Here is a 111,126-nt window from a genome sequence, read left to right on the forward strand (position 1 = left end):
GGCCGACGATCTCCGTACCCTCGATCGTCACGCTGCCGCGCGCGATCCTGCCGGTCTCGGGCAGGATGCCGAGGACGGCGAACGCGGTCTGCGTCTTGCCCGATCCTGACTCGCCGACCAGCCCGACGATCTCGCCCGCCCGTACGTCGAGGTCCACGCCGTGGACGACCTCGCGCCCCGGATAGGCGACGGCCAGGTCCCGCACGGACAGCAGCCCGCCGCGCGGCTCGCGCCCCGACGCTGCCTGCGCCTCCGCCGCCACTGCCGCCGCTGCCTCTGTCGCCGCTGCCTCTGCCGCCACTGCCTCTGTCGGCGCTGTCGGTGCCTCTGCCGGCACCTCTGCCGGCGCCACCTTGCGTGCGGCGGGACGGGTGTCCTCCAGGGCGTCGCGCAGCGCGGCGGCGAGCAGCACCAGCGCGCCGCTGGTGAGGCCGAGCGCGAGGCCGGGCCAGGCCAGCAGCAGCGGTGCCCGCTGGATGTTCTTGAACGCCTCGTTCAGCATCGCGCCCCACGTCGGCACGTCACCGCTGCCGATGCCGAGGAACTCCAGCCCCGCCTGCAGCCCGATGGCGATCCCGGAGACGAGCGCGACCTGGATGATGATCGGCGCGCGGACCACGACCACGATGTGCCGGGCCACGATCCTGGTGTCGCTGAGCCCCGACACCCGGGCGGCGTCCACGTACAGCTCGTTGCGCACCCCCGCGACGATGCCGCGTACCAGGCGGAAGAACGCGGGCGCGACGAGGACGCCCAGCACCACCATGAGCACCCACACGGTCGAGCCGAGGATGGCCCGGGAGGCGAGCAGCACCACCATGGCGGGCAGCGCCATGATCAGGTTGACGGTCCAGCTCGCCGCCGAGTCGAACCAGCCGCCGTAGTAGCCGGCCAGCAGGCCCGCCGGCACGCCGAGGGCGAGCGCGACGGCCAGAGCCAGCGCCGCGCCGCCGAGCGTGTTGCGGCCGCCGTGCAGCAGCCGCGCCAGGATGTCCCGGCCGGCGGAGTCGAAGCCGAGCGGATGGCCCGCCGACGGCCCGGCGAAGGCGTCCCGGAGGCTGGAGACGTCCGGGGGTTGCGGGCTGAGCGCGGGCGCGAACAGCACCGCCAGCAGGATCGCGGCCAGGGCCAGCGCGGAGACGAGCCCGAGCGGATGCCGCAGCGTGCGGGCGAGCGTGGTCATCCGAGCCTCGCCTTCGGGTTGAGCCAGCCGATGAGGACGTCGACGACGAGGTTGACGGCGATCACGCCGACCACGGTGAGCATGACCAGCGCCATGATGATCGGGATGTCGCCCCTGGTGGTGTAGGTGACGGTCATGCTGCCGATGCCCGGCAGCCCGAAGATCTGCTCGACCAGCACGGCGCCGCCGAGCAGGCCGACGAACTGCATGCCGAGCACCGCCAGCGCCGGGGCGGAGGCGTTGCGCAGCACGTGCTTGAGGACGATGCGCGACGGCGGCAGCCCCCTGGCCCGCAGCGTCCGTACGTAGTCCTGCCGCAGCACCTCGATCACCGAGCTCCTGACCTGCTGCGCCACCCCGGCGACGGACCCGACGGACAGGGAGAGCACGGGCAGCAGCACCGTGGACAGCCACCCGGTGAAGGACTCGCCGATCCCGACGTACCCGATGGCGGGGAACCACCGCAGCCGCACCGCGAAGACGAGCACGATGACCAGCGTGACCAGGAAGTTCGGCAGCGCGTAGCCGAGCACGGAGAAGACCTGGACGAACCGGTCCACCGCGCCGCGCCGCACCCCCGCCCAGACGCCCAGCAGGAACGCGGCCACGGTCGTGACGAGCGTGACCCCGGCCATGAGGCTGATCGTGACCGGCAGCCGGTTGGCGATCGCGCGGACCACGTCCTCGCTGGTGAACCAGGACGTGCCGAGGTCGCCGCGGACGGCGTGGGCGAGCCAGTCCAGGTACTGCACGAGGACGGGCCGGTCCAGGCCGAGCGCGGCGTTCTTGGCGTCCACCAGGTCCTGGGACGCGCTCTGCCCCAGCAGTTGCCTGCCCACGTCGAGATCCGGGATCGACAGCAGCGTGTAGGACAGGAAGGAGATCACGAGCACGAGCAGCAGCCCGGCCGCGCTCCTGCGCAGGACGAAGCCGAGCATCACTGCGCGGGCGCGTAGTTGTAGATGGCGGGCACCGCCATGCCGTCCTGCGGCTTGATCGTCACGCTTCCGTCCGATACGTGCAGGTACGTCATCCGGTAGAAGGGCATGAACCAGCCGTCGGTGACGAGGTGCTCGTTGAGCGCCTGGAGGTCGGCCGTGGCGTCCTGCGCGGAGCTGCCCTGGATCTTGGGCAGCAGCTTCTTCACGGTGTCGTCGGTGTAGCCGAACATGTTGAAGGCGCCGGGCAGCACGACCTCGCCGACCGCGACCCAGTCGGCGGACGACTGGCCCATGTTCATGACCATGGCGGAGTAGGCGCGGTCCTTGAAGATGCGCTGGACGGCGGAGCCGGGGTCGAGGTCGTCCCAGACCACCTTCACGCCGACCGCGCCCAGATCGGTCTGCAGCGAGGCGGCCAGCGCGTCGGAGACGATGGCCGGGATGCGCGGCAGCTTCAGCGTGAAGCCGCTCTCGTGCCCGGCCTCCTTGAGCAGCGCGCGGGCCTTGGCCTGGTCGAAGGTGTAGTACGTGTCCAGCTCCGGCTTGTAGGCGGCCGTGGCGGGGCCGAACACCTGGCTGGTCACGGCGCCACGGCCCTGGCGGATCTTGGCCAGCATGGTCGGGCGGTCGATCGCGTGGTTCAGCGCCTGCCGAACGCGGGGGTCGCGCAGCTCTGGCGTGACCATCCCGGCCCGGTCGAACAGGAACATGCCCTGGAAGTCGAACTCCTGCTTGACCGTCTTCACCTCGGGGTCGCTCTCGACGCTGATCTGCTGGTCGGCGTCCTGGATGAGAGCGGCGTCGAGCTGGCCCGTCTTGATGCCGTTGACGATCGCGGTCTCGTTGTCGAAGTAGCTGATGGCGATCGTGTCGTACGGGAGCCTGCTCCCCCAGTAGTTCGCGGCGCGGGTGAACACCCACTTGGTGCCGATGACGGTCTGGCCCGCGTCCAGCTCGTACGGGCCGGTGCCGCCCGGCCTGGTCTTCAGCGTGTCGTCCTGGGCGAAGTCCTTCGGGTTGGCCATGAGGCCGGCGGCGTCGCTCAGGTAGTACAGCATGGCCGGGTTCGGCTTGCCGAGGACGAGCGTGACGTGGGTGGGATCGACGACCTCGATGGAGGTGACGTCGTTGAGGGTCTTGGCCTGGGCGCCGCCGCCCTTGCGGAAGCGCTCCATGTTCGCCTTGACGGCCTCGGCGTCGAACGGCGTGCCGTCGTCGAACTTCACGTCGCCGCGCAGGGTGAGGCTCAGCCGCGTCAGCTTGTCGTCGTAGGACCACGCGGTGGCCAGCATCGGGCTGTACGTACCGTCGGGCTCCCGCTTGATCAGCGTGTCGTAGACCGCCTGGAAGAACGGCAGCGCGCTGCCGTTGGCGTCCTTGGGGTCGAGGCTCTGCGGCAGGGTCATCGTCGCGATGTTCAGGGTCGTGGGTGCGCCGCCCGCCGTACCGCCGTCGCCGGAGCCGGAACAGCCGGCGATCAGGCTCGCGGTGACGAGGAGGGCTGCGGTGGCGGATCTCTTCATGGCGCTCACTCCGTCTCGTTTGCCGGGGAGCATACACCGCAAAACTAACCACATGGTAGGTTTACTTCGTGCGGGCTACTCTCGCTCTACCGCGGCACGTAACCGCAGCCCACGTGCCCACCACCGCAGAAGGGGCCGGCCGGTGAGCGAACCGACGCCACGCCGAGGGAGCAAGGGCGAGCGCACCCGCGCGCGCATCCTCGACTCCGCCACAGAGCTGTTCTCGCGCTCCGGCTTCCACGCCGTGTCGCTGCGGGACATCGCCGCGCACGCCGGGCTCACCCACGCCGGCCTGCTGCACCACTTCCCCGGCAAGGAGAGCCTGCTCATCGAGGTGCTCAGCCGCCGCGACGAGGTGGACGGCGAGCTGATGCACGGGCGCGACGTCGAGCTGTCACCGGAGGAGCTGCTCGACCGCATCGTCGCCCAGGTGGCCAGGAACATGGGCACCCCCGGCCTCGTCGGGCTCTACGTCAAGATCTCCGGGGAGGCGGCCGACCCCGGTCACCCGGCGCACGACTACTTCGTCAAGCGTTACCGCAGGCTGCGGCGGCAGGCGGCGTGGCTGCTCGGCATCCTGTTCGCGCGCTCCACGCCGCCGCTGCCGCACGACCCCGGCGCGGTCGCCCAGCAGCTCATCGCGCTGATCGACGGCCTGCAGACGCAGTGGCTGCTCGACCCCGACCAGGTGGACATGCGGGCCGCGGTGATCACGTTCCTGAGGCAGCTCGACCTGGACCCCAAACCCTGATCAATCGAGGTATCGCATGAAACTCACCCTGGCGGAGAAGGCGTCGCTCACCTCCGGCAGCGGCACCTGGCACACCACGGCGGTCCGCGACGTGGTGCCCGCGCTGACGCTCTCCGACGGCCCGCACGGCATCCGCCGCCAGGGCGGCGGCTCCTCCGGCGACGCGCTGGGCCTGCGCGACAGCGTGCCCGCCACGTGCTTCCCGCCCGCCGTCGCGCTCGGCTCCTCCTGGGACCCCGCGCTCGCCCGCCGCGTGGGCGCCGCCCTGGCGGCGGAGGCCGTCGCGCTCGGGGTGGACGTCGTGCTCGGGCCCGGGGTGAACATCAAGCGCTCGCCGCTGTGCGGGCGCAACTTCGAGTACTTCTCCGAGGACCCGCACCTGACCGGGGTGATGGGGGCGGCCGTGGTGACCGGCATCCAGTCGCTCGGGGTCGGGGCGTGCGTGAAGCACTTCGCGGTCAACAACCAGGAGACCGACCGGATGCGCGTCAGCGCGGACGTGGACGAGCGGACGCTGCGCGAGATCTACCTGCCCGCCTTCGAGCACATCGTGCGGGAGGCGGGGCCGTACGCGGTGATGTGCGCCTACAACCGGGTCAACGGCGTGCACGCCAGCCAGCACCGGTGGTTGCTGACCGAGGTGCTGCGCGGGGAGTGGGGGTTCGACGGGGTGGTGATGTCCGACTGGGGCGCGGTCAACGATCGGGTGGCGGCGCTGGAGGCGGGGCTCGACCTGGAGATGCCGCCCACGGGCACCGACGAGGAGATCGAGGCGGCGGTGCGCTCGGGCCGCCTGCCGGAGTCCGTTCTGGACGTGGCGGTCGAGCGGCTGCTCCGGCTGGCCGATCGCGTCCGCACCCGCCCCCGGCCCGCCCACCAGGGTGCGGCGGGCCCGGACGCGGCAGGCCCGGACGCGGCAGGCTCGGATGCCGCAGGCTCGGATGCCGCAGGCCCGGATGCCGCAGGCCCGGATGCGGCGGGCTGGGAGGTGGCGGCTCATCATGAGCTGGCTCGTGAGGCCGCCCGGGCCTCGGCCGTGCTGCTGAAGAACGACGGGGTGCTGCCGCTGGCCCCCGGGCTGCGCGTCGCGGTGCTCGGCGAGCAGGCCCGCAGCCCGCGCTACCAGGGCCACGGCAGCTCCCACGTGGTGCCGACCAGGCTGGACAGCGCCCTGGACGCGCTGCGTACGGCGATGGACGTGACGTTCGCGCCCGGCTACCGGCTCGACGGCGAGCCCGACCCCGACCTGGAGCGCGAGGCCGTCGAGACGGCCGCCGCCGCCGACGTGGCGGTCGTCTTCCTCGGCCTGCCGGACGCCGCCGAGTCCGAGGGCTACGACCGCACGCACCTCGACCTGCCCACCACCCAGGTCGCGTTGCTGCGCCAGGTGGCCGCGGCCGGCCCGAAGGTCGTCGTCGTGCTCTCCAACGGGGGCGTGGTCTCGGTCGCCGGGTGGCAGGAGCACGCCTCCGCCGTGCTGGAGGGCTGGCTGCTCGGCCAGGCGGGCGGCGCCGCGCTGGCCGACCTGCTGCTCGGCACGCACAGCCCGTCCGGACGGCTCACCGAGACGATCCCGCTGCGCCTGGAGGACGTGCCCTGCCACCTGCACTTCCCCGGCTCGGACGGGCACGTGCTGTACGGCGAGGGCCGCTACGTCGGCTACCGGCACCACGACACGCTCGGCACCGAGGTGGCCTACCCGTTCGGGCACGGGCTCACCTACTCCAGCTTCGCCTACTCCGGCCTGGAGGTCCGCGAGACCGGCACGAACGAGTGGCTCGTCGAGTTCACCGTCACCAACACCGGCGAGCGCGCCGCCCAGGAGGTCGCGCAGCTCTACGTGGCCTTCGAGGAGGAGCGGCCCACCCGCCCCCGCCACACGCTGCGCGGCTTCGCCAAGGTCGGCCTGGAGCCGGGCGCGAGCGAGCGGGTGCGGCTGCCGCTCACCGGGCGGGACCTGGCCCAGTGGTCGGTGGAGCGCGGCGGCTGGCGGATCGACCCCGGCGCCTTCGTCGTCGAGGTGGGCGCCTCCTCTCGCGACCTCCGCCTGCGGGCCGAGGTGAGCACGCCGGGCGACGGCCACGTGGCCGAGCTGACCCCGATGTCCACGCTGGGCGAGTGGCTGGCGCATCCGGTGGGCGGGCGCGTGCTGAAGGAGCGGCTGGGCGGGGCGCCGGGCCTGGCCGAGGTGGACCCGGCGCTGATGGGGCTGGCGCTGGGCATCCCGCTGATCAAGTTCCGCACGTTCGGGCTGGGGCTGACGGCGCAGGCCGTGGCCGACCTGGTCGCCACGGTCCGCGCCGAGTCACTGACCTCGACGTCCTAGGGCGCGTGGAGGGCGTTCGCGCGGGCCACCTCACCCAGCCAGCGCGCGCTGGGCTTGGCCTCCCGCGCGAACGTCTCCCGATCCACCGCCACCAGCCCGAAGGTCGGCGCCCACGAGCCCCACTCGTAGTTGTCCAGCAACGACCAGTGCAGGTACCCGCGCACGTCGGCCCCCTCGGCCAGGGCGGCGTGCAGCCCGGCCAGCGCCGCCCGCGTGTACTCCACCCGCTCGGCGTCGTCAGCCGTGGCCACCCCGTTCTCCGTGACGAGGATCGGCACGCCGGGCAGCCGCCGCGCGGTGTGCCGGACGGCGTCGCCGAGAGCGCCGGGGTAGAACTCCCACCCGGTGAGCGTGCGGCGGGCGCCGTCGGGCACGGGCAGCGCGCCCCGCCTGCCGATCCGCACCCGCGTGTACGCCTGCACGCCGACGAAGTCGTCCCCCTCGGCCGCCTCCAGGAACTGGTCCTCGCGGGGCCAGGCCCACGCGTCCCGCTCGGCCTCGGCGCCGTCCTCGGCCTGGAAGTTCTGGTTGGCGATCGTCCAGCCCGCGCGCAGGCCCGCCGCGCCCAGCTCCTCACGGGCCGCCCGGTGCGCGGCCACCAGCGCGTCGGCCATCGCCTGGTCCGGGGCCGCCATGGCGCCGGCCACGCCTCCCTCGCGGTGCCCGTCCCTGATCGCCTCGGCCATCATCGCGAGCATGTTGGGCTCGTTGATCGTGCACACCCAGGGGACGCCGTCCAGGATCGGCAGCACCGCCCGCACGTACCTGCGGAACCGCTCGGCCGCCGCGCCGGACCGCCACCCGCCCTCCCGCTGGAACCACATCGGGCTGGTGAAGTGGTGCAACGTCACGATCGGCGTGATCCCCCGCTCCAGGCAGCCCTCCACCATGCGCCGGTAGTGCGCGAGGTGCGCCCGCGACACCTGACCCTCGACCGGCTCGACGCGCGCCCACTCGACGCCGAACCGGTAGGCGCTCAACCCGAGGTCCCGCACCAGGTCGAGGTCCTCCGGCCAGCGGTGGTAGCTGTCGCACGCGTCGCCGCTGCGCTCGGGCAGCCGGCTCTCCAGCCCCCACAGGTCGCTGGCGACGTTGTTGCCCTCGATCTGGTGCGCGCTGCTCGCCGCCCCCCAGAGGAAGCCCTCAGGAAACGTGATGCCCATCCCGCCCGTCCCTTCGTCGTTGCAGTAGACGCAAAACCTACCAGTTGGTTAGAAACAGTGGGCGAGGACGGCTTGATACACCGCGACTGCAGCGAACGCTGCCGTGATCGACAGCGCCGCAGCCCTGCCCCTCGGCCACGAGGATGCCCGGCAGATCGCCCGGTACGTCATCGAAGGACGCCTCGGCGCGGGCGGCCAGGGAGTCGTCCACCTCGGACGCGACCCGGACGGGCGGCCGGTCGCCGTCAAGGCGCTCAAGGCACTCAAGGCGCTCAAGGCCATGCAGGCCCGCGACCGCTTCGCCCGCGAGGTGGCCGCCGCGCGCCGCGTCCCGCAGGCGCGCACCGCCGCGATCCTGGACGCCGGCGTCCTGGGCGAGCGGCTCTGCATCGTCAGCGAGTACGTGCCCGGCCTGTCGCCGCAGGCGGCCGTGGAGCGCAACGGCGTCTTCACCGGCAACGCGCTGAAGCTGGGACGCGCCACGCACGTCACCCCGGTGGACTTCCGGCCCGGCGCGGTCGCCGACGTGGCGCTCTGGGACCGGGCGCTGCCGGACGAGGAGATCAGCACCCTTGATTGACCCACCGAACCATAAACCTAGACAAAGCGGACAGCCCGCCGCTAGCCTGATGGCGCTCCAGTGGGGGCCAACTGGAGCACCAAACGTCTGACATCCGCGCAGGTCAACGGGGGCTGAGCGGCCGACTCCCAGTCGGGTCCAAGCCATGGACAAGAGCGCACCCCCACCATCTCCATCCGTGAGCGGATATTTCAGGACAAGGTTGACGAAGATCGCCGCAGTCGCGGCGGCCGTCGTGGCGGTGGCGCTGCCCGCCGCCCCCGCGGCCGCCGACGACGCCCCCGACGAGCGGCCCGACATCCCGGTCGGCACCTGGCTGGCGGCGCGTACGCAGCCCGCCGTCCAGCTGACCAGCTTCACCTACACCGGCACGGTCGCCGTCCCGACCAGCACGATCAACGAGACCGCGTTCAACGGGCTCACGCAGCAGGCCGTCGAGGCCGTGCAGGCGGGCAAGATCTCCTCGGACGAACGCAGCATCGCCAAGTGGCTCTTCCAGCGGATCGCCGCCGACGTCGACACCTACCTGACCGAGACCACCCCGGAGCGCACGGTGGACGCCGAGGTCGGCGGCCTGTGCACCGGCTGGTGGGTCACCCCCGACGGGTACATGGTCACCGGCGCCCACTGCGTCCAGGTCGGCGAGACCGAGCTGAGCCGGCTCTTCGCGCAGCAGGCACTGGCCAAGTTCAACGAGCAGGACGCCAAGGAGATCGTCGCCGGGCTGCAGGGCATCGAGGCCGACGAGGAGATCCTCAAGCTCGCCCAGCAGATCTACGTCACCTTCAACACCGGTCACATGAAGATCCGCAACCTGCAGCAGAGCCTGTCGGTGCTGCAGAGCCTGCCGGGCGGCGGCGTGGACAAGACCGCCAAGGCGACCCCGGCCGAGCTGGTCTCGGTGGGCGAGAGCTACCCCGGCAAGGACTTCGCGCTGCTCAAGGTCAACGGCCAGCAGAACCTGCCGACCGTGCCGCTCGGTGAGGACGCCGACGTGCGTACCGGCGACACGCTCTACATCAGCGGCTTCCCCGGCCTGGTCACCAACACGCCGTTCTTCAGCCTGGAGTCGAGGCTGGAGCCGGCGCTGACCGAGGGGCCGTACAACGCCAAGCGCAGCACGCAGACCGGCGTGCCCTACATCCAGACCCAGGCCCCGTCCTACCAGGGCAACTCCGGCGGCCCGGTGTTCAGCAAGGACGGCAAGGTCATCGGCATGCTGATCGCCGGCACGGTGAGCGAGGGCGGCGAGGCCTCGGAGAGCGAGAGCTTCGTGCTGCCGGTGAGCATCATCAAGGAGAAGCTCGGCGAGAAGAACGTCAAGCCCGCCCAGGCCGTCACCACGACCCGCTACAACGAGGCGCTCAACGACTACTTCCGCAACTACTTCGAGGACGCGCTGCCGAAGTTCCGCGAGGTGCAGGCGCTCTTCCCGAACCACCCGTACGTCGCCAAGTACATCAGCGACACGCAGTCGGCCATCTCGGCGGGCAAGGACGAGTCACCCCGGCCGATCCTCATGTGGGTGCTGATCGGGGCCGGGGCGCTGGTCGTGCTCGTGCTCGCCGTGGTGCTGGTGAAGCTGCTCGGGCGGCGCCGCCGCCGTGCCGCCGCGGCGCACGCCCCGTACGGCGCGGTGCCGTCGCCGCCGTGGCAGCAGCACCAGCTCCCCGCGAGTCACGCCCAGGTGTCGCCCCCGGTCCCGCCGGCCCCCGGCCCGTACGGGTACAACGGCTCCGGCTACGGTCACGGCCCGCAGCCCGCGCCCCAGCACGGGCAGGCCGGGCACCCGTACCTGGGCGACCAGACGCGCGACGTCCGCTACGGCCGGTTCACGCCGCCTCCGGACGGCCGCCCCTCCTGAACGTCCGCCTTCCTGACCGCTTCGAAGGTGGCCGCCAGCTCGGACTCCGGCACGAAATGGCCGAAGGTGTCGTTGGCGAAGAAGGACACCCCGGCCACGGACCCGGCGTGCGCGGCCAGCACCTCCCGCTGGTAGAGATAGGTACGCCGGTCGTCCAGGTAGGTCCGGTACCAGTACCAGGGGTCCACGAAGTCGAGCCCGAGCAGCGGCCGCGGCCCGCCGAGCGCGGCCTTGCTCAGCAGGTTCGGCACGATCTCGGTGCGCTCGACGAGCACGGCGAACGTGCTGACCAGGATCGCGTCGAGCGAGCGGTAGGCGGCGTCCGTCATGCCCCAGGCCGACCGCTCCACCTCGGCCCGCCAGTAGGTGTCCATCCAGTAGACGAGCCCGTCGCCCATGGCCTCGCGCAACCGCAGGAAGAACCGCTCGATGCCGGCCGAGCGCTCCGGCGTGAGCGGCGGCGCGTTGTCCGGATGCCAGAACCCGACCAGGCCGAACTGGTTGCCGAGCAGCACCCCGTCCAGTCCGAAGTCGGCCGTGAACGCGGCCGTCTGCGCGGCCACGAAGTCCCCGGCGGGCAGCCCGGCCGCGACGCCGCCGGGGAAGGCGGCGTACGGGCGGGGGTCGGCCGACAGCGGCGCCGTCACGTCGATGACGCCCGGCACGATGTGCCCGCCCGCGTCGGCGGTGCCGGCCGCCACCTCCGGGTGCCGCTGCGTCTTCCACTCGCTGCGGCAGAACTCCGGCCCCGGCTCCAGGTACTCCAGCAGGCTGACCCGCAGCCCGCGCCGCTCGGCCTCGGCGCGCACGGCCGCGTAGACGCCGGCCAGCGTCCGGTAGTCCATCGGCTGCTCCGACAGCACGAACATGGGCCCGGCCGAGTACGGGTTGAACGAGCGCTCGCCGCCGTCGCGCACCCGGGCCAGCCAGTCCTGGTTGTGCGCCCGCGTGGCGGCGGCCGGCCCGCCGGGCGCCAGCGCGAAGCAGTTGTAGCGGGCCCAGTCGAAGCGGTGGTCCCAGGCGTCGCGGCCGGCGTAGTTCAGCACGTGGTCGCCGTTGCCGGCGCAGAACACGATGGTGACGGGCCGGTCGGTCAGCCACTCGGCGTGGTGGTCGAAGAACGCCGCCACCCCCGGTCCCGGGTCGTCCAGATCGTCGAAGATCTTGGGGGTGATCCAGAGGCAGGCTTCCAGGCTCACCTGGCCTCCCCGAACGCCTTGTCCATCCGGCCGAGCAGGGTCGGCACGTCGATCGTGCCGTTGAACAGCTCCTGGACGGAGGTCAGGTGCTCCTGCTGCACCTTCGGGCCGGGCCAGCCCTGGTCCGGGTAGACGGTGGACCTGCCGTTCCGCACGGCTTCGAGCACCGGCTGCTGGAGCGCGTCGGGCTTGAAGGCCGGGCTGGACAACGCCGGGCTGCTGCCGGACTTCTCGGCGTAGCCGGCCTGGCCTTCCGGCGAGGCGAGGAACTGCATGAACTTCTTGGCCAGGGCCGGGTTCTTGGCCTTGGCGTTGACGCCGTACACGATGCCGACCGACACCGGGAGGTAGGTCTCGTCGGCGCTGCCCGTCGCGGGGAACGGGCTCATCGAGAACGTGGTGCCCTCGGGCGCGGAGTTGAGCGCCGACTGGACGGCCGACAGCACGTGGACGGCGCCCAGCGCCTTGCCCTGCCCGAGGAGCTGCATCTGCTCGTCGTAGCCGACGCCGTTGGGGCTGTCGTTGAAGCAGCCGGAGTCGCGCAGTTCCAGGTACTGCTCCATCGCCTGCTTCCACGCCGACTTGGCGAAGCTGGCCTGGCCGTCCTTCTGCTGCTGGGTGAACTGCGGGTTCGGGCCGTAGACGAGCGAGGCGGTCAGCGCGTACGGGACGAGCTGGGTGACCCACGCCGACTTGAGGCCCAGCGCGAACGCCACCACCCCCTTGGCCTTGGCGTCCTTGCAGAAGGCGAGCACCTCGGGCCAGGTCGTGGGCTTGCTCAGGCCGCTCTTGGCCAGCGCCTGGTCGTTCCACACGGCGCCGATGGCGCCGATCGTCACCGGGACGGCCACCACCTTGCCCGCCGGGTCGGAGGTGACGGCCTTGAGGTCGGCGCTCAGGCCGCCGGCCCAGCTCTCGCCCGACAGGTCCATCAGCATGCCGTCGGCGCCGAGGTCGCGCACGGCCATGGTGTTGCCGCCCCCCGGCCACATGCGGAACACGTCGGGAGCGGTGCCCGAGGCGAGCTGCGTACGCAGTTGCTGCTGGTAGGAGGCGTCGTCCTCGGTGTACGTGGTCTTGACGACGACACCCGGGTTGGCCTTCATGAACGCGTCCACGGCGGCCTGGGCGGGGCCCTGTCCGGCGGCGGCGAAGGTGAGGGTCTGCTCGCCGGGGGTGGCGGTGGTCTGGCCGCCCGAGGTCGAGCAGGCGCCTGCCGCGACGGCGAGGCAGCACACGGAGGCGAACGTTTTGATGATCTTCATGACGAACTCCAGGAGGAGGTGATCGATCAGCCTTTGAGGCCGCCGGCGAAGCCCTTGATGATGTGTTTCTGCAGCGCGAAGTAGACGACGAGGATCGGGATCACGCTGATCACGAGGCCGGCGAAGATGAGGGGCCACTGCGACACGTACTGGCTGACGAACCCGTAGATCGCCACCGGTGCCGTGGTGTTGTCGCTGCCGCCGAGATACAGCAACGGGGTGAAGAACTCGTTCCAGATGCCGACGGCGTTGAGGATGACGACCGTGCCCGTGACCGGGCGCAGCAGCGGGAAGACGACGGAGACGAACGAGCGCAGCGGCCCGCAGCCGTCGAGCAGCGCCGCCTCCTCGTAGTCGAGCGGCAGCTCACGCAGGAACATCGTGTAGAGGAAGACCGAGAACGGGATCTGCTGCCCGACGTTGATCAGGATCACCGACCAGAGGGAGCCGAGCAGGCCGAAGTCACGCATGGTGGCGTAGAGCGGGAGCAGGGCGAGCTGGCCGGGGATGAGCAGGCCGCCGATGACGAGGTAGAAGGTGAACCGCGACCAGCCCCGCGTCACCCTGGCCAGCGGGTAGGCGGCCATCGACGCGAAGCCGATGATCAGCAGGACGCTGACCGCCGTGATGAGGAAGCTGTTGGCCAGCGCCGCGCCGAGGCTGGCCTGGTTCCAGGCCTGGACGTAGTTGTCCAGCGTGGGCGGGAAGGCGAAGGCCAGCGCGCCGGTCTGGCTGTCCTGTGGCTTGAGCGAGACGTTGAGCAGGCCGACGAGCGGCACGAGGAAGACCAGGGCGAGCAGGATCAGGCTCACCTCGCGCGCCAGCGTGCGCCAGGTGTATCGCGAGTGCATCAGATGCTCTTCCTCTGCGTCAGGCGGAACTGGACGGCCGCGAGGACCGCGATGACCACGGTCATGACGACCGCCAGCGCGATCGAGAACGGGAAGTCGCCGAGCGAGAACGCGCTCTTGTAGATGGCCGTCGAGATCGTCTCCGTCGCCGTGCCGGGCCCGCCGCCGGTCATCGCCATGACCTGGTCGAACTGCTTGAGCCCGCCGATGAGGCAGAGCATCACGTTGATCACCACCGCGCCGTTGAGCAGCGGCAGCACGACGCGGCGGAACTTGCTCCACGCCCCGGCCCCGTCGATGGTGGCCGCCTCCAGCACCTCGGCCGGGATCGCCTGCAGCCCGGCCAGGTAGATGACCATGGAGTAGCCGGAGAACTGCCAGACGATCTCCAGGACGATGGCGTACAGGGCCGTGTCGGGGTCGCCGAGCCAGTCGTGCGCCAGCGCGCCCAGGCCGACGGCGCGCAGGGCGTCGTTGACGGCGCCGTTGGGCGACAGCAGGAAGCTCCACACGTACCCGGCGACCAGCGGCGTGAGCACCACGGGGGCGAAGAAGATCACGCGCAGCACGTAGCGGCTCTTGACCATGCTGTTCACGCCGAGGGCCAGGAGCAGGCCCGCGACGTTCTGCACGACCGTGGCCGCCGCCGCCAGGACGAGCGTGTTGACCAGGGCGTCGAGCGCTGTGCGGTCGGTGAAGACGGCGGTGAAGTTGTCCAGGCCGACGAAGGACCAGTCGGGGCGCAGGCCGTTCCAGTCGGTGAAGGAGAACAACGCGCCGTTGGCGCTGGGGACGACGACGATGAACAGGTAGATCGAGATCGCGGGCACGACGAACCACCAGGGCGCGCGGACCCCGACCCGCCGGCGTCCCGGAGGCGCCTGCGCGGGAGGTTGGTGCACGTCGGGCGATGTCGTCGGGACATGAGTGGCAGCCACGTGTGACTCCTCTCGGGGGTGACCATGGATGCACGTGGTCTGCTGGACGGGATCTCGCGCGATGCGGCCCTCGTCATGGAGTCCACCCGCCGTGAATCGATTCACGACGTTTCGGGCAGATTACGCGGGCGTTCGAGACGATGTCAATGAGGCAGCGGCGCTTGGCGGTACTACGTGAATCCATTCACCGATCCGCTAGGCTGAGGCCGACACCAGGCCACGAAGACACGTGTGAGGAGCCCGATGGCCTCTGGATCGGCGCCGAAGCAGTCGAGGGCCGAGGCGTCCACCCCCACGGTCGCCGACGTCGCGGCCCGCGCGGGGGTCTCGCGGGCGACGGTCTCCTACACCTTCACCCAGCCCGGCCGGGTCTCGCCCGACCTGCGGCGCCGCGTCATCGAGGCCGCCGACGAGCTCGGCTACGTCGGCAACGAGGCGGCGCGCCGGCTGCGCGTGGGGCACAGCCTGGCGCTGGGCCTGCTGGTCTCCAACATCGGCAACCCCGTCTACGCCGAGCTGGCCGCGGGCGCCGAGGCGGAGGCCGCCGCCCACGGCCGTTTCATCCTCGTGGCCAACAGCGACGAGAGCCCCGAGCGGGAGCGCGCCTACCTCGGCTTCTTCGAGTCCCAGCAGGTCAGCGGCATCCTGGCGGCACCGGTCGGCGACGTGCCGGAGGAGCTGCTCGGGCTGGGCCGCAGGGGCACGCCGTTCGTGCTGGTCGGCACGGCGACGGGGCCGCACAGCTATCCGGCGATCTCCGGCGACAACGAGCGCGGCGGCCATCTGGCGGCCACGCACCTGCTCGACCAGGGACGGCGGCGGCTGATCTTCATCGGCGGCCCGCACCCGCACGTGGACCTGCGGCTCGCCGGGGCCAAGCGGGCCGTGGACGAGTTCGGGGAGCCCGCCTCGCTGGAGATCATCCGGATTCAGGTGCAGACGGCGAAGGTCGGCGAGGCGGTCGCGCGGACGTTGCTGCGGCGCCCGGCCGGCGACTTCCCCGACGGCATCGTGGCGGGCAACGACCTGCTCGCGCTGGGGCTGCTGCACGGGCTGATCATGGGCGGGATCCGGGTGCCGGAGGATCTGTCGCTGGTCGGCTATGACGACATAGAGTTCGCCGACTTCGCGATCGTGCCGCTGACGACCATCCGGCATCCGTCGGCGGCCCTGGGGGCCAGTGCCGTGCGGATCCTGCTGGGCATCGAGTCTGAGCGGGACACTTTGGGGCGGTTCGAGCCCGAGCTGGTCGTCCGGGAGACCTCCCTGCGCGACTGAGCTGTCCCCTGTCTGTGTGCTGTTGACATGGCCGTGACGCCGCTCGTAGGCTCCGCGCATCGTCGTGAATCGATTCACGATCATGGTCGGCGCATCGGCGCAGGTCACGACGGTCTCCGCGTTCGCACCCCCAGGAGGCACCCCCATGAGCTCGAAACGGATCGCCGCGGTGGCCGTAACCGCGGCGCTGGCGCTGGGGCTGACGCCCGCCACCCCCGCGGCGGCCGCGCCGCTGCCCCCGGTCGCCGCCCTCGACCCCGCCACGATCGACCTCGCCGGCTTCACCGGCCTCGAACAGCAGATCGCGCCCTACCTGGGCAACCTGGCCCGCCTGGCCAACAGCGTCGACGACGCCGGCTTCATCACCTGCAACTGCTGGCGTACCGGCCAGGGGCCGAACGACGCCCGGGTCATGGAGAACGTCCTCACGCTCGCCTACTTCTACACCGCCGACCGCCCGTGGAACCCCTACCACCGGGATCCGGCCCTGCGCGGCCGGCTGGAGGCGGCGCTGCGGTTCATGCTCGGCACCCAGAACGCCGACGGCTCGTTCCCGCAGGGCTCGGGCGACCTGCACTCGCGGGCCGCCACGGGCTTCGCGCTGGAGCTGTACGCGATCATGCTGGACCTCCTGGAGGCCGACGGCACGCTCGATCCGGCCCTGGTCACGCGGCTGAGCGCGGCCATGCGGGCGGCGAGCGGGTGGTTCCTGGAGGACGAGGAGGTGTGGGGGCCGCGCGGCGCGCAGTTCGCCAACCAGGTCGCCGGCGGGCTGGTCGGCATCTCCCGCCTGCTCGCCCGCTTCGGCGACCTGCGCCCCCGGTTCGAGGAGCGGCTGGCCGAGCACGAGCGGGTCTCCCAGGGCGAGGCCGGCTTCTTCAGGGACGGGACGGTCGCCCACCGCTACAGCCTGGAGGTCGAGTCGGAGGACCTGGCGGGCTGGGCCGACCCCGCCACCCGGCCGGTCATCGACCGGATGCAGGCGCGGTACCTGGACTGGGCCCAGTACAACCTGCTCTACGACCAGGGGCTCGACGGCTACTTCATCAACACGGCCATCGACTCGCGGCACCGCGGCTGGAACTACGCCGACGAGCTGCCGATCGGCTCCAACAACCTCTGGGGCTCGGTGATCCCGCAGGCCCGCGCCTACGCGGCCACCCGCGAGGAGACCGACGAGCGCCGCGCCGCTTTCGCCGAGGCCGGCTGGCAGACCTCCGTCGCGCCCCTCATCGCGCCGACCTGGGCCTACCTCGACCCCTCGATCATCCGTGACGTGGCGCTGGGCGAGGAGTACCACCCGGCCGCGGCCGACCGCCTGGCCGCCGTCAGGACGCTGCGGCCCTACGCGGGCGCGCCGTACACCGAGCACCGCGCGGACGCGGTCACCGGGCAGCGGTTCGTCTTCGCCAAGCGGCCCTCCTACGTCGCCGGTCTCGGCTTCGGCAAGCACTTCGACACCCAGTACGGCTTCTGGGACAACCAGCGCTTCGGGCTCAGCTACCTCTACGACCCGAAGCTCGGCGTGGTCGTCCAAGGGCAGAACGCACCCCAGATCGGCGCCCCGCGCACCCGGCCGGTGGACGCTGAGCTGTCGTGGGGCACCGGATGGACGGCGGCGGACGGGGTGCACTTCGACTCCTACGACCAGCCCGTGCCCGCGTTCTACCGCGACGGCGCGCCCGTGGACCCGGCGGCGGCCGGTGACCTCGACGACCTGGAGATCCGGTACGCGTCGGCGGGCGGCACCAAGTCGGTGACCCTGGACGACCGGCTGCAGGTGCGGATCGACGGCGCCACCGCGCCGTTCTTCGAACGCATCCCGCTCGTGCTGGACAAGGACGACACGGTGCGGTGGATCAGCGGCGAAGGCACCCGGACCGGCGGCGCATCCGCGGCGGCCGGCGAAGGCACCACGGCCGACCGGTCCGTAGCGGTCGGCGAAGGCACCACGGCCGACCGGTCCGTGGCGGTCGGCTCGCGGGCCGAGGCCACCGACGTCTCGGGGGTCATCGTCAACCGCGACGGCCGCAGCGTGGAGATCCGCTGGTCAGGCACCGGATCGGCGGTCCTGTGGCCGTCGTCCCTCCCCGTGGCGGGCGGGCGGCGCACGCTCCAGGTGCTCGACCTCAAGGCCACGAACACGCTGGCGTACGACATCCGGATCGTCGACGACGCCTGCGTAGGCTCGGACGAGCGGGCCCAGGTCTTCATCGGCGACCGCGACACCGGCGTCCGCAACCCCGACGACGGCACCGGCTGCACGGTCGCCGACCGCCTGCGCGCCACCGAGCAGTGGGACGGTCACCACGCCTTCGTCGCCCACGTCACCAAAACCACCACCGCCCTGGCCCGCAAGGGGGTGCTGACCAGGCGCGACGCCGCCCGCCTGGTCGCCGCCGCGGCCAGGTCCGACGTGGGCAAGAACCTCGTCACCGCCTCGCTGAGCGCGGCGGAGGCGGTGGCGGGCACGCGGCTCGACGTGCGGCTCGAAGGGCGGAGCATCCGCGAGGCGACGGTGTCGGGCCCCTGCCTGACCGCCGAGGTCACCACCACCGGGCCCACGCAGGTCACCGTGCGGGAGACGACCCTCCCAGGGCCCTGCCCGCTCACCGTCCGCACGGTGCGCACCACCGGAACCGTCGAGCTGGACACCCTCCCGCTGACGATCGTGCCGGACGCCCAGGGCGTCGTCTTCCGCGACGGCTTCTCCGCGCCCTCGCAGGCGTGGACCGCCGTGGACGGCACCTGGAGCGTCACCGGCGGCGTCTACCGCCAACAGGACACGACCCGTACGGGCTGGCGCACCTACGTCAACGGCCTGACGATCGCCGACGGCACGGTGGAGACCAGCATCGACTTCCGCACGACGGCGACCTCGACCGCGTTCGGCGGCGTCCAGGTGCGCACGGCCAGGCCCGGCGACGCCTACACGCAGTCGGGCTACCTCGTCTACCTGCGCCCCAACGGCTCCGTGGACGTCTACCGGGCCGGCACGGGCGTGCTCGCGACCGGCACGGGAGCGGCGGTCACGGGCCCGACGAGGCTCCGGGTCGAGCTGCGCGGGGCCGAGCTGCGTGCCTTCGTCGGCGACGACCCCGCGCCCCGCGTCACGGTGACCGATCCGGACCCGATCACCGGCGCCGGTTCGGTGCAGCTCGTCACCGGCCGGGCGGCGGTCGACTTCGACGACGTCCGCGTCACCAGGTGAGCAGCTCGGGGGTGTGGTCCCGCAGCACGCCCAGGAAGGTTTCCGCCAGCATGCCCCGGTAGCCGCGCCGCCGCACGACCGCGACCACGGGCAGGCCGGCGTCCAGGCCGCGCACCTCGATCGCCCGCAGGCTGCCGAGGCGCAGCAGCTGGCCTCGATCGCGGAGCTACACCAGGCCTTCCGCTGAGCGGGCGCTCGCAACCCGCTTCAGCCGCTGAGCGGGCGCTCGCAGACCGCTTCAGCCGCCGAGGTCAGCGCTCGCAGGCCGCCCGCCTCGACTGGACCGCACGCACCCGCCCGACGTCCAGCTTGCTCGTGCGATCGAAGCGGTAGATGCCGTTCTCCTCCTGGAAGACGTCGGTGAGCTGGGTGTAGCAGTAGCCGAACATGTCCGGATCATCCAGCAACACCCCGGTCAGCCCGGCGAAGCGGGCGTGGAACTCCTCCTCGTCACGCACGCGCTGCCCGTACCCCCAGGACCCGACACGATCCGCGTCCTGCTCGGTGCCGGCCAGCTCGGGATTCCACCAGATCCCGCCGTACTCGCTGACGAAGTACGGCTGCCCCCGGTACGGAACGGAGAGGGGCCGCCCGTCACCGGCGGCGTTGACGAAGGGCTCATCCTTGCGCAGCCCACCCACCTGCGCCGCGAACGCCGCCGGCTCCTGCTCGTAGTTGTGCGAGTCGTAGACGTCGGCCTCCGGCACCCGGTGGCTGTAGCCGGAGGCGTCGATGACGGGCCGGGTGGGATCGGCGAGCTTCGTGGCCAGGAACATGCCGCGCGTGACGTCGTCCAGCCCGGTGACCTGGTCACCGATCACCTGCGCCGTCTCGTTGAGCGGGCACCACCCCACGATCGACGGGTGCGAGTAGTCGCGCTCCAGCACCTCCAGCCACTGCGTCACGAAGGACGCGGTGGGCCGCTGCTCCCGCCCGTCGAACGCCCCCCAGTCGCCGAACTCGCCCCACACCAGGTACCCGAGCCGGTCGGCGTGGTACAGGAACCGCTCCTCGAACACCTTCTGGTGCAGGCGCGCACCGTTGAACCCGGCGGCCAGCGCCAGCTCGATGTCGCGCCGCAGGGCGGCGTCGGAAGGCGCGGTCATCAGCCCGTCGGGGTAGTAGCCCTGGTCGAGCACCAGCCGCTGGAAGACGGGACGCCCGTTGATCAGCACGCGCTTGCCGTCGACGGCGACGGAGCGCAGCCCGGCGTAGCTGTCCACCGCGTCCATGACGGCGCCGCCGGCGTCGAGCAGCTCGATCCTGAGGTCGTACAGGAAGCCGTCGCCCGGCTCCCACAGGCGTACCCGCTCCTCGGGCAGCCGCAGGCGCAAGGAGGGAGCGAGGTCCAGGTAGGCGCGGGCGGTGGCGGTGGCGACGGCGCCGTCCGCGTCGGAGACCGTCACGCGGACCGAGGTGCCGGGACGGTTGCCGGACAGCGGGGTGACGACGGTGAAGGCCGAGGCCGCGACGTCCGGGGTGCTGCGCGGGCGGCGCAGGTGCACCTCGGGGACGGGCTCCAGCCACACCGTCTGCCAGATCCCGGTGGTGCGGGTGTAGAGGCACTCGTAGTTGCCGTACCGGGTGGACTGCTTGCCGCGTGCCTGGGGGCCGTGGCGGGGGTCGCGCGCGCGTACGACGATCACGGCGTCCTCACCGGGCGACACCACACCGGACAGGTCTGCCGTGAACGGCGTGAAACCCCCGCGGTGACGGGCCACCTCCACCCCGTTCACCCACACCGTGGCGTCGTGGTCCACGGCGCCGAAGTGCAGCAGCGTCCGGCGGCCCGCCCACCCGGCCGGGATCGTCACCGTGCGGCGGTACCAGACCGCCTCCATGAAGTCGGTGTGCCCGACCCCTGACAGCTCGGACTCCGGCGCGAACGGCACGGTGATCGTCGCGGCCGGTTCCCGGTCGAGCAGGCCGCGCTCCAGGCCGGAGTCGGCGGCGTCGATCTCGAACCGCCACGGGCCGTTGAGGTTCAGCCAGTCGGCGCGGGCGAACTGCGGGCGGGGATGTTCCGGCCGGGGCAGGGCGGAGGGCGCGGGGGTCGGTGCCACGGCCCTCATCGTAATGTCGGCCCTTTTCACCGCGCCATGTCACACGTACAGCAGGATGATGATCGCCACGCCGAGCGTGAAGTCCAGGACGGCGCAGAACTCGGCCAGCGACCGCGCCACGACCTTGCCGGCCCGCCAGACGATCACGTCCTGCGCGGCGTGGCCGATGAGGGCCACCGCGACCAGCCACGCGCCGAGTACCGGGTCCAGGCTCAGCGCGAGGAGCGCCGCCGCCCCGAAGACCAGCATCAGCGGGATCTGCATCGCGGCCAGCCTGGGCCGCCGCGGCAGGTCGCTCACCAGGCTGAGCACCGTGACGGACACGGCACCGCCGACCAGCACCGGCCACAGGTCCGCGCCCAGCACCCGCGTCACCGTCACCCCCACCACGGCGGCCCCGAACAGGATCCACACGACTCCCGGCCGGCCGACCACCGCCGTGGCGAGGTAGATGAGGGCGGCCAGGAAGACGACGAGGCCCTGGCTGCGGCCGTCCTGGTCGTCCAGGACGGCCAGCGCCATCGCCACGAGACCGGCGAAGGTGGGCCAGCGGTGGGCGAGGAAGGCCAGGGCCCGGACGGCGACCGGGCCGGTCGAAGGGGAGGAAACATCTGTCATGCCCCCGACTCTCACGGATCGGCCCGCCGCGGACCCCGATCCCCCGTGCGAGCTGTCCGGAATCCTGGGCATCCGGTCCGTTCGGACGGCGACTCACCCAGGAACCGCGGCCAGGCCCGCCGGCTGCATGCGGCCCTGCTCGCGCAGCCGCGCCACCCGGGCCAGGTTCCGCTCGGACCAGGCGCTGCGCGGCCGGCGCGGGGTGTAGCGCTGAAGGTAGGTGGTGGCGTCGCGGCGACGGGTCAGGCCGTCGATCCAGCCGTAGCAGAGCGCCTCCTCCAGCGCCTGCTCGTACGTCAGGCTCGTCGGCTCCGTGGTGCCCTTCTTGGCCAGCACCACCCACGCCTCGGTCGCGGTGCCGTGGTGCTCGGCGAGCCAGTCTCGCCACGCGGCGGCGTCGGGGAAGAGGATCATGACGTGCCCTTGAGCGAGGCGAGGATCTCCAGGTAGTGGGGGTTGTACATGAGGCCGAGGACGTTCCCCCACGGGTCGATGACGGAGGCGGTGATGAACCCGGTGCCCCGGTCGTGGGGCGAGTCGTGCTCCTTGGCGCCCAGCTCCACGAGCCGCGCGAGCGCCGCCGGGACGTCGTCCACGTGCCAGTAGACGATCGCGCCGGCGGGCCGGCCGATGGTGGCCGGGTCGGGGGTCATGGCCAGCGGGCTGCCGGCGTACCGGCTGTGGATGACGCCGAACTCGTGCTGGTAGTCGCCGATGCGCCACTCCATGTACGCCGGGGTGTCCATGTACGGCGGGATGCCGAACAGCTCGGTGTACCAGCGCTTGGTGGCCTCGAAGTCGGGTGAGTAGAAGGCGGTGGTGGTGAGTCCTCGAAGCATGTCCGGCTCCTGTTCGCGGGGTTGTGCCCTCATCATGACCCCCGAAAGTGCTCACCGAATGAGCACTTTTTCTGAGCAGTTTCAGCCGCGCCGGCGGCGTGCCTCCCACACGCCCGCCGCGACGCCCGCGATCAGCCCGACGAACGCGATGACGGCGATCTCGACGGTGCCCATGGCGCCCAGCGGGGCCAGCAGGCTGCCGATCACGATGAACGTGAGCAGGGCGGCGATGGCGCCCACGATGACCGGCATGTGCGGACCTCCAGACCCTGAGAGGGAACAGATTCCCGCTCAGGCCCAGAGGAACACCACGACGATCAGGGCGAGGGCCAGGGCCACGAAACCCGGCGTCCTGGGCTGCCGGGCGGCCTCCCTGCGCGAGGTGTCGATCAGCGTGAGGATCAGGGCCAGCGCGGTGAGCAGGTGCAGGCCGTACCAGAAGACGACGGGGAGGCCGCCCAGGACGGTGCCGTGCAGCAGGTCGTCCACGGAGCCGTAGCCGCCCAGGACACTGACCAGGATCAACGCCAGGCCACCCCACGCGGGCGCGTACCGGAAGTGCCCGAGCATGGCCCAGACGACCGCGCCGAGCAGCAGCAGGAGAGAGGAGGTGTGGTGCAGCTGCCGCACGAGCAGGCCGCCGTGCACGTCGAAGCTGATCTCCAGGCTGGACAGGTAGGCGGCGCTCATCGGCACGCCGTGCAGCGGCGCGTAGCTGCCGTCGTACACCACCTGCCGGTCGTCCGGCGTGTAGTGGAAGGCCAGGAAGGCTCCGGTGGCCAGGACGATCACGAAGCAGTAGATGAGCATCTCACCTACGAGCTGGCGGGCCCGCTCCATGCGCTCAGTGAAGGGTGGCCGTGAAGGTGCGGCCGTAGGCCTGGTGGGTCGTGGCCTGGATCAAGGTCCCGCCCGGGACGCGGCGCACCGTCACCCCCTCATCGGCCGAGTCGAGCCGCAGCCGCGCGCCGCGCACCACGACGGACACGCGCTCGCGTGCCATCGTGGGGTCGGACAGCGCGACCACCGTACGGCCGCCGGACTTCCTGACGATGACGGAGGCGGGTCCGTCCACGAGCAGGCGCTCCACCTGGCGCGGCGGCCCGTCACTGAACACGTTGCAGGCCACGATGCCGAGGTCACGGTGCTTGACGGCCTGCACGTGGCGGTCGTTGGCCAGGACGGTGAGCGGGCCGTCCTGGTAGGCGCGCAGGGCGGCCTCGGTGGCGTTCGGGACCAGGGCGTAGGCGAAGGCGGTGGCGGCACCGGCGACGGTGGCGGTGAACACGTTCTTGGTGACACTGGTGTCGGGGTTGGCCGTGCGCACGACCCTGCGGCTGCGGGTGACGGGCTCCAACCCCGCCGTCACGGGCTGCCTGGTGAGGAAGGCGTAGCCGACGGCGGTGCGGCGGGTGCCGTTGGCGTACCGCAGCCAGCGCGGCTGCGCGGCGGCGCCCGGCTGCCACGGCTGCCCGTCCCAGCGCTCGCCCGTGAGCGCGACCTCGTCGGTGGGCGCGGCGATGCGGCTGTCCACGGTGGTCACCACGTCGCGCCCGCCCTGCCCTGAGACGCCGGCGGCCAGCACCACGATCTCGTCGTCGAACATGAACCACGACTTGGTGGCGCGCGCGTTGCGGTAGGCGACGAAGTCGTCGGGCAGCAGGCCCGCCTGCTTGGCGGTGTAGGCGGCGTCGTCGGTCTGGACCATGCCGGCCGCGCCGTACGCGCCGAGCGTCGCGCCGCCGGAGAAGGCGTTGCCGGCGCGCGGGAAGTACACGTAGGTGTTCTGGGACTCCGAGGAGGAGGTGAAGTTGAGCGGGTGCCCCGGGTTCTCGTACCAGAAGCGGCCGTACAGCTCGGGCACCGTGCGCCGCTCCTCCACCGGCGCGGTGACCCCGGCCAGCCGGTACGGCGAGACGGCCGTGTAGTAGTCGACGCCGAACACCTCACGCTGGTCCTCGCCCGCGAGGTACAGGTAGTACGCCCCGTCACCCTGGAACCAGGGCATCAGGTTCTCGCCGTTCATGTACTCGTACTTGCTGATCCGCTCCGAGCTGCGCGCCAGCGCGAAGGCGTACCCCGGGCGGCGGTGCACGGTGCGGTCCATGGCGTTGAACGCGACGCAGCGCTGGGGTGGGTTCAGGTCGGCGGCGGGGACGGTGGCGTCGGCGCGGATGGCGGTGTAGCGGGCGATGCTCACCGGCGAGACGAACGCGGTCGTGTCCGCCGCCGGCAGGAACTTCAGGTACCGGCGCAGCGGCAGCGCGTCCTCGACGTGGTCGGCCAGGTCGGCGATGGCCTCGATGACGACGCCTATGTCGGCGTACCCGCTGCTGGTGCGCGAGGCCGCCCGTCCCTTGACGATCTCCATCAGCCAGCCCTCGAAGATCAGCGGCGCGAACCCGTCGGTGATCCACCGGTACACGACGCCGGGCAGGTCCTGGGCGCCGCCCGCCACCGCCCCTTCGAGCATCTTGAGCGTCTGGACGACGCGCGTCAGCAGGATGCGGCCGTACGAGCCGGTGTAGGCGACCGAGTGGTGCTGGATGAAGGAGCCGTCGCGGTAGTAGCCGTCGGTGACGCCGTGCTGGAGCCGGTACGGGTCGATGGTGGCGAAGACGGTGGCCTGGTCGGCGACGGCCTTGGTGACGCGGGCGTCGTCGGCGGTGAGCGCGCCCTGGAGGATGCGGTTGGCGGTGATGTCGGCCAGGTTCGCCCCGGTGTGGAAGCGGGAGTCGAGGTCGACGTCGCCGTTCTTGCCGTTGCGCAGGTAGGCGTCCATCGTGGGCAGGTAGGTGGCGGTCAGGTCGCCGCGTAATCCCTCGGGCAGCAGGACCAGCGTCCTGCTCACGTGGGTGGGGATGCCGATCTCCCAGTTGTGCCAGTTGCCGTAGTAGCCGGCCGACTGGTCGCCGAAGTACCGCTCGTGCAGCCACCGCAGGCCGCCGGCGACGCGCTGCTGCACGGCGGCGTCGTCCACCAGCGCGCTGCCGGGCGCGCGGGTGGCGAGCGCGATCTCGTAGAGGTACTGGTAGGCCAGGCGGAGGTTGGCGTCGTCGGTGCCGAGCGCCAGGCCGGCGAAGAGCTGGCCGTCGCCCGCCCGGTCCATGGCCGTCAGCCGCGTCCTGGCGGTGGCCAGGATCGCGGCGAGCTTGCCCGCCACCTCGGGGCGGGCGTTGACCTCGGGCGTACCGGCGAAGATGGCGAGGGTGTTGGCGAGCAGCCGCCCGTGGTCGACCGTCGCGGCGCGCCCCGGGGAGGCGGCGGCGAGCAGGCCGGCGGCGGGCAGCAGCGAGAGAACCTGGCGGCGGGACATGTGCGGCACGGCGGGCTCCAGGCCGTTGGGGATGTGCCGGACCACCGTACATGATCCTTACGCGGATGTGGCCCGCGTCACGCCTCCTATTTCGACAGGTAGAGGGTCTTCCAGGTGCCCGCGTACAGGCAGTTGAGCGACGGCTTGGCGGCCTTGCGCTCCGCGCACACCTTGAGCTCGACCTGGTAGACGTCGCTGAAGGTGAAGGAGAAGCGCTTCGGGGTCCGGTAGGAGCAGTCGCGGGCCCAGTGCTCGCGGTGCGGCAGCTCGTTCCCCGACCGGTAGGTGACGCGGAAGACGGCCCAGCCGCAGGCCGCGCCGCGGGTGTCGTCCTGCACCTTGCCGGAGACGCGCACGGAGTCGGCGGTCGGCAGGTCGGCGTGGTCCTCGCCCCTGACGGTCAGGGTGCCCGCGGCCCTGGCCGCGTGGCCGGGTGCGTGGTAGGGGCCCCACGAGGCGCTCGCGGCGTGGGCCGTCTGGGCGGTGAGGGCGAGGGTGGCGGTGGCCGCCAGGGTCAGGCCTGCAAGGGTACGGATGATCGCCATGGGGGGCCGTCCTCTCAGAGGGGAGATGGCCCACACTGTGCGGTCGATCGATTTCAGGTGACTTGCCGCGGGATGTGCGCTGCTTGCAATCTTCTTGCCGCCGGCCTGATCTCCCCGGATCGCCGCGCATAGGCTGAAGAGGTCCGGAGGATCGACGAGAGGTGCGGCACATGGCCGACACGACCCCCGACCACCCCTCCCGGCCGCCCCGGCAGTTCCGCTCCAGCCGTGGCCGCCGCATCGGCGACGCGATCATCAGCGTGTTCATCCGGGCCGGTCTGGTGCCGGGCTCCTATCTGCTGACCACCCGGGGGCGTAAGAGCGGGCGCCCGCGTACCAATCCGGTGACCGTGGTGGAGCATGACGGCAAGCGGTGGCTGGTCGCGCCGTACGGGGTCGTCTCGTGGGTGCACAACGTCCGCGCGGACGGGCGGGTGAGCCTGCGCCGCCGGTTCCGGAGCCGCGCCTACACCGTACGGGAGGCCACGGCGCGGGAGGCGGGGCCCGTGCTCAAGCGGTACGTCGCCGTCGCGACCCCGACGCGCCCGTACTTCACGGCCACCAAGGACTCCCCCGTGGCGGACTTCGTCGCCGAGGCCGGCCACCACCCGGTCTTCGAGCTCATCCCCGCCAGCTGAACTCTTACGGCTCCTGTCCGGCCACGACGGCGAGCAGCACGTCGGCGTGGCACTCCTGGTCGGGCCTGCACCAGCAGGCGAGATCCCGGCCCGCCAGCTCCCGGCGGGCCCGCTCGACGAGCTCCGGATGCTCGCGCAGGTGCGCGCGGTACAGCTCGATCACCTCGGGCCGCTCGTGCACCCGCCCGCCGCAGGCCCGGCAGCCCTTGCCGCCGACGCTGTGCGGGCTGTTGTACGGGCTGGCCTTCAGCCCCGGCGCCGCCCTGCCGACGTACACCGCCCCGTCGGGCACGTGCCCGTGGTACCTGTCGCCCTCGACCTTGACCCGCTGTGCCACCGTAGCCTCCTCAGGGGCCTCCTCAGGCGACGGCTCCCAGCCGCCGTACCGCCTGATAGTACGAGCGGGCCAGCCGGTCGCAAGCGGTCCTGCGGATCTCGGCGTACGTGGCGCACACCCGCCCCATGTCGAACAGGAACGCCTCGTCGATGCGCGCCCGGTGGGCCGGGAACCTGCTCACCGCCTTGTAGTTGCGGTACCCGAAGTCGTGCCGCGTGCAGGCCAGGCGGAAGTCGTAGCCGAGCGGCTTGTCAGGGCTGCCCGAGCACAGGTCGGTGGTCCAGTCGAAGGCGTAGGGGGCCCAGGACGACCGGTGCTCCCAGGCGTCGCGCCAGGCGGCGGCGCTGCGTGCGGTGGGCTGGGTGAGCGCCGACAGCGCGGTGAGTTTCTGCTGCAGCGTCACGGTGGGGGCCGGCAGCGAGGTGATCAGAACGAGGGCGGCGAGCGATGATCCAACAACCATGAGAGCCTGCTTCGTCGTGCCAGGAAGTCGTCATGGCCAGCTTCGCGTGACCGCCCCTTCGTTCAGGTGGAACGCCGGGCAGTGCCGGTTCAAGCTTTAGTAGATGCGGTACTTCTTGCCGCAGTTGTCGAACTTGCCGGCCCAGCAGGTGAAGGTGTAGACCTTCTTGATCCCCTTGCCGCTCCAGGCGCCGACGACCTTGCCGTCCCAGGACTTGTTGAACTTGTGCCAGGAGCCGTTCTGGTAGTACTCGAACCACACCCAGCCCTTCTTGCCGCCGACCTTGTCCACGCCGTACCACTTCGTGAACACCTTGCCGCCCGAGGCCCAGGTCTTGCCGTAGGTGTAGGCCTTGCGGTCGCTGGAGAAGAACTTGCCCCACTTGACGACCGTGACGGTGCTCGCCGTCGTGGTGGTGGTCTGCGTGGCGGCCTGGGCGGCGGCCGGGCCAAGCGCCAGACCGGTGACGGCCATCGAACCGGCCAGAGCGGCGATCGTGAGGGTCTTACGCATGATCGGGTCCTCTTTCGTTTCTGTGTCCGTGTTGCCGGGCTTGTCCCGACACCAGGGACATTACGGAGGCCGCGAGCGATCAACTGTGGAGGAATCCACACACCAGCCGTGATCAGTGCCACACCGGCTCACGTCATCCGCGAGACCACCTCACGCGTACGCCCGCAGGCGCATCCTGATGTCGTCCTCCGCCCACAACACGAACCGCTCCACCGGCACCACCGGATGACCCTCGACCGGCTCGAACCGGAACCTCTTGAGCAGCACCGCCAGCACCAGCTCCGCCTCCACCATGGCCAGGCTCGCCCCCTCGCAACTCCGTGGCCCCAGCCCGAAGGGAACGTAGGCGTACCGGGGCCGGCGGGCCGTGGCCTCCGGGGTGAAGCGCTCGGGGCGGAACGCGTGCGGGTCCGGCCAGTGCTCCGGGTTCAGGTGGACGGCCCAGAACGGGTAGAAGATCGTGGTGCCCGCCGGGATGTGGTGGCCGGCGAGGGTGAGGTCCTCGGTGGTCTCGCGGGCGCCGTACGGGCCGGGCGGGTAGAGGCGCATCGACTCCTTGAGCGCCATCTCCAGGTACGGCAGGCGCTTCAGGTCGGCGTACGACGGGGCGGCGCGGTCACCGAGGACGTCGTGCAACTCGGCGGCCACCCGGGCGGCGGCCTCCGGGTGGCGGGCCAGGAGGTGGAGGGTCCAGGAGACGGCCACGCCGGTGGTGTGGTGGGCGGCCAGCATGATCATGAGGACGGTGTCGCGGATGCGCGCCGCCGACAGGTCGGCCTTGACCAGGGCGGCGACCAGGTCGCTGCCGCCGGCGGCCAGAACGCCGTCCACGACCTCGCGCAGGTGTGCCAGCGCCTGCTCGGCCCGCGCCAGGTCGTCGTCGCTCTCGCTCCGGCGGCCCAGGTAGACGGTCAGCACGGTCTCGAACGCGCTTACCACCCGGGCCGGGTCGTCGAGGTCGCCGCCGAGGGCGTACTGGCAGATCATGCGCAGCGAGAGCGCGCTCAGGTCCTGCTGCAGCGCCACCTCCCCCTGGCCCGCCCAGCGGTCGGCGAGGTCCGTGGCCAGGGCGGTGAAGGCGGGGAAGTGCGTCTCGTGGGAGCGGCGGCCGGCCAGCACCGAGAGCAGGGCGCGGCGGAAGGGCGTGTGCTCGTCGGCGGGCAGGGTCTGCAGGTTGCCCGCCTCGCACAGCGGCGCCAGGAACTCGAAGAGCTTGTCCGGCCGGCTGTTGACCGCGGCCGTGGCCTCCAGCAGCACGGCGTCGGCCACCGAGACGGCCGACGGGGCGCCGGGGAGCTGGAAGCGCACCAGCGGGCCGTAGCGTTCGTGCAGGTCGAGCTGGTAGGCGTGCAGGCCGCCCGCGGCCGTGATGGCGCTCAGCCCGCTGTCTGACTGGGTGGGAGGTCCGGGGATATCGCGCACGTCGCCACGGTCTCCTGATCGGGTTCGCTTGGCAAGCCTCCCCGCGGGTCTGCGAAGATCACCTGATGGTGCGATCAGGCGTGACGCTGGTGATCGTGCTGCTGGTGCTCAGCGGGACGCCGGTGCCGGTCGGGGTGCCCCGGACGTTCGAGGACGAGGCGGCGCAGGCCGTATGGGCGTGGCGGACCAGCGGGGCGGCGGAGCGGTGGCGTGACGGGTTCCTGCCGGTGGGCGAGCTGAGCGCGATGCCGCCGGATGCCGGACGCGTGCCACGACAGGCGCTAGCCGAGACGCTCGCGCATGGGGCTGAGAGCGTCCGCCATGGACCGCCCCGCTCCGGCACCGCCACCATATGACCATGCTGGTACTCGCGCTGATCACCCTCCTGCTGCACGGCGCCCTCACGGGCCTGTTCTACGCCTTCTCCATGTCCGTCATGCCGGGCCTGAACGCCATCGACCCCGCCCAGGCCGAGGCGGCGATGCGGAGCATCAACAGGAAGATCCTCAACCCGTGGCTCCACCTGGTCTTCCTCGGCTCGCCAGTGGCCGCCCTGGTGGCGGGGTTCCTCGCGGACGGCATGGCCGCCACCTGGTTCTTCGCCGCCGCCGGGGTGAACTTCGTCGGCTCCTTCCTGGTCACCATGCTGATCAACGTGCCGATGAACAACGCGCTGGACGCCGCGACCATGTCGTTCAAGGACTACTCGCCCCGGTGGACCGCCTTCAACACGCTGCGCACCGTGGCCTGCGCGGCGAGCGTCGTGCTGGTCGGGCTCGGGCTGACCGAGCTGTGATCAGTGCCCGTAGCGGGTGCGCAGCAGGCCGCGGCACAGGCCGGCGTTGCCCTCGATGCCGCGCCTCCGCCGTCCGCACGCCGTCCGCACGCCGTCCGCACGCCGTCCGCACTCCGGGCGCCGCCCGTACGGCGTCCAGGGCGTCCGCGACCATGAGGTAGGCGAAGTCCGGCGCGCAGAAGTAGGTCGGCAGCCGTGCCGGCCGTCGGCGGGCACCGTGTGCGTGGCACCGAGCCCTTCGGCGAGCTTGAGCGCCTCCGCCGACCGGTCCACGACGATGATCTCGGCGGGTGTCATCGCGGCCAGGCACTGCACGCCGATGTGGCCGAGCCCGCCGGCGCCGATCACCGCGACGCTCGTGCCCGGATGGAGCAGCGGCTGCGCCTTGCGTACCGCGTGGTAGGCGGTCAGCCCCGCGTCGGCGAGCGCCGCGACCTCCGCCGGGTGCAGTGACTGGCTCAGCTTGACCACCGAACGGGCGGAGGTGAGCAGCAGCTCGGCCATGCTGCCGTCGCAGTCGATGCCGGGGAAGCGCGCGTTCGCGGGGGCGGTCAACGGCCGAGATTTCAGAACGCGGGAATTTCGGTCCTACCCGGCGAAGTGCTCCTTGGGGATGACGCCGTGCACGCCCGTCGTCCTGTCGACCACCTGTGACACCTCGAAGTTCGCCGCCGCTGACAGGTAGGCGTACGCCACGGCCCGCTCCATGCCCTGGTCGTGCTCCAGGAAGTCCAGGGCGTTGACGACGGCGCGGCGCATGGCCACGTCCAGGTCGTTCACCTGCCCGCCCTGCGAGCCGTCAGGATCGGACAGGCCGATCGGCAACCAGGCGTCCCGCGTCTCCGCGAACGGGTAGTGGAAGGCCGGCGAGGGCGCGTCGCCCGAGCCCGGCTTGCAGACGGTGAGGCGGAAGGTGGCGCGCAGCGAGCCCTCCATCGCGGTCAGCGCCACCTCGCCGCCGCCCATCGCGTGATGCGGGTCGCCGGTGTAGAACAGCGCGCCCTCCGCGAACACCGGCAGGTAGAACGTGGCGCCCGCGCCGAGGTGGTGGATGTCGATGTTGCCGCCGCCCCGGGTGGGCGGGATCGAGTTGAGCGCGGGGTCGGTCATCCGGTCCGCGCCGGCGAACGCGACGCCCATGACCCCCATGAACGGCCGCAGCGGGAACGTCACCTCCTTGCCCCGCCCGCGCTTCAGCACGCCGCGGCCCCGGCGGACCGGGGTGAACACCGACACGTTCCCGTATCTCATCGGATCGCCGGTGGCGCGCCCGTCGGTGGCCACCGGAGGCATCACCTCCTGCACCGTGATGCCGTCCGGCGCGCCGCCGCCCGCCTGCCTGGCCAGCGCGCCCTTGCCGTGGCGGCTGGAGACGACCCCGTACGGCACGCGCGGCAGCAGCGACAGCATCTCGACCTTGAGCACGTCGCCGGGGCGGGCATCGTCCACGTGGATCGGGCCCGTCACGATGTGCGGGCCGTCGAGGTCGAAGTCGCGCGGCGTGCGGGCGTAGTCGCGGGCGATCGCGACGGCGTCCTGGAGCACGTCCGCGCGGCGCACGCCGTGGCCGCCGAAGTACGCGACGGGGTCGCGGCCCTGGTCCTCAAGGATGCCCTCGTGCGAGACCGAGTCGACGGTGACCGTCTCGCCCGACCGCATCCGCAGGACGGGCTCGCTGGTCAGGGACGGTACGTAGCCCCAGCGCACCTGGTCGGGCGTGGAGCGCAGGTAGTGCCTGCCGTGGATCGGGCCCTTGCCGGGCTGGAGGATCTCGCGGGGCTGGGCCGCGGCCGGGCTCGCCGCCGAGGTGGCGGTGGCGCCCGCGCCGAGGGCCGCCGCCACGCGCAGGAAGCTCCGCCGCCCGAGTCCGGTGATCAGCGCGTCCCGTACGTCGGCCGCGCTCTTCGGCACAGTCATGATGGCTCCTCACAACGCCTCGCTCGTGACACCGATCATCGAGGACGGCTGTTGCGCCCTTGTTTCGGGCGGTTTTCGCCGTGCCCATGACCACCGATCGCCATGCGCCGTCTGACAGGATCGGATCACGCTCTGATCTGAAAGGCATCCGAGATGGCTCCGAACATCGCCACCGCACGCCGCGTCGACCTGCCCGAACTGCTCGACTTCCTGCGCCCCAGGCACCACGGCCTGCTGTCCACCACCCGCGCGGACGGGCGTCCCCAGCTCTCCCCCGTCTCCTGCGGTGTGGACGGGAAGGGCACGATCGTGGTCTCCACCTATCCCGACCGGGCCAAGGCCGCCAACGCCCGCCGTGACGACCGCGTGTCGATCTGCGTGTTGTCCGACGACTGGAACGGGCCGTGGGTGCAGGTGGACGGGCATGCCGAGGTGACCGACATGCCGGAGGCGCTGGAGGGGCTGGTGGAGTACTACCGGTGCATCGCCGGCGAGCACCCCGACTGGGACGAGTACCGCGAGGCCATGCGCCGCCAGGACAAGTCGCTGATCCGCATCCACATCGACCGCTGGGGCCCCATCGCGACCGGCGGCTTCCCCGCACGGCTGGTCGCCGACCAGTGACGCGGGCTCACACCATGGCCAGGTAGGCGGCCAGCTCCCCGGCCGAGGAGGTGGCGATGCCGACGTACCCGTCCGGCCTGATCAGGGTGTGCCTGACGCCTCCGTACGGCTGCGCGGGCACGTACGCCCGCACCTGCGGACCTCCGGGGACGCGCGGCGCGGGGTCCGGGGAGAGCAGCGTGAAGTGCGGCCCCCGCAGCAGGTCGAACAGGCGTGCCCGCCGCCCGCCCGCGCCGCCAGGATCGGCGCCGCCACTCCCAGGTCGTCGAAGACCTCCTGCGTGCGGGGCTGGAGGCCCTTGCCCTTGGAGCCGCCCGCCGGTTGCGGGGCCTGGTCCAGGATGCGGCAGGGGACGCCGCGGCGGGCGCGGTCCACGGCGAGGGTCAGGCCGGTGAGGCCGGCGCCCGCGATGAGCACGTCGGTGTCGTCGTTCATGGCGCCGACCGTGCCAGGCGGCTCTGCCGGATCGCTGTCAGCTCCTGCCAGGCGCCGTCGGGGGCGCCGTCGGGGGCGCCGTCGGGGGCGCCGTCAGGGCTCGTCGGGCGCCGCCGTCCCCTCGGCTCCCCGCTCCCACATCGCCTGCAGCACCGGCCCACGTCGCCAGGCGCGGCGAGGAAGGCCGCTGGCGGTACGCGATCGACAACCCGTTCGGAACCGCCGGCTGAATTGTCGGTCCCGCTGGTCAGAATGGACCCATGACCGAGACGCCCCCCATCACCACGCTGCCCGACGACACGGCCTACGCCGAGGCCGTCCAGCTCGCCGTCGACTCCGCCGCGGCCTACTACGCCGACGGCACCTCGACGCTCGACGACGACGCCTACGACCGGCTGGTGCGCGGCATCCAGGCGTACGAGGAGGAGCACCCCGAGTCGGTGCTGCCGTCCTCGCCCACCGGGAAGGTGGCCGGCGGGGCCGTGGCGGGCGACGTGCCGCACACGGTGCCGATGCTGAGCCTCGACAACGTCTTCGGCGCCGAGCAGCTCGCCGACTGGGCGGCGGGGCTGGAGCGCCGGCTCGGGCGGCCGGTCACGGCGTGGAGCGTGGAGCCCAAGCTCGACGGGCTGGCGATCTCTGCCCGCTACCGGCACGGCCGGCTGGCGCAGCTCGTCACGCGCGGCGACGGCACCGCCGGCGAGGACGTCTCACACGCCATCGGCACCGTCGTCGGCCTGCCCGACCGGCTCGCCGACGCCGTGACGGTGGAGCTGCGGGGTGAGGTCATGATGACCACCTCGCAGTTCGAGGAGGCGTGCGCCAAGCGGCAGGCGCACGACGGCACCACCTTCGCCAACCCGCGCAGCGCCGCCGCGGGCACGCTGCGCGCGCAGGACCGGCCTTACGTGTGCGAGCTGACCTTCTTCGGCTACGGCGCGCTGCCCGCGCCCGGCGACGAGTCCGACCTGGCCGTGCGCCTGCGCGAGCTGCCGCACAGCCAGATCATGGAGTGGGTCGCCGCGCAGGGCGTGCAGACCACGGCCGCCACCTCCGTGGCCGGCATCGTGGCGCAGACGCTCGACCAGGTGCAGGCCCGGGTCGGGGAGATCGCGGCGGCGCGGGCCGAGCTGCCGTTCGGCATCGACGGCATCGTGATCAAGTGTGATCTGGCCGGTGACCAGGCGGAGGCGGGGTTCAGCTCGCGGGCGCCGCGGTGGGCGGTGGCGTACAAGCTGCCCGCCACCGAGAAGATCACCAAACTGCTCGACGTGACGTGGAACACCGGCCGCACCGGCGTCATCGCCCCGCGCGCCGTGCTGGAGCCCGTCGAGCTCGACGGCAGCATCGTCACCTACGCCACCCTGCACAACGTCGCCGACATCACCCGGCGCGGCCTGATGCTGGGCGACAGCGTGACCGTCTACAAGGCGGGCGACGTCATCCCCCGGGTCGAGGCGCCGGTGGTGCACCTGCGCACGGGCGACGAGCGGCCGATCCCGATCCCCGAGGTCTGCCCGATGTGCGGGGATGAGATCGATCGGTCGCAGGAGCGCTGGCGGTGCGTGCGCGGGCGCGACTGCCAGGCGATCTCCTCCGTCATCTACGCGGTCGAACGCGACACGCTCGACATCGAGGGCCTCGCGTCCAACCGCATCAAGCAGATGTTCGAGAACGGCTTGATCGCCGACTTCGCCGACCTGTTCTTCCTGACCCGCGAGCAACTCCTCAAGCTGGAGCGCATGGGCGAGACCAGCACCGACAACCTCCTGGCCGCCATCGAGCAGGCCAAGACCAGGCCGCTCAGCAGGGTGTTCGCGGCTCTCGGGGTGCGCGGCACCGGCCGTTCGATGAGCCGCCGCATCGCCCGCCACTTCGCCACCATGGACAACATCCGCGCGGCCGACGCCGAGGCGATCCAGCAGGTCGACGGCATCGGGCCGGAGAAGGCGCCGGTCGTGGTGGAGGAGCTGGCCGAGCTCGCCCCGCTGATCGACAAGCTGGTCCGCGCGGGAGTCAACATGGTGGAGCCCGGCGCCACCCCGCCGAGCGACGACCCGAAGGCCCCGGCCGAGGACCTGCCGCTCAGCTCGATGTCGGTGGTCGTGACCGGCACGATGACGGGGCCGCTGGCGGCGCTGACGCGCAACGAGGTGAACGAGCTGATCGAGCGGGCCGGCGGCAAGTCCTCCTCCAGCGTCTCCGCCAAGACCTCGCTGCTGGTCGCCGGGGAGAAGGCGGGCTCGAAGCGGGCCAAGGCCGAGTCGCTGGGGGTGCGGATCGTGAGCCCGGAGGAGTTCGCCGAGCAGGTCGGCGCGTTCCTCTGAGCTTGGTGGAGCCAGGCCACGCCGGGTCCGTCACCTCGTGGGGGTGGAGCGCCGGCGGAGCCAGCCGGCGGCGCACTCGCCCCGGCGTACGTGGGCGCCGATCAGGACGGCGCTCTTGCCCAGGTACGCCGCCATCTCCAGGACGTCGCCGGAGGCGCCCTCGCCCGACGGGAACCACTCGAACAGGCGCTGGTCGGTCGGCCAGAACCAGCCGGGGATACGCTCCAGCGCGGCGGTGAGATCTGGTGCTGACATGCCCCGGACGCCAACAGCCCGGTTTTTCCGGAAAGAAGAGGGTTTGCCGCATGGCCATCGGGAGGTCACCGAAAGTTCGGCCGGCTTCGATTTTGTCGGTGCCGCCGTTCATAATCGCCATCGAGCACTGATCTCGGGGAGGCGGCGGCGATGGCGAGGCGCTCCAGGCGCAGGCGGCGCAAGGCGGGCATGAAGGAGCAGTTGGCGCTGCTCGGCCTCGTGGGCGCGGCCGTCGTGGCCGTTCTCTTGGTGAAGTTCGCGGTGGAGAATCCGGTGTGGGCCGTGGTCATGGCCGGCCTGCTGATAATCGGCTTCTGTGGCGCGCTTTTCATGAGATATCGGGTCATTCAGGCACATCGTCGGCAATTTCTCGCCGCCAATGCGGAATTGGCGAAGGTCGATACCCTGACCGGCCCCGAATTCGAGCACCTGGTCGCCGAACGCCTGATCGCCGACGGCTTCCGCCGCGTACGCGAGCGGGGCCGCAGCGGCGACGGCGGCGTCGACATCACCGCCGTCGCGCCCGGCGGCGGGCCGTACGCGGTGCAGTGCAAGCGCTACAGCCGGACGGTCGGTGCTCCGGAGGTGCGCAACTTCCTGGGGGCGCTGGCCAACACGTTCGACGGGCACACGGGGGTGCTCGTCACCTCCGGGCATCTCACCCGTCAGGCGCGTGCGGAGGCGTTACGCGCCCGGCAGCCTCTCGTCCTCGTCGAACGTGACCGCCTCGCCGATTGGTTGATCGGGCGCGACAGCCTGTTGCCGCGTCGGGTGCGGTTTTCGCTGGTGGAAGGGGAGGAGCCGGCGGGCTGATCCGGATTGATCGACTACGGGGCGGCGGGACCGCTAGGGTTGTCCGCCTTCTCTTCCGCTGCATTCTCCTCCGCCCCTCCGCCCCCTTCCCCACTCCTCCTCCGCTCCTCCGCTCCTCCTCCGCCCTCCTCCCGCCCCCCGAGGACCGCCGTGCTCCGCTACCGCCTTGGCCCGATCGTCGTGGCCCTCCTCGCGGTGCTGGTCGCTGCATCCGGCGCCGTCGCCCTCGTGACCGGCGACACCCGGCTATCCGTGCTGTTGGTCTACGGGCGGTTCCCCGAGCAGCTCGACGAGGTGGATACGGCCCATCTCGTGATGCTGGTCCTGGTGGGCCTGGCACAGGTCTGGGCGTTGGGGCAGATCCTGCCGAAGCCCGCCGCCGTCCTGCCGCAGCGGCACGGCGGCGGGGCACGGGGTGGGGCGCGGGGCTGGGACGAGCGGCTGCTGCGGATCGTGCTGTACGCCTGGATCGGGTGCGAGCTCGCCGACCGCCTGCCCTCCTGGCCCGAGCTGCCCGAGCATCTCGCCCAAGCCGCCGCCGTGGTGCTGTTCTTCCGGGTGATGCGACCGGTGGCCCTGGGCTTGCGACTGGTCGCGCTCGTCGTGGGGCTGTTGGAGCCGGTCCGGGTGCTGGTCTCCGCGATCCCCTGGATCGAGGGCGCGGTGCTCTACGACGTTCTGCGGCTGGGTGGGGTGTCGTGGCTGGTCTGGCTCGTGCTGACGGTGGCGGCGCAGGCGAAGGACGGCCGGTGGCGGCGGGGCACGCTGTGGGCGGGAGCGGTGGTCGCCGCCGAGCCGCTGCTCGTGCCGGAGCTGGACTTTCCCTTCTTCTGGTCCTACGCGTGGTTCGAAGGGGCCAGGCTGTTGATCGACGTGGTCCTGGTGGTGTGGCTCGGCCGCTCCGCCCGGGAAGCCGGGAACGAACCCAAGGCCCTGGCGCAGGCCCGGACCGGGTCCAAGGCACCGTCAGCCGCCGCCCACAGGCGACCGTTACGGTGGTGGCCGGCGCAGGCGGTGGCGGTGGTGGTTCCGCTGGTGCCCGCAATGGTCAACTGCGTGAACGGGGTGTTCACCTGGATCGGGCCGCGCGGGGCCATCGCATCCTGGTTCTCCGGCGACGGGTGGTTCCTGCGGCAGCTCTGGCTCCCGATCGACGTCCTCCTGGGGGCCGGTGGCGCCTCGGGGCTGGTGCTGGCGGCGGTGCTGCTCCAGACCCGGCGGCTGGTGCTCGGCACGGTCGGGGTGCTGCTGGTCGCGGCGGTGGTCGGCGTGGTGAGCGCGGTGACAACGGGGGACGAAGGAGAACGGGCGGCCCAAGCTTCCGAGACCGCGATCTGGAACACGCCCTTCCCTGCCACCGCACCTACCACTGCACCCGCCACTAGCCTTGCCGCCGACCCTGCCACTGAGCCTGCCTCTGAACCTACGCCTGCGCCTACCACCGGCCCCACCACCGATCCCACCGCCGCACCCACCACCGGCCTTGCCAGCGACGCCGCCGCCGCACCCACCACCGATCCCGCCACCCATCCCGCCACCGGCCTTGCCGGCGACGCCGCCGCCCCACCCACCACTGCCCCTACCCCCGACGCCGGCACCTCCGGCTCCGAGCAGGTGATCGTCGGCCTCGTCCGCCCATTCGAGAGCCGCCTGACATTCCACGACGAGAGTCCCCCGATCCTCTTCGACGAGCTGCTCACCACCGAGCCCGGCATCTCCCCGCTCTGGTACAGCGCCGCCTTCACCACCTCCGCCTTACTCCTGCTCCTCGCGTACGGCGGCCACCGCGTGCGCCGCCCGTACCGGACGGTCATGGCGAGCGTCGCCACGGCGGCGGCGCTGGCGTTCGTGCCGGTCTCGGATCAGGAGCCCGCCCGGTTCACCACGGCGGCCGGCTGCGACGGCATGGACCCCGATCGGGTCTCGGGCGAGCAGCGGTTCGTCTGCTCGGTGCGGCGCATCGAGAGCCCGCCGTTCGGCAAGGACATGCCCGATGAGCGGCTGATCGCGTACGGGCGGCGGCTCTGTGACGTCTACACCCGCGGCGACGCCCAGGAGGCGGCGGCGTTCGGCGCCGCGCACGGCTTCGCGCCGCTCGAACAGGCCGCGCTCGTGCGGGACATCTGCCCGAAGGCCGAGGCGGACGTGGCTCAGGCTTCGGCCGAGGACGAGGCCGAGATGCTGGCGTGGGAGGCGGAGGAGCAGGCCATGTGCGACCGCGCGCCGCGCCACCGGCCGCTGGTCGAGCCCGTTCGGGCCACCAGGGAGAAGGAGCCGGTCTGGCCCGAGGTCTGGCTGGAGGCGTACGAAGGGGACGGCATGCCGGACGACGGGCTGTACGGGCAGGAGCTCGATCTGGTGGCCGTCGCGCCCGGTCACCTGCTCATCGAGGTCGAGACCACCTACCGCGTCTGCGTCACCACCGAGACCTACGACCGCCGTCCCCCGGTCGAGACCAAGGGCTGGGCGCACGTCGTCGAGGTCGGGTACGAGAGCCCGACCGGCACCATCGAGCTCACCGACAACCTCGCGGGGGTGGAGCTTCCCGACCTCTCGCTGCGCGGCAGGAAGGGGCACTATCGCATCCGCGTCCACTACGACCCGCCCGACTGGGAGAGGAAGGTGGGGCAGCGGCTGCTCGTCATGGCCTGGCCGGGACGCGGCGACGCCAGGGTGGTGCACCGGGCTCCGCCACGCTGAGCGCGGCGTCCCCGGCGGCGACGCTCGTCAGGCCCGCCGGGCGCCCCACCGCTGAGCGCGGTGACGACCGTGTGGCCCGTCGGGCGTCAGCGCTGAGTGCAGATGGCGGTGTCCAAGGCAGCCTCCACCCGCTCCAGCGCCTTGGCCGAAGTGGGCAGGTGGGTGACGGCGACGGCGGCGGCGCGGCCGTCCTCGGTGGCGGCGTTGGCGGTGTAGTAGCCGGGGATGGAGCCACCGTGCCCCCACGCCGTGACGCCGCACGACAGCTTCACGCTGCTCAGGCCGAGGCCGTAACGCCCCTCGCGGCCGAACTGCGGTGCCGCGACGGTGGTGCGCAGCTCCTTGAGCTGGGCGGGCTTGAGCAGCTTGCCGTCGAGGAGCGCGGTGAAGAAGCGGTTCAGGTCGCTGGGGGTGGAGATCATCTGCCCGGCGGTCCAGGCCTGCGACGGGTCGAACTCGGTGACGTCCGACATCGGCTGCTGCGGGTCGTCGCGGTGGTAGCCGGTGGCGTACGGCCGGCGGAGCTTGCGGTCGCCGTCGGCCGGGAAGTAGGTGCGGCGAAGGCCGAGCTTGTCGACGGTGCGCCTGGTGATCTCCTCGCTCGCGGGGCGGCCGGTGACCTGCTCGATGAGCAGGCCCGCGACGATGTAGTTCGTGTTGCTGTAGGCCCATCGGGTGCCGGGCGCGAACTGTGCCTTCTTGTCCAGCGCGAGGTCGAGCAGGCGGCGCGGCTCGTAGTGCTGGTGCAGGATGGGCAGGATGCCGCCGGCCAGGAGGGTGTCGGTGTACTCGGGCAGGCCGCTGGTGTGCTGCAGCAGCTGCCGTACGGTGATGCGGCGGCCGTCGATGCCGTCGCCGCGCAGCAGGCCCGGCAGGTAGGTCTCGACGGGTGCGTCCAGCTTGACCTTGCCCTCGCCGACGAGCTGCAGGACGGTCACGGCGGTGAAGGTCTTGGTGTTGCTGCCGATGCGGACGTACGCGTCGGCCGGGGGACGGCCCTTGCGGCCCGCGGTGTAGTGGCGCATGCCGCCGCCGCGTGCCTGGACGGAGGCGAGCGCGCCGGGGAAGCCGTCCTTGGTGACGAGCTTGTTCAGGGTCGCCTCCATGCTCGGGGAGGCGGCGGCCTGGGTGGCGGTGCCGCAGAGGACGGCGAGGGTGAGGGCGGAGGCTCCGGTCCACCGGTGGAAGCTCGATGCGATCATGTCGCCAAACTACGGACGGTCAGGGGCCGGTCGCGATCCCGTATACGGGACGATCGTGGTAGGGCCAGCACTACCGCCTAGGATCATGGCGCATGCGTCCGAACGACTGGCACCTCACCGACGACCTCGACGGTTTCCTCGCCCGGGCCGGAGACTTCCTGCGGTCCCGTCCCGCCCTGCACACCACGCCGCTGACGGCGCTGGAGAAGCTGCGCGCACGGGGCGCGGACGCGTCCGTCTTCTTCGGCGTGCTGGAGCCGGAGGGGCAGGTCAGCGCCGTCTGCTACCGCCTGGCGACCCATCGCCTGACCCTCACCCCGTGCTCGGACGAGCACGCCGACGCCCTCGCCGCCCACCTGGCCGGCCTCGGCACCCGCCTCGTCGGCGTCACCGCGGACCACGACACCGCCACCGCCTTCGCCGAGGCGTGGCAGCGGCACGCGGGCGCGACGCCGGCCTCCTTCTGGGGTGCCCGCCTCTACCGGCTCGGCACACTGACCCCGCCGGAGCCGGTACCGGCCGGTCAGGGCCGGGTCGCGGGCGCGCAGGACCACGAGCAGGTGGTGCGGTGGTGCGGTGAGTTCGCCGCCGCCGTCGGGGAGGCCGCCGCCATGGACGCCCGCGCCTGGGCCGACTCGCGCTTCGCCGACAAGCACTACACGTTCTGGGAGCTGCCGGACGGCACCGCCGTCTCCATGGCGGGCTCGACGTCGATGGTCGGCGGCATGATCAGGGTGGACCCGGTCTACACGCCGGCCCGCCTCCGCGGCCGCGGCTACGCGGGCGCCGTGACGGCCGCGGTGAGCGGGGCCGCGCTCGCCGCGGGCGCGACGGACGTCGTCCTGTTCGCGGATCCCGCCAACGCCACCAGCAACGCCCTCTATCAGCGGATCGGGTACGTCCCGATGTGCGATTTCACCGGGTACGCCTTCTCCAGCGACACACCGGCGGCCCGCTAGAAGCTTCCCTGGCGCACCGGCAGCCCTTCCGTCAGGCTTCTCTGGAACGCAGGAATGCTTCCAGCGCGGCCCGGACGGCGGCCCTCGTCGGTTCCAGGGCGATCCCGTGCTCCCACAGGAGCTTGCCCGCCGTCCCCGACTTGTCGTGCAGGAGGCCGAGCAGCATGTGCTCGGTGCCGATGTAGTTGTGCCGCAGCTCCGCCGCCTCGGTCAGCGCGGCGGTGAGGGCCCGCCGGGCGTCCGCGCCGACCGACAGCGCCGCCGGTGCCCCTGGGCCGGTGGGCAGCCGCCGTTCCAGGGACTCGCGCAGAGCGGACGGGTCGGCGTCCTGGGCGGCGACGGCGCGGACGGCCAGGGTGTTCGGGTCGTCGAGGATGCCGAGCAGGACGTGGCCGGCCTCGATGGCCGAGCGGCCGAGGCGGCGGGCGTGCGTTTCGGCGCGTTCGAGGGTCTCCTTGGCGCGCCCCGTGTAGCGCTCGAACGCCCCCGACTTGGCCAGGTCCGCGATCGTGAGGCTGGACCAGCGGCGGCCGTAGCGCTGCTGGGCCGCCTGGCGGCTGATGCCGAGATGGTCGCCGATGTCGGCCCATGAGCAGCCTTCGGCCCTGGCCAGCTCGACCAGGTAGCCGAGCAGGCGGTCGCCGACTTTCTGCAGGTCGGACAGCACGCCTTCGGCCACCGTGAGTCGGGCCAGGGCGTCGGTGTCGTCGGCGCTGCGCTCTTCGACGATCGACAGCAGCTCGGTGAGGTCGGGTAGCTCGGGCACCGTACCATTATGGCTGTCAACGTCTGCCTTGACACTTCTGGGATGTCAATGCGAGCGTTGACGCATGGACATCAGCATGCTGGGAGAGGCGCTCGACACGTACGTGCCGGAGATCATGGAGCACTGCGGGACGCCGGGGTTGTCGATCGCGGTGGGCGTCGGCACGGAGGTGCCGCTGGCCCGCGCGTACGGGGTCGCGGACCTGGCCACCGGCCGCCCGATGGCGGTGGACACGGTCGCCCCCACGGGCTCCGACTGCAAGCCGTACACCGGGGTCGCCGCCCTCCAGCTCGTCGAGCGCGGGGTGATCGGGCTGGACGAGCCGATCGAGCCGTACGTGCGCGTCGTCAACCCGTACGGGCAGCGACCGATCACGCTGCGGGACCTGCTCACCCACCGCAGCGGGCTCGGCGTCGGCATGGGCAACTTCGACCGCGTGCCGCCACCGCCGCTGGGTGAGCATCTGCGGCGGGTGCTCGACGCCGGGCGGTCCGACGCGTACGGGGGTGCGATGGTGCCGTTCTGGGCGGGGCCCGTGGGGGCTGCTTACCAGTACAGCAATGTGGGGATCGCCGTGGTCGGGCACCTGGTGGAGCTGCTCAATCCCGATGGGGTGACGTTCTCGGAGTGGGTGGGGCGGCAGGTGTTCGCGCCGCTGGGGATGGGCTCGACCGTGTTCCCACGGGCGCAGCATCCCGACTTCGTGCCGGCCGAGCTGCTCGCCCGGCGTTCCACGGGGTATGCGACGTTGCCCGGTCTGCGGCTTCCGCTGCCTACGTTGTATCCGGGTGACTATCCGGCGGGGTCGGCGCTGAGCACGCCGTCCGATCATGCCAGGTTCGTGCTGGCGGTGCTCGGCGGCGGGGCTCCGGTGCTGTCGGCGGAGCTGGCGACGCAGCTGGTCACGGCTCAGGCGTCCGGGGGGACGTTGATGGGGGCGCGGGGGGATCTGGCTGTCGGGCTGGTGTTCAACGTGTTCGGGGGTGCGCATCCGTACATCGGGCACGGTGGTGAGTACCCCTGGGGGTGGACGCACTTCACGCGGGGGTGGATCGAGGATCGGGTGGCGCTGGTGATCTCCGCGAACCAGTTCGACCTGGGTGATTTCGGCCTGTCCGATCGGCCGGGGCACGCTGCCGCGCGGCTGGTCGCTGAGATCGTCACCGCCTGGGTCCATGGGGTCGATCCCCGTCCCCGGCGGACTCTGGCGGCTGGGCGGAGCTTCCTGGCCGGGCTACTGGTGGGTGATCGGCTCACGGCCCGGTTGGGGATCTCCGGGCAGCCCGCCGCTGAGGAGCTGGCTCGCGTTTGTGCGGAGGCTGAGGTGGCGTTTCCGTGGGATCAGGAGGCGTTTCTGGAGGGGGTGGGGCGGGTGCGGTTGACGGCGGCGCCGCTGGTGGACCACGCCCTCACTGTGCGGCGGGAGGTGGCGGGGCATGAGCTGGCGTTGCTGGCGGGGCAGTTGGGGGTGCCTGGTCTGGCCGCGCAACTGGCCGGTGGTCCCGGCTCGCAGGCGGACGGTGGCTCCCGGGCGGACGGTGGCCCGCAGGTGAGCAGCGGCTCGCAGGCCGGCAGCGGCTCGCAGGCGGCGGAGCAGTGAGCGTGGACGGCGCCCGGACCGTGTTGGAGGCGCTGTCGATCGCCGTGTCGGCGGGCGTCCCGACGTTGGTGTGGGGCAGCCCCGGCACCGGCAAGACCTCGGCCGTCGTAGCCCTCGCCGAGTCCCTGAGCTGGCCCGTCGAAGTGGTCATCGGCTCGATCAGGGAGCCGAGCGACTTCGCTGGCCTGCCGGTGATCTCCGACGGCACCGTCCGGCTCGCCCCGCCGGCCTGGGCGCAACGGCTGGCCACGGCCGGGCACGGGCTGCTCTTCCTCGACGAGCTGACCACCGCTCCCCCGGCGGTGCAGGCCGCGATGTTGCGGGTGGTCCTGGAGCGGGTGGTCGGCGACCTGCGGCTGCCGGACAAGGTGCAGGTAGTGGCCGCCGCGAACCCGCCGGAGGAGGCCGCCGACGGCTGGGAGCCGGCGCCGCCGCTGGCGAACCGGTTCGTGCATCTCGACTGGCCGGTGGACGGCAGGCAGATCGCGCGGGGCCTGGCCATGGGGTTTCCCGTGCCGTCGCTGGCCGGGTTCGCGCGGCCGGCGTCCCGGGAGCAGGTGATGGAGGCGCGGGCGACTGTGGCGGCGTTCCTGGAGATCAGGCCCGCGCTGGCACTGCGGGTGCCGTCGAGCAGCGGCACTTGGGGCGGCAGCTCGTCGATGGGCGGCGCGTCGGCCGGGAATCCGCCGGACCGGGGTGCGTGGAACGCGGGCGCCCCCGGCAGCGCCGGTCACGGCTGGCCCAGTCCCCGCTCGTGGGAGGCGGCGGCCAAGCTCATGGCCGCGTGCAAGGCGGCCGGCGCCTCGCCCGACGTGCTGGCCGTGCTCGTGGCCGGAGCCGTCGGTGAGGGGGCGGCCCTGGAGTTCCTGTCGTGGCTGGAGCACCTGGACCTGCCGGACCCGATGGCGGTGCTCGCCGGCCCGGACGCGTTCGAGCTGCCCAGGCGCGGTGATCGGGCGTTCGCCGTGCTCACCTCGGTGGTGGCCGTCGCGGTGGCCGCCGGGGACGTGGAACGGTGGAACGCCGCCTGGCGGGTGATCGCCAAGGCCGCCCGTACCGCGCCGGACGTGGCCACCCTCGCGGCCCGCACCCTGGCCGGCCACCGCCCCCCGGGCGCCGAGATCCCCGCCGCGCTGCTGGAGCTCAGCCCGATCCTGCGCTCGGCAGGGCTGCTCGGTGACTAGCCCCGAGCTGTGGGAGAAGTGGTCGGCGGCCCGCGTCCGCGCCGCCCACCAGGCCCCGTACCTGGCCACCGCGCTGCTCTCCCTGGACCCCGTCATGGTCACCGGCACCACCGGCGAGCTGCGGCGCTTTCCCACCGATCCGGGCTGGCACGTGTACGTCGGGGCCGAGGAGCTGGCGGGGCAGAGCGTGCAAGAGGTGGCCTTCTGGCTCGTCCACCAGGTGACCCACCTGCTACGGGAGCATGCCCGCCGCTACCCGGGCGGCGTGGTGGAGCCGCTGCCCGAGGAGCAGCGAGCCTGGAACCTGGCGACCGACGCCGAGATCGACGACGACCTCACCCCGGACGAGCCGCCGAGGACGACCCCCCGCGCTTCTTCACCGGACGCCACCACACCCATTCGTCCACCGGACGCGACCACGCCCGCCCGGCTCGGTCTCCCGGACGGCTGGACCGCCGAACAGTACTGGCACGCCCTGCGCGACGACGCGGCGCACCAGCACCAGCACAAGCACAAGCACGACCACGACCACGACCAGCCGAAGCACTCCCCACCAACCACCCCGGGTGACTGCGGCAGCGGCTGCGACGGCCTCCCCCGCGCCTGGGACCGAGACCTGCCCGCCCTCTCCCCCGCCAGCGCCCGCCTGACCGCCCTCGACACCGCCCGCAGGATCCGCGAACGCCTCAACGCCCACGACGACGTGCCGGCCGGTTGGCGCCGCTGGGCCGACCAGGTGCTCGAACCCACCGTGAGCTGGCGTCGCCTCCTGTCCGCCAAGGTGCGGCACGGCCTCACCCAGGCGGCGGGCCGCGTCGACTACACCTACCGCAGGCCGTCACGCAGGGCAGCCGCGCTCCCCGGCGTCGTCCTGCCGAGCCTGCAGCAGCCCCTGCCCTCCGTGACGGTGCTGATCGACACCTCGGGCTCGGTCACCGAGACCATGCTGGCCCAGGCGCTGGCCGAGGTCACCGGCGTGCTGCGGGCTCTCGGCCTCGGCCGGCGGCTGCTCACGGTGATCACCTGCGACGCGCGCGCGTACCGGCCGCAAGCCCTCAGCCGCGTCTCGGACCTGCGGCTGGACGGCGGCGGAGGCACCGACCTGCGGGCCGGGTTCGCCGCCGCCCTGGCCAGGCGCCCGCCGCCGGACCTGATCATCGCACTCACCGACGGCCGCACCCCGTGGCCGTCGCACCGCCCGCCCGCGACCCGGGTCGTCGTCGCCCTGCTCGACGCGACCGGGCAGGCGCCCGAGTGGGCGCAGACCGTACACGTCCAAGGAGCATCATGATGTCCGACGAGTTCGACCCGGCCGCGTACGAGACCGCCGGGATCCCGCGCGCCGAGGCCCGCCGCTGGCGGAGCTGGCGGCTGACCGCCGCGCAGGCCGCCGCCTGGCGGCGGGCCGGCGTCACCGACCCGGCGGAGGCCACCCAGTGGACCACCGCCCGCGTCACCCCCGACACGGTCGGCTCGTGCCGCGTCGCGGGCCTGACCGCCGCCGAGGCGCTCCTCTGGCACGAGTACGAGTTCACCCTCGACGAGGCCATCGCGCTCACCCGCCAGGGGCACACCCCTGACCGGGCCTACGACCTCGAACACGGCCGCCGGCCCCGCAGCGCCGACGACCCCACGGCCCCCGGGGACGCGTTCAGCAGCCTCATGGCGTTCGCGGGCGGCGGCGATCCGCGTGACAGGGCGCAGCGGTTCATCGCCCGCCTGGGGAACGCCGACGCCTTCGTGATCTACAGCTACTGCGGCGAGGACTGGGTGGACGACGAGGCCGCCGCCTGGGCCCGCCAGAACGTGGCCGCCCCCACCGCCCGCATGTGGCAGGAGCTGGGGCTCAGACCGGCCGAGGCCAGGAGGTTCATCCAGCGCGGGCTCAGCCCGATGGCGGTCGCGCGGGCGTGGTGGCGGGCGGGCATCCCGTTCGAGGAGACGGCGTCGTGGGCGGGTGCCGGCCTGAGCCCGGAGGAGGCCGCCGCCCAGCGCGCCCGAGGCGTCACCGCCGAGCAGGCCGAAACCCTCCGCGCCCTCCGCGACGACCGCTGACGCCTCCACCGCACCCCCCGGCTCAGGTGGGCCGCCGCCAGTACGCCGCTGATCCGCTGCTGTGCTTGACCACCTGCGGCAGCGACTCCTCCGCCGGCCAGATCTGCAGCAGATAGTGATCGACGGGCCCGTCGGACAGGTCCGCGTCGTCGGTCGCGTCGTCCATCCCCCGCGCGTGGTACCGCAGCCGGTACCACCCGGGCCCAGCCGGCAGCGCGGGTAGCGCATGGCTGTCCCCGCCACCCCACTCCTGCAGCTCGAACTCCCCGGACTCCGACTTGATGCTGATCTCCACGACGTCCTCGAAGCCGTCGAGGTCCGCCCCGGGATCGTGGTCGGACACCGCGACGTCGAAGTCCACCACTCCGGTGTGCAGGCCGGTGATGATGAACGCGTCGCCGCCCTCGACCCGGATGATGCCGACCGGGTGGGTGGGATGGTCGTCGGGGATGCCCTCGGGCCCCTCGGCGTCGTCGGTGCAGTCGATCAGGTACGCCTGTCGGTAACTGACGCCGAGGTCGATATGCGTGACCTGCACGGTGGATTCGCTCACAACCGCAGACCCTAGAGCCGACCACCGACACTTCCGGCGTGAAGGCCGCGTTCGCCCGGATCAAGCCGAGCTGACCGCGCTCACTCCGTCGTTCAGGCCGAGCTGACCGGCACGAAGCCGGAGCCCGCCCGGTAGTTGGGCGACTGGTGGCGGAAGTAGGTGTTGTAGACCTGGCAGTAGCGCCCGCCCCTGGCCAGCAGCGTGTTGTGATCGCCCTCCTCCACGATCTGCCCGTGGTCGAGCACGATGATCCGGTCCACGTGCTCGATCGTGGACAGCCGGTGCGCGATGACGATCGAGGTGCGCCCGGCCAGCACCACGTCGAGCCCCTCCTGGATCTGCGCCTCGGTCAGCGGGTCGACGCTGGCCGTGGCCTCGTCGAGCACCACGATCGCCGGGTCCTGGATGAGCAGCCGGGCCAGCGCGACGAGCTGCCGCTGCCCCATCGACAGGGCCCGCCCGTGCTCGCCGACATCGGTCTCCAGGCCGTTCGGCAGCGCCTCGATCCAGTCGCCGCCGCCCACGGCCGACGCGGCGGCGAGCACCTCGTCGTCGGTCGCCTCGGGGCGCGGGTAGCGGATGTTGGCCGCCACGGTGCCGCTGAACAGGAACGGCGCCTGCGGCACCGCGCCGATCTGCCGCCGGTAGCCGCCCAGCTCCAGCGTGCGGATGTCGCGGCCGTCGATGAGCAGCCGGCCGTCCTGGAACTCGTAGAACCGGGTGATCAGCTTGCTCAGCGTGGACTTGCCCGCGCCGGTGTGCCCCACCAGCGCCACGGTCTCGCCCGCCTCGATGACCAGGTCGAAGTCGCGCAGCACGGGGTGCGCCGGGTCGTACCCGAACGTCACCCCCTCGAACTCGATGCGCCCGGCCAGCCGCCCCGGGGGCTGCGCGTCCGTCTGGACGACCCGCGGCGGCGCGTCGATCAGCGCGAAGACCCGCTCGGACGCCGACAGCCCCTGCTGGAACTGCGACCAGAACGCGGCGATGGACGTCAGCGGGAACCAGAAGAGCGAGACCCCCTGCAGGAACAGGTACCAGTCACCGGCCGACAGCCTGCCCGCGACGACCGACGCGCCGCCGAGCTGCACGAGCGCGACCGTGGCCAGCCCCGCCACCAGGAAGAGCACCGGGAAGATCGCGGAGAAGACGAACCCCTGCCGCAGCGTCACCTGGTAGCTCTGCTGGTTGATCGGCCGGAACTCGTCGTAGACCTGCCGCTCCTGCCGGAAGTTCTTGGCCACGGCGATGCCGCCCATGGTCTCCTGGAGGTTGGCGTTGACCCGGCTCAGCGAGCGTTGCGCCCGCCGCGTGCTGACCCTGGCCAGCCGCCGGAACAGCAGCGCCAGCCCCACCACGACCGGCACCACCAGCAGCGTCAGCAGGGCGAGCTCGACGCTGCGCACGAACAGCAGCACCGTGACGAAACCGACCATGAGCACCTGGCTGATCAGGTCCATCGTGAGGGTGGAGACGGTGGCGAAGTCGTCGGTGTCGGACGTCACCCGGCTGACGATCTTGCCGGACGGCGTCTCGTCGTAGAACGACAGGTCGCGCTGGAGCACGGCGTCGAAGGCGTCCTCGCGCAGGCTCAGCACCACGTCGCCGGTGACCTTCGCGCTGTGCTTCTGCCGCAGGTAGTTGAAGCACCACGACAGCACCCCGGTGGCCAGGATGCCCGCGGCCAGCAGCCAGCCCATCTGGCCGATCGTGCCGTCGGCGATGGCGTCGACGGCGAGGCTGCCCAGCGTGGGGATGACCGCCTGGGCCGCCGAGCCCAGCACGATCATGGTGGCGACCAGGACCATCGAGCCCAGTCTGGGCCGGAAGTAGGACATGATCCGGCGCAGCAGCTCGCGGTCGTTGTAGGTGCGGTCGTAGTCCTCGGCCTCCAGGCCGTCCATGATGAAGCCCATCAGCGCACCCCTCCCTGCTCGCCGGCCAGGACCGGCCCGTCGTCGTGCAGGTCGGCCTCGTCGTAGTGGGCGAAGACCCGCCGATAGAGGCGGCTGCGCCCGATCAGCTCGTCGTGGCTGCCGAAGTCGACCACCTGGCCGCGCCGCAGCAGCAGCACCTTGTCGGCCCAGCGGATCTGCGAGAGCCGGTGGGTGATCAGCAGGGTGGTGCGCCCTTCGAGGATGCGGCCGATGGCCTGCTGGATCTTGTCCTCGGTCGCGGAGTCGATGGCGCTGGTGGAGTCGTCGAGCACGAGGATCGCCGGATCGGTGAGCAGCGCCCGCGCGATGGCCAGCCGCTGCCGCTGCCCGCCGGACAGCGTGACGCCGCGCTCGCCGATCACGGTGTCGTAGCCGTCGTCCAGCTCCTCGACGAACTCCGCGGCCTGCGCGTCGCGCGCCGCCTCGATCACCGCCTCGCGGTCGGCCCGCTGGCCCATGCTGAACGCGATGTTCTCCGCCACGGAGCGGGAGAAGAGCACGATGTCCTGCTCGATCGTGGAGATCTGCGAGCGCAGCGAGTCGAGGTCCCAGTCGCGGACGTCCACGCCGTCGATCAGGATCCGCCCCGAGGTGACGTCGTAGATGCGCGGCACCAGCTTGGTCAGCGTGCTCTTGCCCGACCCGGTCTCGCCGACGATGGCCACGGTCTCCCCCGGCCGCACGGTGAACGTCACCCCGCGCAGCGCCGGCTCGCCGCCCTCCTCGTAGCCGAACGTGACGTCCTCGAAGACGATCTCCCCGCTGACCGGCGCGGCGTGCCCGTCGGGCCGCTGCTCGATCTCGCTCTCGGAGGTGATGAGGCCGAGGATCCGGCGCGCGGAGACGATGCCGATCTGGATCAGCGAGAACGTGAAGATCGACATCTGCGTCGGGAACCCGAGCATGCCCATCAGCCCCATGAACGCGACCAGCTCACCGATCGTGATCGCGCCGACGCCCTGGAGGTAGAGGCCGTGCCACAGCCCCGCCGCCATGGCGAACGCGAACAGCAGCGTCGGCAGGTAACGCGCCTGCACCAGCCCGTTGCGGACGAAGGAGTCGCGGTAGCGCCGCGCGTTCGCCCGGAACCGCAGCCGCTCCTGCGCCTCCTGCGCGGTCACCTTGATCACCTCGATGCCCCGCACGGCCTGGTTGAGCCCGGCGTTGAGCTCGCCGAACTCCTCGCGCATGCGGGTCGCGACCGGGTTGAGCTGCCGCATGTAGTGCCAGAGCGCGAACCCGAACACCACCGCGAACACGCCGGGCGCCAGCAGCAGCCGCGGGTCGATGGCGGCGATGAAGAACAGCGGCACCAGCCCGGTCAGCCCCGAGTCCACGATCAGGTCGGCGCCCGGCGTGATCATGATGGAGAGCTGCCGGATGTCGTTGGCCGCCCGGGCCATCAGGTCGCCGACCCGCTGCCGGTTGTGGAAGGTCTGGCTCTTGCCGAGCAGGCTCACGTACAGCTCGTCGCGCGCGTCCCGCTCCAGCCGTTTGGCCAGCACCTCGCTCGACAGCCGCGCCCATAGGTCGAACAGCCCGCGCGCCACCACGATCGCCAGCAACGCCCACGCGATCAGCCCGAGCGCGTCCATCGGCTCGCCCTTCACCCCGAGCACCGCGTCGAACGCGTCACCGGTGAGCTGCGGCACCATGGCGTTGAGCACCACCATGGCCAGCGACCCGCCGAGGAAGCCGAGCAGGTGCAGCGGGTGGCGGCGCAGGTGCGACCAGAGCCAGCGCACCGGGCCGCGGCGGTCGTGACGCGGACCGGCGACGGAGAACTCCGAGCCACTGGTGATCGACATGCTCAAGCCCCCCTGGCCTAGCTGGAACCTGCTTTGTATCACCGGGCACCGACAGTTCTCGAACCCTTTTACGTGGTGGCGTAGCGTAGCCCCATGGAGCGCATGAGTGACGAGGAGTGGCGGGCCTTCGCCCTGGCGGGCACCCGCACGGGCAAGCTCGGGGTGACGCTGTCCGACGGCGCGCCGCACGTCACGCCGATCTGGTTCCTGCTGGACGGCGACGCGGTGGTCTTCAACACCTCCGAGACCGGGCTCAAGGCCAGGGCGCTGCGCCGCGACCCGAGGGCCGTGCTGTGCGTGGACGACCAGACGCCGCCGTACTCGTACGTGGTGGTCAAGGGGCGCGCGAGCATCTCGGTCGACCTGGAGGAGATGCTGGCGTGGGCGGTGGAGATCGGGCGGCGGTACATGGGTGACGAGCGCGCCCAGGAGTTCGGCACCCGCAACGCGGTGCCCGGCGAGTGCCTCGTCCGGCTGCGCATCGACAAGGTGATCGCCCAGCGGGCCATCGCGGGCTGATCCGGAGCCGGCGGGCCGGCTGCTCCCGGCGCCTGCGGAGGATCAGCCAAGGACGAGGGGCAGCTTGCCGGCCAGCTCACCGAGCTCCGCCCGCTCCGCGGCGGTCGCCGCCCGCCGTCCCGTGCCGATGAGCAGCGCGTCCGCGTCGGAGAACGACGCGGGGAACGCGGCCCCGGCCAGCTCCTCCAGCATCGCGCGGGACCGCGACAGCGCCTCGGCGGACGGCCCGGCGACGCCCGGCAGGTGGGCGATCAGGTCGAGGTGGTGCAACGTCCACTCCAGGACGTACGCCGCCAGGTAGTCCCCCACCGTGAGGACCTGGTCCTTGGTCCCCACCCGGGCGGCCGGGTCGGCGAGCGCGGCGGCGCGCCCGGCGGCCGAGCCCACGTCGTCGAGGTGGAACGTGAGCAGCCGCGGCTCCTGGTAGGCGGCGGCGAGGCGGACGGTGAGCGCGTCGAGCGGGTCGTCGCCGGTCGGCGGCTCATCGAGGAGGTCCCAGTACGTCACCGCGTTCCGGGTCGGCGGCCCGTCCTCGGGGGTGGCGAGGGTGATCAGGACGTCCTGGGCGTCGATGACCAGGTGACAGGCGAGGTCCCGGACGAGCCAGCCCGCGCAACCGGACGGCCGCTCGAAGTCCGCGTCGGGCAGCTCCGCGACCGCCGCGCGCAACGCGGCCCACGACCGTGAGAAGAGATCCACCGCGGCACGGTAACAGAAGACACCGGTGGCTCTGATGGACACCTTCCCGCCGTAGGGGGAGCGCGGCGGCCACGCACGCGAACGGAATCGCCGTCAAGGGCTACCGATGGCCGACGTCGAGCGCGACCAGCAGCGCCTCCGGTCCAGCGGGCGGCGGATGACCCGGCCGCCACCGGAGGTGGTCAGGCCGGGGTCATGCCGTCAAGCGGCGTCGAGGGCCGCGGTGATCTTCCGGAGCATCTCGGCCACGGGCGGGCGGGGCTCGCCCTGGTGGACCCTGGCCGCTGCCTCGATGGCGACGACGACGGTGCGGCGGAAGTTGTGCGCCTCCGCCGGATCCCGCTTGTTGAGCAGGCTCATGGTCGCGGTCAGGGCCGGCAGGACGAGGTCGGCGAGCTCGGCCACGGACTTGCCGCGCAGGTTCACGCCCTTGGGCCATTCGGCGAGCACGTGCCCGGTCAGGCCGGTCGCCGAGGCCAGGGCGATGGACCCGTGGGTGGCGGCGCGGTGCGGGCGTCCGGCGGCGTCGGCGGCGGCCATCAGCGAGATCGAGCCCCAGGCGGCGGTGCGCATGGTGATCTTGTCCTGGGGGGTCAGGGTGAGGGACATGGTGGGTGCTCCGTTCCGGCTGTGTTCGTCGGTCGAGGTCACGTCGCTGGACCTCTCCTGGCAACCACCTTCGCCGGTCGCCCTGATACAGGGCCGTCGTCATCCTGACGCGGCCCCTGATATCCGATCAGACGGCGACGAGGGTCTTGGACTCGCCGGGCGCGCCGGTGGTGGGCGCGCCTGCCTTACGGCGTCCGCGCAGGAGCAGCAGAGCCAGTACGGCGGCTGCGATCACCCCGGCGGCGGCGCCCAGGAAGGCGGACGACATGGCCGCGCCGTAGGCCTCGCGGGCGGCCGCGGACAGGGACGGGTCGGCCACGGCGACGGCCACCGAGCGGCGGGCCTCCTCGGACGCGCCGGCGGGCATGGCGGCGGCGTAGCTGCCGGTCGCCAGGGTGCCCAGGATGGCCACGCCGAGCGCGGCGCCGGCCTGCTGGATGGTGTTGTTGAGCGCCGAGCCGACCCCGGCCTGCTGCGCGGGGATGGCGCCCATCAGGGCGATGACCGCCGACGGCATCGCCAGGCCGCTGCCCGCGCCGAGCACGGCCTGGGCGACGGCCAGGATCGCGAAACTGTCCGCGGTGGAGAGGCTGAGCAGGCCGAACCCGCCCGCCATCACCACCATGCCGAGCACCGCGGTGGTCCGGTTGCCGAGCCTGTTGCCCAGCGCGGCGCCGACGCCGTTGAAGATCATGGACGCGGCGAACATCGGGATGAACGCCAGCCCGGCCTGGGTGGCGGTGTAGCCGAGCACGAACTGCATGTACTGGGTGAGCACCAGCAGCAGCCCGCCGTTGCCGACCTGGACCAGCGTCATCGACAGGCTGCCGCCCGCGAAGTCCCGGTCGCCGAACAGCTTGAGCGGCACCATCGGGTGCTCGGTGCGCAGCTCCCAGAACACGAAGCCGCCGAGCGCGACGACCGCGATGATCAGCGGGACCCAGGCGACGCCGTGCGCCAGCTCGTTGATCGTCCACACCAGCGCCGACATGCCGATCACCGACAGGATGGCGCCGAGCGGGTCCGGCTTGGTCACGGGGCCCTTGGACTCGGGCATGAGCGTCACGGCGGCCGTGATGGCCAGGGCGGCGACCGGGACGTTGATCCAGAAGACCGCCTCCCAGCCGAGGGACGCGACCAGCGCGCCCCCGAGCACGGGCCCGCCCACCAGCCCGAGCACGCCGAAGGCGGCGCCGGCGGCCATGGCCTTGCGGCGTTCGGCCTCGTCGGTGAACACGTTGATCATGATGGACAGGTTGGCGGGCATGATCAGCGAGCCGCCGACGCCCATCGCCACCCGGGCGGCGATCAGCTCGCCCGGGGTGGTGGCGAACGTGCCCGCCAGGGACGCGACGCCGAACAGGGTCAGGCCGACGACCATGGCCTTGCGCCTGCCGTACCGGTCGGACAGGGATCCGGCGGTGAGCAGCAGGCCGGCGAAGACCAGCATGTAGGACTCCAGGATCCACTGGATGTCCTGCGCGTTCGCGCCCAGGTCGGCGGACAGTGCGGGGACGGCGACGGTGAGGGCCATGTTGTCGATGACCAGCACCATGGTGCTGAGACAGAGGGCGATGAGGATCAGCCAGCGGCGGGGGTGCGGTTGCATGTCTTCGGTGTCCGTTCGCGTGCGGGGGGATGCCCGAGGGGGCCTCCCCTCGGGCGTGACTCGGTTTCAGTCCTCGATGGCCTGGTAGACGGTGGTCCAGAAGTCGCTCATCAGGTGTGCCGGGTTGGGCACGCTGTAGCCGAGCTGGCAGAGCAGGATGCCGGTGAGCTGGTTGGCGGGGTCGGCGTAGGCGGAGGTGCCGCTGCCGCCGTCCCAGCCGAACTGGCCGATGGGGGCGTAGTCGCCGCGGTAGGTGCGCACGGCCATGCCGATGCCCCAGCCGCCCTGCTGGCCCTGGCCGAAGGAGATGTGCACGTTGTCGCGGGCTAGGGCGGTGCGGGGGGCGTTCTGCTCGGGGGTGAGCCGGTTGGTGGTCATCAGCTCCACGGCCGGGCGGGACAGGATGCGCTGTCCGTTGTGGGTGCCGCCGTTGAGCAGCATGCGGAAGTAGGCGTGGTAGTCGTCGGCGGTGGAGACCAGGCCGCCGCCGCCGCCCTGGAAGGCCGGGGGCTTGCTCCAGCGGCCGTCCTTGGGCTCGTCCCAGGCCAGGAACTCGCCGGTGGCGGGGTCGGGGGCGTACAGGGTGGGCAGCCGGTCGAGCTGGTCGGCGGGGACGTGGAAGCCGGTGTCGGTCATGCCGAGGGGGGCGAAGATGCGCTCGCGCAGGAAGTCCTCGAAGCTCTGGCCGGTGACCCGGGAGACCAGGACGCCGGCCAGGTCGTTGCTGATGTGGTACTGCCACTGCCGGCCGGGCTGGTGCATCAGCGGCAGCTCGCCGAGGCGGCGCATCCATTCGTCCTGTTCGGGGACCTCGGTCGGCAGGTTGGGGGTGAGGCCCTGGGCGAAGACGGCGTTCATGATGGGCTTGCCGAGGGCGGTGAAGTCGAGGCCGAGGCCGAAGGTGGAGGTGAGGATGTCGCGGACGGTGATGGGGCGGCGGGCCGGGACGGTGTCGTCCAGCTCGGCGTCGGGGCTGGTGAGCACCTGGCGGTCGGCCAGTTCGGGCAGCCAGGGGTCCACCACGTCGTCCAGGCGCAGCCGGCATTCGTCCAGCAGGACCATCGCGGCGGCGATGGAGACGGGCTTGGAGGTGGAGGCCATCCGGAAGATGGTGTCGCGCTGCATGGGCGCGCCGCCGTCGTGCTGCATCGTGCCGATGGCCTCGACGTGGGTCTGGCCGCCTCGGCTGACCAGGGCCACCAAGCCGGGGATCTTCCCGGAGTCGACGTGCCTGGCCAGCACGTCCCGCAGCCTGCGCAGACCCGTCGCGGTGAAGCCGTTGTTCATCAGAATCTCCTGGTGTCCTTCGTGGGGGTTCTTGTCGGTTCGGGGTGGCGAACCGTTCACGAGGACAACCTTCGCTGGGGGCTCTGATACGGGGCTGTCGCCGGTCTGACGCCGGGACTGACACGCACGTCGGCCGACCTGACGCCGGGACTGACACGCACGCCGGCCGCGTCTACGGCGTCATGTCAGCAACGGGATACTTCATGTCAGCGAGGAGATACGGCCCGCGGCGTGTGGTGCATCGCGGGCTGTATCGCGGGCTGTTTCGCGCCGGGATCTCACAACTTCTCCCGCAACCGCAGGTATTCCAGCCCCGCCTCCGTGATCCTGACATACCGCGTGAGGTCGAACTGCTCCTCCCTGTCCCCATGATCCTCGCGAATCGCGTTGAGCCCCCGCCGCGAGTCCACCGGCTCCAGGAAACCCAGGGCGTCCAGCCGCTCCAGCTCCTGCTGCAGCTTCTCGTCCTTCCGGTTGCGGACGTGCACCGGCCCTTCGCCTCCCGCATCGGCCAGGCGCCGCAACTGGATCCACTCGTGCTTGGTCACCAGCCCGCCCAGCGTCACCTGCAGCGCCCGCAACTCCGACTCCAGCGCCCGCTGCCTGGCCTCGGCCTTGTCCAGCCGGGCGCTGAACCCGCCCGCGCCGATCGACACATCGGTGATGAAATAGGACGAGGCCGCGAACCACACCCCGGCCAGCAGGGCCGCGGCCAGCGCCACCTCGTGCACCTCCAGCCGGTGGGTCACCAGGCCGAAGGGGATGGCCACGATGTAGGCCAGGTAGATGATCGTCAGCAGAATCGCGAGGATCGTACCGACGCGCCGCGTATCCATATCCGGAGTGTGGATCCCTCAGCCCTTCGAGGGAAGCCGACCTGGTTCTTACCGGCAGCTCGCTCTCGGTCTCACAGCCTTCTGCGGATGTAGGTCCGGATGAAGGCGACGGCGAAACCGGCGGAGATGGTGGCCAGGGCGGTCATGATCTGGGGCTCCGCCACCACCGCGGCGTAGATCGCCAGCACGAGGGAGACTGCGGCGCCCGTCAGGTAGGTCTTCCATACGATGGCCGGCGCGGGCGGCCGTGGAGGGCGGTCAGGAGGAATGAATGCCACCCCTCACATCCTGCAACATGATCTACGCGGGCGCGGGATCACCTACGTACCTGGGCCCAGTCAGCCATCGACTGATCTCCGGCGAATCAGACTTCCAGCGGGCGCCAGGCGGACCCGCCACCGTCCCTGCGAACCTGCCCGAAGGCCGCATCGGCGAAGTGGATGCCGAAACCGATCGTGTCAGGCTCTTCCAACTCGGCGACGAGCTGACGACGATGCTCGGCGGACCGGGCACGGTCATGGTCATAGAGGCAGGACCATTCGGGGTGGTCCACCTGGATCGGCGAATGCAGGGCGTCGCCGAAGGCGATCAGCCGGGTGCCGCCCCCGGTGATGACGTACTGCGTGTGCCCGGCCGTGTGACCGCCGGTGACCTGCACCCGTACGCCAGGGAAGATCTCCTGCCCGTCCGCCACCGTACGCACGCGCGGCGTCAGCGCGGCGACTTCCTCCTCAGTGATCCCCTGTGCGGCCAGATCACGGTGAGCCCATTCCGGCGCGGCCACCAGATACTCGGCCCGCGTGAACACGGGCTGGTCACCACCCGGGGCGAGTCGCCAGGCCCAGCCGAGATGATCGATGTGCAAGTGCGTGAAGGCCACCGCCTCGATCTCCTCCGGCCTGCGCCCCAGCTCGGCCAGACTGTCCAGCAGCGCGCCACCGCGCACGGCCCCGTTCGGGCTGCCCGCCTCGGCCGGCAGCGACACCGGCCCCCACCCGGCGTCGATCAACAGTGCGCGCCCCCCGTTCTCCACCAGCAGACCACCGATGCTCGCCACCAGATGCCCGGAGTCATCCAGGTACTGCGGATGAGCGGCCCAGGTCTCCTCGGTGGTGTCCGGCAGCCAGCAGCCGGGCCTGCCCTGGATCACCCCGTCCGGCACGTAGGACACCTTCGTGTCCCCCAGCCACACCGAGCGGATCCCCGCCGGCCGCCGCAGCCGCTCATCCTGGTCAACCCCGGAGCTCACCATGGTCGCGTTCCCTTCTCCAAGTCACGTCATCGCCGCGTCCGCCTGTCAGCGACCAGGCCACCATAAGCATCAAGCTTGAATCAGTCAAGCTTGAAATATACTGGCTTGATGGACTTGCTAGCATGGAGCACATGACCACCTCACCAGAACCGCAGGCCGTCGCCGAGCGGGAGCTGTGCGGCCTGGTGAACGGGCTGGCCCAGCAGATCGCCGTTCACGTACGCGAACGCGCCGTCACCCTCGGCCTCACCGCCGCCCAGGCGACCGCGCTGAGGGAGCTGACCGGGCCCATGACCATGCGAGAGCTCGCCGAACGCATGAGCTGCGAGCCCTCCAACGCCACCTTCATCGTGGACAAGCTGGAAAAGCAGGGCTTGATCGAGCGCCGCGCGCACCCCACCGACCGCCGCGCCAAGCAACTCGTCCTCACCCCGGAGGGCGACGCCCTGCGTGAACGGCTCCTCGAACTGCTCGTCCAGGACTCACCGCTGGCCGGCCTCACCGCCCAGCAGCAGCGCACCCTTCAGGAACTGCTCGAACAGGCCATCATCCGCTCATGACCCGACGCCGGGACCCCTGTCGGCCGTACTATCGATGAACTGATCAGCCCGTTGGTGCTCGCGCCACGTCGGACGGCCGCTGAAGAGACCATGAAGGTACGGCAGGCCGGACTCGTGGCCGCACCTCTGGAGACAGGTTGCCGATGCGTCTACACCCAGGCGAGACCGAGGCCACTGGCTGGCGGGTGGTGACTGTCCTCGACGCCGTCCAGCGCCTGCGCAAGGCATCACCCGACGTCAGCGGACGTCCGCAGGTGATCGCGATCGACGGCCGGGGAGGCGCCGGCAAGACGACCCTGGCTGAGCGGCTTCGCAAGGTGGTGCCCGGCTCCGCCATCGTGCACACCGACGACATCGCCTGGAACCACGCCTACTTCGACTGGGGCGCCGTGCTCGTCGAGAACATCCTGCGACCCCTGCATCGGGGCGAGGCGGTGAACTTCCGCCCTGATGCCTGGATCACCCACGGCCGGCCCGGATCGATCACCATCCCGGCCGGCGCCGACGTCGTCTGGGTCGAGGGCACCGGCATCATCCGCGCAGAGCTTGCCCCGTGGCTGGACGCCTCGGTATGGATGCAGGGGGACCTTGATGAGCAAGAGCGGTTGCTGGTCCTCCGCGACGGTGACTCTCCTGAGCAGCGGGAGCACGTGGCGAGCTGGCTGCTGGAGGAGCTGCCGTTCTTGAGGCGGGAACGGCCGTGGGCGCGGGCCACCATGATCGTCGCCGGCCCTCCACACCTCGACCACGACCCGGACACCGAATTGGTCGTCGCCCCACCGACCGAACCCTGACCTCGTGTATTCAGCCGAGGAGCCGGCGCTGCCTGAAACATGAAAAAAGGTGCCCTTGACCTGCAAAGATTTGGGTGTCGGCGCCATATCCAGCGCAGAAACAGGTGCACCTTTCTGGTGAACGAGCGTATCGGGTGGGACCGCCGGCTGTCTGTCACAGCCGACGGAAAAGGGCTGGTAGGCCATGCGGGAGCAGTGCTGCTGCACAAGCTCGCCGACCGGGTCGGGCTGACCGAGGCGCTCGGCAGGCTGTGGCCGCATCGGCAGAGCGCGACCTGGCGGGACCGCGCACACGTCCTGGTCGCCCTGGCCGCGGCGATCGCGTGCGGCGCGCAGCCTGCTGGAAGCCGAACGGCCGCAAGCTCACCAGGCGGCGCTATTCGGAGCGGCGCCCTCGGACTCCACCACGCACCGCGCCCTGGCCGGCCTGGACGAGACCCATGCTCGCCCATATCGTCAAGGCGCGGGCGAAGGTACGGCGCCGTGTCTGGCAGCTACTCAACCAGCGCACCGGCTGGCCCGAGGACATGCGTCTGCTGGTGCGCCGGGTCCGCCCCTCGGCCCGTCACCGCAAGAGCCTGACCGCCTTCGAGACCGGGACCAGCTGGAAGTACTCGATCATCGCCACCAACATCGGCCAGATGTGGGGCATCGCCGGCTCCCACCACCCGCAATGGCTGGCGCGCTGGCTCGCGCGCACGTCGTCGTCGAGGACCGTGTCCGCGTCGGCAAGGCGATGGGCCTGCGAAATCTGCTTAGCAAGGGCTGGACGTCAACCAAGGATGGTCCTGACCGCCACCCTCGGTGACGACCTGGACTGCTGGCTGCGCCTGCTCACCCTGCACGACCAGCCCGGCCTGGACCGCGCCGAACCCGACGCCATGCGCTACCGGCTCTACCACCTGCCCCCGGATGGCCACCCAAGCCCGCCGCCGACATCTGCGCATCGAGCGCACCTGGCCCTGGGCCCAGGCATTCGTCCTGGACTGGCAGCGCCTCACCGACCTGCCTACTCTCACCTGAGAGCCGGACCCGACCACGACGATCCAGGAAGGAGCCTCATCCGGGCCCGTGGACCCCGGCGCCCCCGCAATGTCATGCGACGGCCCGCCCCAACCGCCTCGGGGACATAACGGGCGAACCCGCGGAGCCGCTCACGCACCCCGACCAGCGGAAGAATCGAGGCTATAGAGACACTCTTGCCAACATCACACCTGTAGAGCCACCGTCGAGCGATTCCATCTGCCCGTTCATGCCGCGAGCATACTGAAAGCTCTCGGCGGCGATCCAACGCAGACGGTCCCACGCGCCCATACCCCTTGGAGAAGCCAAGTTCAAGGTTTGATCTTTCACGTTGGCATCGATAGGAATTGGACGATCAAAGATCTCCAAGCACTATGGCCGCGAACGCTTCAGTACGCTCCCTGATCATGTCGGGCGTCCACTCATCGTATTGCAGGACCTCTAGACTTCTAGGGAAATCGGAGACCCTGGGCTTTAGATACGTCATTTTCTTATCTGCAAAATCCTTTCGGCCGGCAGCAGAATTCTTGGCCTTACTGAGAAGAACAAGATTTCCGGCGGTATTCGTGAGCGAGTCCCGTTCCGCCTTGGTGAAGGTTCGCACCCACTCACTGCCGTTGGCAGGGTTCTGGGGAAGGACATGTTCAATGGAACGAACATTGAAATCGCGGACATGGTCAAGCTCACTCGTCACCATCTCGGCTCGCACGAGCAAGTACTTCGCATGCCCGGCACCATAAAAATTCGGCGCTCTACATGCGTCCTCGATGGCTTCTTTAGTCACATTTATGCCATCAAGCACGTGCGAGGCAGATGACGCCGATGCGATGAGCTTTAGGATGTCAGTGTACGTTCCGTATCGCTCATCCTTCCGCACACCCCGCACCCAGTGGTCTAGACCTACCTGCTCTATGGCAATAACCAGGTCATACAACTGCTCTTTGCCGAAGCGTTTGACGAAATAGAGGAGGCATGCCTTCCACTCCGATGCCGGAAAGTGCTTCACCATGGCCATCATCAGAGTCTGATATTTAACGTGGATGATATTCTTCTCTGGATCATCCAGGATGTCACGTGCCACAAACAGAGCATCGTACAGATCGACGTAATCTTCGAGTTCATCCATGAAGCCAGCGCCGCGACTGGGCATCCTAGACTTCCCCAGTATGCGCTCACTGAACTCTGAATAGAGATCCTTCTGAGGCTTATCTTTGATGTACACGAGTCGCAGGAGATGGAAAATATCCTCAAAGCTCTTCTCGCCCAGCCGCTCTTCCAGCGCCTCCCAGCGCTTAGCGTATTGCTCGCGAGTAGACTCATTCGTTATCGCTGCAGGATCTAGGTTATACGCCTTGAGAACGTCGATGCGCCGAAGCTGCTTGCCTCGATCATTCACCACAGTGAACAGCCGAAAGGCGTCATTGAATGAAACTGTAGACAAGAAAATCATGTGACACTGGACAGTCACAAATTCGGCAAACTTCTTAACCTCCTCCTCGGACATCTCGCTAATCTTATCCCAGAAGATTGATCTCGCCTTCTCGTAGCGCGCCTCGGCGGGCGAGCCCGTAGGCTTCACAAAAGGCTTTGATGTGCCGTTTATCTTGCCGACCAGAGAATTGAAGGCGGCGTTATCTTTCACCGTTACGCGACTTATCTCGGGTATACCTTCCAGCTTCCTTTTGGGCTGGATGATTTTTTCATGTATCTCCTTGACAAGATCTGGGTCTTCTACGATGGCCGGGGAATCCCTTAGACAGGCAAGCAAGATGCAGAGGGCAGTTAGCCGCTGTTGTCCATCTACGATGTCGTAGTGGTTCTTAGCGTACTGATGCAGCACAAGCGTGCCAAGAAAGTACGGCTCGTCGCGATCAGCGCCTGCCAGGTCATCAACAAGATCGCTGAAATTATCGGCGTCCCATAGAAACGGTCGCTGATAAGCGGGAACCCTGAAGAAAAAGTCCTGCGAGAAAAGCTTCGCGACGGAAACCATATCGCTGTTGAGTTCTTTGGTCATGCCCCCACCCTCCCTGGCCGATCCGCGAAGGATACTGGACTCAAGTTGGGTCAACAAGGGCGAGAATCGGTCAAATCGCCCACCTGGCATGCAATCGGGGCGTCGCTTCACGTTCGAGGTGCCGCAGTCATGCTGTCCCGCACCAAGGCGCCGCGCCGACAGCTCCTACCGCAGACGCACGGGCAGCATGGCGCGACAGCTCAGCCCGCGCACCAATCGCCATTGCCTTGCTGGCGGTCGAGAACCGCTTGTCCGAGTCAATGACGCCTTAGGGTAGCTCCATTGCCGGTCGCGTATGCGGTAGCTATGTAATGCTAATTAGACAGCTGCCGCGCCACTCATGACCTGTATCTCATATCATCTCATCAGCCGAGGTCCGGAAACGACTCCTTGATAATATTGAGCAGGGTGGCTGCCCGTTCGCGATCCAGCTGAAGCGTCTGACTCACTTTCTTCTCAGACTGCCTGCCGTCTGATCCGTATGTGCTCAGCTGCAGGTAACGTTCACCTGCCCCGATGATGACTTGGTACCCGCATTCGACTTCGGTGGGATGCGGACGTCCGTTCTGCTGCGTTCTGAAGAATTCCGTCACTCGCGCCATGAATACCTCATCACAGACGGTAACTAGCCCTTGCCAACGATCTAATCGCCATGCTATCGAATTCGTGGGCTGGTTCAATTGTCTGGAGCGCTCGCCTCGTCCCGCCTGCTCACAAAGGTGCCTTTCCCCAGGACCGAGTAGAGCGTTCCGTCTGCGAGCAGTGCGTTCAGTGCCCGCCGCGCCGTCCCCTTCGACACGCCCAACTCAACCGCCAGCCGCGGCTCGCCCGGGACAGGCATGCCCGGCTGGTAGATCCCCTCGGCGATCCTGCGCCGGATCTCATCTGCCACGGCCTGCCAGCGAAGCTCGTCGGGCTTGAAGTCCATATAGGTAACGATAGGAACCCAAAGGTTCCCCTTCCTTCCCCGAGGTACCTAGGGGTACCTCTAGGCAGGGCTAGGAAGGTTGGCGTAGCCTGCCGATATGGAACCAACACTCGGCAATGACCTCGACAACCTCCGCACCAAGTTCCCCGCTTCGTCGGTCTTCTGGAGTGACGCTGAGGTCTTCTGCACGGCTCCGCCAGACGCCCGGCTACGAGACGCCGACATCGAGAGGCGGCTCCAGCACGCGACCGCGTTCGTGCCAGGACTCGAGATGTTGGCCCGGATGGCGGTACAGCCATGAAGCCTCCGCCGTCACATTTCGATTACCACGGCCTTCATGTCGTCCCGTCTCTCGCGGACGCCGCACCTGTGGACTGGCGGCCGAGCCAAGAGCGAATCAAGCGGGTGCGGATTCGGGAGCACACGTGTGCCTGCATGTACCCCATGTACGAGCTGTGCGTGGCGGGTGGATTGTCGTTCGTCCGACGCACGGATGGCGACCAGGCCGAGCACGTCCTGGAGAGTCACTGGATGTCTACGTGGGCGGCGCGAGCCCTGTGGGTGCAGATCGTCACTGGCGCTGCAGGATGAGGCACGTCAAGACCTTCACCGTGACCATCGCTGGCACCGAACGCTTTGATGGTGAGGCGCCGTACACGTGGGTTGTGGAGGCGGTTGATATAGCCAGCGCGATGAATAAGGCCGTGGTGCACCACGCACTTGATCAAGGCCAGCGGTTGTGCGACCTGCAGATCGACCACCTTCGCTCGTTCGAAGGCACCCCTCCGGCCAACTGCGGCTATGGCTGGAACGATCTGCGAACCGGACACCTGTAGGTTCTGCGGGCGGCTGAGGCCTATGCGCCCTGGGCGCGACCGAACGTCCCAGGGCCCTGGATCGTGACCACTCAGTCCTCCTCGCTTAACACCTCCGTGGCACGCCGCACGGATCAGCTAGCGATGCCGTCTTGCCGTAGATCTCAGACAGCCAAACGGGTTCGCCTCGGCGGTGGAAGCACCGAGACGGGCCCCTTGATCGGACACAGGAGGTCCGACCCATGGGCAACACCACCACAGATGTCCGGTTCACGCCCCTGCTGGCGGCAGAGGTGCGATCCGTGCTGGAGAGGCACGGTTACCGGCTGCCGAAGGAGAGCGACCACGTCCACGGGCTCGTCATGGCACGGGTCGCCACAGAGCTCAGGAACCTCGTCGAGGTCTTCGAGGGGCGAATCCGATGAGCGCTCCGGGCGGAATCCCGGACTATCACGGGCCTCACATCCGGCCGCTCCTCGCTGACCCCGTCAAGCTGGCGTGGTACGAGCCGACCCAACTGGCGCAGCACGTCCGGGTCACCGCGCATACCTGTCACTGCCGGGCGACGACATACGAGCTTTGTGCTGCTGGAGGCCAGGGCTTCATCCGCCGTATGGACCGCGAGAGGCGGACCGTGCACGAGACCGCTCGGACGTTGACAGCTGTTGCAAGGCGGACCTTCGAGCAGATTCTGAACGGCGAGGCGGCCTGACGGCGATGCGGCGGGTCATGATGCCTGATGTATCCGCCGCACGTGCCGTCTCCTGAGTGAACCCACCCGGCTGGACCGGCATGCCGAAGCTGTAGCGATTCGAACCCTGCCGCTTCCTGCCTCCGTACGCGCATCTGAAGCCTGACTCGGCAGGGGCGTACGCCATGAAGCTCAAGCTGCTCTTGATTACCGCGGTTCTCCTGGCGCTGGCCGGTGGGATGGTGCATGCCATCACCACCGTCTCCGCCAGTGACGCTGGGCCGACACCCGCCTTACCGCTCATCTACAGCGCACACCCCGAGGCGGGGCACGCATACGTGGCCGTCGGGAGCATGCGGCGGGATCGTGAGCCGAAGGTGCTCGCGGCGGTGGCAGGCGGGAAGCTGACGTTCACCGGGCTGCTCGGCAGCCGGAAGATCGAGGAAACCGTCTCTGTCGCGCGGTTCCGGATGGAGTGCTGGGTCAGGAGCCACGTCTCCTACACGGCATATCGGCGAGTGGTCCTGCCGGCCTATCTCGATCCGACGGTGCCGCCCGAGACGACGCCCGTGACGGGGACGATGACCGTCCCGCGGTGTCCGCGTGTCACGCAGGGGGTGGACGGCGACTACAGCGGTCAGATCTGCATCGTCGTGGGGGCGCGGGAAGGGCGGGATCTCGGGGCAGCGTGCCAGAAGTTCCTGCTCGTGAAGGGGGCTCTTCCTGGGGCGAAGTTGCCCGTGTTGGGGGCTGCCGGGATCGTGCCGTTGTGGCGGGCCGTGACGGAAGCGGAGATGAAGTCGCTGGAGGAGAAGGGCGGCTATGCGGTCATCGAAGGGCTGGAGGGTAAGTACTTCTTTCCGTCCCGGGAGCAGGCGGAGAATTTCAAGCGGCTCGCTGAGGAGCGGGGATGGGGTACGTACGTCATCACCCAGGCGGAGATCGACGCGCGTTATCTGGCCAAGGCCGAGTCGGTGGCGGCGGCTGGGGAAGGGCCGGCCTACTTCTTGCGTAGTGGGCTGGTGAGGTTGGTCAGGTTGGTGAGGATCTTCAAATGACTGTGCGGGCGAAGGTGGTGCTGCGGACGCCTGGGCTGCGGCAAGCCATGCCGCTTCCGACCCGTTCGCTCATGGCGCGCGTCGGGACGGATGAGGAGGGGCGTCCGTATCTGCTCGGTGTGGAACTCGACGTCTCGGATGCCGTTTCCCTGCGGCCTGAGGAGGGTGCGGTCGTGGCTGAGGCGGGTTTCTGGTTCGAGGATGCTGGGCGATATGTGTGGCCGGATGCCGAGTATCGGCTCTGGTACGGCGGAGATGTGGGGAGTATCAGGGTTTTGGAGGTGCTCGATGGCGGGTGACGGGGAGGTGCCTGCTCTTCGGCGCGAGTCTGTGACCGCAGTCGATCAGGTGTCGGATTGCCGATCCTCGATCTCGGGCAGGCGGCGTCGCACTGTCTCTCGTACGCTTCGGCGCAAGTCCCTGTAGAGGGACGGGTCCATTACCTCGGCGATGAAGACGGCGTCCGTGAAGGTATCCACGCTCATGAAGGGTGCCTGCTGGACGAGCCGCTGCTGCTCCTCGGGCGGGAGACAGAACCCATGGCGGACGCACAGCTCCGCCAGGAGCCAGTGCGTCTCCTTGGATCTGACGTCGTCGTTCACGTAGGGAGTATCACCAACTCATGATGTCCCACTCCGGTTCGGGGACGATTCCGCACAGGTAGGTGGCTTCCTCCAGTAACTCGGGTGTCAGCTTGATCCCGGTGAGGTGCTCGGCCAGGAGGAATATCGGACCCATGCGGACGTCGACGAGCGGTTGGTAGCGGGCGTAGATGTCGTGCATGGTCTCCACGAGTTCGTCCGGCACCGGGTCCATGTAGCCGTCCTGCGCGATGAAGCAGAACCGGAGCCTTCCATCCTCAAGCCAGTAGAAGTAGTCGAGGCCCTTGATCTCGAGGCAATAGTGGGAGACCAGGCGGGTGCCCGCGGACAAGCGCGTGACGATGTCCGTGGTGATGCCGAGCGTGGTGCCCATCTCGACGATCATCACCCAGTCACCGACGGCTGTGATGCCGACGAGCGCCCCGGACGAGCTGCTGCCGAACAACTGGTGGAAAGTCGCCGGCTTGAAATCCTCGAGACGGCCGCCGAGGCGGATCGCTACTTCTTCCGGCGTCAGGCCGCGGACGTAGGTGATGCAGCCGCCTATCTCGGCGAGGTCGGCGTGGTCCTTGTCGATGGGGGTGATCATGGCGCAATGGTCGCAGGCGCTACCGACAACCGGACCAAGAACTCGGCCCCAGGCACGGGGGTCCGGGGGCCGGGAGGCCCCCGGCTAGGGGGTGTGGGGGAGCTCGGCTCCCCCACAGGGCGCGGCCCGGAGCACGAAGGCGCGAAGCGCCCCCGAGCGTAGGCCCGAGCTTCTAGAGCTTGCCCACGCCGGAGCCCGCCATGACCACCGCCTTCACCGAGGCCGGATCAGCCACGGTGTACGAGTAGTACGCGGACGCCTCCTGCACCACCCCACTGCAGTCAGGCGCCCCCGACTCATCCACGAACACGTTGTTCCGCGCCACACACCGCCCCCCAGGCCCCGCATAAGAGTTGGTGACAGGCTCCTCCACCCGCTCGAAGTAGTTCCCCTCCACCAGGCACCCCGCGTTCGCCTGGCAGGCCACCCCGGTGTCGGTGTTGTACACGTAGTAGTTGTTGAACACGTGCACCGGCTCCCCGAACCGCACGCGCGGGTTGCGCTGCGGCGTCCGGTCGAACCAGTTGTTGTGGTAGGTAACCTTCAACCGCCCCACGTCCTGAGCGGCGTTCCCGTCGTCGTGCCCGAGCAGCATGTTCTTGGTGTGGTCGTGCGTGTGGTTCCACGAGACGGTGATGTACGACGACCCGCGCTTGATGTCGATCAGCCCGTCGTACCCGTCGGCCAGATCGTTGTGATCGATCCACACGTGATGGCTAAACATCTGCACATTGATCGAGTCGTCGGTGGCCCCGCGGAACGACAGGTTGCGGATGATCACGTTGTGCACCGCGTCGGCCGGTGGCGAGGTCACGGAGTCGTCCGCCGGCAGGCCGATGTTGAGCCCGCCGCCGGTGAGGCCGGAGGTGGCACCGACGCCGAGGATGGTCTTGTCCGAGGTGACGTTGTGCATGCCCGCCGGAAGGGTGATCGTGCCCAGGACGCAGACGGTGAGCGGCCCCGGCTGCCCGATCGCGGCGAGGAGCTCGGCCGTCGTGTCCACCGCGACGGTCGGGCCGCCGGCGCCGCCGGTGGTCCCGTTCTGTCCCCAGGCGTTCACGGAGGCGAAGCCGACGGGTGAGCCGGAGGTGCGGCAGCTGCCCGGCGGGATGGTCGGGGTGGTGGGCGGGTCGGTGGGACCGCCGAGGTCCGTGACGAGGACGTCGTCGAAGGTGGCGCCGGCGTAGTAGCCCGCCAGGCCGACCCGTCCCGAGCTGAACGAGCTGTCGGTGGCCGAGGCGACCTGCACGTTGTTCACGAAGCCGCGCAGCGTGCTGCCGAACGCCTCCAGCCTGACCGTGTGCCACGACCCGGGGGTGACGCCGGCCGCGCCGGTGGCGAGCGTGATGGGGGCGCCGCCGGTTCGCTTGCCGAGGATGGCGGCGCCGGTGTTGCTCAGGCCGAGGAAGTAGTAGTTGCTGCTGTTCTGCGCTCTGGCCAGCACCGCGACGTACCGGCCCGAGCCGTTGTAGGCGATCGGCTTGACGCGGGCCTGCACCGCCTGGTCGCCCCAGCCGCCGCCGGCCAGGGCGCGGGCGTCGGCGCTGGTGCCGGACTGGCGGTAGGCCGGGGAGCCGTCGGTGACCACCGACCAGCTCCCGCCGGAGCGGGACCAGCCGGCGGCGTCGCCGTCCTGGAAGTCGTCGCTGAACAGGGTCACGGCGGACGCGCTCGGGATGACCAGGAGTGCCGCGACGACGGCCGCGCCGAGCGCGGCGCAGGCGAGGTAGAGCGGGTTCTTGCTGCGCACCGTGGAGCCTCCGGGGGTGAGGGGCGGCGACGGGGCGCGTCGGGGAGGGAACGGGGAGAGCGCCGTGTCGCGCTGCCTGACGGGACGAGCTTCACATCTTTATGCAACCGATTGTTAGGCGCGTCAACCCGATTGGTGTGCAGTTTTGTTGCAGCGCCAGCCTACGATCTTGCAAGCGATTGTAGAGCCTAGACTGGCGATCATGACTGTGGCCGACCTGTGGTTCGACCCGTCGTGCCCGTACACGTGGGTGACCGCGCGATGGCTGATGGAAGTGCGCGAGGTGCGTCCGGTCGAGGTGCGCTGGCACGTGATGAGCCTGTCGGTGCTGAACGAGGGCCGCGACGACGACCCGGAAGGCGACCCCGAGGGCTACCTGTGGGTCCCGGTCCGGATCTGCGCGGCCGTGCAGCGCGACCACGGCCAGCAGGCGCTGGAGAAGCTGTACACAGCCCTGTGGACGACCGGCACCGGCGACTGGATCGGCGACCTGCGCACGGCGCTGGCCACCGCCGGGCTGCCGGTCGGGCTGGCCGAGGCCGGGCTGGGCACCGGCTACGACGAGGTCGTCCGCGCCTCGCACGCCGAGGCCGTCGCGCTGATCGGCGGCGACCACGTGGGCACGCCGATCGTCGCGGTCACGCGGGAGGACGGGGAGCGGGTGGTGTTCTTCGGACCGGTCGTCTCCCGCGTGCCGACCGGCGAGCAGGCCGCCCGCCTCTGGGACGGGACCTTGCTCGTGGCGGGCACCCCCGGTTTCCACGAGCTGAAGGGCGGGCCACACGAGGAGCCTCACGTAACGTGACGTCTTCTGCCGAATGCGTGATCCTCGCGGGACGCGCGGGCTATCTTGGTGCCTCCATCAGCCGAGGACGAGAGCGCACAGGTCTTCATGGACGAGCACGTCATCACCATCCGGTGGGTCGACGCCCCCGACGAGATCGCTTATCACGACTACGTCGAAGGCACCTACAACTCCTTCTCGTGCACCTGTGACCTGCCACTGCCCGATCGGGTGACCGCCGCGCAGCACGCCTCCGAGGTCGGCCGGTGCCTGGTGTGCCTCGGCGCCGGCACGATCTCCATCAACCCGCACCACAGCGGCGGCTGCGAGACCTGCGGCGGCTCCGGCACGTCGGGGCCGGCCGCGCTGTTGCACCAGACGGAGCTGACGGAGAGCCTCCTCAAGGAGGTGGCCGCGCTGCTGCCGGAGGAGTTCGGGCTCCGCGAGGCGGTGGCCCTGGTGGAGGGGCACGTGCAGGGCGGGGCCGAGGCCGTGCTGTCGGTGACGAAGGCGCTGATCAGGTGCCTGGAGGTGCAGGGCGAGGTGGTGCTGTACACGGTGCCCGACTTCGTCCCCGGCGAAGGCGTGGAGCAGCGCTACGACGACCCCCGATGGCTGCGCGTGCCCTGATCCACGCTGCTGCCCGCCTCTCACCCCGTCTCACCTGAGCGGCAGCACGTCCACGCCGCGCTCGTCGTCACCGCGCGGCCCGAAGATGCGCCGCTCGGACTCCTCGATGCGCACGTCGTCGATGCTCGCCTCCCTGCGCCGCATCAGCCCGGACGCGTCGAACTCCCACTGCTCGTTGCCGTAGCTGCGCCACCACTGGCCGGCGGCGTCGCGCGACTCGTACTGGAAGCGGACCGCGATGCGATCGCCGAGCACCGCCCACAGCTCCTTGCGCAGCGCGTAGTCCAGCTCCCTGTCCCACTTGCGGCGCAGGAACCGCCTGATCTCCTCCCGCCCGGTCAGGAACTCGCCGCGGTTGCGCCACACCGAGTCCTCGGTGTACGCGAGCGCGACCTTGTCGGGGTCGCAGGTGTTCCAGGCGTCCTCGGCGGCCTGGACCTTGATCCGGGCGGTCTCCTCGGTGAACGGCGGGACGGGCGGGCGGGACATGGCGGCCTCCTCGACGGCAGGAGAACGGTCGTTCTCGCGAGATAGCCTAGAGAACGACCGTTCTCCGACGCAAGCGAGGTGCCATGGAACACGCCGAACGACTTCTGACGGCGGCGGGCGAGCTGTTCTACCGGCGCGGCATCCAGGCCGTCGGCATGGACGACGTCAGGGCCGCCTCCGGGGTGTCGCTCAAGCGGCTCTACCAGTGTTTCCCGTCCAAGGAGGCGCTGGTCGTGGCCTATCTGGAGCGGCGGGACGAGCGGTGGATGGACTCGCTCACGTCCTACGTGGCCGGGCACGACGATCAGGTGGGAGCCGTGTTCGGATGGCTGGAGCGATGGTTCGGGGAGGAGGACTTCCGTGGGTGCGGGTTCGTCAACGCGTACGGGGAGCTGGGCGCCACCTCGGAGGCGGTCGCCGAGGTGGTGCGCGGGCACAAGCGGCGGCTGCGCGCGTACCTGCGCGGGCTGGTCGCCGACGACCTGACGGCCGAGCAGCTCCTCGTCCTGGTGGACGGGGCCACGGTCACCGCCATGGTGGACCCGGAACGAGGAGCGGCGGCGGCGCGGGCGGCCGCGAAGGCCGCCCACGCGGTCACAGCAGCTTGTCGAGGGTGATCGGCAGGTCGAGCACCCGCTTGCCGGTGGCGTGCCGCACCGCGTTGGCCACCGCCGCGGCGGCCCCGGTGATGCTCACCTCCCCGATCCCGCGCAGCCCCAGCGGCATGGTGGAGTCGGGCTCGTCCAGCCACAGCACGTCGATGCGCGGGATGTCGGCGTGCACCGGCACGTGGTACTCCGCCAGGCTCGCGTTCATGATCCGGCCGTTGCGGTGGTCGATCAGCGTCTGCTCCGACAGCGCCATGCCGATGCCCATCACGATGCCGCCGCGCAGCTGGCTCGCCGCCGTCCTGGCGTTGATCACGGTGCCGACGTCGAAGACGCCCACCCAGCGCGAGACGCGCACCTCCATGGTGTCGGGATCCACGCGCACCTCGCAGAACTGCGCGCCGGTCGCCGCCCGCACCCAGCGCCTGCGCTCGCGCAGAGTCCTGGCCATGAAGCCGAGCATGCCCGCCTTGCTCTCCACCTCCACGTGGCCGCGGCCGGCCGCCGTCAGGATCTCCGCGTACGTCTGACCTGCGCCTCCCACGTACAGGCCGCCGTCGCGCGCCTCCACCTCATCCGGCTTGCGGCCGCGCAGCGGTGAGCCGGGCGAGCGGCGGACCAGGCCGAGCAGCGTGCGCTTGAGCTTGGCCGCGGCGTCCTGCACGCCCGCGGCGGCGCTGGCGGTCTGCATCGAGCCGCCGGCGCCGGGCGCGACCGGCAGCTCGGAGTCGCCGTACTCGACGCGTACGGACGCCAGCGGCACCCCCAGCTCGTCGGCGGCCATCTGCCCCAGCACCGTCGCCGTGCCCATGCCCATCTCCTGCAGCCCGCAGCGCACCACGACGCCGCCGTCCGCGCCCAGGCGCACCGTGACGTTCGCCGGCATCCGCATCGACGGGTGGTAGGCCGTGGCCACGCCCATGCCGACCAGCCACCGGCCGTCCCGCATGGACCCGGCGCGCGGGTCGCGCTCGCGCCAGCCGAACCGCTCGGCCCCCAGCGCGTACGCCTCCCGCAGCCTGCGGTGCGCCAGCCGCTGCCCGCCCACCGGGTCGCGGTCGGGCTCGTTGAGCAGGCGCAGCTCGACCGGGTCCAGGCCCAGCTCCCAGGCCAGCTCGTCCACGGCCGACTCCAGGGCGAAGGTGCCGATGGACTCGCCGGGCGCCCGCATGAACGTGTTGGCCAGCAGGTCGAGCCGGACGGTGCTCTGCCGCAGGTGGATGTTGGGCGCGGCGTACAGGTGCCGGGTGCCGGCGGTGATCGGCTCGCCGTTCCCGCCGCTGCGTCCCGTCCTGGACACGGTGGTGTGGATGACCGCGGTCAGCTTCCCGTCCGCGCCGGCGCCCAGCGCGACCCGCTGGATGCTGCCCGTACGCCCGCCGACCGTGTGGTAGACGCCTTCGCGGGTGAGCGCGAGCCGCACCGGCCGGCCCGTCGCCCGGGCGGCGAGCACGGCCAGCAGCGTGCCCGCCCAGACCGAGCCCTTGCCGCCGAACCCGCCCCCGACGTACGGGGACAGCACCCTGACGTTCTTCTCCGGCACCTCGAACCGCTGGGCCAGGTGCTTGCGCGTCCAGGTGATGCTCTGCGAGGCCTCGTGCACGGTCAGCCGGTCACCGTCCCAGACGGCGGTGGTGGCGTGCGGCTCGATCGCGTTGTGGTTGTGCGGCGGCGTGGTGAAGGTCAGGTCCACCGTGTGCGGCGCGGCTGCCAGCGCGGCCCGCGCGTCCCCCTTGTCCGCCTCGGCCTCGCTGATCAGGTTGCCCTTCTGGGGGACGGCGTTGCCCTGCTCGGCCGCCAGGTCCACCGCGGCGGGCAGCTCCTCGTAGGCCGGGCGCACCAGCGACGCCGCGTACCGGGCCGTCTCCGGGGTCTCGGCGACCACGACGGCGATCGGCTGGCCGTTCCAGGACACCTCGTCGGTGGCCAGGTAGTTGACCGAGGTGCCGGAGACGAGCGTGCTGAGGTCGAGGAAGCTCACCTTGGGGGCGGGCTTCATGGGCCGGGTGTTCTCGTGGGTGAGCACATCGATGACGCCGCGCACCGCCTGCGCCTCGGCCGTGTCGATGGCGGTGATGCGGCCCCTGGGGATGGTGGCGTGCACGAGGGCGGCGTAGGCGAGCCCCGGGTAGGGGTACTCGGCGGCGAAGCGGGCCTCGCCGGTGGTCTTGGCGGGGCCGTCCACCCGGTCGATCGCCTGGCCGACGTACTTGGTGGTGCCGGTGGCCTGCTCGGTCTCGGCGTACTTGATGCTCATCGGGCCGTCCCTCCGGTGCTCAGCTCGCGCAGCGTGGCCGTGATCGTGGCCACGGCGAGGCGGGGCTTGAAGGCGTTGCCCTCCCTGGTGACGGCGTCCGCCAGCTCGGCCTCGGCCGCGCGGCGGAAGGCGGTCTCGTCGGCGGGGCCGCCGAGCAGCAGGTCCTCCGCCCGTGTGGCGCGCCAGGGCTTGGGGGCGACGCCGCCCAGCGCCAGCCGTACGCCGGTGACCGCGCCGTCGCGCACCTCCAGCGCCGCCGCCACCGAGACCAGGGCGAAGGCGTACGACGCCCGGTCGCGGACCTTGCGGTAGCGGGAGTTGGCCGCGGCGGGGACGGGCGGCAGCTCGACCGCCGTGACCAGCTCGCCGGGGGCCAGCGTGGTCTCGACGTCGGGGGTGTCGCCGGGCAGCCGGTGGAAGCCGGCCATCGGGACGCGGCGGGTGCCGTCCACGCCGTGGACCTCGACGGTGGCGTCCAGGGCGGCCAGCGCCACGCACAGGTCGGACGGGTGGGTGGCCACGCAGTGCTCGCTGACGCCCAGGATCCCCGCGCTCCTGTTGAACCCGTCGAGCGCGTCGCAGCCGGCGCCCGGCTCGCGCTTGTTGCAGGCGGAGGCGTGGTCGTAGAAGTACGGGCAGCGGGTGCGCTGCAGCAGGTTGCCGCCCACGGTGGCCATGTTGCGCAGCTGGGCCGAGGCGCCGGACAGCAGCGCCTGCGACACCATCGGGTAGCGGGTGCGCACCCGGCCGTCGGCGGCCAGCACGCTGTTGCGGACCAGCGCGCCGATGCGCAGCCCGCCGTCGGGCAGCTCCGTCACGGTGTCGAACGGCAGCCCGGTGACGTCCACGACGGTGTCGGGGCGCTCGATGCCCTCGCGCATGAGGTCCACCAGGTTGGTGCCGCCGCCGAGGAACCTGGCGCCCGGCTCGGTGGCCGCGCGCACGGCCTCGGCGACGTCGGCGGGCTTGACGTAGGCGAACGGCCTCATCGGGACGCCTCCTTGATCGCGTCCACGATGCCGTTGTAGGCGCCGCAGCGGCACAGGTTGCCGCTCATCCGCTCCCTGATCTCGGCCTCGTCGAGCCCCTGCGAGCCGGTCACGGCGCTGGGCATGCCGGCCTCGTGCTCGGCCAGCATGCCGATCGCGGAGCAGATCTGGCCCGGGGTGCAGTAGCCGCACTGGAGCCCGTCGTGGCGGACGAACGCCTCCTGCAGCGGATGCGTCACGCCTTCGATCGTGGTGATCTCCCTGCCGTCGTACTGGATGGCCAGGGCCAGGCAGGCGTTGATCCGCACGCCGTCGGCGAGCACCGTGCAGGCGCCGCAGGCGCCCTGGTCGCAGCCCTTCTTGGGGCCGGTCAGCCCCAGCCGCTCACGCAACGCGTCGAGCAGGCTCACCCACGGCTCGACGTCGAGGGACTCGACGGAGCCGTTCACTTTCATCCGTATCTCGGTCACGCGCATCCTCCCGGCTTTGCACCGGACGCTAACAGAACGTCGTTTCCTTAACAAGTGAACGGCGTTCTTTTAAGTCGGCGCCAGTATGCTGATGACGACATGACGCGGTCGGCATTCCTCCGGGCCAGGCGGCCCGAGCACAAGCAGCAGCGGCGCGAGGCCATCCTCGCCGCCGCCCGCGAGCTCGCCCGCACCTCGGGGGTGCGCAACGTGAGCCTGGGGGCGGTCGCCGAGGCGGTGGGGCTGGCCAAGTCCAACATCGTGCGTTACTTCGGCACCCGCGAGGAGATCTACCTGGAGCTGCTCACCGACGAGTGGCGCCAGTGGGCCGAGGCCGCCGCCGAGCGGCTGCGCACCACCGCCGGCGGCACGGCGGCGGCGGTGACCGCGCTGGCCGAGACGCTCGTCGAGCGCCCGCTCTTCTGCGACCTGCTCAGCCACGCCGCCACCAGCCTGGAGCACAACGTCTCGGTCTCCGCCGCCCGCTCGTTCAAGCACGCGGTGCACGCCCGGGTCGCCGAGATGGGCGCCGTGGTGGCCGGCGCGACGGACCTGACCGAGCGCGAGGGCGGCGAGCTGGCGGCCGCCGCCAGCGGCCTGGCCGGCATGCTCTACCCGGCCGCCAACCCGCCGCCCGCGCTCGCCCAGGTCTACGCCGAGGACCCGGAGCTGGCCGCCGCCTGCCCGGTGCTGCTGCCCACGCTCGTCCGGGCGCTCTCCGCCCTGGCCGCCGGGCTGCCGACTCTCAGGGAAGAGTGAAAGTTTCACCTCTCTCCAGGCATTCCTGACCGCCCGCGGCCCGCTCGCTGTACATCGGGGCGGTTTCCGCAGAGCATGTGCCCGATACCTAACCGGTTAACAATCATCAGAAGGGCACCCCCCATGATCAAACGACTCGGGCTCGCGGCGGCGGCGCTCCTGTCGCTGCTCGTCTCGATGCTGATCGTCCCGGCTCCCGCGCACGCCGCGGTCGGGCTCCGGGTCAGCGGCACCAGGATTCTGGAGGCCAACGGGAACGCGTTCGTCATGCGCGGTGTCAGCCACGCGCACACCTGGTACACCAATCAGACGAGCTCCTTCGCCAACATCAAGGCGCTGCGCGCCAACACCGTGCGCGTCGTGCTGAGCGGCGGCCGGTGGACCCCGAACAGCGCCTCCGACGTGGCCAACGTCGTCTCCCTGTGCCGGCAGAACCGGTTAATATGCGTGCTCGAAAACCATGACACCACCGGGTACGGCGAGCAGAGCGGCGCGTACACCCTCGACCAGGCGGTCGACTACTGGAACAGCGTCCGCAGCGCCCTGACCGGCACCGAGGACTTCATCATCGTCAACATCGGCAACGAGCCGTACGGCAACAACAACGTCTCGGCCTGGACCGCCGCCACCACCAGCGCGATCACCCGCATGCGCACGCTCGGCTTCCAGCACATGCTGATGGTGGACGCGCCCAACTGGGGCCAGGACTGGCAGTTCACCATGCGCGACAACGCCAGGACGGTCGCCGCCGCCGACACGCAGCGGAACACGGTGTTCTCCGTCCACATGTACGGCGTCTTCGACACGGCCGCCGAGATCACCGCGTACCTGGACGCGTTCCAGACGGCCGGGCTGCCGCTGGTGATCGGCGAGTTCGGGCACAACCACTCCGACGGCAACCCCGACGAGGACACGATCATGGCCCAGGCGGTGTCGCGCGGCCTCGGCTACATCGGCTGGTCGTGGAGCGGCAACAGTGGCGGCGTCGAGTACCTCGACATGGTCACCAACTTCAACCCGGCCGCGCTGACGTCCTGGGGCCAGCGCATCTTCAACGGCGCCAACGGCATCACCGCCACCTCGCGCGAGGCCACCTTCTTCAGCGGCGGCGGCACCGACACCACCGCCCCGACCACGCCCGGCACCCCCTCGGCCTCCGGCGTCACCTCCACCGGCGCCTCCTTAACCTGGACGGCCTCCACGGACGCGGGCGGCTCGGGGCTGGCGGGATACGACGTCTACCGGGAGCAGGGCGCCACCGACCCGCTGCTCGGCTCCTCCACCACCAACTCCATCACCCTGACCGGCCTGACGCCGTCCACCCAGTACCAGGTGTACGTGCGGGCGCGCGACGGCGCGAGCAACCAGTCGGCCGCCTCGGCCACCACCACCTTCACCACCACGGGCGGCGGCACCGGCGGCGGCTGCACGGCGGCAGGGACCGTGCAGAGCCAGTGGGGCGGCGGCTACGTCGTCCAGCCGGTCACGGTCACCAACACCGGCACGTCCGGCATCACCGGCTGGACCGTCACCTTCACCCTGCCCGCCGGGCACACCCTCGCCGGCTCGTGGAACGCCTCGGTGACGACCAGCGAGCAGACCGTCACGGCCAGGAACGCGGGCTACAACGGCAACGTGCCGGCGGGCGGCAACGCCGGCTTCGGCTTCCAGGTCAACCGGCCGGGCGGGAACACCGCCACGGTCGGCTCCTACACCTGCGCCGCCTCCTGACGACGTAACGCGGGCCGCCTCCACCTGGCGATGGGGGCGGCCCGCGCATGCGGGACGCCTCTTACGAAACCCCGGGCGGGGAGGTGGAGTCGCGGATGACGAGCTGGCACGGCAGCGTGTGCACCCCCGGCGTGGCCTTGCCGTCGATCGCGGCGAACAGGTGCTGCGCCGCCGTGCGGCCCAGCACCTCCAGGTTCATGTCCACGGTCGTCAGCGCGGGCCGCGTCTCGGTGGACAGCACCTCCCAGTTGTCGTAGCCGACCACCGCGATGTCGTCGGGCACCCGCCGGCCCCGCTCGCGCACGGCCTCCACGAACCCGGCCGCGATCTGGTCGCTGCCGCAGAACACGGCGTCGATCTCCGGCTCGGCCATCAGCAGCATCTCGGCCGCGTGCCGGCCCCACCGCTGCGACCACACCCCCGACATCGTCTGCCCCACCTGCTGGACCCCCGCCTCGGCGAGCGCCCGCCGCAGGCCCTCCTCTCGGTCGCGGGCCGCCTTGTAGTGGGCGGGCCCGGTGATGTGCGCGATCCGGCGCCGGCCCAGGGCGAGCAGGTGGTTGACGGCCATCGCCGCCGCGCCCACGTCGTCGGGGACGAACGACACGTCCGAGGGGTCCTCGGACGGCCCGTACGCGTACACGACGGGCACCGGCAGGTCGTTGCTCACGGACGGCCGCGGGTTCGTGCTCTCCCCCACCACGATCAGCCCGTCCACCCGTCGCGACAGCAGGGCGCGCAGGTGGTGCTGCTCCCTGATCGCGTCGCCGCGCGCGTCGCACAGCAGCACCGCCATCTCCCCGGCGCCGAACGCGTCCTCGGCGCCCAGCAGCACCGGGATGCCGAACCGGCCGACGCTGTCGGAGGTCAGCAGCCCCACGGTCCTGGTCTGCCCCGAGAGCAGGCCCCTGGCCAGGGCGTTGGGCTGGAAGGAGAGCTCGGCCGCGGCGGCGAGCACGCGTTCGCGCGTGGCCGCCCGCACGTCCTGGCGCCCGTTGAGCGCCTTGGAGGCCGTGGCGATCGATACCCCCGCCAGCGAGGCCACGTCGTTGATGGTCGCCCGCTTACCCGCCATACTTCGAAACCCTTTTCGGTGAATTGTGAACCGCTTAGCACCATAGCACCCATTGACATGGGCTCATGTTTCTTCTACGTTTCCGAAAACCTTTAAGTCCAGGAGCAGATCATGAGACGAAGGCTGGCCGGGATCTCCCTCCTCAGTGTGTTAGCGCTCACAGCAGCGGCCTGCGGCGGTGGCGACGGTAACGACGGCGGGACACAGGCGGCGGACGGTCCCGTGACCATCACCATGTGGACCCGCGCGGCGACACAGACGCAGAGCGAGCGCCTGGTCGCCGAGTACAACAAGACCCACAAGAACCAGGTCAAGCTCACCGTCATCCCGACGGACAACTACCAGCCCCGCATCGCCGCCGCGGCCGGAGCCAAGCAGCTCCCCGACGTGTTCGCGGCGGATGTCATCTTCGTCCCGAACTACACCTCCCAGGGCCTGTTCATGGACATCACGGACAGGATCGCGGCCCTGCCGTACAAGGACAAGCTCGCCCCCTCCCACATGAAGCTCGGCACGCTGGACAACCGGCAGTACACGCTGCCCCACACCCTCGACCTGTCGGTCTGGTTCTGGAACAAGGACCTGTACGAGAAGGCCGGCCTCGACCCCGAGCAGGGCCCCGAGTCGCTCAAGGAGTTCGCCGAGCAGGCCACCACCGTCCAGGAGAAGCTGGGCAAGGACGGCAAGATCCACGGCACCTTCTTCGGCGGCAACTGCGGCGGCTGCTATGTCTTCACGTTCTGGCCGTCCGTGTGGGCCGCCGGTGCGCAGGTCATGAACGCCGAAGGCACGGTCTCGCTGAACGACCAGCCGCCCATGACCGCCGTGTTCGACATCTGGCGCAAGCTGTACGAGAACAAGGTCACCGGGCCGACCGCCAAGGAGGAGCAGGGCCCCACCTGGACCGGCTTCTTCCCCAAGGGTGAGATCGGCGTAATGCCGATGCCGTCCACCACGCTCGGTCTGATGCCCGAGGACATGAGGATCGGCGTCACCCCGATCGCCGGCCCCGACGGCGGCGAGTCCACGTTCGTGGGCGGCGACTCGCTCGGCATCTCCGCCACCTCCCAGAACGCCGACGCGGCCTGGGAGTTCATCTCCTGGACGGTCTCGGACCAGGCGCAGGTGGAGGTGATGGCCAAGAACAAGGACGTGCTCGCGCGTACGGACCTGGCCGGTAACAAGTACTCGGCCGAGGACCCGCGCGTGGTGCTGATCAACTCGCTGGTCGCCAAGGGCCAGACGCCGTTCGCGCTGCGCTTCGGCCAGACCTACAACGACCCGCAGGGGCCGTGGCTGCGGCTGGCCAGGGAGGCGGTCTTCGGTGACGCCTCGAAGGTCCCGCAGCTCAACACCGAGATCACGAAGTCGCTGCAGCAATGACGCTGACGGTCACCCGATCGAGGCGGGCGGCGCACTCGGCGCCGTCCGCCCGCTGGCGCAGCAGGAAGGTGCAGGGCTGGCTGTACGCGGCGCCGACGGCCGTCATCGTGGGCGTGCTGTTCATCGCGCCGCTGGTGCTGGTCGTGTGGATGTCGCTGAACCGCTGGCCGCTGCTCGGCCCCGCCACGTTCAACGCCCCCGCCAACTACGTCAAGATCGCCGACAACCCGCTCTTCGTGGACGCGGTCCTCTTCACGCTGAAGTACACGGCCATCACCACGGTGCTGCTGTCGGGCGTGGCGCTCGGGCTGGCGCTGCTGGTGCAGGAGCGCAGGCCGGGCATCGCCTTCTTCAGGACCGCGTTCTTCCTGCCGGGCGCGGTCGGCTTCGCGGCGGCGGGCCTGCTGTTCTACGGGATGCTGAACAACGACTTCGGCCCCATCGACCCGATGTTGCAGTCACTGGGCATCACCAGCGAGCCGATCAAGTGGATCGGCACCCCGAACATGGCGCTGTTCTCCACGATCACGCTGGTGCTGTGGCGCTTCGCCGGGTTCAACATGCTCATCCTGCTGACCGGGCTGCAGGCCATCCCCACCGAGGTGTACGAGGCCGCCAGGAGCGACGGCGCGAACCGCTGGCAGATCTTCACCAGGATCACGCTCCCGCTGCTGCGCCCGACGCTGGCGCTGATGCTGATCCTCAGCGTCACCGGCTCGCTGCTGGCCTTCGACCAGTTCTTCGTCTTCACCAACGGCGGCCCGGACAACAGCACGGTCTCCATGGTGATGGTCGTCTACCGGGACGCGTTCTTCCGCTTCGACCTCGGCGGCGCGGCGGCCCTGTCGGTCGTGCTGCTCGTGGCCCTGGTCGGGCTCAACACGCTGATGATGCGGAGGCTGCGGTGAGCCGTTACCTCACCCTGTCGGCCCTGGCGGTGCTGTTCCTGTTCCCACTGGTGTGGAGCGGGTACGCGTCGCTGGAGGAGCCGTCGAACTACCTGGAGATGGCCCGCTTCGGCGAGGGCATCGACACCTACGCCGTCAACAGCGTGCTGGTGTCGGCCATGACCGTGGGCGGCACGCTGATCGTCTCTGCGCTCGGCGGCTACGGCTTCGCCCGCTTCGACTTCCCCGGCAAGAACGTGCTGTTCCTGGCCACGCTGGCGATCCTCATGGTGCCGTACGCGACGATCCTGATCCCGCTCTACGTGCTGCTCGGCTACCTCGGCCTGCAGAACTCGCTGGTCGGGCTCTCGCTGGTGTTCGTGATGTTCCAGCTCCCGTTCGCGCTGTTCATGATGCGCAACGCGTTCGAGGCGGTGCCGCGCGAGCTGGAGGAGGCCGCGCTGGTGGACGGCTGTGGCACGTTCCGCGCCTTCTCCAGGATCCTGCTGCACGCCGTGCGGCCCGCGCTCATCACGGTGGGCCTGTTCGCGTTCCTGGCCTCGTGGAACGACTTCTTCGCGCCGCTCATCCTGCTCAACGACGGATCGTCCTTCACGCTGCCGGTGGCCGTGGTCAGCATGACGCAGCACACGTTCGGCGCCATCGACTACGGCATGCTCCAGGCCGGCGTCATGGTCATGGCCCTCCCCTGTCTCATCCTCTTCATCGTTCTGCAGCGCCACTACGTGCGCGGATTCATGTCAGGAGCTCTGCGTGGCTAGTCCCGTCCTGCCCTCATCGGGTGTCCTGTCCCCCCTCGGCCTCGATTCCGTACGCGTGCTGCCCGGTTTCTGGGGCGACCGGATCGCCCTGAACAACGAGGTGACGATCGCCCACTGCCAGGAGTGGGAGGAGCGCGAAGGCTGGATCGGCAACTTCAGGGGCGAGCGGCCCCGCAGAGGACGGGAGTTCAGCGACTCGGAGATCTACAAGCTGCTGGAGGCCATGGCCTGGGCGGACCATCCGGGGCTGCCCGCGCTGGCCGAGACGGTGGCGCAGGCCCAGGAGGGCGACGGCTACCTCAACACCCGCTGGTCGGGCAGCCGCTACACCGACTTCGAGTGGGGGCACGAGCTCTACTGCTACGGCCACCTCATCCAGGCCGGGGTGGCGCGGCTGCGCATGCACGGCGAGGACCGGCTCACCGAGGTCGTCACCAGGGCCGCCGACCACGTGTGCCGCCGGTTCATGGACGGTGAGGAGACCTGCGGCCATCCGGTGATCGAGATGGCGCTGGTGGAGCTGTACCGGGCCACCGGGGCGGAGCGGTACCTGGAGCTGGCCCGCCGCTTCGTCGAGCGCCGCGGCCTGCCCGCGCTGGCCGACATCCCGTTCGGCCGCGCCTACTACCAGGACGACGTGCCCGTCAGGCAGGCGCAGGTCTTCCGCGGGCACGTGGTGCGCGCGCTCTACCTGGCCTCCGGCGTGGTGGACGTGGCGGTCGAGACCGGGGACCAGGAGCTGCTGAAGGCCGTCGAGTCACAGTGGGAGCGGACGGTCGCCCGGCGCACGCATCTGACCGGCGGCATGGGCTCGAGGCATGCCGACGAGTCGTACGGCGAGGACTACGAGCTGCCGCCGGACCGCGCCTACAGCGAGACGTGCGGCAGCATCGCCTCCCTCATGCTGGCGCACCGGCTGCTGCTGGCCACGGGCGACGCCCGCTACGCCGACCTGGCCGAGCGGACCATGTACAACATGCTCGCCACGGGCGTGGCGCTGGACGGCACGTCGTTCTTCTACGTCAACCCGCTGCAGGTACGGGTGCCCGCGACGCCGCTCGACGGGGTCAACCACGCCGCGGAGGGCGGGCTGCGCTCGCCGTGGTTCGACGTGTCGTGCTGCCCGAACAACATCGCCCGCACGCTGGCCTCGCTGCCCGCGTACGTGGCCGCGACCGGGGACGGCGGGGTGCTGATCCACCACCTCACCCCGGCGGAGATCCGCTCGGCGCGGCTGGCGCTGCGGGTGGAGACCGGCTACCCGTGGCAGGGCTCGGTGAGCGTGCGGGTGCTGGAGGACGGCGAGGGCCGCATCGGCCTGCGCGTCCCCGCCTGGGCGACGGACGCCACGCTCGCGCACGTCCCGGTCTCCTCCCAGGACGCCCCGCTGCCCGAGGGCCCGGTCATCCGGCCGGTCGGCCCCGGCTACGCCTACGCCGAGGGGCCCTGGCGGGCCGGTGACGAGCTGCGGCTGGAGCTGCCGATGCGGGCCAGGTGGACCCTGCCCGACCGGCGGATCGACGCGTTGCGGGGCAGCGCGGCCGTGGAGCGCGGGCCGCTCGTGTACTGCGCGGAGTCGGTGGCCGACGAGCCGCCGCTCGCCGGGGTGACGGCGCGCGTCGACCCGCCGGTGGAGCACGAGACGGACGGCGTGGTGGAGCTGGAGGTGGGCGCGCGGCTGACGGCCGGCGGCAACGGCTCCTGGCCGTACGGGGCGGCGCCCGACGAGGAGGAGGGCACCGACGTGCGGCTGCGGCTGGTGCCCTACCACCGGTGGGGCAACCGCGGCCCCGCGACCATGCGGGTCTGGCTTCCGACGATCTGAGGAGACGCACGTGCCTGTGACCGCGAAGACCACCGTCACCGTCCAGTAGCGCCTATTCTGTCCTGGCCCCGCCCGTTACGCGGGGCCAGGACAGGACGGGACAGAGCACGATGGCCGAACTCGCCGAGACTCCGCGCGGACGCCTGACAGGCCGGTTCGTGGTCGCGTCCGTCATGGCCGTGGCCTCGCCGATCCTGTCGCTGACGGCGTACCTGGTCTGGGCCGGGCTGCCCGCGCAGTGGGCGCCCGACATCACCGTGAGCCCCCAGTCGGCGGTCACCTTCACCTTCCCCGCCGTCGGCGCCTTCCTCATCTACCACCGGCCCCGGCTCAACCTGGCCTGGCTGATGTGCGTCGGCGGGCTGGCCGCGGCCGTCAGCGACGCGGCCAGCGCGCTGATGTTCCACGCCGCCGCCATCGGCGAGCCGGCGCTGGCGGGATGGCTGCGGGTGCCGCTGCGGCTCGGATGGGCGGTGTGCGGGCTGTCGCTCACGATGGTGCTGCCGCTCTACTCGCCGGACGGCCGCCTGCCGTCCAGGCGCTGGCGGCCCGCCCTGTGGCTGGGCTGCTTCTCGATCGGCACCGCGGCGGTCCAGTACCTGTTCAGGGCGCCGCGGACCGAGGGGTACCCGTATCCCTCGGTCATCCCCAACCCGCTGGGGATCCCCGCGCTGGCGCCCTACGCCGACGTGATGGCGACGGTGGGCTGGGCGGGCATCTACACCGCGATGGCCCTGGCCGCGCTGTCGCTGGCCTCGCGGCTGCGCGGGGCCGACCCGGTGGGGCGGCGGCAGATCGGCTGGCCGCTGTTCGCGTTCGCCGGGTACATCGTCTTCCTCGTCCTGGCCGCGATCTGGCCCGTGTTCATGTGGCCGGCCATCGCGTGGGCGGCGGCCATCCCGTTCGCGATGGCGTTCGCGGTGATGCGGTACCGGCTCTACGGCATCGACACCGTGATCAGCCGGGCCTTCGTGGCGGCCGGCGTGGTCGTCGTGGTCAGCCTCGTCTACTTCGGCGTGGGCACCCTGTCGAGCCTGGTCGTCTCCGGCTACCACCAGGTCGCCGGGATCGCGGCCGCGCTGTTCGCGGGCGCGTTCTTCCAGCCGCTGCGGCGCGGGCTGCAGCGGGCGGTGGACCGGATGTTGTACGGCGCGGTCGGCGACCCCGGCGTGCTGGCCGAGCGGCTGACCCAGGCCGTGCGCGGCGCCGACCCGGCCAGGGCGCTGAACTCCGTGGTCAGCGTGCTGCGCGACGGGCTGGCCGTCGAGGGCGTGGCCGTGGAGGTGGCCGACGGCGAGCCCCGCTACGTGGAGAGCGGCCACGTCGGGGCCGAGCCCCGGGAGGTGCCGCTGGTCTGGCACGGGGCGCGGGTCGGCCGCCTGCTCGTCGGGCCGCCCGGGCCGCGCCGCTTCCCCGCCGCGCACAACGAGCGCGTGCTCGCGACGCTCACCCCGTACGCGGCGGACGTGGCGCACGCCGTCCGCATGGCGGCGGACCTGCAGCGCTCCCGCGAGCGCATCCTCACGGCCAGGGAGGAGGAGCGCCGCCGCCTGCGCCGCGACCTGCACGACGGCCTCGGCCAGACCCTCTCCGCGATGGCGATGACCATCAACATGGCCCGCCTGAGCCTCAAGAGCTCCCCTGACGCGGCCGACGAGCTGCTGCGGGAGCTGCACGCCGGCATGAGCGCCGTCACGAGCGACATCCGCGAGCTGGTGTACGGCCTGCGCCCGCCCGCGCTCGACGACCTGGGCCTGGCCCGCGCGGTCCGCGACCTGGCCGGGCACTCCTCGCCCGACACCGAGATCGAGGTGACGGTCGAGGGCGACGTGGAGGACCTGCCCGCCGCCGTCGAGGTGGCCGTCTACCGCATCGTCCAGGAGGCGCTCACCAACATCCGCCGCCACGCCGAGGCGTCGCGGGCCAGGATCGTGCTGCGCCGGGAGGAGCCGGTGCTGCGCGTGCTGATCACCGACGACGGCAAGGGGCTGCCCGAGCGGCACCGCGCGGGCGTGGGGCTGGGCTCGATGCGGGAGCGGGCGGCCGAGCTGGGCGGCCTCTGCGTGGTGACCGGCGAGCCGGGGGCGGGCACCCGGGTCGAGGTCATGCTGCCGCTGCTGACGGCGGGCCTGAGCGTCGGCTCCTGACGGGCATGTGCTTCAGACCGGCATGCGCTCCAGACCGGCATGCGCTCCAGACCGGCATGCGCTCCAGACGGTGTGCCACAGCCTTTACCCGGTCGGAGTCGTCGGTTGACGGCCGCACCACCAGCTCTGGAGGTGGCCGCTGGCAGCCTGAGAAGGACGCATTCATGCGGGGGTGAGCGAGTATGACGCGATTCAACGTTCCGGCCTGTGTCCTGGTGCTGGCGTCCGCGACCGCCGTGGCGCCGGCCTCCGCGCAGCAGCGGGCTCCGTGCCCGACGCCCGGCGCCGCCAGGCCCACCGTCGTGCTGGTCCACGGTGCCTGGGCCGACACCTCCAGCTGGAGCGGCGAGATCCGGGCGCTGCAACGGGCGGGCCACGTCGTGCGCGCGGTGGGCAACCCGCTGCGTGACCTGAACGGCGACGCGCAGACCGTACGCGACTTCCTGGACACGCTCTCCGGCCCTGTCGTCCTCGTCGGCCACTCCTACGGCGGCTCCGTGATCACCAACGCCGCCGCGGGCGACCCGGACGTCGAAGCCCTGGTCTACGTCAACGCGGCGGCACCGGCCGTCGGCGAGACGACCGCGCAGCTCAGCGGCTCCGGCTCGGCCCTCGGCGGCGACCCGGCCACCCTGTACGACCGGGCCGCCTACTCCGGCGCGGCGGGCGGCGCGGCCGACCTCTACCTGAAGCGGGACGTCTTCGTCCGCTCCTTCGCCTCCGACCTGCCCAGGGACACGGCCCGCGAGCTCTGGGCGACCCAGCGGGCGGCCTCGACGGCCGCGTTCACGACCCCGTCGAAGGCCGCGGCGTGGCGGACGATCCCGTCCTGGTACTTCATCGCCACCGGCGACCAGATCATCGTTCCCGAGTCGCAGCGGGCCATGGCGAAGCGGGCCCGCTCGAAGGTCACCGAGTTCGCCGGCGGCTCGCACCTGACCCTCGTCTCGCATCCCGAGGCGGTCACCCGGGTGATCGAGGACGCGGTCTGCTCCGTCCGCTGAGAACCACGGCGCGGGCGGAGAGGAAGTGGTGGTTTCCTATACGCATGCCTGATCTCGTAGTCGACGGCGGCGACAAGCTCTGCGTCCAGTTGCTCATCGAGCTGCGGGCCCACGTCCGCGCGGCCGGGCCGGGCGCCGTCATCCACCTGATCGCCACCGACCCCGCCGCCCCGGTGGACCTGCCCGCGTGGTGCCACCTGACCGGGCACACCTACCTCGGGCCGGTGGAGGGGGCGCGGCGGCCCACGTTCGCGCTGCGGGTGGCCGAGGCCGCCAAGGAGACCCAGGACGCCAAGCCGTGGCACGCGGCTTAAGCGGTTAACACCCGTACGGGAGGGGCACCATGGCGGGGGGGCGAAGTGACCTAAAGTAGGGAGGGTTATCCGGTTCAGAGAGGGAGTCCGTGAAGCGACCGACGATCGCCGACATCGCCAGCCGGGCGGGAGTGTCCAAGGTGGCGGTCTCCTACGCGCTCAACGGGCAGCCGGGGGTGTCGGAGGCGACGCGGGCCCGGATCATCGCCATCGCCGACGAGATCGGCTGGCGGCCCAACAGCGCCGCCCGCGCCCTGAACGGCGCCAGGGCCAACTGCGTGGGCCTCGCGCTCTGCCGCCCGGCCCGGATCCTCGGCGTCGAGCCGTTCTTCATGGAGCTGATCAGCGGCATCGAGGGGGTGCTCGCCGACCGCTCGTACGCGCTGCTGCTCCAGGTCGTCACCAGCCACCAGCAGGAGAGCGAGGTCTACCGCCACTGGTGGGGTGAGAGCCGCATCGACGGCGTGTTCCTCGTGGACCTGCACTACGACGACTCCCGCGTGGCCGAGCTCGAACGGCTCGGCATGCCGGCCGTGGTCATCGGCCATCCCTCCGAGTCGGGCTCGCTGTCGGCCATCTGGTCGGAGGAGGGCGAGGCCGTCCGCGAGACCGTCGGCTACCTGGTGGCGCTGGGCCACCGCCGCATCGCGCGGGTGGCCGGGCTGCCCGAGCTGGTCCACACGACCGTCCGGGACCAGGCGTTCAAGCAGGCGTGCGAGGGGGTGGCCGAGCACGTCATCGTGCACACCGACTACACCGGCGAGGAGGGCGCCAGGGCCACCAGGCGGCTGCTCAGCTCGCCGGAGCGGCCCACCGCCATCGTCTACGACAACGACATCATGGCCGTGGCCGGTCTGTCGGTGGCGCAGGAGATGCGGGTGGAGGTGCCGCGTGACCTGTCCATCGTGGCCTGGGACGACTCGCCGCTCGCCCAGGTGGTCCGGCCGCCGCTGACCGCGCTCACCCGTGACATCCCGGCCTACGGCGCCCACGCGGCGCAGCGGCTGCTCGCGTTGATCGCGGGCGAGGACGTGCCGCCGTACGAGGACCAGGCGGCCATCCTCACGCCCCGTGGCAGCACGGGGCCCGCTCGCTCCGCTTGACCGGCTCGACCGGCTTGACCGGCACGACCGGCTTGGCCCGCTCGGCACGTGTCGCGGGCCGGGACCGCGGCTGGCAGACCGCCCGTCCGAGCCCGTGACACGTGCCGTCCCCTCCTCGCGGCATCTCTCCGGGGAGCCGCCCCTGCGTCCCCCGCGCCGAGGCGACTCCATACTGACCGAGGCCGGTACGCACCGCCTGAGTACCTCCATACCTAAACGAGATACGAAATTCGGCGAATCGTGACCTGCTCGGCCGAGAACCGGCAGGGCTGCGGCGTGGCGGCGGGCGACGAGGCCGAGGTGGAGGTCACACTGGACACCGCACCCCGCGTGCCCTGCTCGCGCAAGAGGTGGCACGCGCTGAGCGTCGAGGGCGCCAAGAAGCCCTGGACCCGGCAGCGGCGCGTCGCCGACGCGGTGGCCGAGCTCGCCGGCGGCGTGGGCCGACGGCCGATTGTCACGGGGGCGTAACGCGAGACCTGGCGGGTAGGCGGGCGATATGACTGAGGGTTTTGACACCGACATGCTCTGGGACGAGTTCCACCGGGCGGTCAACATGAACTCCGAGGAGCTGCGGACGTACCTGCTGGCCGAGGCGTCCTCCGAGGAGGGCTTCCCGCCCGACCCCGACCTGGGCATCGACGAGCTGGGCCGGGGCGTGCTGCACGTGCTGAGCAAGCGGAAGGGCGACCTCACCAAGACCGATCTCGACGTGATGCGCCAGGTCGTCGAGCTCGTCGAGACTTTGGGCGAGCGTACGGACGACGAGTCGCGGCGCGAGCTGATGTCGGTCGGTCACGACCCGTTGAGAGGATGACCCGATGGTCCAGCCGCATCCGTGGATCGAGGGCTACGTACGCGCGTGGAACTCCAACGATCCCGACGACATCGCCGCCTTGTTCACCGAGGACGCCGTGTACTACACCGAGCCCTACAGCTCGCCGTGGCAGGGGCGCGACGACATCGTCCGCGAGTGGCTGGGACGGCAGGACAAGCCTGGTGAGGCCACCTTCGAGTGGCATCCGGTGAGCGTGACGGAGGACGTCAGCGTCATCCAAGGAGTCACGACATATCCCGACAAAACGTATAGCAACCTCTGGGTGATACGGTTCGCTCCCGATGGGCGATGCCGGGAATTCACCGAATGGTGGATGAGGCACGATGCCAGATGATGCAATGGGCCGAACCGTCCCCACCCGAGGAGATCCGTTGAGAGACAACCTCGACCTCGCCGCGAGCGCCCAGGAACTGGCTGACGCCGCCCCGACGGGATCGATCGACCGCGCCGCCGCCTCGTCCGTGGCGATCACGCTCGCCACCACCCGTGACATGAACGACGCCAGGCAGACCCTGGACGGCGTCTCGCCCGAAGAGGTCCGGCAGGCGGCGCTGGCCTTGTTCGACCGTCTCTCGACCCAGTAGGCGCAGCTCGGATCAAGCAGCACCACCGGCGGGCGCCAGGCGAGGCTTCGGGGGCGGGCGCCAGGCAGGACTGGCGGCGGGCCGTCAGGCGGAGCGTCAGGCGGGGCGATCGGCGGGCGTCAGGCGGGACTCCACGGCGCGGCGGGCGCGGGCGGCGGCCCGCTGGTCGCCGTGGAGCTGGATCGCGTGGTTCAGCGCCATGACCACCCCGAGCAGCTCGAACACCACCTGCTCCGGATCCGTGCCCCGGGGCAGCTCCCCCGCGGCCACGGCCCGGCCCACCTCCTTGCCCAGCCGCCCCCGCCACGCCTCGAACCGGCTCTCGACCGCGTCCCGCACCACCCCCGGCCGCCCGTCGAACTCGTGCGCCGCCGCCACGAAGAAGCAACCACCGGGAAAGACCTGCCGTTCCAGGTAGGAGATCCACGCCTCGCACAGCACCCGCAGCCGCGCCAGCCCCGGCGCGGCGGGCAGGGCGGGCTCCCACACCTCGGCGCGGAAGATCTCCCCGGCCCGCTCCAGGACGGCGAGCTGCAACGCCTCCTTGGAGCCGAAGTGCCCGAGCACGCCTGACTTGCTCATGTCCAGCTCGGTGGCGAGCCGCCCGATGGTCAGCCCTTCGAGCCCCTCCTTGGACGCGATGGCCACCGAGCGGTCGAGGATGGCCGCCCGGGTGCCCAGCGCCTCGGCGGCCGACCTGCGCGGGCTCATCCGAGACCCCGTGGTGCGTCGTTCATGCGGGCCACTTTAGCGTCCGAACGTTCGGTTGCTATAGTCCGCCGCATGAGTGGATCACGACTTGTCGCCACAGGTCACTACCAGCCCGCCAGGATCCTGACCAACGACGAGCTGGCGGAGCTGGTGGACACCAGCGACGAGTGGATCAGCAAGCGGGTCGGCATCCGCACCAGGCACGTGGCCGAGGACGGCGAGAGCGTCGCCGACCTGGCCACGCACGCCGCCGCGAAGGCGCTGGCCGGCAGCGGCCTGCGACCCGCCGACATCGACCTCGTGCTGGTCGCCACCTGCACCCAGACCGAGCGCGCCCCGAACGTCGCCTCCCGCGTCGCCGCCGGCCTGGGCGTCCCGGGCGGCGCGCTCATGGACCTCGGCGCCTCCTGCTCCGGCTTCACCCACGCCCTGGCGCAGGCCGACCACGCCATCCGGGCGGGCGCCGCCACCCATGCCCTGGTCGTGGGGGCCGACAAGATGACCGCGGTGACCGACTGGACCGACAGGACCACCTGCGTGCTCACCGGCGACGGCGCCGGCGCGGCCGTGGTGAGCGCGGCCGAGCAGGCGGAGATCGGCCCGGTCGTGTGGGGCTCGGCACCCGAGCTGGGCCGGGCCGTCCGCATCGAGGGCACCCCCACCCGCTTCTCCCAGGACGGCCAGACCGTCTACCGCTGGGCCACCACCCGGCTGCCCGCGCTGGCCCGGCAGGCGTGCGAGCGCGGCGGCGTCCGCCCGGAAGACCTGGCGGCGGTGGTCCTGCACCAGGCGAACCTGCGCATCATCGAGCCCATCGCCGACAAGCTCGGCGCGGTCAACGCGATCGTCGCCAAGGACGTGGTGGACTCGGGCAACACCTCGGGCGCCAGTGTGCCCCTGGCGCTGGCGAAGCTGCTGGAGCGCGGCGAGGTGCCGCGGGGCGCGCCGATGCTGCTGTTCGGCTTCGGCGGCAACCTGTCCTACGCGGGCATGGTGGTCCGCTGCCCCTGACTCGTCGCCGCCGGTGGTTGCGCTCAGCGACCGGGGCGAACACTGTGGAGGCATGCCAGGCGTCGACACCCTGGACGGCCTGTTGCGGGCCGTCGCGGAATTCCGTACGGACGACTACGAGCTGCCGGTCGAGAAGGGCGCGCTCGACCGGGCCAGGCGCTCGCTGGAGGAGACGGGGCTGCTGCTGCTCGGCGAGGTCCACGGGGTCAGGGAGAACCCGCTGATCATCCTCGGGCTCATGCGGGCGCTCGGCCTGACCCACCTCGCCCTCGAATGGCCGCAGAACCTCAAGCCGCAGCTCGACGTCTACCTGTCCGACGGTACGGGGCTCGACCATCCGCTGTGGTGGCTGGGTGACGGGCGCGTGACGGCGGGGCACTTCGCGGTGCTGAAGGCGATCCCGGGGCTGACGGTCACGCTGTTCGACGGGGGGATGTTCACCGGCGACTGGTCGCAGCGGGACGCGTTGATGGCCGAGCGGGTGCTGGCCGAGCGGCCCCGGTCCACGCTGGTGGTGGCGGGCAACGCCCACACGCTGACCTCGCCGACCGAGCTGGGCCTGCCGATGGGGGCCTGCCTGGCCAGCGCGCGGCCGGCGCTGGAGAGCGTGCGCATCCAGTACGGAATCGGGAGTTACTACAACATCGAGCCGAGGCAGAGCAGGGGGTACGCGGCGGTGGCCGGGTTGTACGCGGCGGACGGGGAGCTGTGCGTGGGGTTGCCGGAGTTCGGCGAGGCCACGGTGCCGCACCTGCCCGTCGAGCTGCTGCGGGACCGCCTCGGGTTCTGAGCGGGCGGGCCCGGCGCGGGTGCCGCGGCACCGCACGTTGCGCGCGGTCATCGGCTGGAGCTGGAACCTGCTGTCGGAGCGCGAGCGTGAGCTGCTGCGCGGCCTCACGGTCTTCTCGGGCGGCGCCAGGTACGAGGCCGTCTCCCGGGTCCGCGGCGGCGACCTGGACTCGCGCTGGAGCGGCTGCCGCCCGCACGGCGCTGCCGATCCTGACCACGGGTCCGGAGCCTGTAGGCTGCGGATTCCTCACCTTCGTGCAGCCGCCCGGCCGGCCCCTCGACTCCCCAGGTCGCGGCCACGGCCTGGCGGATGTCCGGAGTCAGAGGCGTGTTGACGTAGATCACACCGTCCGGCTACGTGCTTCCCGTTTGGCGGCGGATGCGCCAAGGTTAGGGCAACTTGCACCGCGAGGTAAGGAGAGCAGTGGCCAGTCCTGGCACCATCGACACTCGAGGCAGTGACTTCGCCCGACTAGCCCATCGCATTGCGGACGCCGGTCTTCTCGACCGGCGTCCCTTTTATTACGCCGTCCGGATGAGCATCGCCGCCGTCGTGTACGCCGGCGGCTGGGCCCTGTTCGCCTGGGTGGGCGACTCCTGGTGGCAACTCCTCGTCGCGGCCGCCCTGGCTGTGATCTTCGCGCAGTTCGGCTTCCTCGCCCACGACCTCGGGCACCGCCAGGTGTTCAGGACGCGTCGCCCCAGCGACATCGCGGGCCTGGTGATCGGCAACCTCGGCGTCGGGCTCGGCTGGGGCTGGTGGACCACCAAGCACAACAAGCACCACGCCAACCCCAACCACGAGGATCACGACCCCGACGTCTCACCCGCCGTGATCGTCTGGTCGCAGGACCAGGCCGCCCGCAGCACCGGCCTGCCCCGGTTCATCGCCAAGTACCAGGCGTTCTGGTTCTTCCCGCTGCTCACGCTGGAGGCCTGGCACCTGCACATCGCCAGCGTCAAGGCGCTGTTCCAGCCCACCGCCAAGCGCCGCAACCTGGAGCTGGCGCTGCTGCTGGCGCACTTCGTGCTCTACTTCGGCGTGGTCTTCACCGTGCTGCCCTTCGGCATGGCCCTGCTGTTCCTCGTCGTGCACCAGGGGGTGTTCGGGGTCTACCTCGGCTGCACGTTCGCGCCCAACCACAAGGGCATGCCCGTGCTGACCAAGGAGGACAAGCTGGACTTCCTCCGCAAGCAGGTGCTGACCTCCCGCAACGTGCGCGGCAACCTGTTCACCGACGTGGCGCTCGGCCAGCTCAACTACCAGATCGAGCACCACCTGTTCCCCCACATGCCGGCGCCGAACCTGCGCAAGGCCCAGCCCATCGTCGAGCGCTACTGCCAGGAGATCGGCGTCGACTACCTCCAGACCGGCCTCATCGAGTCCTACGGGCAGGCGCTGCGGCACCTGCACGAGGTGGGCGCCAAGCTGCGCTGACCTCCCGGCCGGCCGCCCACGGCCGGCCAGCCCTCAGGGCGCCCCTCACCGGGCGCCCTCCTCCTCCAGCCGCTCGATCAGCCGGTCACGGCGGCGTTCGAGCTCGGCGATCAACTCGACCTGCTCGTCCGCCTGGCTGATCATCGCCGAGACCTCGATCTGGTCGGTCGCGCCCATGTCGCGGATCTGGTCGCGCACGTCCTGGTTCTCGGCTCGCAACCTGGTCAGGTCCTCTTCGATCTGCCGGAGTTCGTCCTTAGTGCTCATCCAACGCCCCTACCCAGAAGCGCCGCCGCGATTACCCGACCGCGTGCGTGGCCGTACAGAATGAGGGGCATGCGCAGGCCGTCGCCCAGCACGATCGTGTCGGTCGTCACCATCGCCGCCGTGCTGGCCGGCTCCTTCCTCGCCTTCGCCAACTCCGGCCCGACCAACGTGCTGGACGTCGTGCTGCCGCTGGTCGCCTGCGCCGGGCTGCTGGCCAGGGAGCGTTATCCGGTCGTGGCGCTGGTCGTGGTGACGGTGTCCGTGGCCGCCTACTACCCGTACGCGGGGCTCGACGGGCCGCTCGTCGTGATGTTGTTCGTCGTGCTCTACACGGCGGCCGACCGCGGTCACCTCACGGCGGCCATCGCCACGGGGGCGGCGGCGCTGCTGGCCATGGGCGTCGGCGAGACCGGCGGGATCAGGCACGTGGACGACAGCACGTTCATCATGATCACGGGCTGGGTGGTCGCGTCCATCGCGTTCGGCGGGGTCACGCGCAACCGCCGCGCGTACCTGTCGGAGGCCCGTCAGCACGCGCTCGACGCCCTGCTGACCAAGGAGGAGGAGGCCAGGCGGCGGGCCAGCGAGGAGCGGCTGCGCATCGCCAGGGAGCTGCACGACGTGCTCGGGCACAACATCTCCATGATCAACGTGCAGGCGTCCGCGGCGCTGCACGGCATCCGCAAGCGGCCGGAGGACGCCGAGGCGGCGCTGCGCACGATCAAGGAGACCAGCAAGGAGACGCTGCGCGAGCTGCGGACCACGCTGGGCGTGCTGCGCCAGGTCGACGAGGACGCGCCGGTCGCGCCCGCCGACAGCCTGGCGCGGCTGGACGCGCTGGTCGCGGCATCGGGCCTGACGGTACGCACGGAGCTGCCCGAGCCGCTCGGCGCGCTGCCGACCGAGGTGGACCTGGCCGCCACCCGCATCGTCAGGGAGGCGCTGACGAACGTCTCCCGCCACTCGGGCACGCGGGAGGCCACGCTCACGATCACCACCGAGGCCGGAGACATCATCATCACCGTGGACGACGACGGACCCGGCGCCACGTACGACGGGGGCAGCGGCTTCGGGATCCAGGGCATGCGTGAGCGCGCGACGGCGCTCGGCGGCACCCTGGAGGCCGGCCCGCGCCCCGGGGGCGGCTTCCGCGTCACCGCCCGCCTGCCACTGACCCAGCCGACGAACGGGGCCCGATGATCCGCGTACTGCTCGCCGACGACCAGACCCTGGTGCGTGCCGGGTTCCGCTCCATCCTCAGCGACGAGGACGACATCGAGGTGGTGGCCGAGGCCGCCAACGGCGCGCAGGCGATCGCCGGGGCCCGCGAGCACCGGCCCGACGTGGTGCTCATGGACATCCGCATGCCCGAGCTCGACGGCCTGGAGGCCACCCGCCGCATCGCGGGCGACCCGGCGCTCGACGGCGTGAAGGTGATCATCCTGACCACGTTCGACCTCGACGACTACGTCTACGGCGCGCTGCGGGCCGGCGCCGGCGGCTTCCTGGTCAAGGACACCGAGCCGGCCGAGCTGATCCACGCCGTCAGGGTCGTGGCCAGGGGAGACGCGCTGATCGCGCCGTCGATCACGCGGCGGCTGATCGCCGAGTTCGCCGGCCGGGTCAAGCGGCCCGAGCCGGGCCCCGAGCTGAACGCGCTCACCGAGCGGGAGCGCGAGGTCATGACGCTGGTGGCGGGCGGCCTGTCCAACGACGAGATCGCGGCCCGCCTCGTGCTCAGCCCGGCCACGGCGAAGACGCACGTCAGCCGCATCATGACCAAGCTGCGCGTGCGTGACAGGGCCCAGCTCGTGGTCATCGCGTACGAGGCCGGCATGATCACGCCGGGCTGGCTTACTCCCTGAGTCGTACGCCGGCGGGCCTCATGCGACCCGGGAGGTAAGCCGGGTGCCCTCCCCGGCATGACGCGGCGGGCCCGGCCGTACCGGGAGGGTCTGTGGCATGGACATCGTGGACCTCGCCCGCCTGCAGTTCGCGCTCACGGCGGGCGCGCACTTCCTGTTCGTGGCGCTCACGCTGGGCCTGGCGACGCTGGTCGCCGTCGTCCAGACCCGCGCCACCTTCGGCGGCGATCCCGTGCACCTGCGGATGACCCGGTTCTGGGGCCAGCTCTACATCATCAACTACGCGATGGGCATCGTCACCGGGCTCGTGATGGAGTTCCAGCTCGGGCTGTCGTGGAGCGGGCTGACCGAGTACGCGGGCGACGTGTTCGGCTCGGCGCTGGCCATCGAGGCGCTGGTGGCGTTCTTCGTCGAGTCCACGTTCCTGGGATTGTGGATCTTCGGCTGGAACAAGCTGAACCGGTGGGCGCACCTGGCGCTCATCTGGGTGGTGACGCTGACCGCGTACGCGTCGGCGTTCTGGATCATGGTCGCCAACGGCTTCCTGCAGAACCCGGTCGGGCACGTGGCGGAGGGCGGGCGGCTGCGGCTGACGGACTTCGGGGCCATGGTGGCCAACCCGGCGGCGCAGGTGGCGTTCTGGCACGTGCTGTTCGGGGCGATGGTCGTCGGCGGGTTCTTCATGGCCGGGGTGAGCGCGTACCACCTGCGCAGGCGCACCCCCGAGCAGGATCTGTTCCGCAAGTCGCTGCGGATCGGGATCGGCGTGGCGCTGCCCGCCCTGCTCCTGACGGCCACGTTCGGCGGGCTCGGGTTCGAGACCATGCAGCCGACGAAGGTCGCCGCGTGGGTCGGCTCGCCCGAGCGGCTGGCCGCCGCGCAGGCCGAGATGGTGGCCAGGTTCGGCCCCGGCGACTACCTGCCTCCGGTGGAGGCGGTGCAGACGAGCGGCATCACGATGATGGCGCTGTTCGCGCTCATGCTGTTCGTGGCCGGGCCGAGTTTCCTGCTCATGCTGATCCGGCCGGTGGTGCGCGGGTTCAGGCTGTGGCACCGGCTGCTGACGCTGATGATCCCGGTCCCGTTCGTCACCGTGCTGGCCGGCTGGGTCTTCCGCGAGCTGGGGCGCCAGCCGTGGGCCGTGTACGGGCTGCTGCGGACGTCCGAGGCCATGTCGCCGGTGACCGGAGGGCAGCTGGTTTTCTCGCTGGCCGCGTTCGTCACGGTGTTCGCGGTGCTCATCGTGGTCAACTACTGGCTGCTGGCCAGGCAGGCGCGGCGCGGGCCCGGCGCGGTGGCGCTGGGCGACCGGCCGGTCGAGACCCCCGTTCCTGCTCCTTCGTTCTAGGGACGCTTGTCATGGAGATCTTCATCCTGGGCTTCTTCGCCATCGGTTACCTCGTGCTGGCCGGCGCGGACATCGGGGTCGGCATGGCGCTGCCGTACCTGGGCCGGTCGGCGGGCGAGCGGCGCGAGGTGATCGCCGCGATCGCGCCGTTCTTCCTGGGCAACGAGGTGTGGCTGGTGGCCACGGCGGGGGTGCTGGCGGGGCTCTTCCCCCGGCTGGAGGGCGAGCTGCTGCACGGCAACCACACCGTGGTGGTGACGCTGCTGGTGGCCTGGGTCGTGCGCGACATGGGGCTGTGGCTGCGCGGCCGGCTGCCGGGGGCGCGCTGGCAGGCGGGCTGGGACGGCGCGATCGCGGCCGGGAGCTGGGGGCTGGCGCTGAGCTGGGGCATGCTGCTGTCGCAGGTGCTGCTCGGCATCCAGGGGCCGGTGGCGCTGCTGCCCGCGCTGGTGCTGGCCGCGTTGTTCGGCACGCACGGGCTGACGTTCGCGGCGCTGCGGCTGCGCGGGACGCTGCGGGCGCGGGCCGCGGTGCTCGCCGGCGGGGCCGGGGAGGGGCGCACGTACGCGCTGACCTCGGCGGCGCTGGTGGTCGTGGGGGTGCTGGCCGGGCTCCGGCTGCCGCTGGAGCCCGGCACGTCGGGGCCGCTGCTGGTGCCGGTGGTCCTGACCTTGATCCCGTTCCTGGTGGCGGTCCAGGCGTGGGTGTGGTGGACGTTCAGGCACCGGGTGAGCGGGCCCTCCTACCTGTGATCAGAACAGGGGCGCCCCGTCCCTGGTGAGCTTCCAGTTGGCGGCGGCGAAGCCGGCCGGGTCGATGGTGCCCTGGGCGGTGGCGTACTCGATCAGCGCCTGCCGGATCTCCACCTGCGCGTTGTAGAGCACGGGCGCGGCGGTGACGTGCGGGAAGCCGCCGCCGCCCGACTGGCGGTAGTTGTTGATCGCGACCACGAACTCCTTGTCGTCCGGGATCGGCGCGCCGTCGTAGGTGAGGTTCGCGACGCGCTGACCGGCCGGCTTGGCCACGTCGATGTCGTAGGAGACCCCGGCGAGCTGGTCGTAGTTGTAGTCGGGGGTGTTGTTCGCGTTGGTCAGCTTGGCGACGTCCACCGGGGCGCCGGGCGCGAGCTGGTTGAAGTACTTGGCGGAGTACTCCAGGTAGTCCTTGAGCTGCGCCCCGGTCAGCTTGACCGCCATCAGCGTGTTGTCGTAGACGTACAGGCCGGCCACGTCCCTGACCCGCACGTCACCGGCGGGGAAGACCGCGCTGCGGCTGAACGGCGCGGCGATCGACAGCACCGGCAGGGTGTTGTCCGGCAGCGCCTGCTTGACCGTCTCGATCTGCACGTGCTGGATGTAGTCGAGGATCGGCGTGTCCCTGTACGGCGACTCGGCCGCCGAGAGCTGCTGCGACGACGTGGCCACGACCTTGTTGACGTAGCCCACCGTGGTGTCGTGCTGCGGCTTCAGCAGCGTCACGATCTTCGGGTCCTCGGGGACGGTGTTCGTGTTGATCGTGGTGGAGGACTTGCCGGTGACCACCCACCTGCCGCGCTGCTTGGTGAGCTGGAAGTCCAGCCGCGACAGGCGCTGGCCCCACTTGCCCGGCTCGGTCAGCAGCACCTGCTCGCCAGTCGCCTTGTTCGTCACGAACCGCTGGGCGACCTCGTTGTGCGCGTGCCCGAACAGCACCGCGTCGATGCCCGGCACCTGCTCGGCCACCATCGCCGAGGCGTTCTCCACGGGCAGGTCGCCGCCGTAGGACGACAGGCCGTTGTCGCCCGCGTGCGCGGTCACGACGACCACGTCCGCGCCGAGGCCCCGGATGACCGGCACCCACTTCTTCGCCGACTCGACCAGGTCGGTGAAGCGCAGCCGGCCCTCGACGTTGGCCTTGTCCCAGATGGCCACGCCCGGGTTGGTCAGGCCGAGCACGCCCACCTTGACCGGCTTGTCGCCCTTGACCTTCATGCTCTTGATCACGAACGGCTTGTACGCCGGCAGCCCCGACCTGTCGTGGACCGCGTTCGCGCCGAGCACCGGGGCCTTCAGCTGGTCGATCCAGGTGGCCAGCAGCGGCAGCCCGTAGTTGAACTCGTGGTTGCCGAGCGTCACGGCGTCGTATCCGATGGCGTTCATGGCCGCGGCCATCGGGTGGGTCTCACCGGTCTCGGTGATCGGCTCGACCTTGGCGTAGTAGTACGCCAGCGGCGTGCCCTGGATCGTGTCACCCGAGTCGAACAGCAGTGTGCGGTCCGCCCCGCGCTCCGCCCTGATCTGGTTGACCAGCGACGACACCTTCGCCAGGCCGACGTGGTTGCCCTGGCTGTCGGAGTAGGCGGTGTCCTTGAAGTAGTCCCAGTTGAGGGCGTTGCTGTGCAGGTCGGACGTGCCCATGACCGTGACCGTGACCGTTTTCGCCGGTGCGACGGCCTGCGCGGGGAGTGCCACCAGGGCCAGCGCGCAGGTCGCGGCGGCCCCGGTGAGGGCGAGCTTCATGGTTCGCATGAGGCGGAGAGTAATCCTGACAAATCACTCAATGGTTACGACCGGGTGATGAACTCCCTGATCAACGCCGTGACCTCCGCCGGGCGCTCGTGCAGGACGACGTGGCCGCTGTCCAGCTCGGCGTACTCGCTGCCGGGGACGGCGGCGTGCATGGCGCGGGCGTGCTCCACCGGGACCAGGTAGTCCTGGGTGTTGCCGATGACCAGGGTGGGGGCGGTGATCCTCGGCAGCAGGTCCCTGATGTCCACCCGTAGGTCCAGCTCGATCTGGCGCAGGGTGCCGGGCGGCGCCTGGCCCGCCATCAGGGCTCCGGCGCCCACCGAGCCGACGAAACCCGGGCTGAACCCCACGAGCGGCCCGTACGCGGCGAAGCTCTCCGGGTCGGTGGCGGCCAGCCGCGCCCACGTACGCAGGCCCAGCTCCAGCCGCGAGTCCGCGAGGTGCGTCCAGCCGGCGATCAGCACCAGCCGCCTGACCAGCTCGGGCCGCTCGGCGGCGAGCTTGGCGGCCACGACGGCGCCCAGCGAGAACCCCACCAGGTCGGACGGCTCCTCGAACGCGGCGGCCACCTGACCGGCGAGCAGGTCGAGCGTGAGGTCGCCGCCGGGGTCGAAGGTGCGGCCGCTGCCGGCGTAGTCGGGGGTGATGACCGTGCGCAGGTCGGCGAAGCCGGGGACGAGGTGGGCGTAGTTGGTGACGGCGTCGCCGCCGGTGCCGTGCACCAGCACGAGACCGGGGCCGCTGCCCGCCTTCCCGTAGTGGACGGCGCCGCCACCGTGGATGACCGTGGGCATACTGGTCGCACTCCTTTCTTTAGCGATCGATACAGAACCATAACATAGCGATCGCTATAGAATGGCGGCATGGCCAGGCAACGGGAGTTCGACAGGGAGGCGGCGCTGGAGACGGCGCTGCTCGCGTTCTGGCGCCACGGCTACGAGGCCACCTCGATCGCGGAGCTGACCGCCGCGATGGGGATCAGGCCCCCCAGCCTGTACGCGGCGTTCGGCGACAAGCGGCGGCTGTTCGAGGAGGCCGTGCGGCGCTACCAGCGGACCTACGGCGCCTTCACCACCCGCGCGCTGACCGAGGAGCCCACCGGGCGGGCGGCGATCGAGCGGGTGCTGAGGGAGACGGCGGCCGAGTACGCCAGCCGGGAGCACCCGGCCGGCTGCCTGATCATCACCGCCGCCGTGAACTGCGGGCCGGAGTCGGCCGAGGTGGAGGCGTTGCTGCGCGGCTTCAGGGAGGAGGCCAAGGCGGCGATCAAGGCGCGGATCGACGACGACGTGGCGGCCGGGCGGCTGCCCGCCGCGACGGACACGGCGGGCCTGGCCACGTTCTACGCGGCGACGATCCAGGGCATGTCCACGCAGTCGCGCGACGGCGCCCGCTACGAGGACCTGCTCGCCGTCGCCACCCTCGCCATGTCCGCCTGGCCCGCCCCTGCCGTGGTCACAACGACTTGACCGAGGCGTCCTCCGGCGGGATCTCCGGCGGCGAGGCACGCAGCCAGCGGCAGCCGTGCGGGTCCATCGGCAGCCGAACCACGCCCTGCTGCGACACCTCCAGCGTCCCGTCCACCAGCAGGTCCGTGAGCAGGTGCCGCTCCAGCCCGGCCAGCCGCAGCTCCACGTCCTGAGCCGTGTCGCAGAGGTTGTGCGCGACCACCACCGTGGCCCCGTCGGCGTCGCAGCGGTGCGCGAAGACCGCCGGATGGCCGGTGTCGAGCACGGTGTACTCGCCCCACGCCAGCTCCGGGCACTCCCGGTAGCGCTCGATGAGCAGCTCGAACCAGCGCAGCAGCGACGCCGTGTCCCGCTTCTGGTCGGCCACGTTCACCCGGTCGGGGGCGAAGGAGCCACCGGGGATCTCGCGGACCGGCTCGGCCTGGCTGAAGCCGCCGTCCTGCGACCACTGCATCGGGACGCGGACCGCCATGCGGCCCTCCTCCTCCAGGTTCTCCCCCATCCCGATCTCCTCGCCGTAGAAGATCACGGGCGTGCCGGGAAGCGAGAACAGCAGGCTGTAGGCCATCTTGACGCGCCGCAGGTCGCCGCCGAGCATCGTCGGCAGGCGGCGGCGCAGCCCGCGCCCGAAGATCTGCATCTCCTTGCGCGGCCCGAACGCCTGGAAGACCTCCTCGCGCTCCTCCTCCGTCAGCTTGTCGAGGGTCAGCTCGTCGTGGTTGCGCAGGAACATCGCCCACTGGCAGTCCTTGGGCGGCTTGGGACGCTCGCGCAGGGCGTCGGCCAGCGGCGTGGCGTCGCTGCGGGCCAGCGACAGCCAGGCCTTCTGCATGCTGATGAAGTCGAAGCACATGGTGATCTGGTCGCCCAGCCCATCACCGAAATAGGCGATCAACTCCTTGTACGGCACGTTGACCTCGCCGAGCAGGATCGACCCGCCCTTGCGCCGCGTCATGAACGCCCGCAGATCCGCGAGGAACTCGTGCGGGTTGGCCAGCTTGGGGTTGATGTTCTCGATGAGGAACGGCACCGCGTCCACCCTGAATCCCGACAGCCCCAGCTCCATCCAGAACCCGAGTATCCGCGTGATCTCGTCCCTGACCTCGGGGTTGCCCACGTTCAGGTCGGGCTGGTGCCGGTAGAAGCTGTGCAGGTAGTACTGGCGCGAGCCCTCGTCGTACTCCCAGACGCTGTTCTCCTTGTCGGGGAAGACGATCTGCTCGGGGTTGTCGGGCTCCGGCTTGTCGGACCAGACGTACCAGTCGCGGCGGGGCGAGTCCCGGCTCGCGCGGGCCTCCTTGAACCAGGGGTGCTGGTCGGAGGTGTGGTTGACGACCAGGTCCGCGATGACGCGCAGGCCGCGGTCGTGCGCGGTCCGCATGAACTCCACGAAGTCGCCCAGCGTCCCCAGGCGGGGGTCGATGCTGTAGAAATCGGTGATGTCGTATCCGTCGTCCTTGTTGGGGGTCGGGAAGAACGGCATGAGCCAGAGACAGGTCACGCCGAGCCCTGCGAGGTAGTCGATCTGCTGCGTCAGGCCGCGGAAGTCGCCCACGCCGTCGCCGTTGCCGTCCTTGAACGTCTCCACGTCCAGGCAGTACACAACGGCGTTCTTCCACCAGACGTCGGAGGTGTACGTCAGTCGCATCCGTAGCCGCTACCCCACGGGGCGGCTCTCATGACAGCACCGCTACGTCAGCGCGCGATGGGCGGCCTCCAGCAGGTCCCGGAAGGCCCGACGGCCACGCCGGTGGCCACGTGCGCGTTCGGGCATCGGCCCAGGTCACCGATCGCCGTCGCGGTGCCCCGGCCTGGTCGACTGCCTGGCCCGCAGCGCGATCTCCAGCTCGAACCGGATGTCGGGATCGGCGAGCTGGTCACCGTACAGCTCTTCGAGCTGCCGCAGCCGGTAACGCACGGTCTGCGGGTGCACGTGCAGCTTGGCCGCCACCTCGCCGGCCCCGCGCCCGTACCGCAGCCAGGCCAGCAGGGTCTCCGCCAGCCGGTCCTGCTGGGTGGGCCGCAGGTGGGCCAGGGGGGCGAGCCGCACCTCGGCCAGCACGTCGACCAGCTCCTCGTCCTTGAACACCACCAGCGTCGCCAGGTGGTCCTCGCACCGCAGCAGCCCGCGGGGCAGCACGCCGCGCCGGGACAGCTCCAGCGCCTCCCCCGCCCACCGCAGGGACGTCGCGGCCGCCACCAGCGGCACCGCGGGCCCGATGGCCGCGCGCCGCCCGCGCAGCGCGTGCTCCAGCAGCTGCGCCTGGCCCGGCCCCGCCGGGTCGGGCACCAGCAGGCACGGCAGGGGCCTGCCGGGGCCGGTGAGCACGTCGGGCGGGAGCGGGGGCACCCGGCAGGTGCCGTACTGGTCGTCGAGCGCGACGCAGGCCACCGTCCTGGGCAGCCGCCAGGCGGCGGCCTTGGCCAGGTCGGCGATGGCGTCCGGGCTGGCGGGCGGCTGGCTGAGCAGCAGGTCGAGCAGGCGGGCCCGGCGGCGCTCCATCTCGCCCGCCTCGTGCGCCCTGGCCTCGTCGTAGCCCTCGGCCGCGGCGTCGGCGAGCCGGTCGAGGTGGACGAAGACGGCCTCGCCCAGCTCGCACAGGGCCTGGGGTGACAGGCCGAGCGGGCCGGCGATCTCGGTCAGCCGCCGCCAGCCGACCCGCGCGCCGAGCCGCATCGCGGCCTGCAGCGGCTCCAGGTTGCGGCCCTCCGCCGCCTCCCCCTTGCCGATCATGCGGAACGGCTCCGGGTCCCACGGGGCGTCGGGGCTCTCGATGCGGTCGAGGAAGCCCTCGATGGCCTGCTCGACCGCCATCCGCACGACCTTGATGTAGATCTCGTCCGATGGCCGGGCGTACTCGGGGATGCGGGCCTGGATCTCCTCGATCACCTCTTCGGAGACCGGGCCGACGCCCGACCTGAGCGTCTTCACGATGTGCGCTGGTGTACGGCTTTCGCTGATGTCACTCTTGATCGCCATCGTCCCTCCTGTCGCCATTGTGACCCAGGCAACAGAAGAATGTGTAGCAAACGCTTGTTTCTTATCACTTCTGGAGGAACGCGCTGAACTCCTCCAGGTCGATCAGGCCGTCACCGTCCTTGTCCAGCTTGAGCACGCCCTCCTGGGCGGCCTCCAGCGTCACGGGCTGGCCGAGCACCTCCATCAGCCGGACCAGCTCGACAGCGGAGATGCGGCCGTCCTTGTCGGCGTCGATCAGGTCGAAGGTGGTGGCGAACTCGCTCATGGGGGGCACCTTTCTACGGGTCGATCTCGGGTCAGACCTTAGTGGTCACCTGTCGCAAAGCGTCGATGAATGCGAGGACTTGTGGGCTCGCGTCCCCTTCGCGCCAGGCAATGGCCAGTTCCCCAGGAGGCAGCCCCGTAACCGGCCGGTAGGTCATGCCGGGCCGCTTGTAGAGCGTGGCGTTCCCCTCGGCCACCAGCACCACCCCGAGCCCGCTGATCACGGCCTCGAAGACCTCCTCCGGCGTGTTGGCCGTCACCCCGACCACCGGCTCGTCGTCACGCGCGTCGAGCCCGAGCCAGAAGTCCCGCAGCGGCCCCGCCGCCCGGGGCAGCGCGATGAACGGCTCCCGCCGCAGCGCCTCGAACGGGATCTCCGCCAGCTCCGCCAGCGGGTGATCGGCGGGCATGGCCACCCCGCGCCGCTCGGTGGCCAGCACGTACGTGCGCAGCCCGGCCGGCACCGGCAGCCAGATGAACGCCACGTCGGACGACCCGTCGGCCAGCCCGCCGCTGGGATCGTCCCAGCCCACCAGCCGCAGCGACACCTCCCACCCGGGCATGGCCGCGCGGAAGCGGCGCAGCGCCTCCTGCTGCAACCCCCTGCCCACGGCCGTCTGCAGGCCGATCACCAGCGTGCCGGTGGGCGCCGCCGCCCTGGCCTGCTCCACCCCGGCGTTCCAGCGTTCGAGCAGCTCGCGAGCGACCGGCAGCAGCACCGCGCCCTGCCGCGTGAGCACCACCCCGCTGGACACCCGATCGAAGAGCCGAAACCCGAGCTGCCGCTCCAGCACCCCGAGTTGCTTGGACAGCGCGGGCTGCGAGACGAACAGCCGCTCGGCGGCCCGCGTCACGTTCAGCTCCTCGGCCACCGCCACGAAATACCGCAACTCCCGCAGATGCACGTCCATAGCCATCGGTTATAGCAAAAGGTCTTGGACCGTGGACGGGCCCCGGCGGCAGGATCAGGGCCATGAAGACAAGGACTCTCGGCAGCCTGCAGGTCCCGGCGATCGGCTTCGGCGCCATGGTGCTCTCGCCCGGCGTGTACGGCGAGGTGGACGACACCCGGGCGGAGGCGGCGCTCAAGGCGGCGCTGGACGCGGGCGGCACCCACGTGGACACCAGCGACGCCTACGGCGCGGACGGCCACAACGAGCGCCTGGTGGGCCGGGCGATCAAGGGCCGCAGGGACGAGGTGGTGGTCGCGACCAAGTTCGGCCTGGCGATCCCGGAGGGCGAGCCGAGCCGCGCCCACCCCGTCGGGTACGCCTTCGGCGAGCTGCGCGTCAACGCCGACCCCCGCCTGGTGCGCCGCTACGCCGAGCGCAGCCTGCGCAACCTGGACACCGACGTGATCGACCTCTACTACGCCCACTACCCCGACCCCGGCGTGCCGATCGAGGAGACCGCCGACGCGATGGCCGAGCTGGTGCGCGACGGGCTGGTCAGGCACCTCGGCCTGTCCAACGTGACGGCCGCCCAGCTCAGGGCGGCGCACGCGGTGCACCCGGTGACGGCCGTGCAGAACGAGTGGTCGATGTGGCGGCCGGTGGACGCCGACCTGCTCGCGACCGCGCGCGAGCTGGGCGTCGGCATCGTGGCCTGGAGCCCGCTGGGCAACGGCTTCCTGACCGGCACGGTGCAGGCGCTCGGCGAGGGCGACTTCCGCCACAACGCGCCCCGCTTCTCCGCCGCCAACCTCGCGGGCAACAACGACCGCTACGCCCCGATCGCGACCCTGGCCGCCAACCTCGGCCTCACCCCCGCCCAGCTCGCCCTGGCCTGGCTGCTGCACCAGGACGAGCACGTGGTGGCGATCCCCGGCAGCCGCACCCCCGCGCACATCGAGGAGAACCTGGCCGCCGCCGACGTGACCCTGCACGCCGACACGCTGGCCAGGATCGACGAGGCGCTCGCCACGTTCGAGGTCAGCGGCGGGACGCTGCTCTAGACGGCCGGTGTGAGCCTGCCCCTGACCGGGGTGGCGAGCCAGACCGTGGCGATCGAGGCGTACAGGGCGAGCAGCGCCACGCCGGGTTCGGCGACGAGCACCGACACCACCACGGCGACGCCCAGCAGGCCCGCCCAGCCGTACAGGATCGCCCGGCCACGGGGCGAGCCGGTGTGGGCGGCCTCCTGCACGGGTGTGACCAGGGCCATGACCGACGCCCCCGCGACGCCGAGCGCCTCCTGGCCGAGCCCGATGCCCAGCCCGAGCAGCACCGCGCCTGCCGCCACCAGCCCCAGGCAGGCCACCGCCACCCGCGCCTCGGCCCCCTCGAACAGCAACCGGGTGGCCCTGCCGCGAGCCAGCCGCAGCATGCTCCACGCCTCGGCCACCCACGCCACCCAGTGCAGCAGCGCCAGGATCACGAACACCGCGATGACCGGCGGGATCACGGGCAGCAGGAAGATCAGCCGCCAGCCCTGCGGGAACCTGCCGCGCAGCCGCGACAGCCGCCGGTAGACAGGGTTGCGCTCCTTCAGCGCCCGCACCAGCCAATCCCTGGCCGCGCCGAACCCGGGATCGAGCCTGAGCACCTCGCGGAAGCTCTCCGCCGCCCGGCGCGGGTCGCCGAACCTCAGCTCCGCGCGCCCGTACACGAAGTGCGCGGTGGGGCTCTCCGGGTCGATCCGTACGGCGTGCGCGGCGGCGGCGCGGGCCTGCCCGGGGTCGCCGAGGTTGAGGTAGGCCAGCGAGACCAGGCTGACCAGGTCGCAGTCCTCCGGCTCGATGCTCAGGCCGCGCAGCGCCGCGTCCAGCATCGGCTGCCACTCGGCCTTCGACAGGTGCGCGCGGGCCAGGACCTCCCAGGCCGGGGCGTACTCCGGGGAGAGCTCCAGGGCCGCGCGGACGGCGGTGACGGCGTCGTCCGGGCGGCGGGCCCTGTTGTAGACCTGGGCGGCGGCGTAGTGGGGCAGCCACTGGTCGGGGGCCAGGCGTACCGACTCCTGGGCCTCCTGGACGGCCTCGTCGGCCCGCCGCTGCTCGATCAGCGCGAGCGACAGCAGGGCGTGGCCGACGGTGTGCTGCGGCTCCTGGGCCAGCAGGCCGCGCAGCTCCCGCTCGGCGTCGGCGGGGCGGCGCAGCCGCAGCAGCGTGCGCGCCCGCTCGATCGGGTCGGCGGCCGTTACCACTTCGCCTTCACCCAGGGCATCAGCTCGTCCCAGGCCCCGGAGTCGTTGGCGTGCATGACGTAGTTGCGGGCGGTGCCCATCCACTCGCGGACGGCCGTGGGCCGCACGCTCCCGGCGGCGGCCAGCAGGTCCTGCGTGGTCAGCGGGATCGGGCGGCCGGCGCTGAGCGACTGCTGCAGCTTGGCCTCCACCGCCCGGTCCACGACGCCCTTCAGGTCGGCGCCCACGAAGTGCTCGGTGGCCTGGGCCACCGCGTCGTAGTCCATCTCGGCCAGCGGCTTGTCGCGGCACAGGATGCGCAGGATGGCCGCGCGGGCCTGCTGGTCCGGCGGCGGCACGAACACCGGCTGGTCGAGCCGCCCCGGGCGGCGGAAGGCCACGTCCACGTACCACGGGGCGTTCGTGGCGGCCAGCACCAGCACGCCCTCGTTGGCGTGCTGGTCCACGCCGTCCAGCTCGGACAGGAACTGGTTGACGAGCTGGCGGCCGTGCGCGCTGCGCATGTCGGAGCGGCGGCCGGCCAGCGCGTCCACCTCGTCGAAGAACAACACGCACGGGCGGTTGCGGCGGGCCAGGTCGAACGTGGCGCGCAGGTTGCGCTCGCTGTTGCCGATGTACATGTCGAGGATGTCGGCCAGGCCCACGTTGACAAACGCCGCGCCGAGCTCGCCCGCCGCCGCCCTGGCCAGGTGGGTCTTGCCCGCGCCCGGCGGGCCGTACAGCAGGACCCCGCCGCCTGCGCGCTTGCCGAACGCGGCGAACATCTCCGGCTGCTGCATCGGCAGCAGCAGCTTGATGCGCAGCGCCTCCTTGACCGCGTCCATCCCGGCCACGTCGGCGAACGACACCCCGGACCGCTCGACCTCCGCCGTGGTGCTGTCGCCGGACAGGGGGACGGAGGGCAGGAACGGCGACGCGGCACCGGGCGGGCCGACCGGCGGCGGCTGGTTGGCGGGGCGCTGGTTGGCGGGGTGCTGGTTGGCGGGGTGCTGGCTGGCGGGGCGCGGGGCGCCCGTGATCCGTGCTTCCAGCTCCTGGTCCGCCACGGACGCGTCGCGCGAGGTGGCCTCGAAGTACCGGTAGGCGGCCCTGCTCGCGTCCCCCTCGCCGAGCAGGGCCCGGGCCGCCAGCACGCCGACGGCGGGCGGGTAGCCCGGGGTGGCCAGCAGCGGCTCCAGCACCGCCATCGCCTCCCCGAAGGCGCTCTGGCGGATGAACGCGTCCGCGAGCCCGGCGATCAGCTCCGGGTCCTGGGGCGCGAGCGCGAGCGCGGCGCGGAACTCGGCCTCGGCGTCCGCCAGGTATCCCTTGGCGAGGAGCTGCCCGGCGAGATGCCGGCGGAGGGGGAGGTTGTCCGGGGAGAGACGCGCCGCCTCGCGGAGCGCCTGAAGGCCGGCATCGTCGGGCACGTGCCGTTCCCTTCTGTCGCAGGTTCGGTCATCTCGGACTACGCAAGATACCGAAATCTCCGCTACCTGGGGTTATTCACGCCCGGATGGGGGTGGTCTGGGCGGAGGCGATCCGCCAGGCGCCGTCCTCCTCCCGCACCGCCACGTAGGTCAGCCAGCCGGACGCGGCAGGCAGGGCCGCACGCGGGTCGGCCCGCACCTCCGGGTCGCGCCCGTCGAACACCCGCTTCATCGACGTCACGATGGCCACGTCCGGCCGGACGAAGCGGATGTCCGCCACCTCCGTCCTGGTGATCACCTCGGCCAGCGGCGACGCCAGGGCCGCCCGCATCACCTCGGCCAGCGCGTCCCGGCCCGCGACCCGCCGCCCGGCGATGTTCACGACGGACGTGTCTGCGGTGTGCAGGGCCAGGAACGGGTTCGGGTCGTTCTGGTGCCGCTCGGCCTGCGCGACCAGGTCTTCGATGGCCGCGAGGGCCACGTCGTCCTCCATGATGAACCTCAGCTCTCTTAATCGGAGCGCTTTGCTCCGATAAAAGATGCTATAGACGGAGCGCTTCGCTCCGCAAGAGGTTCAGCGCGGCCGAACAGGCGCAGGCGCTCGCCGCCTGTTCAACGCGGACGGAACAGACGCAGGTGTTCCTCGCCCACCCGCTCCCGCAGCTCGTGGTCCTCGACGCCGAGCCCCTCCTCCGGGGCCAGCGCCAGCACGCCCACCTTCCCCACGTGCTGGTTGAGCTGCACCGCGCGGGCCGCCTCGGCCGCACCGGTCAGCGGGTACACCGCCGAGAGCGTCGGGTGGATCAGCCCGAGCGAGATGAGCCGGTTGACCTCGTGGCACTCCTGATAGTTCGCTCCGTGGGAGCCGATGATCCGCTTGAGCTTCATCCACAGGTGGCGGTTGTCGTACTCGTGGGCGTATCCGCTGGACGACCCGCACGTCACCACCGAGCCGCCGCGCCGGGCGACGTACACGGAGGCGCCGAACGTGTCCCGGCCCGTGTGCTCGAACACGATCGCCGGGTCCTCCCCCACCAGCCGCCTGACCTCCGCGCCCAGCCGCCGCCACGCCTTCTCGTCGCCGAGATCGTCGAACTGCGCGCGGTCGACGACGTGCGGGCAGCCCATCCTGCGCAGCAGCTCCGCCTTCTCCGGGGAGCTGACCACGCCGACCGGGATGCCGCCGCCGCGCAGCACCAGCTGCACGCCGTACCCGCCGAGGCCGCCGGTGGCGCCCCACAGCAGCACCACGTCGCCCTGCTTCATGCGCGCGCCGCGCTCGCCGACCAGCATCCGGTACGCGGTCGAGGCGCACAACATGTTGCACGCCGCCTCCTCCCACGTCAGGTGCCGGGGCTTGGGAAGCAGCTGAGTGGCCTTGACCAGGGCGAAGTCGGCCAGGCCGCCGAAGTTCGTCTCGAAGCCCCAGGCCCGCAGGTCGGCGGCGAGCATGCCGTCGTGTTGCACGACCGGGTCCTCGCCGTCCACGTACGCGGGGCTGGTCACCACCCGGTCGCCGACCCGCCAGCGGCGCACCGCCCGGCCCGTCCTGACCACCACGCCCGACGCGTCGGAGCCGAGGACGTGCGTGGGCAGGTCGTGCCTCGGGTCCGTCCGGCCGAACCGCTCCAGGAACGCGAACGTCGGGATCGGCTCGAACATCGCCGACCACACCGTGTTGTAGTTGATCGCGCTGGCCATCACCGCGATCAGCACCTCGTCCTCGGCCGGCTCCGGCATCGGCACCTGGCCGACGTGCAACGTCCTGCGTACGTCCTTGTCCTGCTCGTCCTGGTCGAAGGTGCCCACCTCGTCCTTGCGCAGGTGGGCGGCCCGGTACGTGGCGGGCACGTCCAGGCGCGACAGCTCCGC

At 71.1% G+C, this 111,126-nt stretch carries 112 protein-coding genes (2 of these 112 only partly in view); 52 read left to right on the plus strand and 60 right to left on the minus strand.

The features are described from left to right. The 3 genes in view from LCN96_RS51660 to LCN96_RS51670 are tightly spaced (each overlapping or abutting the next) and all read right to left on the minus strand, a layout consistent with a single transcriptional unit that may run on beyond the window. On the minus strand, window positions 1–1,183 hold the 5' portion of the coding sequence (locus LCN96_RS51660) for a dipeptide/oligopeptide/nickel ABC transporter permease/ATP-binding protein (RefSeq protein ID WP_225269717.1). Its footprint begins 554 nt before the window's first position; only the first 1,183 of its 1,737 coding nucleotides appear in the window; its start codon is at window positions 1,181–1,183; its stop codon lies beyond the left edge, outside the window. Further along, window positions 1,180–2,121, minus strand: coding sequence for an ABC transporter permease (locus LCN96_RS51665; RefSeq protein ID WP_225269718.1), 942 nt, complete (start codon window positions 2,119–2,121; stop codon window positions 1,180–1,182). Before LCN96_RS51665 ends, LCN96_RS51660 begins: the two co-directional genes overlap by 4 nt. Then, entirely contained in the window at window positions 2,121–3,647 is a 1,527-nt protein-coding gene (locus tag LCN96_RS51670) for an ABC transporter substrate-binding protein (protein ID WP_225269719.1), read from the minus strand. The genes LCN96_RS51665 and LCN96_RS51670 overlap by 1 nt, the downstream gene beginning before the upstream one ends. A 142-nt stretch (window positions 3,648–3,789) precedes the next feature. Between LCN96_RS51670 and LCN96_RS51675 the strand changes: the two genes are divergently transcribed. Then, window positions 3,790–4,398 (plus strand): TetR/AcrR family transcriptional regulator, encoded by a 609-nt coding sequence (locus tag LCN96_RS51675; RefSeq protein WP_225269720.1) that lies wholly within the window; start codon window positions 3,790–3,792, stop codon window positions 4,396–4,398. A 16-nt stretch (window positions 4,399–4,414) separates the two neighbouring features. Continuing rightward, window positions 4,415–6,724 (plus strand): glycoside hydrolase family 3 C-terminal domain-containing protein, encoded by a 2,310-nt coding sequence (locus LCN96_RS51680; RefSeq protein ID WP_225269721.1) that lies wholly within the window; start codon window positions 4,415–4,417, stop codon window positions 6,722–6,724. Here LCN96_RS51680 and LCN96_RS51685 read toward each other — a convergent pair. Next, complete coding sequence (locus LCN96_RS51685; protein ID WP_225269722.1) at window positions 6,721–7,887, minus strand: glycoside hydrolase family 1 protein; 1,167 nt, start codon at window positions 7,885–7,887, stop codon at window positions 6,721–6,723. The genes LCN96_RS51680 and LCN96_RS51685 overlap by 4 nt on opposite strands. Before the next feature lie 103 nt (window positions 7,888–7,990). Here LCN96_RS51685 and LCN96_RS51690 point away from each other — a divergent pair, with 103 nt between their 5' ends. After that, complete coding sequence (locus tag LCN96_RS51690) at window positions 7,991–8,467, plus strand: hypothetical protein (RefSeq protein WP_225269723.1); 477 nt, start codon at window positions 7,991–7,993, stop codon at window positions 8,465–8,467. A 202-nt stretch (window positions 8,468–8,669) separates the two neighbouring features. Beyond that, on the plus strand, window positions 8,670–10,331 hold the full coding sequence (locus LCN96_RS51695; protein WP_225269724.1) for a S1 family peptidase: 1,662 nt from the start codon (window positions 8,670–8,672) through the stop codon (window positions 10,329–10,331). On the opposite strand, the gene LCN96_RS51700 is transcribed toward LCN96_RS51695, so the two are convergent. Genes LCN96_RS51700 through LCN96_RS51715 form a run of 4 tightly spaced genes read right to left on the minus strand, consistent with a single transcriptional unit; the run spans window position 10,289 to window position 14,584 of the window. Further along, window positions 10,289–11,530, minus strand: a complete 1,242-nt coding sequence (locus tag LCN96_RS51700; protein WP_225269725.1) for a hypothetical protein — start codon at window positions 11,528–11,530, stop codon at window positions 10,289–10,291. The genes LCN96_RS51695 and LCN96_RS51700 overlap by 43 nt on opposite strands. Then, the gene (locus LCN96_RS51705) at window positions 11,527–12,795 is read right to left on the minus strand and encodes an ABC transporter substrate-binding protein (protein WP_225269726.1); all 1,269 of its coding nucleotides are present in this window, start codon (window positions 12,793–12,795) and stop codon (window positions 11,527–11,529) included. The genes LCN96_RS51700 and LCN96_RS51705 overlap by 4 nt, the downstream gene beginning before the upstream one ends. 26 nt (window positions 12,796–12,821) lie before the next feature. Continuing rightward, window positions 12,822–13,646 (minus strand): carbohydrate ABC transporter permease, encoded by an 825-nt coding sequence (locus LCN96_RS51710; protein WP_225269727.1) that lies wholly within the window; start codon window positions 13,644–13,646, stop codon window positions 12,822–12,824. Next, on the minus strand, window positions 13,646–14,584 hold the full coding sequence (locus LCN96_RS51715) for a carbohydrate ABC transporter permease (protein WP_225269728.1): 939 nt from the start codon (window positions 14,582–14,584) through the stop codon (window positions 13,646–13,648). Before LCN96_RS51715 ends, LCN96_RS51710 begins: the two co-directional genes overlap by 1 nt. 243 nt (window positions 14,585–14,827) lie before the next feature. On the opposite strand from LCN96_RS51715, the gene LCN96_RS51720 reads away from it, so the two are divergent. Further along, window positions 14,828–15,862 (plus strand): LacI family DNA-binding transcriptional regulator, encoded by a 1,035-nt coding sequence (locus LCN96_RS51720; protein ID WP_225269729.1) that lies wholly within the window; start codon window positions 14,828–14,830, stop codon window positions 15,860–15,862. A 145-nt stretch (window positions 15,863–16,007) separates the two neighbouring features. Further along, window positions 16,008–19,073 (plus strand): hypothetical protein, encoded by a 3,066-nt coding sequence (locus LCN96_RS51725; protein ID WP_225269730.1) that lies wholly within the window; start codon window positions 16,008–16,010, stop codon window positions 19,071–19,073. Here LCN96_RS51725 and LCN96_RS57025 read toward each other — a convergent pair. The 9 genes from LCN96_RS57025 to LCN96_RS51765 all read right to left on the minus strand — a co-directional run bounded on the left by LCN96_RS57025 (window position 19,063) and on the right by LCN96_RS51765 (window position 26,454). Further along, entirely contained in the window at window positions 19,063–19,188 is a 126-nt protein-coding gene (locus tag LCN96_RS57025; RefSeq protein ID WP_263657414.1) for a hypothetical protein, read from the minus strand. The two genes, LCN96_RS51725 and LCN96_RS57025, sit on opposite strands and share 11 nt — an antisense overlap. A 136-nt stretch (window positions 19,189–19,324) precedes the next feature. Then, window positions 19,325–21,136 (minus strand): glycoside hydrolase family 2 protein, encoded by a 1,812-nt coding sequence (locus LCN96_RS51730; RefSeq protein WP_225269731.1) that lies wholly within the window; start codon window positions 21,134–21,136, stop codon window positions 19,325–19,327. Window positions 21,137–21,175: 39 nt separating this feature from the next. Further along, a complete protein-coding gene (locus LCN96_RS51735) occupies window positions 21,176–21,754 on the minus strand; it encodes a hypothetical protein (protein WP_225269732.1) in 579 nt (192 codons plus the stop codon). A 93-nt stretch (window positions 21,755–21,847) separates the two neighbouring features. Then, window positions 21,848–22,168: a YdeI/OmpD-associated family protein gene (locus LCN96_RS51740; protein WP_225269733.1), complete on the minus strand. Its 321-nt coding sequence runs from the start codon at window positions 22,166–22,168 to the stop codon at window positions 21,848–21,850. Then, window positions 22,165–22,593 (minus strand): VOC family protein, encoded by a 429-nt coding sequence (locus LCN96_RS51745; protein ID WP_225269734.1) that lies wholly within the window; start codon window positions 22,591–22,593, stop codon window positions 22,165–22,167. The genes LCN96_RS51740 and LCN96_RS51745 overlap by 4 nt, the downstream gene beginning before the upstream one ends. Before the next feature lie 81 nt (window positions 22,594–22,674). Further along, entirely contained in the window at window positions 22,675–22,845 is a 171-nt protein-coding gene (locus LCN96_RS51750; RefSeq protein WP_225269735.1) for a hypothetical protein, read from the minus strand. Between the two features lie 39 nt (window positions 22,846–22,884). After that, window positions 22,885–23,433 (minus strand): hypothetical protein, encoded by a 549-nt coding sequence (locus LCN96_RS51755; protein WP_225269736.1) that lies wholly within the window; start codon window positions 23,431–23,433, stop codon window positions 22,885–22,887. A gap of 4 nt (window positions 23,434–23,437) precedes the next feature. Further along, on the minus strand, window positions 23,438–25,954 hold the full coding sequence (locus LCN96_RS51760) for a polysaccharide lyase family 8 super-sandwich domain-containing protein (RefSeq protein ID WP_225269737.1): 2,517 nt from the start codon (window positions 25,952–25,954) through the stop codon (window positions 23,438–23,440). A gap of 41 nt (window positions 25,955–25,995) precedes the next feature. Next, window positions 25,996–26,454: a hypothetical protein gene (locus LCN96_RS51765; protein WP_225269738.1), complete on the minus strand. Its 459-nt coding sequence runs from the start codon at window positions 26,452–26,454 to the stop codon at window positions 25,996–25,998. 170 nt (window positions 26,455–26,624) lie between these two features. Here LCN96_RS51765 and LCN96_RS51770 point away from each other — a divergent pair, with 170 nt between their 5' ends. Next, window positions 26,625–27,092 (plus strand): nitroreductase family deazaflavin-dependent oxidoreductase, encoded by a 468-nt coding sequence (locus LCN96_RS51770; protein ID WP_225269739.1) that lies wholly within the window; start codon window positions 26,625–26,627, stop codon window positions 27,090–27,092. 4 nt (window positions 27,093–27,096) lie between these two features. Here LCN96_RS51770 and LCN96_RS51775 read toward each other — a convergent pair whose 3' ends face one another. The 4 genes from LCN96_RS51775 to LCN96_RS51790 all read right to left on the minus strand — a co-directional run bounded on the left by LCN96_RS51775 (window position 27,097) and on the right by LCN96_RS51790 (window position 29,827). Further along, window positions 27,097–27,429, minus strand: coding sequence for a DUF4326 domain-containing protein (locus tag LCN96_RS51775; RefSeq protein WP_225269740.1), 333 nt, complete (start codon window positions 27,427–27,429; stop codon window positions 27,097–27,099). Window positions 27,430–27,451: 22 nt separating this feature from the next. Beyond that, on the minus strand, window positions 27,452–27,892 hold the full coding sequence (locus LCN96_RS51780; RefSeq protein ID WP_225269741.1) for a phospholipase: 441 nt from the start codon (window positions 27,890–27,892) through the stop codon (window positions 27,452–27,454). Between the two features lie 96 nt (window positions 27,893–27,988). Continuing rightward, entirely contained in the window at window positions 27,989–28,405 is a 417-nt protein-coding gene (locus LCN96_RS51785; protein WP_225269742.1) for a hypothetical protein, read from the minus strand. A 150-nt stretch (window positions 28,406–28,555) separates the two neighbouring features. Next, window positions 28,556–29,827 carry a cytochrome P450 gene (locus LCN96_RS51790; protein WP_225269743.1) on the minus strand — a complete coding sequence of 424 codons (1,272 nt, stop codon included), beginning with the start codon at window positions 29,825–29,827 and terminating at the stop codon, window positions 28,556–28,558. A 65-nt stretch (window positions 29,828–29,892) separates the two neighbouring features. Here LCN96_RS51790 and LCN96_RS51795 point away from each other — a divergent pair, with 65 nt between their 5' ends. Together LCN96_RS51795 and LCN96_RS51800 are read left to right on the plus strand one after the other, a co-directional pair. After that, a complete protein-coding gene (locus tag LCN96_RS51795) occupies window positions 29,893–30,183 on the plus strand; it encodes a hypothetical protein (protein ID WP_225269744.1) in 291 nt (96 codons plus the stop codon). A 2-nt stretch (window positions 30,184–30,185) separates the two neighbouring features. Next, the gene (locus LCN96_RS51800; RefSeq protein ID WP_225269745.1) at window positions 30,186–30,623 is read left to right on the plus strand and encodes an anthrone oxygenase family protein; all 438 of its coding nucleotides are present in this window, start codon (window positions 30,186–30,188) and stop codon (window positions 30,621–30,623) included. On the opposite strand, the gene LCN96_RS51805 is transcribed toward LCN96_RS51800, so the two are convergent. Then, window positions 30,624–31,178 (minus strand): MDR/zinc-dependent alcohol dehydrogenase-like family protein, encoded by a 555-nt coding sequence (locus LCN96_RS51805; protein ID WP_225269746.1) that lies wholly within the window; start codon window positions 31,176–31,178, stop codon window positions 30,624–30,626. It abuts the gene before it with no gap. Window positions 31,179–31,211: 33 nt separating this feature from the next. Then, window positions 31,212–32,540, minus strand: coding sequence for an acetamidase/formamidase family protein (locus LCN96_RS51810; protein ID WP_225269747.1), 1,329 nt, complete (start codon window positions 32,538–32,540; stop codon window positions 31,212–31,214). A 153-nt stretch (window positions 32,541–32,693) separates the two neighbouring features. Between LCN96_RS51810 and LCN96_RS51815 the strand changes: the two genes are divergently transcribed. Then, window positions 32,694–33,164, plus strand: a complete 471-nt coding sequence (locus tag LCN96_RS51815; RefSeq protein WP_225269748.1) for a PPOX class F420-dependent oxidoreductase — start codon at window positions 32,694–32,696, stop codon at window positions 33,162–33,164. Window positions 33,165–33,245: 81 nt separating this feature from the next. On the opposite strand, the gene LCN96_RS51820 is transcribed toward LCN96_RS51815, so the two are convergent. Further along, window positions 33,246–33,599, minus strand: coding sequence for an FAD-dependent monooxygenase (locus LCN96_RS51820; RefSeq protein ID WP_225269749.1), 354 nt, complete (start codon window positions 33,597–33,599; stop codon window positions 33,246–33,248). Between the two features lie 260 nt (window positions 33,600–33,859). Between LCN96_RS51820 and ligA the strand changes: the two genes are divergently transcribed. Continuing rightward, on the plus strand, window positions 33,860–35,926 hold the full coding sequence (ligA, locus tag LCN96_RS51825) for an NAD-dependent DNA ligase LigA (RefSeq protein WP_225269750.1): 2,067 nt from the start codon (window positions 33,860–33,862) through the stop codon (window positions 35,924–35,926). Between the two features lie 30 nt (window positions 35,927–35,956). On the opposite strand, the gene LCN96_RS51830 is transcribed toward ligA, so the two are convergent. Further along, window positions 35,957–36,181, minus strand: coding sequence for a hypothetical protein (locus LCN96_RS51830; protein ID WP_225269751.1), 225 nt, complete (start codon window positions 36,179–36,181; stop codon window positions 35,957–35,959). Between the two features lie 189 nt (window positions 36,182–36,370). Between LCN96_RS51830 and LCN96_RS51835 the strand changes: the two genes are divergently transcribed. Next, a complete protein-coding gene (locus LCN96_RS51835) occupies window positions 36,371–36,994 on the plus strand; it encodes a restriction endonuclease (protein ID WP_225269752.1) in 624 nt (207 codons plus the stop codon). 150 nt (window positions 36,995–37,144) lie between these two features. After that, window positions 37,145–39,694 carry a hypothetical protein gene (locus LCN96_RS51840; protein WP_225269753.1) on the plus strand — a complete coding sequence of 850 codons (2,550 nt, stop codon included), beginning with the start codon at window positions 37,145–37,147 and terminating at the stop codon, window positions 39,692–39,694. An 86-nt stretch (window positions 39,695–39,780) separates the two neighbouring features. On the opposite strand, the gene LCN96_RS51845 is transcribed toward LCN96_RS51840, so the two are convergent. Beyond that, window positions 39,781–40,896 (minus strand): serine hydrolase domain-containing protein, encoded by a 1,116-nt coding sequence (locus tag LCN96_RS51845; RefSeq protein ID WP_225269754.1) that lies wholly within the window; start codon window positions 40,894–40,896, stop codon window positions 39,781–39,783. A gap of 92 nt (window positions 40,897–40,988) precedes the next feature. Between LCN96_RS51845 and LCN96_RS51850 the strand changes: the two genes are divergently transcribed. Further along, on the plus strand, window positions 40,989–41,855 hold the full coding sequence (locus LCN96_RS51850) for a GNAT family N-acetyltransferase (RefSeq protein ID WP_225269755.1): 867 nt from the start codon (window positions 40,989–40,991) through the stop codon (window positions 41,853–41,855). Window positions 41,856–41,886: 31 nt separating this feature from the next. Here the strand turns inward: LCN96_RS51850 and LCN96_RS51855 are convergent, their stop codons facing one another. Next, window positions 41,887–42,621, minus strand: coding sequence for a Clp protease N-terminal domain-containing protein (locus LCN96_RS51855; RefSeq protein ID WP_225269756.1), 735 nt, complete (start codon window positions 42,619–42,621; stop codon window positions 41,887–41,889). A gap of 64 nt (window positions 42,622–42,685) precedes the next feature. Here LCN96_RS51855 and LCN96_RS51860 point away from each other — a divergent pair, with 64 nt between their 5' ends. From LCN96_RS51860 to LCN96_RS51875, 4 genes are read left to right on the plus strand one after another with little or no spacing between them, the layout of a single operon-like run. After that, complete coding sequence (locus LCN96_RS51860) at window positions 42,686–44,221, plus strand: serine hydrolase domain-containing protein (protein WP_225269757.1); 1,536 nt, start codon at window positions 42,686–42,688, stop codon at window positions 44,219–44,221. 2 nt (window positions 44,222–44,223) lie between these two features. Next, a complete protein-coding gene (locus tag LCN96_RS51865) occupies window positions 44,224–45,405 on the plus strand; it encodes an AAA family ATPase (RefSeq protein ID WP_225269758.1) in 1,182 nt (393 codons plus the stop codon). Then, entirely contained in the window at window positions 45,398–46,696 is a 1,299-nt protein-coding gene (locus LCN96_RS51870) for a vWA domain-containing protein (RefSeq protein WP_225269759.1), read from the plus strand. Before LCN96_RS51865 ends, LCN96_RS51870 begins: the two co-directional genes overlap by 8 nt. Then, a complete protein-coding gene (locus LCN96_RS51875) occupies window positions 46,693–47,460 on the plus strand; it encodes a hypothetical protein (protein ID WP_225269760.1) in 768 nt (255 codons plus the stop codon). Before LCN96_RS51870 ends, LCN96_RS51875 begins: the two co-directional genes overlap by 4 nt. Window positions 47,461–47,482: 22 nt before the next feature. On the opposite strand, the gene LCN96_RS51880 is transcribed toward LCN96_RS51875, so the two are convergent. From LCN96_RS51880 to LCN96_RS51890, 3 genes are all read right to left on the minus strand, one after another. Then, window positions 47,483–48,013 carry a hypothetical protein gene (locus tag LCN96_RS51880; protein WP_225269761.1) on the minus strand — a complete coding sequence of 177 codons (531 nt, stop codon included), beginning with the start codon at window positions 48,011–48,013 and terminating at the stop codon, window positions 47,483–47,485. Window positions 48,014–48,105: 92 nt separating this feature from the next. Next, a complete protein-coding gene (locus LCN96_RS51885; RefSeq protein ID WP_225269762.1) occupies window positions 48,106–49,929 on the minus strand; it encodes an ABC transporter ATP-binding protein in 1,824 nt (607 codons plus the stop codon). Beyond that, window positions 49,929–51,758 carry an ABC transporter ATP-binding protein gene (locus LCN96_RS51890; protein WP_225269763.1) on the minus strand — a complete coding sequence of 610 codons (1,830 nt, stop codon included), beginning with the start codon at window positions 51,756–51,758 and terminating at the stop codon, window positions 49,929–49,931. The genes LCN96_RS51885 and LCN96_RS51890 overlap by 1 nt, the downstream gene beginning before the upstream one ends. A 93-nt stretch (window positions 51,759–51,851) precedes the next feature. On the opposite strand from LCN96_RS51890, the gene LCN96_RS51895 reads away from it, so the two are divergent. Continuing rightward, window positions 51,852–52,277, plus strand: a complete 426-nt coding sequence (locus tag LCN96_RS51895) for a PPOX class F420-dependent oxidoreductase (protein WP_225269764.1) — start codon at window positions 51,852–51,854, stop codon at window positions 52,275–52,277. A gap of 42 nt (window positions 52,278–52,319) precedes the next feature. On the opposite strand, the gene LCN96_RS51900 is transcribed toward LCN96_RS51895, so the two are convergent. The 7 genes from LCN96_RS51900 to LCN96_RS51930 all read right to left on the minus strand — a co-directional run bounded on the left by LCN96_RS51900 (window position 52,320) and on the right by LCN96_RS51930 (window position 58,479). Next, window positions 52,320–52,976, minus strand: a complete 657-nt coding sequence (locus LCN96_RS51900; protein WP_225269765.1) for a maleylpyruvate isomerase N-terminal domain-containing protein — start codon at window positions 52,974–52,976, stop codon at window positions 52,320–52,322. 201 nt (window positions 52,977–53,177) lie between these two features. Next, on the minus strand, window positions 53,178–53,585 hold the full coding sequence (locus LCN96_RS51905; RefSeq protein ID WP_225269766.1) for a hypothetical protein: 408 nt from the start codon (window positions 53,583–53,585) through the stop codon (window positions 53,178–53,180). Between the two features lie 127 nt (window positions 53,586–53,712). Beyond that, on the minus strand, window positions 53,713–55,194 hold the full coding sequence (locus tag LCN96_RS51910) for an MFS transporter (protein WP_225269767.1): 1,482 nt from the start codon (window positions 55,192–55,194) through the stop codon (window positions 53,713–53,715). Between the two features lie 66 nt (window positions 55,195–55,260). After that, window positions 55,261–56,481, minus strand: coding sequence for a serine hydrolase domain-containing protein (locus LCN96_RS51915; RefSeq protein WP_225269768.1), 1,221 nt, complete (start codon window positions 56,479–56,481; stop codon window positions 55,261–55,263). A gap of 278 nt (window positions 56,482–56,759) precedes the next feature. Next, the gene (locus LCN96_RS51920) at window positions 56,760–57,317 is read right to left on the minus strand and encodes a hypothetical protein (RefSeq protein ID WP_225269769.1); all 558 of its coding nucleotides are present in this window, start codon (window positions 57,315–57,317) and stop codon (window positions 56,760–56,762) included. 71 nt (window positions 57,318–57,388) lie between these two features. After that, window positions 57,389–57,595: a hypothetical protein gene (locus LCN96_RS51925; protein ID WP_225269770.1), complete on the minus strand. Its 207-nt coding sequence runs from the start codon at window positions 57,593–57,595 to the stop codon at window positions 57,389–57,391. 86 nt (window positions 57,596–57,681) lie between these two features. Then, window positions 57,682–58,479, minus strand: coding sequence for an MBL fold metallo-hydrolase (locus tag LCN96_RS51930; protein ID WP_225269771.1), 798 nt, complete (start codon window positions 58,477–58,479; stop codon window positions 57,682–57,684). A 221-nt stretch (window positions 58,480–58,700) separates the two neighbouring features. Between LCN96_RS51930 and LCN96_RS51935 the strand changes: the two genes are divergently transcribed. The 3 genes from LCN96_RS51935 to LCN96_RS51945 all read left to right on the plus strand — a co-directional run bounded on the left by LCN96_RS51935 (window position 58,701) and on the right by LCN96_RS51945 (window position 61,056). Beyond that, complete coding sequence (locus tag LCN96_RS51935) at window positions 58,701–59,129, plus strand: MarR family winged helix-turn-helix transcriptional regulator (RefSeq protein WP_225269772.1); 429 nt, start codon at window positions 58,701–58,703, stop codon at window positions 59,127–59,129. A gap of 143 nt (window positions 59,130–59,272) precedes the next feature. Next, entirely contained in the window at window positions 59,273–59,923 is a 651-nt protein-coding gene (locus LCN96_RS51940; protein WP_225269773.1) for a uridine kinase family protein, read from the plus strand. 440 nt (window positions 59,924–60,363) lie between these two features. Further along, complete coding sequence (locus LCN96_RS51945; protein WP_225269774.1) at window positions 60,364–61,056, plus strand: hypothetical protein; 693 nt, start codon at window positions 60,364–60,366, stop codon at window positions 61,054–61,056. Between the two features lie 245 nt (window positions 61,057–61,301). Here the strand turns inward: LCN96_RS51945 and LCN96_RS51950 are convergent, their stop codons facing one another. The 3 genes from LCN96_RS51950 to LCN96_RS51960 all read right to left on the minus strand — a co-directional run bounded on the left by LCN96_RS51950 (window position 61,302) and on the right by LCN96_RS51960 (window position 63,891). Continuing rightward, window positions 61,302–62,963, minus strand: coding sequence for a DUF262 domain-containing protein (locus tag LCN96_RS51950; protein WP_225269775.1), 1,662 nt, complete (start codon window positions 62,961–62,963; stop codon window positions 61,302–61,304). 365 nt (window positions 62,964–63,328) lie between these two features. Beyond that, on the minus strand, window positions 63,329–63,565 hold the full coding sequence (locus tag LCN96_RS51955) for a hypothetical protein (RefSeq protein ID WP_225269776.1): 237 nt from the start codon (window positions 63,563–63,565) through the stop codon (window positions 63,329–63,331). A gap of 74 nt (window positions 63,566–63,639) precedes the next feature. Continuing rightward, window positions 63,640–63,891: a GntR family transcriptional regulator gene (locus LCN96_RS51960; protein WP_225269777.1), complete on the minus strand. Its 252-nt coding sequence runs from the start codon at window positions 63,889–63,891 to the stop codon at window positions 63,640–63,642. A gap of 587 nt (window positions 63,892–64,478) precedes the next feature. Here LCN96_RS51960 and LCN96_RS51965 point away from each other — a divergent pair. The 4 genes from LCN96_RS51965 to LCN96_RS51980 all read left to right on the plus strand — a co-directional run bounded on the left by LCN96_RS51965 (window position 64,479) and on the right by LCN96_RS51980 (window position 66,754). Further along, window positions 64,479–64,727: a hypothetical protein gene (locus LCN96_RS51965; RefSeq protein ID WP_225269778.1), complete on the plus strand. Its 249-nt coding sequence runs from the start codon at window positions 64,479–64,481 to the stop codon at window positions 64,725–64,727. 221 nt (window positions 64,728–64,948) lie between these two features. Further along, window positions 64,949–65,131, plus strand: coding sequence for a hypothetical protein (locus tag LCN96_RS51970; RefSeq protein WP_225269779.1), 183 nt, complete (start codon window positions 64,949–64,951; stop codon window positions 65,129–65,131). A gap of 451 nt (window positions 65,132–65,582) precedes the next feature. Then, window positions 65,583–66,455: a hypothetical protein gene (locus tag LCN96_RS51975; RefSeq protein WP_225269780.1), complete on the plus strand. Its 873-nt coding sequence runs from the start codon at window positions 65,583–65,585 to the stop codon at window positions 66,453–66,455. Then, the gene (locus tag LCN96_RS51980; protein ID WP_225269781.1) at window positions 66,452–66,754 is read left to right on the plus strand and encodes a hypothetical protein; all 303 of its coding nucleotides are present in this window, start codon (window positions 66,452–66,454) and stop codon (window positions 66,752–66,754) included. The genes LCN96_RS51975 and LCN96_RS51980 overlap by 4 nt, the downstream gene beginning before the upstream one ends. Window positions 66,755–66,799: 45 nt before the next feature. On the opposite strand, the gene LCN96_RS51985 is transcribed toward LCN96_RS51980, so the two are convergent. The 3 genes from LCN96_RS51985 to LCN96_RS51995 all read right to left on the minus strand — a co-directional run bounded on the left by LCN96_RS51985 (window position 66,800) and on the right by LCN96_RS51995 (window position 69,396). Then, window positions 66,800–67,057, minus strand: coding sequence for a hypothetical protein (locus tag LCN96_RS51985; RefSeq protein WP_225269782.1), 258 nt, complete (start codon window positions 67,055–67,057; stop codon window positions 66,800–66,802). A gap of 10 nt (window positions 67,058–67,067) precedes the next feature. Then, window positions 67,068–67,646: a DUF6461 domain-containing protein gene (locus LCN96_RS51990; protein WP_225269783.1), complete on the minus strand. Its 579-nt coding sequence runs from the start codon at window positions 67,644–67,646 to the stop codon at window positions 67,068–67,070. A gap of 172 nt (window positions 67,647–67,818) precedes the next feature. Then, window positions 67,819–69,396, minus strand: coding sequence for a pectate lyase family protein (locus LCN96_RS51995; protein WP_225269784.1), 1,578 nt, complete (start codon window positions 69,394–69,396; stop codon window positions 67,819–67,821). A 202-nt stretch (window positions 69,397–69,598) separates the two neighbouring features. Here LCN96_RS51995 and LCN96_RS52000 point away from each other — a divergent pair, with 202 nt between their 5' ends. Beyond that, window positions 69,599–70,201: a DsbA family protein gene (locus LCN96_RS52000; RefSeq protein ID WP_225269785.1), complete on the plus strand. Its 603-nt coding sequence runs from the start codon at window positions 69,599–69,601 to the stop codon at window positions 70,199–70,201. Window positions 70,202–70,249: 48 nt separating this feature from the next. Next, window positions 70,250–70,810, plus strand: a complete 561-nt coding sequence (locus tag LCN96_RS52005) for a hypothetical protein (protein ID WP_225269786.1) — start codon at window positions 70,250–70,252, stop codon at window positions 70,808–70,810. Window positions 70,811–70,840: 30 nt separating this feature from the next. On the opposite strand, the gene LCN96_RS52010 is transcribed toward LCN96_RS52005, so the two are convergent. Next, on the minus strand, window positions 70,841–71,299 hold the full coding sequence (locus tag LCN96_RS52010) for a nuclear transport factor 2 family protein (protein ID WP_225269787.1): 459 nt from the start codon (window positions 71,297–71,299) through the stop codon (window positions 70,841–70,843). Between the two features lie 83 nt (window positions 71,300–71,382). Here LCN96_RS52010 and LCN96_RS52015 point away from each other — a divergent pair, with 83 nt between their 5' ends. Further along, window positions 71,383–71,916 carry a TetR/AcrR family transcriptional regulator gene (locus LCN96_RS52015; RefSeq protein WP_225269788.1) on the plus strand — a complete coding sequence of 178 codons (534 nt, stop codon included), beginning with the start codon at window positions 71,383–71,385 and terminating at the stop codon, window positions 71,914–71,916. On the opposite strand, the gene LCN96_RS52020 is transcribed toward LCN96_RS52015, so the two are convergent. From LCN96_RS52020 to LCN96_RS52030, 3 genes are read right to left on the minus strand one after another with little or no spacing between them, the layout of a single operon-like run. After that, complete coding sequence (locus tag LCN96_RS52020; RefSeq protein WP_225269789.1) at window positions 71,894–74,164, minus strand: xanthine dehydrogenase family protein molybdopterin-binding subunit; 2,271 nt, start codon at window positions 74,162–74,164, stop codon at window positions 71,894–71,896. The two genes, LCN96_RS52015 and LCN96_RS52020, sit on opposite strands and share 23 nt — an antisense overlap. Then, entirely contained in the window at window positions 74,161–75,153 is a 993-nt protein-coding gene (locus LCN96_RS52025) for an FAD binding domain-containing protein (RefSeq protein ID WP_225269790.1), read from the minus strand. The genes LCN96_RS52020 and LCN96_RS52025 overlap by 4 nt, the downstream gene beginning before the upstream one ends. Further along, a complete protein-coding gene (locus LCN96_RS52030) occupies window positions 75,150–75,629 on the minus strand; it encodes a (2Fe-2S)-binding protein (protein WP_404823911.1) in 480 nt (159 codons plus the stop codon). The genes LCN96_RS52025 and LCN96_RS52030 overlap by 4 nt, the downstream gene beginning before the upstream one ends. A 93-nt stretch (window positions 75,630–75,722) precedes the next feature. Between LCN96_RS52030 and LCN96_RS52035 the strand changes: the two genes are divergently transcribed. Both LCN96_RS52035 and LCN96_RS52040 read left to right on the plus strand, forming a co-directional pair. Then, complete coding sequence (locus tag LCN96_RS52035) at window positions 75,723–76,382, plus strand: TetR family transcriptional regulator (protein ID WP_225269791.1); 660 nt, start codon at window positions 75,723–75,725, stop codon at window positions 76,380–76,382. 267 nt (window positions 76,383–76,649) lie between these two features. Then, window positions 76,650–78,113: a cellulase family glycosylhydrolase gene (locus LCN96_RS52040; protein ID WP_263657559.1), complete on the plus strand. Its 1,464-nt coding sequence runs from the start codon at window positions 76,650–76,652 to the stop codon at window positions 78,111–78,113. 61 nt (window positions 78,114–78,174) lie between these two features. Here the strand turns inward: LCN96_RS52040 and LCN96_RS52045 are convergent, their stop codons facing one another. Then, the gene (locus LCN96_RS52045) at window positions 78,175–79,188 is read right to left on the minus strand and encodes a LacI family DNA-binding transcriptional regulator (RefSeq protein ID WP_225269792.1); all 1,014 of its coding nucleotides are present in this window, start codon (window positions 79,186–79,188) and stop codon (window positions 78,175–78,177) included. A 111-nt stretch (window positions 79,189–79,299) separates the two neighbouring features. On the opposite strand from LCN96_RS52045, the gene LCN96_RS52050 reads away from it, so the two are divergent. The 12 genes from LCN96_RS52050 to LCN96_RS52105 all read left to right on the plus strand — a co-directional run bounded on the left by LCN96_RS52050 (window position 79,300) and on the right by LCN96_RS52105 (window position 90,055). Next, window positions 79,300–80,571: an ABC transporter substrate-binding protein gene (locus tag LCN96_RS52050; RefSeq protein ID WP_225269793.1), complete on the plus strand. Its 1,272-nt coding sequence runs from the start codon at window positions 79,300–79,302 to the stop codon at window positions 80,569–80,571. Next, complete coding sequence (locus LCN96_RS52055) at window positions 80,568–81,479, plus strand: carbohydrate ABC transporter permease (RefSeq protein WP_225269794.1); 912 nt, start codon at window positions 80,568–80,570, stop codon at window positions 81,477–81,479. The genes LCN96_RS52050 and LCN96_RS52055 overlap by 4 nt, the downstream gene beginning before the upstream one ends. After that, entirely contained in the window at window positions 81,476–82,240 is a 765-nt protein-coding gene (locus LCN96_RS52060) for a carbohydrate ABC transporter permease (protein WP_225269795.1), read from the plus strand. Before LCN96_RS52055 ends, LCN96_RS52060 begins: the two co-directional genes overlap by 4 nt. Next, entirely contained in the window at window positions 82,233–84,065 is a 1,833-nt protein-coding gene (locus LCN96_RS52065; protein ID WP_225269796.1) for a glycoside hydrolase family 127 protein, read from the plus strand. The genes LCN96_RS52060 and LCN96_RS52065 overlap by 8 nt, the downstream gene beginning before the upstream one ends. A 110-nt stretch (window positions 84,066–84,175) precedes the next feature. Further along, on the plus strand, window positions 84,176–86,212 hold the full coding sequence (locus tag LCN96_RS52070; RefSeq protein ID WP_225269797.1) for a sensor histidine kinase: 2,037 nt from the start codon (window positions 84,176–84,178) through the stop codon (window positions 86,210–86,212). A gap of 182 nt (window positions 86,213–86,394) precedes the next feature. Beyond that, window positions 86,395–87,216, plus strand: coding sequence for an alpha/beta fold hydrolase (locus tag LCN96_RS52075; protein WP_225269798.1), 822 nt, complete (start codon window positions 86,395–86,397; stop codon window positions 87,214–87,216). Window positions 87,217–87,260: 44 nt separating this feature from the next. Beyond that, a complete protein-coding gene (locus tag LCN96_RS52080; protein WP_225269799.1) occupies window positions 87,261–87,530 on the plus strand; it encodes a sulfurtransferase TusA family protein in 270 nt (89 codons plus the stop codon). 89 nt (window positions 87,531–87,619) lie between these two features. Further along, the gene (locus LCN96_RS52085) at window positions 87,620–88,633 is read left to right on the plus strand and encodes a LacI family DNA-binding transcriptional regulator (protein WP_225269800.1); all 1,014 of its coding nucleotides are present in this window, start codon (window positions 87,620–87,622) and stop codon (window positions 88,631–88,633) included. 240 nt (window positions 88,634–88,873) lie between these two features. Further along, window positions 88,874–89,104, plus strand: a complete 231-nt coding sequence (locus LCN96_RS52090; RefSeq protein WP_225269801.1) for a YdeI/OmpD-associated family protein — start codon at window positions 88,874–88,876, stop codon at window positions 89,102–89,104. Window positions 89,105–89,132: 28 nt separating this feature from the next. Then, entirely contained in the window at window positions 89,133–89,450 is a 318-nt protein-coding gene (locus LCN96_RS52095; protein WP_225269802.1) for a DUF3140 domain-containing protein, read from the plus strand. Between the two features lie 4 nt (window positions 89,451–89,454). Continuing rightward, window positions 89,455–89,805, plus strand: a complete 351-nt coding sequence (locus LCN96_RS52100; protein WP_225269803.1) for a nuclear transport factor 2 family protein — start codon at window positions 89,455–89,457, stop codon at window positions 89,803–89,805. Window positions 89,806–89,842: 37 nt separating this feature from the next. Then, entirely contained in the window at window positions 89,843–90,055 is a 213-nt protein-coding gene (locus tag LCN96_RS52105) for a hypothetical protein (protein ID WP_225269804.1), read from the plus strand. Between the two features lie 96 nt (window positions 90,056–90,151). Here the strand turns inward: LCN96_RS52105 and LCN96_RS52110 are convergent, their stop codons facing one another. Then, a complete protein-coding gene (locus LCN96_RS52110; RefSeq protein WP_225269805.1) occupies window positions 90,152–90,766 on the minus strand; it encodes a TetR/AcrR family transcriptional regulator in 615 nt (204 codons plus the stop codon). 72 nt (window positions 90,767–90,838) lie between these two features. Here LCN96_RS52110 and LCN96_RS52115 point away from each other — a divergent pair, with 72 nt between their 5' ends. From LCN96_RS52115 to LCN96_RS52125, 3 genes are all read left to right on the plus strand, one after another. Beyond that, window positions 90,839–91,777 (plus strand): beta-ketoacyl-ACP synthase III, encoded by a 939-nt coding sequence (locus LCN96_RS52115; RefSeq protein WP_225269806.1) that lies wholly within the window; start codon window positions 90,839–90,841, stop codon window positions 91,775–91,777. A 52-nt stretch (window positions 91,778–91,829) separates the two neighbouring features. Beyond that, window positions 91,830–92,567: a hypothetical protein gene (locus tag LCN96_RS52120; protein WP_225269807.1), complete on the plus strand. Its 738-nt coding sequence runs from the start codon at window positions 91,830–91,832 to the stop codon at window positions 92,565–92,567. 534 nt (window positions 92,568–93,101) lie between these two features. Then, entirely contained in the window at window positions 93,102–94,004 is a 903-nt protein-coding gene (locus LCN96_RS52125; protein ID WP_225269808.1) for a fatty acid desaturase family protein, read from the plus strand. A gap of 45 nt (window positions 94,005–94,049) precedes the next feature. Here LCN96_RS52125 and LCN96_RS52130 read toward each other — a convergent pair whose 3' ends face one another. Next, window positions 94,050–94,271 carry a hypothetical protein gene (locus LCN96_RS52130; protein WP_225269809.1) on the minus strand — a complete coding sequence of 74 codons (222 nt, stop codon included), beginning with the start codon at window positions 94,269–94,271 and terminating at the stop codon, window positions 94,050–94,052. A 69-nt stretch (window positions 94,272–94,340) separates the two neighbouring features. Between LCN96_RS52130 and LCN96_RS52135 the strand changes: the two genes are divergently transcribed. From LCN96_RS52135 to LCN96_RS52150, 4 genes are all read left to right on the plus strand, one after another. Beyond that, window positions 94,341–95,471 carry a sensor histidine kinase gene (locus LCN96_RS52135; protein ID WP_225269810.1) on the plus strand — a complete coding sequence of 377 codons (1,131 nt, stop codon included), beginning with the start codon at window positions 94,341–94,343 and terminating at the stop codon, window positions 95,469–95,471. Then, window positions 95,468–96,136 carry a response regulator gene (locus LCN96_RS52140; RefSeq protein ID WP_225269811.1) on the plus strand — a complete coding sequence of 223 codons (669 nt, stop codon included), beginning with the start codon at window positions 95,468–95,470 and terminating at the stop codon, window positions 96,134–96,136. The genes LCN96_RS52135 and LCN96_RS52140 overlap by 4 nt, the downstream gene beginning before the upstream one ends. A gap of 97 nt (window positions 96,137–96,233) precedes the next feature. Next, on the plus strand, window positions 96,234–97,484 hold the full coding sequence (locus tag LCN96_RS52145; RefSeq protein WP_225269812.1) for a cytochrome ubiquinol oxidase subunit I: 1,251 nt from the start codon (window positions 96,234–96,236) through the stop codon (window positions 97,482–97,484). An 11-nt stretch (window positions 97,485–97,495) separates the two neighbouring features. Next, window positions 97,496–98,236 carry a cytochrome d ubiquinol oxidase subunit II gene (locus LCN96_RS52150; RefSeq protein WP_225269813.1) on the plus strand — a complete coding sequence of 247 codons (741 nt, stop codon included), beginning with the start codon at window positions 97,496–97,498 and terminating at the stop codon, window positions 98,234–98,236. Here LCN96_RS52150 and LCN96_RS52155 read toward each other — a convergent pair whose 3' ends face one another. Beyond that, window positions 98,237–99,991 carry a bifunctional metallophosphatase/5'-nucleotidase gene (locus LCN96_RS52155; protein ID WP_225269814.1) on the minus strand — a complete coding sequence of 585 codons (1,755 nt, stop codon included), beginning with the start codon at window positions 99,989–99,991 and terminating at the stop codon, window positions 98,237–98,239. It abuts the gene before it with no gap. 35 nt (window positions 99,992–100,026) lie between these two features. Next, the gene (locus tag LCN96_RS52160) at window positions 100,027–100,785 is read right to left on the minus strand and encodes an alpha/beta fold hydrolase (RefSeq protein WP_225269815.1); all 759 of its coding nucleotides are present in this window, start codon (window positions 100,783–100,785) and stop codon (window positions 100,027–100,029) included. 69 nt (window positions 100,786–100,854) lie between these two features. On the opposite strand from LCN96_RS52160, the gene LCN96_RS52165 reads away from it, so the two are divergent. Continuing rightward, window positions 100,855–101,460: a TetR/AcrR family transcriptional regulator gene (locus tag LCN96_RS52165; RefSeq protein WP_225269816.1), complete on the plus strand. Its 606-nt coding sequence runs from the start codon at window positions 100,855–100,857 to the stop codon at window positions 101,458–101,460. Here the strand turns inward: LCN96_RS52165 and LCN96_RS52170 are convergent. The 4 genes from LCN96_RS52170 to LCN96_RS52185 all read right to left on the minus strand — a co-directional run bounded on the left by LCN96_RS52170 (window position 101,447) and on the right by LCN96_RS52185 (window position 105,615). Beyond that, window positions 101,447–103,108, minus strand: a complete 1,662-nt coding sequence (locus tag LCN96_RS52170) for an alpha-amylase family protein (RefSeq protein WP_225269817.1) — start codon at window positions 103,106–103,108, stop codon at window positions 101,447–101,449. The genes LCN96_RS52165 and LCN96_RS52170 overlap by 14 nt on opposite strands. A gap of 135 nt (window positions 103,109–103,243) precedes the next feature. Continuing rightward, entirely contained in the window at window positions 103,244–104,440 is a 1,197-nt protein-coding gene (locus LCN96_RS52175; protein ID WP_225269818.1) for a helix-turn-helix domain-containing protein, read from the minus strand. Between the two features lie 64 nt (window positions 104,441–104,504). Further along, window positions 104,505–104,705 carry an EF-hand domain-containing protein gene (locus LCN96_RS52180; RefSeq protein WP_397351835.1) on the minus strand — a complete coding sequence of 67 codons (201 nt, stop codon included), beginning with the start codon at window positions 104,703–104,705 and terminating at the stop codon, window positions 104,505–104,507. A 31-nt stretch (window positions 104,706–104,736) separates the two neighbouring features. Then, window positions 104,737–105,615, minus strand: coding sequence for a LysR family transcriptional regulator (locus tag LCN96_RS52185; RefSeq protein WP_225269820.1), 879 nt, complete (start codon window positions 105,613–105,615; stop codon window positions 104,737–104,739). A gap of 62 nt (window positions 105,616–105,677) precedes the next feature. Here LCN96_RS52185 and LCN96_RS52190 point away from each other — a divergent pair, with 62 nt between their 5' ends. Then, entirely contained in the window at window positions 105,678–106,658 is a 981-nt protein-coding gene (locus LCN96_RS52190) for an aldo/keto reductase (RefSeq protein ID WP_225269821.1), read from the plus strand. Here LCN96_RS52190 and LCN96_RS52195 read toward each other — a convergent pair. The 4 genes from LCN96_RS52195 to ccrA form a co-directional block, all read right to left on the minus strand. Further along, complete coding sequence (locus LCN96_RS52195) at window positions 106,655–107,845, minus strand: tetratricopeptide repeat protein (RefSeq protein ID WP_225269822.1); 1,191 nt, start codon at window positions 107,843–107,845, stop codon at window positions 106,655–106,657. The two genes, LCN96_RS52190 and LCN96_RS52195, sit on opposite strands and share 4 nt — an antisense overlap. Then, window positions 107,839–109,254 (minus strand): ATP-binding protein, encoded by a 1,416-nt coding sequence (locus LCN96_RS52200; protein WP_225269823.1) that lies wholly within the window; start codon window positions 109,252–109,254, stop codon window positions 107,839–107,841. The genes LCN96_RS52195 and LCN96_RS52200 overlap by 7 nt, the downstream gene beginning before the upstream one ends. A gap of 76 nt (window positions 109,255–109,330) precedes the next feature. Beyond that, window positions 109,331–109,747, minus strand: a complete 417-nt coding sequence (locus tag LCN96_RS52205) for an SgcJ/EcaC family oxidoreductase (RefSeq protein WP_225269824.1) — start codon at window positions 109,745–109,747, stop codon at window positions 109,331–109,333. A 119-nt stretch (window positions 109,748–109,866) separates the two neighbouring features. Then, window positions 109,867–111,126, minus strand: partial view of a crotonyl-CoA carboxylase/reductase gene (gene ccrA / locus LCN96_RS52210; RefSeq protein WP_225269825.1) — the 3' portion only. It continues 39 nt past the right edge of the window; 1,260 of the gene's 1,299 nt are visible here — the last part of the coding sequence; its start codon lies beyond the right edge, outside the window — the gene reads right to left on this strand; the stop codon is at window positions 109,867–109,869.

It is taken from the genome of Nonomuraea gerenzanensis (assembly GCF_020215645.1).
Lineage (GTDB): Bacteria > Actinomycetota > Actinomycetes > Streptosporangiales > Streptosporangiaceae > Nonomuraea > Nonomuraea gerenzanensis.

Bases quoted from the DNA above. Each gene is read 5' to 3' on its own strand.
- LCN96_RS51795 (WP_225269744.1), top strand. From the start codon at position 29,893: ATGGTGCGATCAGGCGTGACGCTGGTGATCGTGCTGCTGGTGCTCAGC.
- LCN96_RS51720 (WP_225269729.1), top strand. From the start codon at position 14,828: ATGGCCTCTGGATCGGCGCCGAAGCAGTCGAGGGCCGAGGCGTCCACC.
- LCN96_RS51890 (WP_225269763.1), bottom strand. From the start codon at position 51,758: ATGTCGATCACCAGTGGCTCGGAGTTCTCCGTCGCCGGTCCGCGTCAC.
- LCN96_RS51935 (WP_225269772.1), top strand. From the start codon at position 58,701: ATGACCACCTCACCAGAACCGCAGGCCGTCGCCGAGCGGGAGCTGTGC.
- LCN96_RS51820 (WP_225269749.1), bottom strand. From the start codon at position 33,599: ATGAACGACGACACCGACGTGCTCATCGCGGGCGCCGGCCTCACCGGC.
- LCN96_RS52190 (WP_225269821.1), top strand. From the start codon at position 105,678: ATGAAGACAAGGACTCTCGGCAGCCTGCAGGTCCCGGCGATCGGCTTC.
- LCN96_RS51895 (WP_225269764.1), top strand. From the start codon at position 51,852: ATGGAGCGCATGAGTGACGAGGAGTGGCGGGCCTTCGCCCTGGCGGGC.
- LCN96_RS52075 (WP_225269798.1), top strand. From the start codon at position 86,395: ATGACGCGATTCAACGTTCCGGCCTGTGTCCTGGTGCTGGCGTCCGCG.
- LCN96_RS52055 (WP_225269794.1), top strand. From the start codon at position 80,568: ATGACGCTGACGGTCACCCGATCGAGGCGGGCGGCGCACTCGGCGCCG.
- LCN96_RS52135 (WP_225269810.1), top strand. From the start codon at position 94,341: ATGCGCAGGCCGTCGCCCAGCACGATCGTGTCGGTCGTCACCATCGCC.
- LCN96_RS52035 (WP_225269791.1), top strand. From the start codon at position 75,723: ATGACGCGGTCGGCATTCCTCCGGGCCAGGCGGCCCGAGCACAAGCAG.
- LCN96_RS52050 (WP_225269793.1), top strand. From the start codon at position 79,300: ATGAGACGAAGGCTGGCCGGGATCTCCCTCCTCAGTGTGTTAGCGCTC.
- LCN96_RS51810 (WP_225269747.1), bottom strand. From the start codon at position 32,540: ATGACTGTGCCGAAGAGCGCGGCCGACGTACGGGACGCGCTGATCACC.
- LCN96_RS52045 (WP_225269792.1), bottom strand. From the start codon at position 79,188: ATGGCGGGTAAGCGGGCGACCATCAACGACGTGGCCTCGCTGGCGGGG.
- LCN96_RS52150 (WP_225269813.1), top strand. From the start codon at position 97,496: ATGGAGATCTTCATCCTGGGCTTCTTCGCCATCGGTTACCTCGTGCTG.
- LCN96_RS52025 (WP_225269790.1), bottom strand. From the start codon at position 75,153: ATGAGGCCGTTCGCCTACGTCAAGCCCGCCGACGTCGCCGAGGCCGTG.
- LCN96_RS51960 (WP_225269777.1), bottom strand. From the start codon at position 63,891: ATGGACTTCAAGCCCGACGAGCTTCGCTGGCAGGCCGTGGCAGATGAG.
- LCN96_RS52205 (WP_225269824.1), bottom strand. From the start codon at position 109,747: ATGGAGGACGACGTGGCCCTCGCGGCCATCGAAGACCTGGTCGCGCAG.
- LCN96_RS52125 (WP_225269808.1), top strand. From the start codon at position 93,102: ATGAGCATCGCCGCCGTCGTGTACGCCGGCGGCTGGGCCCTGTTCGCC.
- ligA (WP_225269750.1), top strand. From the start codon at position 33,860: ATGACCGAGACGCCCCCCATCACCACGCTGCCCGACGACACGGCCTAC.
- LCN96_RS52115 (WP_225269806.1), top strand. From the start codon at position 90,839: ATGAGTGGATCACGACTTGTCGCCACAGGTCACTACCAGCCCGCCAGG.
- LCN96_RS52030 (WP_404823911.1), bottom strand. From the start codon at position 75,629: ATGCGCGTGACCGAGATACGGATGAAAGTGAACGGCTCCGTCGAGTCC.
- LCN96_RS51800 (WP_225269745.1), top strand. From the start codon at position 30,186: ATGCTGGTACTCGCGCTGATCACCCTCCTGCTGCACGGCGCCCTCACG.
- LCN96_RS52170 (WP_225269817.1), bottom strand. From the start codon at position 103,108: ATGCGACTGACGTACACCTCCGACGTCTGGTGGAAGAACGCCGTTGTG.
- LCN96_RS51685 (WP_225269722.1), bottom strand. From the start codon at position 7,887: ATGGGCATCACGTTTCCTGAGGGCTTCCTCTGGGGGGCGGCGAGCAGC.
- LCN96_RS51955 (WP_225269776.1), bottom strand. From the start codon at position 63,565: ATGGCGCGAGTGACGGAATTCTTCAGAACGCAGCAGAACGGACGTCCG.
- LCN96_RS51975 (WP_225269780.1), top strand. From the start codon at position 65,583: ATGAAGCTCAAGCTGCTCTTGATTACCGCGGTTCTCCTGGCGCTGGCC.
- LCN96_RS52165 (WP_225269816.1), top strand. From the start codon at position 100,855: ATGGCCAGGCAACGGGAGTTCGACAGGGAGGCGGCGCTGGAGACGGCG.
- LCN96_RS51815 (WP_225269748.1), top strand. From the start codon at position 32,694: ATGGCTCCGAACATCGCCACCGCACGCCGCGTCGACCTGCCCGAACTG.
- LCN96_RS52140 (WP_225269811.1), top strand. From the start codon at position 95,468: ATGATCCGCGTACTGCTCGCCGACGACCAGACCCTGGTGCGTGCCGGG.
- LCN96_RS51670 (WP_225269719.1), bottom strand. From the start codon at position 3,647: ATGAAGAGATCCGCCACCGCAGCCCTCCTCGTCACCGCGAGCCTGATC.
- LCN96_RS51705 (WP_225269726.1), bottom strand. From the start codon at position 12,795: ATGAAGATCATCAAAACGTTCGCCTCCGTGTGCTGCCTCGCCGTCGCG.
- LCN96_RS51875 (WP_225269760.1), top strand. From the start codon at position 46,693: ATGATGTCCGACGAGTTCGACCCGGCCGCGTACGAGACCGCCGGGATC.
- LCN96_RS51755 (WP_225269736.1), bottom strand. From the start codon at position 23,433: ATGGAGCGGGCCCGCCAGCTCGTAGGTGAGATGCTCATCTACTGCTTC.
- LCN96_RS51835 (WP_225269752.1), top strand. From the start codon at position 36,371: ATGAAGGAGCAGTTGGCGCTGCTCGGCCTCGTGGGCGCGGCCGTCGTG.
- LCN96_RS51885 (WP_225269762.1), bottom strand. From the start codon at position 49,929: ATGGGCTTCATCATGGACGGCCTGGAGGCCGAGGACTACGACCGCACC.
- LCN96_RS51915 (WP_225269768.1), bottom strand. From the start codon at position 56,481: ATGAACAACGGCTTCACCGCGACGGGTCTGCGCAGGCTGCGGGACGTG.
- LCN96_RS52145 (WP_225269812.1), top strand. From the start codon at position 96,234: ATGGACATCGTGGACCTCGCCCGCCTGCAGTTCGCGCTCACGGCGGGC.
- LCN96_RS52100 (WP_225269803.1), top strand. From the start codon at position 89,455: ATGGTCCAGCCGCATCCGTGGATCGAGGGCTACGTACGCGCGTGGAAC.
- LCN96_RS51990 (WP_225269783.1), bottom strand. From the start codon at position 67,646: ATGATCACCCCCATCGACAAGGACCACGCCGACCTCGCCGAGATAGGC.
- LCN96_RS51905 (WP_225269766.1), bottom strand. From the start codon at position 53,585: ATGTCCCTCACCCTGACCCCCCAGGACAAGATCACCATGCGCACCGCC.
- LCN96_RS51735 (WP_225269732.1), bottom strand. From the start codon at position 21,754: ATGACAGATGTTTCCTCCCCTTCGACCGGCCCGGTCGCCGTCCGGGCC.
- LCN96_RS51980 (WP_225269781.1), top strand. From the start codon at position 66,452: ATGACTGTGCGGGCGAAGGTGGTGCTGCGGACGCCTGGGCTGCGGCAA.
- LCN96_RS52040 (WP_263657559.1), top strand. From the start codon at position 76,650: ATGCGCGGTGTCAGCCACGCGCACACCTGGTACACCAATCAGACGAGC.
- LCN96_RS51845 (WP_225269754.1), bottom strand. From the start codon at position 40,896: ATGATCGCATCGAGCTTCCACCGGTGGACCGGAGCCTCCGCCCTCACC.
- LCN96_RS51780 (WP_225269741.1), bottom strand. From the start codon at position 27,892: ATGGTTGTTGGATCATCGCTCGCCGCCCTCGTTCTGATCACCTCGCTG.
- LCN96_RS51745 (WP_225269734.1), bottom strand. From the start codon at position 22,593: ATGCTTCGAGGACTCACCACCACCGCCTTCTACTCACCCGACTTCGAG.
- LCN96_RS51750 (WP_225269735.1), bottom strand. From the start codon at position 22,845: ATGCCGGTCATCGTGGGCGCCATCGCCGCCCTGCTCACGTTCATCGTG.
- LCN96_RS52130 (WP_225269809.1), bottom strand. From the start codon at position 94,271: ATGAGCACTAAGGACGAACTCCGGCAGATCGAAGAGGACCTGACCAGG.
- LCN96_RS51965 (WP_225269778.1), top strand. From the start codon at position 64,479: ATGAGGCACGTCAAGACCTTCACCGTGACCATCGCTGGCACCGAACGC.
- LCN96_RS51770 (WP_225269739.1), top strand. From the start codon at position 26,625: ATGGCCGACACGACCCCCGACCACCCCTCCCGGCCGCCCCGGCAGTTC.
- LCN96_RS51940 (WP_225269773.1), top strand. From the start codon at position 59,273: ATGCGTCTACACCCAGGCGAGACCGAGGCCACTGGCTGGCGGGTGGTG.
- LCN96_RS51950 (WP_225269775.1), bottom strand. From the start codon at position 62,963: ATGACCAAAGAACTCAACAGCGATATGGTTTCCGTCGCGAAGCTTTTC.
- LCN96_RS52015 (WP_225269788.1), top strand. From the start codon at position 71,383: ATGGAACACGCCGAACGACTTCTGACGGCGGCGGGCGAGCTGTTCTAC.
- LCN96_RS52095 (WP_225269802.1), top strand. From the start codon at position 89,133: ATGACTGAGGGTTTTGACACCGACATGCTCTGGGACGAGTTCCACCGG.
- LCN96_RS52180 (WP_397351835.1), bottom strand. From the start codon at position 104,705: ATGAGCGAGTTCGCCACCACCTTCGACCTGATCGACGCCGACAAGGAC.
- LCN96_RS51765 (WP_225269738.1), bottom strand. From the start codon at position 26,454: ATGGCGATCATCCGTACCCTTGCAGGCCTGACCCTGGCGGCCACCGCC.
- LCN96_RS51830 (WP_225269751.1), bottom strand. From the start codon at position 36,181: ATGTCAGCACCAGATCTCACCGCCGCGCTGGAGCGTATCCCCGGCTGG.
- LCN96_RS51785 (WP_225269742.1), bottom strand. From the start codon at position 28,405: ATGCGTAAGACCCTCACGATCGCCGCTCTGGCCGGTTCGATGGCCGTC.
- LCN96_RS51920 (WP_225269769.1), bottom strand. From the start codon at position 57,317: ATGGATACGCGGCGCGTCGGTACGATCCTCGCGATTCTGCTGACGATC.
- LCN96_RS51910 (WP_225269767.1), bottom strand. From the start codon at position 55,194: ATGCAACCGCACCCCCGCCGCTGGCTGATCCTCATCGCCCTCTGTCTC.
- LCN96_RS52070 (WP_225269797.1), top strand. From the start codon at position 84,176: ATGGCCGAACTCGCCGAGACTCCGCGCGGACGCCTGACAGGCCGGTTC.
- LCN96_RS51860 (WP_225269757.1), top strand. From the start codon at position 42,686: ATGGACATCAGCATGCTGGGAGAGGCGCTCGACACGTACGTGCCGGAG.
- LCN96_RS51680 (WP_225269721.1), top strand. From the start codon at position 4,415: ATGAAACTCACCCTGGCGGAGAAGGCGTCGCTCACCTCCGGCAGCGGC.
- LCN96_RS51725 (WP_225269730.1), top strand. From the start codon at position 16,008: ATGAGCTCGAAACGGATCGCCGCGGTGGCCGTAACCGCGGCGCTGGCG.
- LCN96_RS52020 (WP_225269789.1), bottom strand. From the start codon at position 74,164: ATGAGCATCAAGTACGCCGAGACCGAGCAGGCCACCGGCACCACCAAG.
- LCN96_RS52120 (WP_225269807.1), top strand. From the start codon at position 91,830: ATGCCAGGCGTCGACACCCTGGACGGCCTGTTGCGGGCCGTCGCGGAA.
- LCN96_RS52000 (WP_225269785.1), top strand. From the start codon at position 69,599: ATGACTGTGGCCGACCTGTGGTTCGACCCGTCGTGCCCGTACACGTGG.
- LCN96_RS51665 (WP_225269718.1), bottom strand. From the start codon at position 2,121: ATGCTCGGCTTCGTCCTGCGCAGGAGCGCGGCCGGGCTGCTGCTCGTG.
- LCN96_RS51945 (WP_225269774.1), top strand. From the start codon at position 60,364: ATGCTCGCCCATATCGTCAAGGCGCGGGCGAAGGTACGGCGCCGTGTC.
- LCN96_RS52080 (WP_225269799.1), top strand. From the start codon at position 87,261: ATGCCTGATCTCGTAGTCGACGGCGGCGACAAGCTCTGCGTCCAGTTG.
- LCN96_RS52160 (WP_225269815.1), bottom strand. From the start codon at position 100,785: ATGCCCACGGTCATCCACGGTGGCGGCGCCGTCCACTACGGGAAGGCG.
- LCN96_RS51970 (WP_225269779.1), top strand. From the start codon at position 64,949: ATGGGCAACACCACCACAGATGTCCGGTTCACGCCCCTGCTGGCGGCA.
- LCN96_RS51850 (WP_225269755.1), top strand. From the start codon at position 40,989: ATGCGTCCGAACGACTGGCACCTCACCGACGACCTCGACGGTTTCCTC.
- LCN96_RS52175 (WP_225269818.1), bottom strand. From the start codon at position 104,440: ATGGCGATCAAGAGTGACATCAGCGAAAGCCGTACACCAGCGCACATC.
- LCN96_RS51710 (WP_225269727.1), bottom strand. From the start codon at position 13,646: ATGCACTCGCGATACACCTGGCGCACGCTGGCGCGCGAGGTGAGCCTG.
- LCN96_RS52110 (WP_225269805.1), bottom strand. From the start codon at position 90,766: ATGAGCCCGCGCAGGTCGGCCGCCGAGGCGCTGGGCACCCGGGCGGCC.
- LCN96_RS51740 (WP_225269733.1), bottom strand. From the start codon at position 22,168: ATGATCCTCTTCCCCGACGCCGCCGCGTGGCGAGACTGGCTCGCCGAG.
- LCN96_RS52010 (WP_225269787.1), bottom strand. From the start codon at position 71,299: ATGTCCCGCCCGCCCGTCCCGCCGTTCACCGAGGAGACCGCCCGGATC.
- LCN96_RS52185 (WP_225269820.1), bottom strand. From the start codon at position 105,615: ATGGACGTGCATCTGCGGGAGTTGCGGTATTTCGTGGCGGTGGCCGAG.
- LCN96_RS52155 (WP_225269814.1), bottom strand. From the start codon at position 99,991: ATGCGAACCATGAAGCTCGCCCTCACCGGGGCCGCCGCGACCTGCGCG.